The sequence below is a fragment of the Sphingomonas sp. NY01 genome, assembly GCF_038809135.1.
GTDB lineage: Bacteria > Pseudomonadota > Alphaproteobacteria > Sphingomonadales > Sphingomonadaceae > Sphingomonas > Sphingomonas carotinifaciens.
In genome coordinates this window covers 57,672-169,702 of record NZ_CP101722.1, presented here as the reverse complement: position 1 = coordinate 169,702, position 112,031 = coordinate 57,672, and the positions used below count along the sequence as shown (strand labels likewise).

The following is a 112,031-nucleotide window of genomic DNA, read 5'->3' as shown; positions in this document are numbered from 1 at the left end:
GCAACGTTTCGGCGGGCACCTTGCCGTCATGGATGTGGTGCACCGGATTGCCCAACCGCTGCTTGGCGTCCTGCCCGGTATAATTGCCGCGGAACTGCCAATATTCGTCCACCGCGCGCGGGATCACGCCCATGTGGAGCTGCTTGGCCTTTTTCGGCTCGCGGTAGGCGAAGAACGCCAGGCTCTCCTCCGGCCCATAGGTCAGCCACTGGTCGAGGCTCAGGCCATTGCCCTTGGACTTGGAGATCTTTTCGCCATGTTCGTCCAGGAACATCTCGTAGTTGAAGCCCTCGGGCGGGCGTCCGCCCAGCACGCGCGCGATCCTGGACGACTGGGTGACCGAATCGATCAGATCCTTGCCCGCCATCTCGTAATCGACGCCCAGCGCGACCCAGCGCATCGCCCAGTCGACCTTCCATTGCAGCTTGGACAGGCCACCCAGCGCCGACTGCTCGATCCGCTCGCCATCCGCATCGGTAAAGGCGATGATCCCCGCGTCCGCATCGATCACCTCGACCGGCACCTGCAGCACGACGCCCGTCTTGGGACTGATCGGCAGCACCGGCGAATAGGTCGCCCGCCGCTCGGCGCGCAGCGTCGGCAGCATCACGTCCTGAATGCCCTGGAAATGGCGCAACACCAGACGCAGCGCATCGTCGAACCTGCCCGAACCATAATAATCGGTGGACGAGGCGAATTCATAATCGAAGCCGAAGCGATCGAGGAATTCGCGCAACCGCGCATTGTTATGCGCGGCAAAGCTGTCGAACTTCTCGAACGGGTCGGGCACCTGGGTCAGCGGCTTGCCGAGATGCTCGGCCAGCATCGCTTGGTTGGGCACATTGTCGGGCACCTTGCGCAGCCCGTCCATGTCGTCCGAAAACGCGATCAGCCGCGTCGGCTGGTCGGACAGCGTGTGAAAGGCGTTGCGCACCATGGTGGTGCGCAGCACCTCGTTGAAGGTGCCGATATGCGGCAGGCCCGACGGGCCATAGCCGGTTTCGAACAGCACGGGCGCCGGCGTGCCATCCTTGCTCGGCTTGCCGTTCGGATAGCGCTTGAGCAGCTTGCGCGCTTCCTCATACGGCCAGGCCTTGGACTCTAGGGCGACGGAGCGGAGATCGGTATCGGTCATGACGCCCCCGCATCTGGCGCTTTGGCGCGCGGTGCGCAAATGCTATGATGCATTTGATGGACCCGATCGTTCCACTGGATGCCCCCAGACCGGTCAAACTGACCGTGGAGGAGTTTCGTGCGCTGGACCTTGCCGGCGCGCTGGCCCGGCGTCGTCATGCTGAACTGATTGGGGGGACGATCGTCGAGATGAGCCCGCAACAAAGCCGCCATGCACTGGTCAATACCCGGCTGGCCTTCGCGTTCGATCAGGCCATCCGCCACCGTCATCTCGATCTGGCAACGATGATCGGACCAACGGTGGCCCTGCCGCCGCACGATGCCCCCGAGCCCGATATCGTGATTGCCCATCTGCCAGTCCGCGACGGGTATCTCGCCCATGTCGATGTCGCGTTGCTGGCGGAGGTGTCTGACACGACACTGCGCCACGACCTGTCTACCAAACGCGACCTTTACGCCGCTGCAAGCATCCCGGAATTGTGGGTGATCGACGTGCGATCCGCCATCGTGCACCAGTTCTGGGCGCCGCAGGATGGCGTATTCACGCAAGCCCGTTCCTGCCCTCTTTCCGGCCCCCTCGACAGCGCGACGCTGACCCTCACCATCGACGGCACCGGGATCGTCTGACCAGTTCTTCCCGTGTTGCCAATCCGTTCCGTCGCGCCGATATCGGACGCGATGTCCTTTCCCCATCCCGCTCTCCACGCCAGCCATAGCGGCATCTGGATCGCCACGGCGGAGGGGACGCGTGCGGTGTCGCGCGGCGAGGCGATCGGCATCGCGTCGGAAACGCCGGTGATCCTGCTCAACGCCGCGTTGACGGGTCAGCGGCTGGGCTATGCCGACCTATCGGGGCTCGACCTGCTCGAACTCTATGCCTTTCTCTTTCCGGCGCGGTTCGCGGTGCCGACGCCCAAGGGGCTGGCACGCGCCATCGATCTCCCCGTGCCGATGCAGGAGGATGCGGTCGCCGCGTTTCTGCGTGACGCGGCCGCGACGCTGCTCGCCGTGCCGGATGGCGACTGGCCCGAGCGGGAGGGCGCCTGGACCGCGGCGCAAAGCCTGACCCGCCTGCGCTGGCCCTGGGCACCGCTGATCGCGCCGCGCCTGGCCAAGCCGCGGGTCAACGAACGCTGGCTGTTCAGCAAGCTGCCGGAATGGGAGGAACAGCCCCCCCGCCCCGCCCCCCGCCCCGTGCCCATGGAACCGCCGGAGGCGGAGGCGCGACTGGCGACGCTGACCGGTCATGGTGCGGAGGAACGCCCCGGCCAGCGCGCCTATGCCGCCGCCGCCAGCGCCGCCTTCGCCCCGCGCATCGTGCGCGAGGCACCGAATATGGTATTGGCGGAGGCGGGCACCGGGATCGGCAAGACGCTCGGGTATCTCGCACCCGCCAGCCTGTGGGCGGAACGTGCCGGCGGTCCGGTCTGGATCTCCACCTTTACCAAGGCGCTGCAACGCCAGTTGAGCGTGGAGACGCAGCGCCTGTTCCCCGACGCCGCGATCCGCCGCGAACGCGTGGTGACGCGTAAAGGTCGCGAGAACTATCTGTGCCTGCTCAACCTGGAGGATGCGCTGCAAGGCGGCTTTGCCGGCCGCGCCGCCATTCTGGCGCAACTGGTGGCGCGCTGGGCGGCATATAGCGCGGACGGCGACATGGTCGGCGGCGACCTGCCCGGCTGGTTGCCGACGCTGTTCCGCCGCAACGGCCCCGCCGCGCTGACCGACCGGCGCGGCGAGTGCGTCTATGCCGGCTGCCCGCATTATCGCAAATGCTTCATCGAGCATGCCGCGCGTGCCTCCGCCCAGGCCGATATCGTCATCGCCAACCATGCGCTGGTCATGGTCAACGCCGCGCGCGGCCGCGAACTTGCCACCCGCCCGACCCGCTACGTCTTCGACGAGGGGCATCACCTGTTCGATGCCGCTGATTCGATGTTCGCCACCGCGCTCACCGGTGCCGAGACGATCGAGCTGCGCCGCTGGGTACTGGGGCCGGAGGCGGGCAGCCGCGGTCGTCGCCGCGGCCTGGCCGCGCGCCTGTCCGATGTCGCCAGCTATGACGAGGGCGGCAACCGCGCCATCGCCGACGCTGTCACCGCCGCGCAGGGACTCGCCTCGGAGGGCTGGCTCGGCCGCGTGGCGGAGGGGCAACCCTTCGGACCCGTCGAAACGCTGCTCGCCGCAGTGCGCGGGCTGACCTTCGCGCGCGCCGAGCAGCCGGGCGATGCCGGCTACGGCCTGGAAACCGAGCTTGCCGAGCCCAGCCCCGAGTTGATCGAGGCTGCGGCCCCCGCCGCCCACGCGCTCGACGCGCTGCTCCGCCCGCTGGTCGCGCTCGGCCGCCGGTTGGAGGCGGTGTTGACCGAGGCGCCCGACTGGCTCGACGGACCGGCGCGTGCGCGGGTCGAGGGGGCGATCGCCTCGCTCGCCTGGCGCGCCGAGACGGTGGCGGCGTGGCTGTCGCTGCTCGCGCGCGTCGGTGGCCCCGCCGATCCCGATTTCGTCGACTGGCTGGCGGTCGACCGGGTGGAGGGGCGCGAATATGACATCGGCCTGCACCGCCACTGGCTCGACCCTACCCGCCCCTTTGCCGAAATCGTGCTGAAGCCGGCGCATGGTGCGCTTGTCACCTCCGCGACACTCACCGGCGGCGGCGACTGGAGCGTGGCGGAGGCCCGTACCGGCGCCCCGCATCTGGCCCGTGGCCCCGCCCATTTCACCGCCGCCAGCCCGTTCGACTATCCCGATCGGTCCGAGGTGCTGATCGTCACCGATGTGAAGCGCGGCGACATCCCCGCCCTTGCCAACGCCTATGCCCGGCTCATCATGGCGGCCCGCGGCGGCACGCTCGGGCTGTTCACCGCGATCCGCCGGTTGCGCGGCGTGCATGGCCGGATCGCCGACCGGCTGGCACGCGAGGGTCTTGCCCTCCATGCACAGCATGTCGATCCGATCGACACCGGCACGCTGGTCGACATCTTTCGCGACGATCCGGCCGCCTCGCTGCTCGGCACCGATGCGCTGCGCGACGGCGTCGACGTTCCCGGCGAATCGCTGCGGCTGGTGGTGATGGAGGGGGTACCCTGGCCCAAGCCCACCGTGCTGCATGCCGCGCGCAAGCTGGCCGGCGGCGGCAGCGCCTATGACGATCGTATCGTCCGCGCGCGTCTGGCGCAGGCGTTCGGGCGGCTGATCCGCCGGGCGGACGATCGCGGTGCCTTTGTGCTGCTCTCCGCCGCCATGCCCTCGCGCCTGCTCGATGCCTTTCCGCCCGGCGTTGCCATCCGCCGCGTCACGCTCGATGAAGCGGTGGCCTGCGTCACGGCGCGGCTTTCCTCCGACGCGCCGATCGGGCATGGAGCGCACGAACCCGCCTGAACCACGGAGACAACGCGCCCGATGAAGACGCTGACGCTGCTCCGCCATGCCAAATCCGGCTGGGACGATGCCGTGGCCCGCGATTTCGATCGGCCACTGAATACCAAGGGGCGCCGTGCCGCGGGGATGATCGGCCGGCACCTGCGCCACTCGGCACTCGAATTCGACCGTGTCTATGCCTCGCCCGCGGTGCGCGTCATGGAAACGCTGGACGAGGTGTGGGACGGCTATGGCCGCCGGCGCGAGCCGGTGTGGGACCAGCGCATGTATCTCGCCTCCGCCGCGACGCTGCTCGACGGCATCGTCCGGCTACCCGATGCCGCGGCGCGCGTGCTGCTCGTCGGACATAATCCGGGGCTGGAGGATCTGGTTCTCAAGCTCGCCCGCGCCAGCGCCTTTCGCGACGCGGTGGCGGAGAAATATCCCACCGCCAGCGTCGCCGAACTGACCTTCGACGTGGACCATTGGTCGCAGGTTATCCCCGGCGGCGCGGTGCTGACCCGCTTCGTCCGCCCCCGCGATCTCGATCCCACCCTCGGCCCGGACACGCCGTAGCCATCAGCGCCCGGCCAGCTTGTCCTTCAACCCGGCAAACGCGTTCATCGGCTGGACCTCGTCCTCGCTGATCACCCCCGCCGCGCGCAGGACCTGTGCCGCGTTCGGGCTGCGCGGGAACGGGTCCAGCGCCAGCGCCATCGTCTCGGCCGCCGCTTCGCCAAGGTCGATTGCGCCGCCCTCGATCACCACCACGTCCATCGCATCGGCGGACAGCTCCACCTCTTCCTCGCCGTCCAGCGCCTCGACGAAGCGCAACGCCACCTCTTCGTCCACCACCGCGGGCACCGGCTCGTCGGTCACGCCGCACGCCTGCACCACATCGCCGCGCACGCGCCCCGTCACCAGCACGCCCGCCGCATCGCGCCGCACCACCAGATCGGCCGCCAGCCTTTCCACCGCCTTCAATCCGAACCGCCGCGCCAGCGCTGTACGCTCGCCCTCATCCGCTTCGATATGCACGGGTTTGTCGCGCTCGCCGATCGCATCCAGGCGTTCGGGGCGGCTCCATTCGGGGGTCACGGCAGGTCTCCATCGATCAGGCGCGCGACCGATACGCCGGCCAGTGTCTCGCGCAAGCCCATCAAATGGGTGCTGACATGCGCCACCGCCAGCGGGTCCGGTGCCTCGCCGCGATACAGGTTGCGCACCAGGGCAGGCCCCAGGTCGCCGCCCGCAATGCCATCGCGATAGGCACCCAGCCGTCCGCCCAGCATCGCCATCATCCGCCCGATATGCTTGCCCACCACGATGTCGCCGATGCCGATCTCGCGCAACTGGCCATCCATGTCGTCGACGAACCGCTCGGTCACCTGTGCCGCCGGCGCCGCGCCGGCGGGTTCGGTCTCCAGTCGCAGCAACACCATCGCCAGCACCGCTGCGATCATGTCGAAACGGCCGTCCACCGTGTCGGGCACCGCGCCCTCCACATACCAGTGCGGCTCCCGCCCCCGCGCCACCACCGCATTATACAGCGCCAGCGCCGGTTGCGGCTTCGGCCCGAACAGCCCTCCGGGCCCCTGCCCGAACAGCCCTCCGGGCCCCTGCCCGAACAGCTTGTGCATCAGACCCATCCTCGCCCCCTTGCCGCTACCATGGACGATGCTTGTGCCCGCCCCCATCCTCGCCTATCGGATCGATCGACGGCCGATGCAATCGGCCGGGCTGTTTCCAAGGGCTCAACGGCCGCGTTTTCCGGCCCGGAGATGATGATGAGCGTTTCTTCCCCCCGGCTGGTCGCCCTGGGCATCGGGCTCGCGCTGGCGAGTGCGGCCTGCACGCCGCTGCGCTCGCATCAGGGTTATGTGGTGGATACCGATCTGGTCAATTCGGTCCAGCCGGGCGTCGACAATCGCCAGTCGGTGCTCCAGACGCTGGGCCAGCCGACGATCACCAGCCAGTTCGAAGGGGGCGACTGGTATTATGTCGCCCGCGACAGCCGCAACCTCGGCTTCACCAAGCCCAAGGCGCAGGCGCAGATCACCTTGCAGATCAGCTTCGACCAGGCCGGCAACGTCACCACGATCCGCCGCGGCGGGATCGAACAGGTCGCGTCCATCACGCCGGATGGCAAGACGACGCCGACCCTGGGTCGCAAGCGCGGCTTCTTCCAGGACCTGTTCGGCAATATTGGCTCGGTCGGCGCACCTGGCGCCGGCGCCGGCGCACCGGGGACCGGCGGCGGCCGCGGGCGCCCCTAAACCTTACCCATTTATCGCCGACACGGTTTGGCCGCGCCACCAACTACGCAGGGGCGCGGCCGTGCCGCGCTTGGAAACGGCACTGATCCCGAAAGGGGATGGGATCGTGCGGCTAACGCGCCAAAACGCGAATGGGTTCGCGGAGGGCGGACCTCCACGAACCCATTCGACCCACCATTTGGGTGTAGCGTTCGACGCTTACTGATTCATCGAGTCGAAGAAATCCTCGTTGGTCTTGGAATTCTTCATCTTGTCGAGCAGGAACTCCATCGCATCGATGGTGCCCATCTGCATCAGGATGCGGCGCAGGACCCACATCTTGGACAGCTTGTCCTTCTGGACCAGCAGCTCCTCCTTGCGGGTGCCCGACTTGCCCACGTCCAGCGCCGGGAAGATGCGCTTGTCCGCCACCTTGCGGTCCAGCACGATTTCCGAGTTGCCGGTGCCCTTGAACTCTTCGAAGATCACCTCGTCCATGCGGCTGCCCGTGTCGATGAGCGCGGTGGCGATGATGGAAAGCGAGCCGCCCTCCTCGATGTTGCGGGCCGCGCCGAAGAAGCGCTTGGGCCGCTGGAGCGCATTGGCATCGACACCGCCGGTCAGCACCTTGCCCGACGACGGCACCACGGTGTTGTAGGCGCGGCCCAGACGCGTGATCGAGTCGAGCAGGATCACCACATCCTTCTTGTGCTCGACGAGGCGCTTGGCCTTTTCGATCACCATCTCGGCGACCTGCACGTGGCGCTGCGCCGGCTCGTCGAAGGTGGAGGATACGACCTCACCCTTCACCGAACGCTGCATGTCGGTCACTTCCTCGGGCCGCTCGTCGATCAGCAGCACGATCAGGAAGACCTCCGGGTGATTGTCCGAGATCGCGCGCGCGATGTTCTGGAGCATCACCGTCTTGCCGACGCGCGGCGGCGCCACGATCAGCGTGCGCTGTCCCTTGCCCTGTGGGCTGACGATATCGATGACCCGCGCCGACTTGTCCTTCTGGGTCGGATCGGCCGGGTCGAGGATCAGCTTCTGCTCGGGATAGAGCGGCGTCAGATTGTCGAAGTTGACGCGGTGGCGCACCGCTTCCGGGTCGTCGAAGTTGACGGAGGTCAGCTTCACCAGCGCGAAATAGCGCTCGCCATCCTTGGGCGCGCGAATCTCGCCTTCCACCGTGTCGCCGGTGCGCAGGCCGTGCTTGCGGACCTGGTTGGGGGAGACATAGATGTCGTCGGGCCCGGCCAGATAATTGGCCTCGGGGCTGCGCAGGAAGCCGAAACCATCGGGCAGCACCTCGATCGTGCCCAGCCCCATGATCTGGTCGCCCTTCTCCGCCTGTTCCTTCAGGATGGCGAACAGAAGGTCCTGCTTGCGCAGCGTCGACGCGCTCTCGACACCAAGCTCCTCGGCCAGTTGCACGAGGTCGGCAGGAGTCTTCTTCTTCAGGTCTTTGAGATGCATGGGGTCGTCCGGATGGTCGGAGGGCGTCGGTCGGCGAGGATCGCAGCGAAACGAGGCGGGATAAGGCAGAGCCATCGCGACAGGACGCCGCAAGGCTTGGGGAAGGAGTTAGGTTTGGCGCGTCCCCAAGTCAAGCACGCATCAGAAGGGCTTCACGATCACCAGCACGACGATCAGCGTCACGGCGAGGGCCGGCACCTCGTTCAGCATCCGCAACTGCCGCCCCTGCAGCGTCGGCCGCTCCGCGGCCAGCTTTCTGGCATAGGCGACCGTCCAGCCGTGATAGCCGGTGAGCAGCAGGACGAAGACCAGCTTCAGGTGCAGCCAGCCCAGCCCGGGCACACCGGAAAACAGCCCCAGATGTGCCGCCAGCAGCAGGCCCAGCACCCAGACGACCAGCATCGCCGGGGTCAGGATGATCGACCGGATCTTGCCCTCGCGCTCGGTCCACAGCGCGGCTTCCTCGGTGCGCCCCGCCGCCAGCGCCTCCTGATGATAGACCAGGTATCGCGGCAGCATGAACAGCCCCGCCATCCAGAAGATCACGAAGATCAGGTGCGCCGCTTTCACCCAGTCATAGGCGGCACCGAGCAGGCCGGTCATCGGGAACTCCGGATATGGTGGATAAGGTGTTCGACATGCGCGATCGGCGTATGCGGCAGGATGCCGTGGCCCAGGTTGAAGATGTGCGGCCGCCCCGACAGTGCGGCAATGATACGGTCGACCGCCGCGTCCAGTTCCCGGCCGCCGGCGATCAGCGCCAGCGGATCGAGATTGCCCTGGACCGGCATCCCCTCCGGCAGCGCGCCGTTCGCCCAGGCGGGATCGACCGTCTCGTCCAGCCCGACCGCGTCGACGCCGGTCTCGCGCGCATAGGCGGGCAGCTTGGCGCCCGCGCCCTTGGGAAAGCCGATGATCGGCACGCCGGGGCAGCGCGCGCGCAAGGCCGAGACGATCGCCGCGTTGGGCGCGATCACCCAGCGTTCGAACTGCGCCGGGCTCAGCGATCCCGCCCAGCTGTCGAACAGTTGCACCGCCTCTACGCCGTTCGCGATCTGCTGCGCCAGATACTCCACCGTCATCGCCACGATCGCATCGACGATCGCCTGGAAAGCCTGCGGGTCGGCATAGGCAAAGGCGCGCGTCTCGCCTTGGTCCTTCGATCCGCGGCCCGCGACCATATAGGTGGCAACCGTCCAGGGAGAGCCGGCAAAGCCCAGAAAGCTGGTCTGTGGCGGCAATTGCGCCGCGACGCGGGCAACGGTCGCATAGACGGGGTCGAGGCGCTCCGGCACGCCCGCCAGCGCCTCCAGCCGGGCATCGACCAGCGCCGGGCTCAGCCGCGGCCCTTCTCCGGGTCCGAAGGTCAGGTCCTGGCCCAGTGCCCAGGGCACCATCAATATGTCGGAAAACAGGATCGCGCCGTCGAAGCCGAAACGCCGGATCGGCTGCATCGTCACTTCGGCCGCCGCCTCCGGGTCGGTCGCCAGGGCGAGAAAGCCGCCCTTGTCGGCTCGCAGTGCGCGATATTCGGGCAGGTACCGGCCCGCCTGCCGCATCAGCCACAGGGGCGGCACGGCTGCGACTTTACCTTTCAATACGGAAAGCAAGGGCTTGACAGCATTTCCGTGAACTTCGGTGCCGATCGGGGCGAGGGTCAGGACGACCTCCTTCTTTCTATAAAGAAGATTCTGAAAAGGGATGTTGAGGTAGTTGGCGCGTGAGAATCCGGGATTATGCGTCCCTCCCCAAAATGCCAACAGCTTGACTCGCTGCGCCCGCATGAATCCGCGGGATTCGGAGTCAGGATTCCCATGACTCACAGGCTGTGGATAGAATCCTTCACTGTGGAAACCGGTGTGGATGAATCGACTCTTATCCCCAGCCACGCGCCGGCTTGGCGGTTAATCCCCAGTGCGCTAGCGCTTGCGCCCATGTTATCCACAGAGTCTCCCACGGCGGCATGAGCACGCGACTCCATCTGCACCTGCTGTCCGATTCCACCGGCGAGACGCTGGAGAACATCGCGAAGGCGGCGCTTGCCCAATATGACGATGTCGAAACCGTTCGCCATTTCTGGCCGATGGTGCGCACCGAGACGCATCTGGAGCGTATCCTGCAGGAGATCGCGCAGAATCCCGGGCTGGTGATCTACACGCTGGTCAACCCGTCGACCCGCCGCATCCTCGAAAGCCGCTGCCATGCGCTGGGGCTGCCTGCGGTGGCGCCGCTCGATCCGGTCAATGCGGCGCTGTCCGGCCTGCTCGGCGTACAGGCCAAGATGCGCCCCGGTCGCCAGCACGTCCTCGACGCCGCCTATTTCGCCCGCGTCGACGCGATCCAGTTCACCATCGCGCATGACGACGGCATCGCGTGGGAGGAATGGGAGGAGGCCGACATCGTCCTCGCCGGGGTCAGCCGCTCGTCCAAGACGCCGACCTCCATCTATCTGGCGAATCGCGGCTACAAGACCGCGAACATTCCCGTGGTGGTCGAAAGCCCGCCGCCGGCGGCGCTCTTCTCGCTGCGCCACCCGCTCGTCGTCGGCCTGACCACCAGTGCCGACCGGCTGATCGCGATCCGGCGCAACCGCCTGTTGTCGCTCAATCAGGCGCCCGACACCGATTATGTCGAGCAGGAGGCGGTCAACCGCGAGATCGCGTTCGCCAGGCGCATGTTCGCCGACAATGGTTGGCCGGTGATCGACGTCACCCGCCGCTCGATTGAGGAAACCGCCGCGGCGATCATCTCGCTGGTCAACCAGCGCCGCCCCGCCCCGGAGATACCGGCATGATCGTCCTCGCCTCGCAAAGCGCCTCGCGCCGCGCCATGCTGGAGGCCGCCGGCATCGCGTTCGAGGCACTGCCCGCCCGCGTCGACGAGGATGCGGCCAAGGCGGCGCTTGCCGGCCTCTCCCCACGCGACCTGGCCGACGCACTCGCCGAGTTGAAGGCTATCAAGGTGTCGCAACGTGCCGGCCCCGTCCTGACCCTCGGCTCGGACTCGGTGGTCGCGCTTCACGACGGCACCCTGCTCGACAAGCCGACCAGTCGCGAGGAAGCGGCCGAGCATCTCGCGCGCATGTCCGGTCAGGTCCATGAATTGTGGAGCGCCGCCGTCATTGCCGAACACGGCGCCCCCGTCTGGCGCCATGTCGAGCGCGCACGCATGCATGTCCGCCCGCTCTCGCCCGCCTTCATCGAGGCGTATCTGGATCGGGAATGGCCCGCGATCGGCGGCTGCGTCGGCTGCTACCGGATCGAGGGGCCGGGCGTGCAGCTCTTCTCCCGGATCGAAGGCAGCCACTTCACCATCCTCGGCCTGCCGCTCCTCGCCGTGGTCGGCTATCTACGCACGCGCGGCGTGCTGCCCGCCTGAGATTCCCGCGCGCAGCGGCGCAAAGAGAGATACCGCCGCGAAGCGGCAGCTATCCCTTTCGTTTGCGAGAAACGACCGCGATATCCCCGCACAGACTCTCCGCGCCTCCGCGCCTCCGCGTGAACCAACTTTCGTTCGGAGAGGCCGAAACCCGGCTTTGATTCACGCGAAGACGCGAAGCCGCGAAGAAGGGTTTTCACGCAGAGACGCGGAGATGGGATGGCGCGCGTGCTCCCTGCACTTTTTGATGCCGCTGCGAGGCAGGGCGTCGTCCTCTGCGCGAACCGAACGCTTCTTCCCGGCAGCGAAGGATCGTAAGACAGGCCCATGACCAAGCCCTATGCCGAAGTGATCGGCGACCCGATCGCCCATTCCAAATCGCCGCTGATCCACGGCTTCTGGCTGGATGCGCTCGGCATCGATGCCGAGTACCACGCGACGCATGTCACGCCTGACGCGCTGCCCGGCTATATCGAGAGCCGGCGGAACGACCCGGCATGGCGCGGTTGCAACGTCACCGTGCCGCACAAGGTGGCCGCACTCGATCTGGTCGAGGACCCGGGCGACGTCCGGGGCTCGATCGGCGCGGTCAACACGATCGTCCGGGCGGAGAATGGTACGCTCACCGGCACCAACACCGACGCCGCCGGCTTCTATGCACCGATCGCCGACCTCGATCTGGCGGGCAAGCCCGTCACGGTGATCGGGGCAGGGGGCGCCGCCCGCGCGATCCTGTTCGCGCTGGCCCGGATGGATGTCGGCCCGGTCACGCTGATGAACCGCAACGTGTTGAAGGGAGCGGCTTTGCTCTCCTCCTTCGGTCTGAAGGGACAGGCGCTGCCGCTGCAACCCGCAGCACCGCCCTCGGCCCTGGTGGTCAACGCAACCAGCCTCGGCATGACCGGCCAGCCGCCGCTGGCGCTCGACCTCACGGCACTGCCCGACGACGCAGTGGTGTACGACATCGTCTATGCGCCGCTCGAAACCGATCTGCTCGCCGCGGCGCGCGCGCGAAATCTCGACACGGTCGACGGGCTGGAGATGCTGGTCGGTCAGGCGGCGGTCGCGTTCGAGCTGTTCTTCGGCGCCGCACCGCCGCGCGACCGGGACGACGAGCTGCGCGACCGGCTGACGGCATGATCCTGCTCGGCCTGACCGGCTCGATCGGCATGGGCAAGTCGACGGTGGCCGCGATGTTTGGAGAGGAAGGCGTGCCGGTATTCGACGCCGATGCCGCGGTTCATCATCTGCAAGGCCCAGGCGGCCGCGTCGTTGCCGCGATCGAGGCGGCGTTTCCCGGCACCACCGGGGCAGGGGGGGTGGACCGCCCGGGCTTGTCCGCCGCGGTGCTGGGTGACGGCCACGCGATCCGCCGGCTGGAGGCGATCGTCCACCCCGCCGTCGCCGAGGAACGCGCCGCCTTCATCGCCGCCCATGCCGATGCGCCGGTCGTCCTGCTCGACGTGCCGCTGTTGTTCGAAACCGGTGGCGACCGTGCCGTCGATGCCGTCGTCGTCGTCTCCGCAGCCCCGGACGTTCAACGCGCCCGCGTGCTGGCGCGTCCCGGCATGACCCCGGCCAAGCTGGACGCGATTCTGGCCCGCCAGATGCCCGATGCCGAGAAGCGGGCGCGGGCCGATCATGTTATCGCAACCGATGTGCCGCTCGCCGAAACCCGCGCCGCGGTGCAGCGGGTGATCGCTTGCGTACGCAGCAGCGAAGGCCGATAGTCTGTTCATGCGCGAGATCGTGTTCGATACCGAGACTACCGGCTTCAAATTTTCCGAAGGGGACCGGCTGGTCGAGATCGGCTGTGTCGAGATGGTCAACCGGGTTGAAACCGGTCGTACCTTTCACGCCTATTTCAATCCCGAACGCCCCATGCCGCCCGAGGCACAGGCGATCCATGGCCTATCCGACGCGTTCCTGAGGGACAAGCCGGTGTTCGCCGCCGGCGTGGCCGATCTGCTCGACTTCATCGGCGATGCGCCGCTGATCGCGCACAACGCGACCTTCGACTTCGGCTTCATCAACGGCGAGTTGCAGGCATGCGGCTTTCCGCCGGTGTGCATGCGCACCCGCATGGTCGATACGCTTGCCATCGCGCGCCAGCGGCATCCCGGTGCCAAGCATACCCTGGACGCACTCTGCTCGCGCTTCGGCATCGATCGCTCGCACCGCGTGCTGCACGGCGCGCTGCTCGACGCCCAACTGCTCGCCCAGGTCTATGTCGAGTTGATGGGCGGTCGCCAGATCGGTCTGGGCCTTGGGGTCGAGACGGTGGAGGCGGCCGCAGCGCCCGTGGCGGTGCGCACCGCGGCAAAGGTGCGCCCGCCGCGCGTTTTTACCGTGCCGGAGGGAGAACTTGCCGCCCACACGGCGTTTCTTGCGAAGATCACTGATCCGATCTGGGGGGCCGGGGCGTCCGGATGACGCCGAACTGAAGGGACAGGCCAAAAGGACCGTCCGACTTATTTATTGGAGAAGACGATGGATATCCGGATTTCTGGTCATCAGGTCGAAACGGGCGATGCCCTTGGGACCCATGTCACCGACCGTCTTCAGGGTATCGCCGAGAAGCATTTCGCCCGCACCATCTCGTCCGAGGTGACCTTCGGCAAGGGGCCGCACAACGGCTTCAAATGCGACATCGTGATGCACGTCACCCGCGGGCTGGTGCTGAAAGGGCGCCATGACGCGCAGGATGCCCATCTCGCGTTCGACGGCGCGGCGACCCGCATCGAAAAGCAGCTTCGCCGCTATGCCCGCCGCCTGAAGGATCGCAACGCCAGCGAGGCGATCGAGATCGCCGAATCGATCGGCTATGACGCCGGCTATACGCTGTTCGCCGAGACGATCGATGACGATCAGGAAGCGGGCGATGCACCCCTGATCGTCGCCGAAACCCGCGTCGATATTCCCGACGCGTCGGTCTCGGATGCGGTCATGATGCTCGATCTGCGCGATACCGCGGCGCTTTTGTTCAAGAATTCGGGCACTGGCGCCTACAACATGGTTTATCGCCGTGGGGACGGCACGATCGGGTGGGTGGAGCCAAGCCGCGCGGCTTGATCTATCGCAAGCCCCCGCCGGTCGCTATGGCGCGTCTCGCGCGGGGGCGCGCACCCGAGAAGTGACCATGACCGATTTCAGCGATATGCTGCGCCATGATGCCGTTCTGACCGGCGTCACGGCCGCCAACAAGAAAAGTCTTTTCCAGCAACTGGCGTCCGTCGCCGCCCTTCAGACAGGGCTCGATCCGCGCGTCGTCGCCGAAAAGCTGGCGGAGCGCGAGAAGCTGGGATCGACCGGGTTCGGCGGCGGCGTCGCCATTCCGCATGGCAAGCTGGAAGGATTGCCGCAGATCGTCGCGGTGTTCGCACGTCTGGCGCAACCGATCGAGTTCCAGGCGGTGGATGATGTCCCCGTCGACCTCATCTTTGCCCTGTTCTCGCCGGTGGGGGCGGGATCGGACCATTTGAAGGCTTTGGCCCGCGTGTCGCGGCGCATGCGCGACCGGGCGTTCCTCGCCAAGTTGCGCGGTGCCGGCTCGCCCGATGCGCTCTGGGCGCTCCTGACGCAGGACGAGGCGCGTGACGCCGCCTGAGGGCGAAGCGGCGCATTTCCGCGCGCTGGAATCGCTTTACGCCCATGCCCCGATCAACCGGCTGTTCGAATCGACGCTGGAGGTGCCCGGCCCTGGCCTCGCCCGCATCCGCTTCCTGGTGGACGAACGGCATTATCACGCCGCGGGTGCGGCGCATGGCACCAGCTACTTCAAGATGCTGGACGATGCCGCCTTCTATGCCGCCAACAGCCTGGTCACCGATCGTTTCCTGCTGACCACGCAGTTCAACCTGCTGCTCACCCGCCCGCTCAAGGCCGGGCCGGTCACGGCGGAGGGGCGCTGGATCAGCGGCCAGCGCCGCGTGTTCGTGGCCGACGCCCGGCTGGTCGATGCGAGCGGTGAGGAGGTGGCCCGCGGCACCGGCACCTTCATGCGCTCGCAGATCGCCTTGGCGGCGCTGCCGGGCTATCGCACGGCATGACCGCGCGGCTTCCTACCCGCCTGCTGGTCGATGCGCTGCTCCGCCGAGCGAATGACAGTGGGCGCATGGGCATGGTGATGGCGCGCGGCGATCGCGACGCCGGCGGATTGCTGGTGATCGCGGTCGATCGCGGTGGGGATGAGCGTTTTCTGGAGCGTCGGCTCGATTTCGACGGTCGCGCGACATTGGTCGACGTAACGCCTGCAAACGATAGCAGAAATTACGCGCAGCGCCGCCGTGCGCAGGATCCGGACCTTTGGATCGTCGAACTGAACGTCCCGGAGCCGGAACGATTCATCGCTGAAACGCTCGGGCAAGGTTGACGGAACGGACCGTTCCGGCCACGAGGCGTCATTGCAAACACGCGTTGTGCTGCATTCGGGTGCGATCCGGATCGGTTACGCAGTCGGGGGGAAGCCCGGACGAGCGCCTTGGCCGCTCGGGTCCGTGATCCAACCGCATGTCCGTTTTGGTGAATGACTGTTTTCAAGCGGGTCGCGGCGTTCGCGACCATGACTCTCGCTGTCGCCGGTCTGCTCGGCACCAGCACACCCGGTCAGGCCCGACCCACCCATGCCAATGGGATCGCGGCGACCGGTATCGGGATGCTCACTCCCGCTTCCTTTTCCATCAACGTCTCGGATTTGATTCCGGTTCCGCAGACCGCCACGACGGTGCAGGCCGCGACCCCCGATCTCTCGGATGCCGAGGCGGACGATTACGACACGCTGGCCGAAGCCGTCGCCGCCCAGACCGCGAGCGACGATGATGAGGCGCTTCGCTGCCTCGCCGGCGCCATCTACTTCGAATCCAAGGGCGAACCCCTGTCCGGCCAGCTTGCCGTGGCGCAGGTCGTCCTTAATCGCGCCCGCTCGGGCCAGTTCCCCTCCGAACTGTGCGACGTCATCAAGCAGCGGGGCCAGTTCGGCTTCGTGCGCGGCGGGGAAATTCCCGACATCAACGAAAGCCGCACCGCCTATCGCACCGCCGTCGCCGTCGCCAAGGTCGCGCTGGCAGAGGCCTGGGACAGCGAAGTCGGCAAGGCGCTGTATTTCAACACCCCCGATCGCCGCCCGGCCGCGCGCCTGACGCGCATCGCCTCGATCGGCAACCACATCTTCTATCGCTGATCGGCTGGTGACGATCCCGGCGGCATGCACGCTGGGGATTTGCCATGTTCCGTGAATGTTCTATGGCGGGTGGCATGTTGGACGTGCCGCCCGCCAGTTGCATCGAGGATCCCGCTTCGCCGTTCTGTGCCGCCGATGTCGCGCGCGGCGTGACCCGGATGCTGCTCCGCCACGATCTCACCACCATCGGCGAAGTGCCGCTGGAGGGCGGGCGTCGTGCCGACCTGATGGCGATCGATGCCAAGGGGCGGATCGTCATCGTCGAGATCAAGGTGTCGCGCGCCGATCTGCTCGGCGACGGCAAGTGGCCGGATTATCTCGATCATTGCGACCGCTTCTTCTGGGCGATGCCGGCTGGGTTCGACCTGTCGCCGCTCGACGGTCCCGCCTTCCTGCCGGAGCGCACCGGCATCATCGTTGCCGACCGCTACGACGCCGCGATCGTCCGCGAGGCGCATACCCATCCGCTCGCCGCCCATGTCCGCAAGCGCTGCACGCTCGCCTATGCCCGCCGCGCCGCCCGCCGCCTGACCGCGGTGATCGATCCCGACGCGGCAGGCTGAGGCGGCAGGGGGCGCCTAGCGCGTCTCCCCGCAGACCACCGCGCCCCCGCCAGGCGCGTCCACCCGGCATTTCGGCCGCCCGGCGACCGTCACCGTGCCCAGCCCCATATTGGCGATCGTCGCCGTGTAGCGCGCCCGCGCCCGCGTCTCGCCCTATCGTCAGATCGCCGGCATCCAGCGCCCCGGCATCGATCGTACCCGTCCCGCTGGTGGTCAGCCTGGCCCGTTCGGCCCGCCCGCCGATGGTGATCGCACCGGGCCCGATCAGCGTCGCGGTCAGTTGCGGGGTCTCGGCCCGTTCCACCGCGATCGATCCAGCACCCGCCACCGACAGGTCCACCCGGTCGCCCCGGGTCGCGGTCACCGTCACCACGCTGCCCGCCATGGCGCTCACCGCGCTCACCGCCAGCGCCGACACCGCGACCGTCACCGGCGTCGCCCGCCGCGGACCCCAGCCGGCACCCAGCGTATCGCGCGCCTTGCGCACCAGCAGCGTGCGCCCGTCGACCCGCACTTCCACGCCCTCCAGCGCATCCGCCGCCCCCGACACCACCGCGCGCGGCGAACGCCCGGTCACGACCTGCACCTTGTACGCCCCCTCGACCCGGATACGATCGAAACTGCCGAGCGGCCGCGCTCGCCCAGCCGGGCAGGGCGAGGAGCAATGGGAGCAGCAGGGTACGGGCTATCGTCATACCCGCGATCCTCCCCCGACAAGCGCCGGGGGGCAAGCGATCATCCTCCGCAGTGTGCGCGTCCGGACCCCATGCGCGATGTCGTGCACCGGGCGTCCGGGCCCAGATCGGCATCGCCCGATCCCATGATCGACACGGTGGCGGGTCCTTCGACCCGTGTGGTGACGCTGCCCGATCCGGCGATCGACACCTCCGCCGATCTTGCCCGCAGCGCCGGTGCGGCAACGCTGCCCGACCCTGCGATGCTGGCGCGCAGTGCCCCCGCCGTTCCCGCAGCCTGCACGCTGCCCGACCCGGCGATGTTCAGGTCGGCCCGCTCCACCCGCAGCGCCGCGACGGTCAGCGACCCCGATCCGGCGAGGCTGGCGTCGAAGTTCGGCCCCTCGACCCGGTCGATCGTCATCGAACCCGATCCCGATACGCCGGCGTCGCTGATCCGTGGCATCGTCACGAACACCTTCACGCGTCCGCGCGAGGACCAGTTGCCGCCACGCTTCTCGCGTCCGACGCGCAGCGTATCGCCGCTGCGTTCGATGCGCAGCATGTCCAGTTCGCTGGCGGGACCCTCCGCATGGATTGAAAAGCCGCGGCCGACCTGTACCGCCACCGAATCGGCACCGCGGACATCGATGCCGGTAAAGCCGGTCACCGGATAGCTGCGGCTGGTGCCGCCCTCCGCCGCCCGCTCGGACGAGCAGGCCATGGCCGGGATGGCGAGCAGGATGAGGGTAGCGGGAACGAAGCGGCGCATGGCGATCCTCCTGTGTATTGCCCATACAATACACGTCGCCCGTCTGCTCGCCAAACGAAAAAGGGCGGCCCCGCATTGGAGCCGCCCCATCGAAGCCTTGGCCTGGACGAATGACGTCAGGCGGCGGGCTTTTCCTTGTTGTAGATCGCAGCGGCGGCACGCAGGATTTCCAGGATCTTCTCCTGGGCCCGCGGCTCGTCCACCTCTTCCATCGCGGCCAGTTCGCGCGCCAGCCGGCTGGTCGCCGCTTCGAAGATCTGGCGCTCGGAATAGCTCTGCTCGGGCTGGTCGTCGGCACGGAACAGGTCGCGGACCACTTCGGCGATCGACACCAGGTCGCCCGAATTGATCTTCGCCTCATATTCCTGCGCGCGGCGCGACCACATGGTGCGCTTCACCTTGGGCTTGCCCTTCAGCGTTTCCATCGCCTCGCGCATCGTCTTGTCGGACGACAGCTTGCGCATACCCACCGATTCGGCCTTGTTGGTGGGCACGCGGAGCGTCATGCGCTCCTTTTCGAAACGCAGCACGTACAGTTCGAGCTGGAGCCCCGCAATTTCCTGCTTTTGCAACTCGATGACGCGCCCCACGCCATGCTTTGGGTACACGACATAATCACCGACATCGAAGGAGAGCGCCTTGGCAGCCATTGATGGGCCTTTCCGGATCAAGGCCTTCGCACGACCGCCGTTTCACGGATAACACCGTTCACAAAGCCGTCGGGAAGGAGGGGTCGAACACTAGAAGGCGGGCGAGGTCATGGAAGTTCGCCCGACATGGCCCCTTTTAACATGCCGGCAACAAAATTACTAGCCAAACTGTCAGTTTGACTGACCCGAACGCGGTAGTGGCGCAGGGGTTCCCCTACACCATCCTCGCTACCTCTGCAACTGCTTCGCAATAGAAGCAGTCAAACCCGGATCTTGCCTTGGATCAGTCGCCCTTGCCGGGTTCGGCGGAGAAGAACTGCTCGTACTTGTTCTCCACGCCCTTCATCGCATCCGCGTCGGGCGGCGTCTGGTCCAGCTTGCGGGTGACGTTGGGCCACTGCGCGGAGAAGGTGGTGTTCAGCTCCAGCCATTGCTCCAGATTGCTCTCGGTGTCGGGCAGGATCGCCTCGGCCGGGCATTCCGGTTCGCATACACCGCAATCGATGCATTCGGATGGATTGATGACGAGCATGTTTTCGCCCTCGTAGAAACAATCCACGGGGCACACCTCGACGCAGTCCATATACTTGCAGCGGATGCAGGCATCGGTGACGACGTAGGTCATGGAAACTCCTGAGGGGGTAACGCGGTGCTGCTATGTCGCGTTCCGGCTCGCGTCAATCGACACGCGCCTGCTGCGAAACGTTAGCAGTCTCCAGATCGGTGTAACAGCCTTGCGCCTCGGGCGCCGGGCCACGCCGGACGGGTAGCGCCTCTACACGGATCACCCGCACGCGTCCATGCGCTATGTAGGTCAACACGTTGCCGACGCGCACACAGGCATGGGCGCGGTCGATCGCGCGCCCGTCCAGCCGCAAATGGCCATCGCTGGCGATCGCCTGCGCGGCGCTGCGCGTCTTGGCCAGGCGCGCCCACCACAGGAACCGGTCCAGCCGCATCGTGTCGGCCCGACCCGTCTCACCCCGACCCATCTCAGCCCGATTCATCTCAACCATGCGGCCGCCAGTCCGCCAGCGCGGCAAAGGCGTTGTCGGGGGCGGGGCGGGCAGGGGGCTGCTTGGCGGCAGGCGGTCGCCCGTGCCAGCGCCAGCGATCGGTGCCATCCGCCTCCGCGGCCAGCCGGCGAAAACCCAGTTCGGCCATCAGCCGTGCGATCGTCGCACCGTCCAGTCCCATCGAGGTCGCCAGCGCCGCATCGGGCGTGAACGGCGTCCGCCCGGCGCGCGCATCGTGCGCGGCGCGCGCGATCCGCTCGACCAGATCGATCCGCACCGCCTGCGCGCCGAGCGGCCGGAACCCCGAGGCCAGCACCGCACCCGCCGCGCCGCGTTCGAGAACGGTGGCGCCGGGCGCGGCCAGCGTCGGCGCACGTCCGTGCAGGCCCAGCAACACCCGGCGCCAGCGGGCTGCTTCGGGCTTCAACAACCGTGCATCGAACAGGTCCAGCGCGCCGATAGTGATGCCCGCCTGGCGCAGCCGCTTGCGATCGGGCTGGGTCAGCGTGTCGACGGTCGCCCGTTGCGGCATCCGGGGGGCAATCCCGCCCAGATCCTCCAGCGCCGCCGCCGTCGCGCGCAGTGCCGGCGTCGCCTGCGGATCGCGCGCCAGGGCGGCAAGTGCGGCAAGCCCCGGCACATGCCGCCTGATCCCCTCGGTCAGCCAGCGTTCCATCCGACCCGCGATCCGCTCCCGCAAGGCGCGGTCCAGACATTCCAGGTCACGGTGCAGCACCACCTGCGGCCGCCCCGGCGTCGGCCCCGCATTCAACCGCGCCACGCCATGCCCTTCCCACAGCACGCCGCCCTCGTCGTCCAGGGTGAAGGCGCGCGGCTCGGCCGCCATCAGTCCCTCCGCCCGGCGCGCGCGCTCGTGGCCCAGCCGTTTTTCCGCCGCCGCCAGCAACAGCCGCTTGTCGGCTGCGCGTGCACCCGGCTCGACGGTGAAGCGGAACCCCTCCAGCCGCCCGATCGGGTGATCCTCCACCAGCACTTCGCCCTCGGGCCCGACGGTCACCGGCAGCGATGCCGCATCCGCACCGATCTGCCGGATCAGCGCGGTGGTGCGCTTGTCGACGAAACGCTGCGTCAGGCTGGCGTGCAACCCGTCGGACAGCCGTTCCTCGATCGCCTTGGTCCGGTCGGCCCAATGCGCGGGGTCGGCCAGCCAGTCCGCCCGCTGCGCGATATAGGCCCAGCTCCGGATCGCCGAGAGGCGCCCGGCCAGTGTTTCCACATCACCGGCCATCGTATCCAGCCGCGCGATCTCGTCCGCGAACCATTGGTGGGGCACATGCCCCGAACCCTCGCTCAGATAGCCGAACACGCGCGACACGAAGCGCGCATGGGGGTCGAGCCCCACCTTGCGGAAATCGGGAATGCCGCACGCCGCCCATAGCCGCGCCACCATCGCCTTGCCCCGCACCCGGTCGCGCACCCAGCGTTCGTCGGCCAGCCGCTTGAACACCTGCAGGTCCATCGCCAGCGGCGCGGCGCGCAGCACACCGGGCGGCGGGCGGCGCTCCAGGCTGGCGATCAGCGCATCGATGCTCGACAGGTCGGGCACCCCCTCGCGCCAGAACAGATGCTCCAGCCGGGGAAAGCGATGTTCCTCGATCGCGGTGATCTCTTCGGGCAGGAACGCGTCCGGCCCCTCGTCGGCCAGCGCGCCAAAGGTGCCGTCGCGCTGGTGCCGGCCGGCGCGCCCCGCGATCTGCGCCATTTCCGCCACGGTCAGCCGCCGCTGCCGCCGCCCGTCGAACTTGGACAGCCCGGCAAAGGCGACATGCGCCACGTCCATGTTCAGGCCCATGCCGATCGCGTCGGTGGCGACCAGATAATCGACCTCGCCCGCCTGAAACATCGCCACCTGCGCGTTGCGCGTGCGCGGTGACAGCGCCCCCATCACCACCGCCGCGCCCCCACGCAGGCGGCGCAGCATCTCGGCCACCGCATAGACTTCTTCCGCGGAGAAGGCGACGATCGCGGAGCGCTTGGGCAGGCGACTGATCTTCTTGGCGCCGGCATAGGTCAGCGTGGAAAAGCGTGGCCGGTTGACGATCTCGGCATCGGGCACCAGCGCCTTGATCATCGGGCGCAGCGCCTCCGATCCCAGGATCATCGTCTCCTCGCGCCCGCGCGCGCGCAGCAACCGGTCGGTGAACACATGGCCCCGCTCGGGGTCCACGCCCAGTTGCGCCTCGTCCAGCGCGACAAAGGCGGCGTCGCGGTCCGGCATGCTCTCGGCGGTGCACAGGAACCAGCGCGCGTCGCGCGGCACGATCTTTTCCTCGCCGGTGACGAGCGCCACCTGGTCCGGCCCCTTCAGCGCCACCACCCGGTCATACACCTCCCGCGCCAGCAGGCGCAGCGGGAAGCCGATGATACCACTGGAATGCGCGCACATCCGCTCGATCGCGAGATGCGTCTTGCCGGTGTTGGTCGGCCCAAGAACGGCCGTCACGGCGCCCGATACGCGGCTGGTCATGGCCCCTAACATCGGCACTCGGGTGCCCGCATGCAATGACGGGAATGCACGGGCGACGCCCGGCCGCGCGCGCCCCACGGCCGACCGCACCGAAGCCCCGGATTTCCGTGCCTTCATTTGACTTTAGGAAAGCGGCGGCCACAACGGCGAAACACGGCGCCGGGGGGATTTCGGCGCCGCTTGAGCGTGGACATGGGGCCGACGGTGTTTTTACGGACGGTTGAAGGACTGGAACTGGCCGGGGGTACGGCCGCACGGCCATTCGGACGGCTGACCGGGCCGGCCGCGGTCGCCACCCCGATCGACCGGCTGCGCGATGCCGCCGCCGGTATCGACTGGGCACCTGACCTCGGCACCCAGATCGGCAGCCGTACCTGGTGGCGCGGGCTCGCCACCTGCACCGCGCTGTGCGCCACCACCTTGTGGCTCGCCCCCGGCATCCGCCCGATCACCGGCGCCACCCCCGCGCCGCTCGCCGGCACCGCCTGGGAGGAGCAGCGCGCACAGACGATCACGCCGCTCGCCTGGGGCGCGGACACCGGCCGCCGCATGGGTGCGGGCGACCTGGTCGCCCCGCTCGCCCAGGCGCCCGAACGGCCGGTGGTGGAGCTGGCCGCGACGATGGGGCAGGGCGATCGCCTTGCCAGCGTCCTCCAGCGCGCCGGCGTCGGGCGCAGCGATGCGCGTGCCGCCGCCGATCTGGTGGCCGGCGCGGTGGATGCGAACGCCATACCCTCCGGCACCCGCCTCGCCCTCACCCTCGGCCGCCGCCCCAACCGCTCCGTCGCCCGCCCCCTCGACAAACTGACCCTCCGCGCCCGCTTCGACCTCGCGCTCACCCTGGAGCGTACCGCGAACGGCCTCTCCATGACCCGCCAGCCGATCGCGGTGGACGCCACCCCGCTGCGCATCCGGGGGCTCGTCGGCGCCAGCCTCTACCGCTCCGCCCGCGCCGCCGGCGCTCCCGCCAGGGCGGTCGAAAGCTACATCAAGGCGCTCGCCACCCGCCTGTCGATCGGCCGCGACGTCAGTGCCGCCGACACCTTCGACCTTATCGTCGAACGCGAACGTGCCGCCACCGGCGAGGTTCGGCTGGGTCAGCTGCTGTTCGCGGGGCTCGACCGCGGCGGCAAGTCGATCCAGCTGGTCCGGTTCGAGGGCGAGCGCGGCCGTGCCGACTGGTTCGACGCCAAGGGTCAGACCGAGCGGCGCGGCTTCATGGGCATGCCCGTCGCTGGTCGCATCACCTCCTCCTACGGACGGCGCATGCACCCGCTCCTCGGGTTCATGCGCATGCACAAGGGCCTCGACATCGGCGCCCCCTATGGCGCGCCCATCTATGCCGTGCTCGACGGCGTGGTCCAGTTCGCCGGCCGCTCGGGTGGATATGGCAACCTCGTCAAGCTGCGCCACGCCGGCGGCGTGGCCAGCGCCTATGGTCATATGAGCCGTTTCGCCGTTCGCTCGGGCACGCGCGTCCGCCAAGGGCAGGTCATCGGCTATGTCGGCTCGACCGGCATCTCGACTGGCCCGCACGTCCATTGGGAAGTGTGGAAGAACGGTCAGGTGGTGAATCCGAAATCGATCACCTTTGCCAATGTCGCACAATTGTCGGGTGAGCGCCTGCGTGCCTTCAAGCAACAGGTGGCGACGCTACGGGCGGTAAAGCCGGGCGCGTGACGGTCTGGCCGTGACGTAACGGCTTGCACGGTCGGGAAAAGCAGCCGATGTTTGAACAAGGCGGGGCATGTCGGGACAGGAAAACCTACGATGCTGAACCTCTGTTTCGTGGCTGCAATGGCGGCGTCGATGATTTCGAACGCACCGGCTGACCGAAAGCCGACCGTTATCGACGAGAGCGCAGCCCTGATGCCGGCCGTCGGGATGCCGCCACCGCCCGGAACGCGGATGCTGGGCATGTCGATCACGCCGGACAATCCCGATGCGCCGGTTGTTTACCGCGTCGGCAGCGCGCTGAGCGCCGATGATTTCCTGAAGGCCTATGCCATCGCGGCGGCAGACGCCGGGCTGCGTGTTTCGCAAGCACAAGGAAATCGCATCACCGGAATGCTGAAAACCGGTGAAAGCTTCAGCCTTGATGTGGCCGCCTCGGAAGCTGGATCAGGATCGACGGGCGTTCTGGTCATCACGCCGGGCCACAGGCGGTAAACGTCAATCTGCTGCGCCGAGGGATAGCACGCACGCCGCGATAAATTCGGTCATGCGTGGCCTATCCGGCCTCACTTCCCCTGCGAGCGCCAGCGCTTGATCGTTCGGGCCAGGATTTGATCCTCGCCGCCGACATCCCGCCAAAGTTCCGAAAACAGCGGATCGCCCGAGGCCGGGCGCCTGGCTTCCTCCAGATCGGCAAAGCGTACCCGGATCGGCACCGCCACGCCCTCGCCGCAGACGATCGCCTCGCGGTTGCGCAGGGCTGGGATCGCATCGAGAAACCCACGCGCACCCTCCGGCATCGCCGCGCGTACGAAAGCCTGATCGCGGTCGTTGTTCAGCCGCATCGCGATGATCGTACCGCATTGCGACAGCACGCCCTCGGCCAGGTCGGACGGGCGCTGTGTCACCAGTCCCAGCGCGACGCCATATTTGCGACCTTCCTTGGCGATCCGCGACAGGATGCGGCCGACCGAGGATTGCTGCTCCGCTTCCGCCGGGATGTAGCGATGCGCTTCCTCGCAGACCAGCAGGATCGGGCGCTGCGGCTCGGCGCGGGCCCAGATCGCATAGTCGAAGGTCATCCGGCTCAGCACGGCCACCACCACCGCGGTGATTTCCGACGGCACGCCCGACACGTCGATGATCGAGATCGGCTTGCCGTCGCCGGGCATGCGGAACACGCGTTGCAGGAACGCCGCCATCGTGTCCGCGACCAGCATGCCGGAGAACATGAAGCCATAGCGGGGATCGGCCTTGATCTCGTCGATCTTGCCCTTCAGCCGCAGATAGGGCGCGGTGTCGCCGGCCCGGTCCATCTTTCCCATTTCCTGGTTGATGATGCCGGTCAGGTCGGACAGCAGATAGGGGATGGGGGCATCCACCGTCAGCTTCGCTATCTCCTGCCCCAGCCGGCTCTTGGCGCGTGCCGCCAGCAGGCATTTCGCCAGAATATCCGCATCGATCTGTCGCTGCGCCCCGCTTGAGGTCAGGAAAACCTCGCAATGCTCCTCGAAGTTCATCAGCCAGTACGGCATCTGCAGGTTGCCGACATCGTAGATCGCGCCGGTATCTCGGAACGCCGCGGCATATTCGCCATGGGGATCGATCATCACGATATGGCCCTGCGGCGCCAGCGCGCAGATGCGGTGCAGGATCAGCGCGGCGGCGGTGGACTTGCCGGTACCCGTCGACCCGACCAGTGCGAAATGCTTGCCCAGCATCGCATCGACATACAGCGCGGCGGGCACGTCGTCGGTCGGATAGACCGATCCTATGCCGATATGGGCACGATCCTGCGCGGTGTAGATCCGGTGCAGGTCGGCAGTGGTGACCGGAAAAACATCGCATCCGGGCATCGGATAGCGCGTCACGCCGCGGCGGAAGCGGGTCAGCGTGCCATCGGCATCCTCGTCGCCTTCACCCAGGAAGTCGATGTCGGCGGCGATCAATGCGCCGCCCTGCGCGCTGTCCAGCGTCAGCGCGCGGACATTGGCGATCAGCCAGCTTGTCCCCACCCGCATCTTTACCTGGCTGCCAACCTGACCCGCTGCCGCAGTCATCGGATCGGCGTCCGTCGACAGTCCTTCCAGCAAGGCGCGGTCGAACAGGATGCGGCTGCTCGATCCCGCTATGGCCAGCACATAGCCGACCGGGGCCGGACCGGTATTGGTGGTGAAGGTCTGGAAGTGCGGCATTTCGACCATGACGGGTCACCCGATGAATATATTCGGTGCCGCCTCTAGCGTCAGTCGGGTAAAGATAAGGTGAGGGCGCACGCCGGATTAGGTGCGTCGCGCGATCCATCCCGCCGTCCAGCCGAGCAGCACGGATAACGCCACTGCGGTCAGGCCGTAGAGTATCGAGGACCGGTCGGCCGCCCGCGCCACGAACCGCTCGAACCCGGATTTCCGGATGTCGATATCGCGCACCGCCGCCGCCAGCACCCGGCCGTCACGGATCAGGAAGGTCTCGGCGGTGAAGCGCCCCACCGGCACGCGCGCCGGAATGGTCACCCGCGCCCGGTACAGCACGTCGTCGGTGATCTCCACCGCACGCGGCGCCTCGACATACAGGCCGGCGCGGCGCTTCAGATCGACCAGCCCCTCCTGGAACCGGCCCTGTTCCTCCGAGGGAGCGTTGGAAGCGGGGGAGAGTTGCAGGCTGTCCAGCCCCAACTCGTAGATCGCCCGCGTCCGCTCGTCGACCAGCCGTTCCACCGGCCGGGACGATGCGATCGCGTAAAAGGAGGGTGCAGAGCGATAGCGCAGGCGTCCGGCATTCACCCACAGGCCCGCCACCTTTTCCTTTTCGCGGATCAGCACGGATTGGGTGGGGCCTTTTACCACCACCACCACATCGGTCGGACGATCGTCGCTCGGCAGGCGGCCGCCGGGATACAGGATCGCGCCGAACAGCAGCAGTTCGGCCCCGGTGAAGCTGTAGACGATCTCGATGTCGCGCTGGGACACGTCGGGAACCAGCACCGGCTTGGCCTGCGCCAGCAACAGGGGGGACAGCAGGGTGAGTGTTCCCACCGCGCGCCTGCTCATCGCCTTCACGACAGTTCGACCGTGAAGATCTCCTCCGGCCGCCACACCAGCCCGAGCAGGATGCGCGTACCCACCAGCAGCACGATGATCGCCAGTGCCAGCCGCAGATATTCCGGTCTGGCCCGCGACGCGAACTTGGCGCCCAGTTGCGCTCCCGTCACCGATCCGATCAGCAACAGTCCGGCCAGAACGATATCGACCGCCTTGGTCGTGGTCGCGTGCACCATCGTCGCTGCCGCAGTGACGAAGAGCGTCTGGAACAGCGACGTGCCCAGCACCACGCTGGTCGCCATGCCCAGCAGGTAGATCATCGCCGGCACCAGGATGAACCCGCCGCCGACGCCCAGCAGGATCGTCAATATGCCGGTAAAGAAGCCGAGCAGCAGCGGTGCGAGGGGCGAGATGTAGAGGCCCGAGGCATAGAAGCGCGTGCGGAAGGGGAGGGCGGCGACCAGCGGATGGTGTCGCCGCCGCGCGGCTGCCCCCGCGTGCCCACGACGGCGCGCCAGGATCGCCTGCACCGCTTCGCGCGCCATCATCGATCCGATCGATCCCAGCATCAGCACATAGACGATGGCGATCACCGTATCGATCTGCCCGCTCGCCTGGAGCAGCCGGAAGATGCCGGCACCCGCGAACGATCCGACGACGCCGCCCGCGACCAGCACGCCGCCCATCTTCACATCGACGCCGCCGCGGCGCCAGTGCGCGAACACGCCCGACACGCTTGCGCCCGTCACCTGGCTGGCCGCCGACGCGGCGGCGACGGTCGGCGGAATGCCGTAGACGATCAGCAGCGGCGTTGTCAGGAACCCGCCGCCGACCCCGAACATGCCGGACAGCAGGCCTACGCCCCCACCCAGCGCGATGATCACCAGCGCATTGACCGACAGGTTGGCGATGGGAAGATACAGGTCCACGACGCGCTTTATACAGCCCCGGACAGCCGATGCCTTAGAAATCGGTGCCGATCGAAAGTGCCGGGCCTGAGCCCGGTGCGGCATCCCCGGCGATCCGTTGGCGCCAGTCGAGCGACAACCGCATACGCTGCCCGGCCACAGGCACCGAGACACCCAGGGTCGGCCCGGTATCCAGCCGCCGCGCCCCGGGCTGTGCGCCGCCCCACATACCCATGCCCAGATCGACCCGAACGCTTCCCTTCGTCAGCGCATGCGTGACGCGCATTGCACCATCGGCAAATCCATCGACCCTTGCGCGAACGATCACGCCAGCCTGTGCGTAAGCCTCAAGGTTGAAGCCGGCGGCGATCGGCGTCGGGTCGATGCCGCCGACGATCATGGCGGTTGGTCCACCCGGATTGCCATCCAGACCGAAACGTTGCTCCGCGATCAACCGCACCGGAAGTCGCGTCGGCCGCCACTCCACGCCCACCGCCGCTTCCCGGCCGCGTCCCTCCAATGGTCCCGCCAACCTCCCTGCCAAAGCGACCTGCTTTTGCACGGCATAGGTCAGCCTTACGCCGGCCTGTGACCCGCCCAGCTGCCCCCCGAGCAAGGACGTGTTCCCGCCACCTCTTGCGATCGCCCAGGCGCTGGCAGCCCATCGGGAAGGCGGGGTAGGGCGTGGGGTGGGGAATAGCGGGGGCGGGATCATGCGCGGCGTTGTTTGCGCGGCATCCGCCGGAATCGTGCGAGATGGCGGGGCTGTCATGGCCTTTGCTGGTGGATCGGAATGAACAATGGTCGTGACCGCGGGCAGGGGTTCGGATCGGTGATGTCTGAACAGGGGCGGGAATGGAACGGCTATCGGCTTGCGCGCGACGGGCACTGCCGACGCCTCGGCCGGAGGGAAGAGCAGCGTGCCTACGGCCTCCGGTGAGGCCGATGGCCACAGCACGAACAGCGTGCGTGCAACTGTCCAACCGCCTGTGACCAAGAGGAGGAAGCGGAGCGGCCTCCCGGCGGCCATGTTCAGGCTGCGTCCGGGAATTCATGCTGGGTCTTGTCCCATACCGGCGCATGGCCGCGCAGAATGCCGGCATAACGCAGCAACGCGCGCGGGGCCGCGGCGAGTGCGACGAAGTTGCCGACGATAAAGCGGGGCACCGACCACAACGCTTCTTGCCAGCCATAGACGCGGCCGGTGAACGTCATCCGCATCGCCAGACGCCAACATAGCAGCAGAGCGTTCCAGAAGATGAAGTCGTTGAGCAGGGGGCTGGGCTCGGGCGGCGTCGTGCCGCGGATTAGGTGGATCAGGGCAGCGACACCCCACAGCAGAAGCCCGACATAGGCAGTTGCCAGAACGAGCATGGCTACCGGCGCGCGCCTATCGCGCATTCGCATCCAATGATCACTCAACGCGAACGGGCCGGCCCAGCCGGTGCGATCCCAGCCGGCAAAGGCGATGCCGGTCATCCACCGTGCCTTTTGTCGAATGGCGGAGACCAGGTCGCCAGGGAAATAGGCGCGCACTGCGACGACCTGCCCATCGTCCTGATGGACCCGCGCGAACAGGCCTTCGCCGCCCAGTTCGGCGATGCGCAAGCCCAGTTCATAGTCCTCGGTCAGGCTCGTGGCATCGAACGGATCGCCACCACGCAACGCCGCCACCTTGGCGAGCATGGCCGGGGCGATGGCACAACCCGTCCCCGCCAGCGGCAACCCTGCGCCAAGCGCCGTGCGCACGATCAACTGCTTGGTATGGGCTTCTGCAAACTCGTCCGCGTAATGGCCGGACACCAGGCGAGAACCATGTTTGACGAGCGGAAGGACAGGCACCTGCACCACCGCCCGACCTTCGATCAGGGTGTCGAAGATGCGGAGTTCGGCCGGATGAACGACGTCTTCGGAATCATGCAGCACGACAGCCTTGGCGAACACCCCCTCGACCCGTTCATCAGACAGCAACTCGCGCCACAGCGTATTAAGACAATCCGCCTTCGTGGTCGGACCAGGTTTGTCGCCTATGACGATCCGGACGCGGTAATCGCCATGGGCCACTGCGACGGCAGCATCGATCGTCGGCTGATCGTTGGGGTAGACGCCGACATAGATGCGGTAGTCGGCATGGTCGAACCGCGCCAATGCATTGGTCAGCATGTGGCCGATAACAGCGACCTCGTCCCAGGCGGGAACGAAGATGACGATGCGTCCGGGCTGCTTTGGACAAGGAAGTGTCGTCAGCCACGTTCGCGGCCGGCGGCGTGTCCACAAGCGGCGTAGCAGATAGATCAAGTCGATCGCGAAATCGTCCAGACCTCCAATCAGCAGTCCGACGCCGGCAAACAACATCGCCTCGCGAGCGATGGCATCGATTAGACCAAAATCCCCCATGCGGCTCCCCCAAACCGATGGAGGATGATGATCATTTCAGATGTGAAATGGCAAGCACTCTATGGAATGACGAATGTCTTCATCCGGCACGATGTCGTCATCAACCAAGATGCTCTGCGAAAAACGCAGAAGTACGTTCGTCGGCTAACCGCGCGGCCGTGTCGGAGCGGCGGGCACCAAACTCGGCGGCAAAGCCGTGATCTTCGCCAGGATAATCATACAAGCTGACCTTGGGATGATCGTCCAGTCCGGCATGCATGCGTGCTTGCGCGTCTTTATCGACGAAGTGATCCTCTTCCGGCACATGTAGCAGAACGGGATGCGCGATCGCATTTTTTTCGCTGAGCAGAGTATCGATGCCGACGCCGTAATAGCCGACGCTGGCGTCGGTATCGGTACGCGCGGCGCTCATGAACGCCAGTCGGCCGCCTAGACAATATCCCACTACACCGACCTTACCGCCGCCGACCATCTGGCGCGCGGTCTGGATCGCCGCCTGGATATCGCGAATGCCGGCATCCTGATCGAAGCGACCCATCAGACCCAGCGCCTCCTGCATCTGTTCGGGTACGTCCGGATCCAACTGGATACCTGGCTGGAGTCGCCAGAAGAGGTCTGGCGCAATGGCCAGATAGCCGGCGTCCGCAAGGGTATCGCACTTGCGGCGAATGCCTGCGTTCACACCGAATATCTCTTGGATCACCACGATCGCTGCGCGGGGCGTCCGGGCTGGTTTGGCGCAATAGGCCTCGAACTGGGCATCACCCTCCAGCGTTTCGACCGTCATCATTGCCGTCATGGCCAAGCATCTCCTTCGGTTTGGTCGTTGCGGTCGCGTGGCACCCGCGGCCATATGTCCCTATGCGCTGTCGGTGCGGTGATGCTCAAGCCGGCTCGATCAGGAGACATGTGCGATGAAGGTGAATGTGGAAATCGAGTGCACCCCCGAGGAGGCACGGCGCGCCATGGGGTTGCCGGACCTGACGCCGATCCATGAGCGATATACGCAATTGATGCTCGAGACGATGGAGTCCGGGATCAAGCCTGAGATGATGGAATCGATGATGCGCAACTGGGCACCGATGGGGGAGGCGGGCGTAACGTTCTGGCGTCGGTTGTTTGAGACGGCACAACGCTGATACCCGTCATGACCTCATCGACGATCTTCGCCGTATCCAGCGGCCGGCCCCCCGCGGCCATTTCCATCATCCGGGTCAGTGGACCGGCGGCGATCTCGGCTGCGACGCAATTGGCAGGCGCGCTGCCGCGGCCGCGTGAAGCCCGCATACGCACATTGCGCGACCGGTGTGGCGAGATATTGGACCGGGCCCTCGTTCTGGTCTTTCCGGGGCCGGCGACGGCAACCGGGGAGGATCTGGTAGAGCTGCATTGCCACGGTGGGCGTGCCGTTGTCGCAGCGGTGGAAGCGGCATTGGCCGATCTACCGGACATGCGCCCTGCCGAGCCAGGGGAGTTTACCCGGCGCGCGCTGGTGCATGGGCGTATCGATCTTACCGAGGCCGAAGGCTTGGCCGACCTGTTGGAGGCCCAGACGGAGCGGCAGCGGGTCGCGGCGATGGGCGCGGTAGAGGGCAGGGTCAGTGCGCGAATTCGCGACTGGCTGGACCGCGCGACAGGCATGGCCGCACGTGCGGAGGCGATGCTCGATTTTGCCGAAGAGGATGATGTGCCGGTCGATGTTGCATCCTTGGATCGGTTGAAGACAGATATGGACGCGCTGGCGGTCGAGATGCTGGAGGAGGTCGAGCGCCCCCCGGTCGATCGTCTGCATGACGGTTTGCGGATCGTGCTGGGTGGACCGCCCAATAGTGGCAAGTCGACGCTGCTCAACCTGCTGTGCGAGCGCGAGGCAGCAATCGTATCGCCCATTGCCGGGACAACACGTGATCGGATCGAAGCGGGAGTTGTGCGCAACGGCATTGCTTACCTACTCGTGGATACGGCAGGACTTGCCGAGGCAACCGATGACGTTGTGGAGGCGATCGGTATCGGCCGCGCGGAAGAGGCCATCTTGGCAGCCGATATTCTATTGTGGCTCGCCGACACGCCGCCGCCTCGGGATGATGCGATCTGGTTGCATACCCGCGCCGACCTCGTTGGTCGCGAAGCGCTTCCAGGTGGCAAGCAGCTGGCCGTGCGGCAAGACGATGCCCTGAGTGTCGCGGCCGTCTGGGATGCCATTGCGGCGCGGGCAGAATCGCTTCTCCCCCGAAGCGATGGTCCTGCGCTGAAGCGTCATCAGCAGGAGCAGTGCCGTGCAGCGGCGGTCGCACTTTCGCTAGCGCCATCATCCGACCTATTGCTGATCGCAGAACATCTCCGCGTGGCGAGAGGCCGGCTCAGTGACTTACTCGGGGTTAGCGCCACGGAAGCGATGCTCGACGCCTTGTTCGGACGATTCTGTCTCGGCAAATAGCGTAAGCGTTCCACGTGGAACATTGGAGGCGGCTTTCGCCGTCGCCGATTTTCCATTATTGCGGCGGCATGTTCGATGTTGTGGTAATCGGCGGTGGACACGCCGGGACCGAGGCGGCTGCCGCTTCGACACGGCGCGGGGCTAAAACCGCGCTTCTTTCCTTCGACCGTCGTACGATCGGCGCCATGTCCTGTAACCCTGCCATCGGCGGCTTAGGCAAGGGGCATATCGTGCGGGAGGTCGACGCGTTCGATGGGTTGATCGGTCGTGCAGCGGACGCAGCCGCGATCCATTATCGTATGCTCAATCGCAGCAAAGGGACCGCCGTCCAAGGTCCACGCGTCCAAGCGGACCGGCGGCGCTATGCTGCGGCGATCCACCATATGCTTTCTGCACAGGCGAACCTGAGCATCGTCGAGGGAGAAGCGGCGGCGCTTCATATTGAACGTGACCGGATTGCGGGCGTTCGTCTGGCAGATGACACCATCATCGCGTGCCGGGCGGTGGTGCTGGCAACCGGTACGTTTCTGGGCGGCCGGCTGTTCCGGGGGGATGAGCGTGATGCCGGGGGCCGAGTAGGGGAGAGGTCTGCAAGTCGGATGGCCGAGCAGCTCCGTGCCCTTGATCTGCCTATGGCGCGGATGAAGACCGGGACGCCGCCACGACTGGATGGGCGGACGATCGACTGGGCGGCATTGCCGGAACAACCGTCGGACAGTGAACCATGGACGATGTCGCCTATGACTGGCACGCGTCCGCTTCCCCAGATTGCCTGCGCGATCACGCGGACGACGCCGCACACCCACGCTATCATAGCGGAGGCATTCGATCGGTCCCCGCTATTCACCGGCGCGATCGAAGCCAACGGGCCGCGATATTGTCCATCGATCGAGGACAAGATCAAACGCTTTGCCGACCGCGACAGTCACCAGATCTTTTTGGAGCCCGAGGGTCTGGATGACCCGCTCGTATATCCAAACGGATTGTCCACCTCGCTGCCGACCGATGTCCAGGAGTCGATGATCGCCAGCATGCCGGGGCTGGAACGCGCCCGGATCACCGTGCCTGGTTATGCCGTGGAATATGACCACATCGATCCGCGTGCGCTGGACGGGCGTTTGGCGTTGCGTGCGATTGACGGCGTATTCTGTGCCGGACAGATTAATGGCACGACGGGGTATGAAGAGGCCGCCGGTCAGGGCTTGGTCGCCGGATTGAACGCGGCGGCACATGCCTGTGCCATGGCTCCGGTGATCTTGGATCGCGCGTCCAGCTATACCGGAGTGATGATCGACGATCTTATATTGCAGGGCGTAACCGAGCCCTATCGCATGCTCACCGCTCGCGCCGAGTACCGATTGTCGCTTCGCGCGGATAACGCCGAGACGCGCCTCGGGCCGATCGCCAAGGCGTCAGGGTGTCTGAGCGCTGAGCGAGCGGCACATCAGGCGGATCGGATGCGGCAACGCGAGCAGCTGCTGGAGGAGCTGTCGGCGATGCGGACTGCGGCCGATCTGGCTCGCCACGGCGCCAGCGTTGCACAGGATGGATCACGGCGTACCGCATATGAATGGCTGCGTTTCGAGACCGTGACCTTGGATCACGTCATGAATGGCATGGTCGACGTCGAACCTGCGGTGATCGCCGAGACGCTCGAGGATGCACGCTATGCCCCGTATGTGGAACGGCAGGCTGACGAGGTTGCCCGGCTTCGCGCAGACGAAGCGATCATGTTGCCGAGCGACTTGGCCTACGCCACCGTACCGGGGCTTTCACAGGAGATGATCGATCGCCTCTCGCTTGCGCGGCCTGCCTCGCTGGCTGCGGCATCGCGTATTCGCGGCATCACTCCAGCTGCGCTGTCCGCGGTATTGCTGCACGCCCGGAAGCGGGCAGCATGACGGAGCAGGATGCACAGGCCTGGATCGCCGCGCGTCATGGCGTGGCTGCTGTCGATCGGATCGGGACATTCCTAGCCATGGTTGCCCATGAAAACGGGCAACAGAATCTGGTCTCGCCCTCCACCATCGATACGATGTGGTCGCGTCATGCCTTGGATTCGGCACAGTTGCTGTCTTTCTTGCCCAAGGGCGCCGACCGGTGGATCGATATTGGGACGGGCGGCGGCTTTCCGGGGATGGTGGTGGCGCTCGCCTGGGACGGGCATGTTACCTTGGTAGAGCCACGCAAACGCCGCGCTGCTTTTCTCGCGGAATGTGTCGAGAAGTTCGGCATCGGCGACCGCGTGGTGGTGCATGCCAGCAAGATCGAAGCCGTCAACGAACAAGCCGATATAATTTCGGCCCGTGCGGTCGCGACAATCGAAAACCTTTTGCGCGCGGCAGCACACTGCGGCAAACGGGATACGCGGTGGCTGCTCCCGCGTGGCCGCTTTGACGAACGCGATCTGGACGGTCTGCGCCAGAATTGGCAGTTTGTGTTTCACGTGGAACATAGCGTCACCTCGACGGAATCGTCGATCGTGATCCTCGATCGAGTACGTGCCAAATGATCTGTGTCGCTGTGGCCAATCAAAAAGGTGGGGTGGGAAAAACCACGTCAGCCATCAATCTGGGAACGGCTTTGGCTGCAACCGGGCTGCATGTTTTGCTGATCGATTTCGATCCCCAGGGAAATGCATCGACCGGGCTGGGCGTCAGCCATGGTGAGCGGGCTTGGTCCAGCTATCATGTGCTTATGGGTGAAGTAGGTGTCGACCAGGCTGTCATGCAGAGCCGGGTGCCACGGCTCGACCTTCTCCCTGCGACCGTGGATCTGTCGGGGGCAGAGATCGAGCTGGTCGATTTCGAGGAGCGAACGCACCGGCTGGATCGCGCGATGCGAGCGTCTTCCGGCCAATGGGATATCGTCTTGATCGATTGCCCGCCCTCATTGGGCCTGTTGACCATCAACGCGATGGTCGCCTCGCATGCGTTGTTCGTACCCTTGCAATGTGAATTTTTCGCGCTGGAAGGTTTGTCGCAGTTGCTGACGACGGTGGAACGTATCCGTGCCCGCTTCAACCCGGGCCTGTCTATCATGGGTGTCGCATTGACCATGTACGACCGCCGGAACCGCTTGACGGATCATGTCGCGGCAGACGTGCGCGCAGTATTGGGGGGAGTGGTGTTCGAAACCGTGATTCCGCGTAACGTGCGATTGTCGGAGGCACCCAGTCATGGCTTGCCGGCGCTGATCTACGATCATCGTTGCGTTGGAAGCCAGGCCTATATCGCCTTGGCCCGTGAACTGATCTCTCGCTTGCCCGCTGCTGCAAAGGCGGCGGCATGAGCACGGAAACGGCCAAGCGCCCGCGTCCCGGCCTCGGCCGTGGCCTGAATGCACTGCTGGGTGAAATCGCGCGTGAGGCGCCGGTCAAGCCGGGGATGGATCAGTCACAGTCCGGCGTGCGTATGCTGCCCGTCGGTGCCTTGTCGCCACATCCCGATCAGCCGCGTCGCCGGTTCGATGAAGCGGCGCTGGACGAACTTGCGGGATCGATCGCAGCACGTGGACTGATCCAGCCGATCGTCGTGCGGCCGCATGGCAAAGAATATCAGATCGTCGCTGGAGAGCGACGCTGGCGGGCGGCACAGCGTGCCAGACTGCACGAGGTGCCCGTCGTCGTTCACGAGTTCAACGACGCCGAGACGCTGGAAATTGCACTTGTTGAGAATATTCAGCGGCAGGATCTGAACGCGATCGAGGAAGCACAAGCCTATCAGCGATTGGCCGGCGAGTTCGGTCACACGCAGGAGGCTCTGGCAAAGATCGTCCACAAATCACGCAGTCATGTCGCCAATCTATTGCGCCTGTTGGAACTGCCAGCGGGCGTGCAGGCACAGGTGGTGGATGGATCGCTATCGATGGGACATGCACGCGCCTTGCTCGGCGCGCAGGACGTGGAAGGCCTGGCCGATCAGGTGGTAAGCCGTGGCTTGTCCGTTCGGGAAACCGAAAAGCTGACCCGCGAGGCGAAGGGCAGGGCAACGGCTGGCGAGGGGCAGCGGGACGCAGGCGGCGGCGCAGCACGCAACCCCGGCACCGGCGGGACGAGCATGGATTCTCCTGATGCCGATATTGCAGCGCTGGAGAATCAACTTGCTGACCTGCTCGGCCTATCGGTGCGGATCGCGCATTCCGGGGAAGGTGGGACGCTGACCTTGAGCTACTCGACGCTCGATCAACTGGACATGGTGTGCCAGCGACTGACCGGAGAAGGCATTTAGGCGATCAGCCGCGTCGAGCGATGCCTTGGGCGATTACCGTCGCTTCCGCTTCGGCAAGAACCGATCCGGCATTTCCGGGCGCGACAACGGCACGCTCGGCAGCACGAATGCGGGCCAGCGCACGGGAGAGCATCATGGGTGTCCACCGGCGTAGCGCACGGGCCGTCTGTGCCTCATCGCGGAAGAAGATGCGGTGACGCTTCATGACGGCATCCACTGGTTCGCCGGTTTCGATCTCGGCCCGCATTTCGGCCAAGGCGACCAGACGGCGGGAAAGCGCGCGTAACCAAGGGATGGGGGAGGCGCCCCCCTCATCCAGCAGGGTCAATTCGCCGCCCAGATCGGCGACACGACCCTCGACGACGGCCTCGACCGCCTGGCCCATCTCCGCTTCGCCGAGATCGGCACCCACGGCGTCAAGAGCGTCGTGATCAAGCTCACGAACGCGATCCGGTGCTGCATCGAGATACAGTGCCAGCTTTTCCAGTTCCCGCATCAGGACGGAACGGTCGGCAGCGGTTGCATCCACCAACCGCCGGGCAATGCCGGCGGCGGGGCGCATCCCCAATTCACCGGCCAGCGTCATGACCATCCGCTCTGCATCGGCGGCGCTGGGCGCGTAACATCCGAATGCCATCGCACGGGGCGAATCGGTCGCCAACTTGACGATGCGGGCGCTGGTCTTGACGCTTGGCGCAATCGCAACGACCGGGTTGCCGGCACGATCCGCATCGAGCAGCGTCGAAAAGGCCGCCAGGCCCTCTTCACCCACCGCCGTGATGCGCACGTAACGCGCCCCACCGAACAGGGACAGCGAGGCGGCTTCATCCGCGAGACGCGCAGGATCGTTCTTCAAGGTCGCGGGATCAAGGTCGATCCGTTCGGCCTCTGGTCCCATCGCTTTGGCTAGGCGATGGGCGAGATCGGCGGCGGTCGCTTCGTCGGGACCGTGCAGGAGGTAGAGGCGGATATCGGGGCTGGGCTTATCCAGTGCCTGACGGATCTGGTTGGGGCTGGCTTTCACGGGGCGGTTGGTTGAGTGCGCGCGTAGGTGGCGAGGCGGGCGACGATCTGGTCGGCGACGATCTCGGAAAGTCGTTCCAGTGCCGTGTTTTCCGCTGCAATCGTGGCATATTCGGATTGCACCACGTCGATCCCCGCATCGGAACCCGCGCTGGCATCGAGCAGCACCGCGTTGTTGCCGGTGTCGATCAACTGATATCGCGCGCGCAGCGTACGTCGCTCCCGCGTCACGCTGTCATCGGCACGCACGCCGAGCCCGCGGATCTGGTCATCGAGACGCACATCGAGCCGATAGCGCGCACCGCCGCTGCCATCACCACCGCCGCCTACCAGCCGGTCGCGCAGGGCGTTGCCGACCAGCCAGCCGGCCTTGCCTTCGATCGGTGCGACCTCGACCTGGGTCAGCGCATTGGCGACCGCGCCGCTGCCGCCGCCGGCATACAGCGGCTTCAGCCCGCAGCCGGCAAGCGTCAGGCTGAGCGCCATCAGGGCGAGGGGAGCTTTCATGCGACGACGTTGACCAAACGGTCAGGCACGACGATGACCTTGCGCGGCGCCTTGCCCTCCAGCAACTGGACGATGCGCTCGGAAGCCAAGGCAGCTTCCTCCAGCCTGTCCTTTGCCATGCCCTTGGGCACGATCAGGGTATCGCGCAGCTTTCCATTGACCTGGATCGCGATCGTCACCTCGTCCTCCACCAGCAGCGCGGCATCGACGCTGGGCCACGGCGCATCGGCGATCAGGCCGCCGGTACCGATCGTTGCCCAGGCCTCCTCGGCAAGATGCGGCACCATCGGCGCGACGAGCAGCAACAGGGTGCGGATCGCATCGGTCCGGGTCACGCCCGCCGGCGCCTTTTCGACCGCGTTGACCAGCTCGTACAGCTTGGCCACCGCCTTGTTGAAGGCCAGCGCCTCGATATCCTCGGCCACGCCGGCGATGGTCTGGTGCAGCTTGCGGGCGAGTGCCTTGTCGGGCGCGTCGCTGCCCGTCTCGCCGACATTCTCGAACAGGCGCCACAAACGCTGCACGAAGCGCCACGAGCCCTCGATACCCGCCTCCGACCAAGGGAGATCGCGTTCGGGCGGGCTGTCGGACAGCATGAACCAGCGCACCGCGTCGGCGCCATACTGGTCGACGATGGGCTCCGGATCGACCGTGTTCTTCTTGGACTTGGACATCTTTTCGATGCGTCCGACGGTGATCGGCTTGCCGCTGGCGATCTCGATGCCATTCTCGACCTCGGCGGGCGAGAGCCAGCGATTGTCCCACGACCTGTACGTCTCGTGCGTCACCATGCCCTGCGTGAACAGGCCGGCAAAGGGTTCGGCCACGTCGATCAGACCGATATGTTTCAGCGCACGCGTCCAGAAGCGGGCATAGAGCAGATGCAGGATCGCATGCTCGACCCCGCCGATATACTGCCCCACGGGCAGCCAGCGCTCGGCGACCGCACGGTCAAAGGGCCTGTCGTCGGGCTGGCTGGCGAAGCGGATGAAGTACCAGGACGAATCGACAAAGGTGTCGAGCGTGTCGGTTTCGCGTACCGCATCCTTGCCGCAGGCGGGACAGGCGACGTGCTTCCACGTCGCGTGCCGGTCGAGCGGATTGCCGGGCACGGCAAAGGACACATCCTCGGGCAGGGTGACGGGCAACTGGTCCTTGGGGACCGGAACCGCGCCGCAATCCTGGCAATGGATGATCGGGATCGGCGTGCCCCAGTAGCGCTGGCGGCTGACACCCCAGTCGCGCAGGCGGAACACGGTGGAGCCCTGACCCCAGCCTTCGTTCTCGGCACGGGCGATCACGGCCCGCTTGGCATCCTCGACGCTCATGCCGTCGAGCAGGGCGGAGTTCACGATGGTGCCGGCACCGGTATAGGCGGTATCGCCCTGGAATACCGGATCGACCGCGTCACCGTCGGCGACGACGCGGCGCACGTCGAGCCCGTATTTGCGCGCGAAATCCAGATCGCGCTGGTCATGCGCCGGCACGCCCATCACCGCGCCGGTGCCGTAATCCATCAGCACGAAGTTGGCGATGTAGACCGGCAGCGCCCATGCGGGATCAAAGGGATGCGCCACGGTGTAGCCGGTGTCGAAGCCCAGCTTCTCCTGCGTTTCCAGCTCGGCAGCCGTGGTGCCGCCTTCCTTGCACCGCTGGATGAAAGCGGCGGCGTCGGCATTGCCGGCGGCCAGCGCCTGCGCGACCGGGTGATCCGCGGCGATCGCCACGAAGCTGGCACCGAAAATCGTGTCGGGGCGTGTCGAATAGACCTCGATCGGGTCGGCCAGCGGCGCGTTGGGCGCGAAGCGGAAGGTAAGGCCCCGACTGCGGCCGATCCAGTTTTCCTGCATCAGCTTGACCTTGTCGGGCCAGTGATCGAGCGTGGTGAGCCCTTCCAGCAGCTCGTCGCCGAATTGCGTGATCTTCAGGAACCACTGGTTCAGCTTGCGCTTCTCGACAAGCGCGCCCGAGCGCCAGCCGCGACCGTCGATCACCTGCTCGTTGGCGAGCACGGTCATGTCGACCGGGTCCCAGTTGACCGCCGATTCCTTGCGATAGACGAGGCCCGCCGCCAGCAGGTCGAGGAACAGCGCCTGTTCGTGACCGTAATAGTTCGGCTCGCAGGTGGCGAGCTCACGCGTCCAGTCGAGCGCGAAGCCGAGCCGCTTCAACTGTGCACGCATCGTAGCGATGTTGTCGCGGGTCCAGCCGCCGGGATGCACGCCCTTTTCCATGGCGGCGTTTTCGGCGGGCATGCCGAACGCGTCCCAGCCCATCGGGTGAAGGACCTCATGCCCCGTCATCCGCCGATAGCGCGCCAGCACGTCGCCCATCGTGTAGTTGCGGACATGGCCCATATGGATGCGCCCCGACGGGTAGGGGAACATCTCCAGCACATAGGTGCGCGGCTTTGGACTATGATCGTCGGCGGCAAAGGTACGTCGGTCTTCCCAGACGCGCTGCCACGCCGCATCCGCCTTGAGCGCGTTGAAACGCGAAGCCATGGTCGCCGCTTAGCCCGAGATGGCGCCGCGGCGCAGGTCGCGCGCCTTGGTCAGGATGATGTCTTCCAGCTTCTGCGTGGTTGCCGCCGCGACGGGCGCGGCCACCCACTGGCCCCCGCGGTTCACCTCGCGCAGCGCTGCGACGCGCAGCGCATCGGCACGCAGATCCTGGTCGAGGATGGTGACGGTGACCTTCATCCGCTCGGTCGGGACCTGCGGATTGACGTACCAGTCGGTGACGATGACGCCGCCATTGGAATCGGTCTGCACCAGCGGCATGAAGCTGAGCGCGTCGAGGCTGGCGCGCCACAGATAGCTGTTCACGCCGATCGTGGTGACCTTGGACGCCGCCAGATCGCCCGTGGGCCGATCGCCGCCGCCGGCACAGGCGCCCAGCGACAAGGCGGCAAGAACCGCGAACGCGGTGGCTGAACGGCGAAGCATCGGCAACATCCTGAAATAGGAATAAGGGTTGATACGGCCTCTACAGGGGCGCCGTCACCCCGGCAAGCGGTGGCGGCACCACGCCCTTGCCCAGAGCTGAAGGCCCGCATTGTGTGAGTAATGCAACACTCCGACAGATTCGGCCGGAAATCGTATAACTGTCCTCTTGAATGGGATCGCTACCGGGGCATTTCGTGTTAGGCGCATCTTCCACAGGGGAGCTGAGGGGTTCGGTCGTGAAGATCGGTCGGGTGATGATCGGGATTGCTGCGGGAGCGCTGGTCGCTGCCGGTGCGCTCGTCGCGCCCGCGTTCGGCGCCACCGAAGTGCGCAACAAGCTGCCACCCAAGCGCGCCGGCTTCTCGTTCCGCGGAGGCGCGGGCTTCACGCCGTCGTCGGCCGACCCGCGACTCGCCGCCGTGTTCGCACGCGGCGGGATCGATGCGGGCGACTTCCGCTTCACGCCGGCCGAGACCCAGCGCGGGAATCGCTCCGTCAGCGTCGCGGTAAAGGCGCAGACCAGCCGATCCGCCGAAACCAAGGTTGCGGCGGTCACCTCGCCGGTCGTGGGGCTGACGCCGATCTCCTATAATCTGGGCGTCGCTGTCGGCTGGAAGCAGTTTGCGGTGTCCGGCGACGTCAATCGCGTCGATCTGGCGGGCCTGCCCGGCAGCCGCGAGGCCGCCGATGTCGCGGTCAGCTATTCGGGCACGCGCTTCACCGGCCGGGTGAAGGCGATGGCCGACCGGCCGATGCAGAATGGCCCGGCTCTGGTCGACGACATGTCCAGCTATGCGCTGGATGTCGGCGGCTCCTATTCGCTGACCCGCAATCTGGATGTGACGGCGGGCGTGCGGTATCGCTCCGACCGGGAGCGCCTGACGCGCGTCGACGAACGCCGCGACAGCCAAGCCGTTTATCTGGGCACTGCCTTCCGCTTCTGATCGGGGCGGGGCCGCCAGGCGTCGATCGCTGCCCATCCGTGAAATCCGCGCATGCGCCTGAATCGCCGGGCGTCCATACCGCCTAGGGCGATCCGCGGCAGATCGAGGCGTGAGCCGATTCGCGCGGCCCGGCCCGCGCCCAGCACGCCTTCGCCCGGATGCGAGCGGGTGGGGTGGACCGGCGAGACGAACAGCATGTCCGCGCCCGCGCGCGATGCGATGATCGCCTCGCGGTCGTCATGCGCCGGCCAGGTCGTGAGCCCGGCGGGGCAGGAGGCGGCATGACGTCCTTCACCGAGCGCCGGGCCACGGGCGACCACCAGCACGAGCCGTCTTGCCCGGGTCAGCCGCCATAGGCGACGCAGCAGCGCGTGGCGGGCGCGGCGCGGAGTGGCATAATGGCGGAACACGACGCCCGATCCGGGCGGCAGCGCGCGGAGCGCCTGCCATAGCGCGTCGCTCAGCCGCTCGTCGGTCATCAGCCAGGTCACGGGGTATCGGTGGGCCATCGCCCGGCTTATAGCGCGCGACATGACCGAGGACAGCGCCGGCGCACTTGCCGCCATCACCGACCGTATCGCCCGATCCGCCCGCATCGCCGACCGCCGGCCGGATGCGGTGACGCTGATCGCGATCTCCAAGACGCAAGGCCCCGAAGCGATCCTGCCGCTGCTGGAGGCAGGGCACCGCGTGTTCGGTGAAAATCGCGTGCAGGAGGCGCAGGGCAAATGGCCGGCGCTGTGCGAGGCCTATCCCGACGTCACGCTGCATCTGGTCGGTCAGCTCCAGTCGAACAAGGCGGCGGACGCGGTGGCGTTGTTCGATGCGATCCACAGCGTCGATCGCCCGTCACTGGTGCAGGCGCTGGCCGAGGCGATGGCGCGGCAGGGTCGCCGGCCCGATTGCTTTATCCAGGTGAATATCGGCGAAGAGGCGCAAAAGGGCGGATGTGCCATCGCCGATCTGCCGGCGTTGCTGACCGGGGCGCAGAGTGCGGGGTTGCCAGTGAAAGGATTGATGGCGGTGCCGCCCGCAGGACTGAATGCGGCGCCCTATTTCGCTTTGCTGGCGAAACTGGCGCGGGATTACGGGCTGGAGGGCCTGAGCATGGGGATGAGCGAGGATTTCGAAACCGCAGTGACGATCGGGGCGACGCATGTCCGCATCGGCAGCGCGCTGTTCGGAGCGCGGGCATGAACCATGACGCGCTGCTGTTCGATTTCGACGGCGTCCTGATCGAGAGCGAATATGAGGGCAATCGCCATCTCGCCGAATGGCTGAGCGCCAATGGCCATCCGCATACGCCCGAGGAGGCGATGGCGCATTATATGGGGCTGGCCGGCCCCGATTTCGTGTCGGCGATCGAGGCGCGGATCGGTCGTGCCTTGCCCGACAGCTTTCGCGAGGCGCGCGAGGTGGAGAACCGGCGCGTGATGGAGGCGGGTGTGGACGCGGTGGCGGGCGCGGTCGCCTTTGTCGGGTCGCTGCCGGCGGACCTGCCCAAGGCGATCGTCTCGTCCAGCCATAGCGACTGGATCGACCGGCATCTGCGCCATATCGGGCTGCGCGACCTGTTCGGGGAGCATGTCTATAGCGGGCGCGAGCATGTCGCCCGCGGCAAGCCGGCGCCCGACCTCTATCTCTATGCCGCCGACCGGCTGGGCGTGCCGATCGGGGCGTGCGCGATCCTGGAGGATTCGCCGGTCGGGGCGACCGGCGCGGTGGCGAGCGGGGCGTTCGTCATCGGCCTGTGCGCCGGGCAACATTGCGGCACCGGCCATGACGCGCGCCTGCGGGCGCTGGGCGTGCAGGCGATCGCGCATGATTTTGCTGGGGTGCGGGCGGCGCTGGGGCTGCGCGACTGATCGATCGGGGGGAGTGGGGGATGGACGAGGATGAGTTCGAGGGCGACGCGATCGCCGACCTGCTTGCCCGCCCCGGTGCCGCGGCGATCCTGGCGGCCCTGCCGGGGTGCAGCGCCTATCGCGACGATCCCGATGCCGCCATGGTCATCCGCTCCTGCGATCCTCATGCGTTGCAGATCCATGTCGAGGACCGCGCCGGGCATGTCCGTGCCTATCCGCTGCGCGGTCGCTATGTGGTCAGCACCGATGGCCGGCTGCGCGCCGCTATCGCGGCGAACGTCACCGATGGCGACCGCGCGCGGGACGCGGCGGTGCGGCGGATCGCGACGTTCGGCATGGCGGGGCGGATCGAGGCGGGAGACGTCGCCGATCTGGCGGGCGCGATCGACAGCATCGAACGCGGCGTGCTGCCAAAGCTGGCCGATCGCCGGCGGACGACCGCACTGGCGCGCAAATACGGGTCGCCGCGCATCGTCCTGCGCTTTACCGATCACTGGCGCCGGCTGGCGGGGGGCAGCGTTCCGGCCGATATCCTGATCGAGCATGTCGCGTGCCTGCGCGAACTTGGCGAGATCGAGAATGCCCTGGCCGGCACCGAAATCCTGCAGCGCCGCGACCATGACCTGTCCCCCTCGGCGCAAGGGGTGCTGTTCACGCAGCGTGCCGCCTTGTGGCTGGACCTGTACGAACTGCGCCGCGATCCGGCGCATCTCGACCTGGCGCAACAGGCGGCGGACCGAAGCTGGGCGATCGGCCCGTCGCGCGAATGCCGCGGCGTCCATGGCCGGCTGCGCAAGCTGCGCGAGGATAATCTATAGCTGGTGGCCGGTGCGGTCGCGCTTGGTGGCGAGATACTGCGCATTGTGCGGATTGGGGGGCAGCTTGTGCGGCACGCGCTCGGCGACGGCGATGCCGGCGGCCTCCAGCCCGGCGACCTTGGCGGGGTTGTTGGTCAACAGCCGCACCCTATCCTGCCCCATGAGCGCCAGCATGCGCGCGGCGACGCCGAAGTCCCGCGCATCGATCGCGAAGCCGAGCCGGGTGTTGGCATCGACCGTGTCGAATCCCTGATCCTGCAGACGATAGGCGCGCAGCTTGTTGACCAGGCCGATCCCGCGCCCCTCCTGCCGCAGATAGAGCAGGATGCCCCAGCCCGAGTCGGCGATGGCGTGGATCGCGGCATGAAGCTGGGGCCCGCAATCGCACTTCAGGCTGCCCAGCACGTCGCCGGTCAGGCATTCGCTGTGCAGGCGCACCAGCGGCGGCGCGCCATTCGGCTGGCCGATCAGCAGCGCGACATGCTCGTCCGCGCTTTCGGGCGATCGAAAGGCGACGATCTCGGCATCCTCCGCCCCTGCGACGGGCAGGCGGGCGCGCGTGGCGATGGCGAGGCGGTCGGCATCCTCATGCGCGTCGATATCGGCTGCGGTGAGCGCAACCTCCGGCGCGGCGGTGCCGCCTAGGAAGAAGGCAGGGAGCAGCCCGGCAATGCGGGCGAGGCGCAGGGCGGCGCTCGCCGGTCGTGCATCGGGCAGGTGCAGCGTGCGATAGGGCCCCTTCAGCGGCGTCGCCAGATCGAGCTGCGGATCGGCCAATGCGGTGGCGGCCGGGAAATCGATCCACGGCGCGCGTTCGACCAGGACCGGCGAATCGGGATCGGCGGCCTCCACCTGGTTGGCCAGCTTCAGCGTCGCGGCGCGCCCCGATGAGATCAGGATGCCCGCGGCCCCCTCGGTATCGAACGCCGCCAGCCGTCCCGGATCGGCGGTTTCCACCGCGAGCAGCGTGATCCCGTCGATCGCGATCGGCCAGCCACGGCGCAGGGCATCGATCGCGCGGGCGGCGGCACGGGCGTCGCTCACCAGTCGAACTCGGTCATGATCGGGATGTGATCGGACGGCTTCAGCCAACTGCGGCACGCCTCGAACACGGTATGTCCGGATGCCTGTGCGGCCACGTCGCGCGTCGCCCACATGTGATCGAGCCGGCGACCACGGTCGGAGGCCGCCCAATCCTTCGCGCGGTAGCTCCACCAGGTATAAAGCCGCGTCGGCGCGGGCACGAAGTGGCGGCCGAGATCGACCCAGTCGTTCGATGCCTGAAGCCGCGCCAGCGTCTCCACCTCGATCGGCGTGTGGCTGACGACGTCGAGCAGTTGCTTGTGGCTCCACACGTCCGATTCGAGCGGCGCGATGTTGAAGTCGCCGGTTAGGATCGTCGGGCAGTCCAGCGCCTGCGACCAATCGATCATGCGGCCGAGAAAATCGAGCTTCTGTCCGAACTTCGGATTCACCTCGCGGTCGGGGACGTCACCGCCGGCCGGAATATAGACATTCTCCAGCCGCACCCCATTGGGCAGTCGCACGCCGACATGGCGGGCTTCCCTGTTCGCCTGCCAGTCCAGCCGGTCGTCCTCGACGATGGGCACCCGCGACAGGATCGCGACGCCGTGGTGCATGCGCTGGCCGTGGATGACGATGTGGCGGTAGCCGAGCGCGCGAAACGCATCGAACGGGAAGTCGGCGTCGATCACCTTCGTTTCCTGAAGGCAAAGGATGTCGGGTTCGACCTCGCGCAGGAACTGCTCGACGATGGCGATCCGGAAGCGGACGGAATTGATGTTCCAGGAGACGATCTTCACGTCGATCCATCTAGGCGGGGGCGGGAGAGCGGGCAAGGTTATGGGGTTCTCGTTCAATCGGCGCGCGCCGCGGGCGAAGCCCGCGTCGTCGGAGGGGCTGCGCCCCCCGGCCGTGCTCGGGGAGCGAGATGCGCAGCATGCTCGATCCCCTACGCAGAAAGGCCCCCGCTCCGGGGGCATGGAGCGAGGGCCGACCTAGCGTTCGTCACGCAGGCGGGATGTGGTCAACAATCCGGGCAACAGGGGGGAAATCCCGGACGCTCCACAACCGCAAGACCGGTATTAGGCCGACCTACCTGTCGCCCGGATGAATGAAACTGTTGGTTTCCATTCAGTTTTGTCGTCCACCTCTCCGTGGGTCGTTCCAGCGGAACGTACTGTCGCTGACCGGCATGCCGAAGCGCTGGTTCGACAGGCGAATCGTGGTGCGATTATTCTGGCCGTCCAGCGCCACCCAGCCTTGCAGCATCAATCCGGCGGGGGCCGCCGAATCGCGCGCGAAGACCAGCGTGATCCGGCCATATTCGGGATGCTTCGGATCGTTCGCTTCGACCGAGACCAGACGCTGATCCGTCGAAGGCACGATCCTGGCGAACCGCGTGATGTCGCGATCGGGATCGAGCAGCACGCCCAGCGGCGAATTGCGGATCGGCCAGCGCTGCACCTGCCGCACCGAATAGTCGATAAAGGTCAATGCGCCGCCCTCCGCCACGATCAGCAGGGGCACGCCCTTTTCATATTGGAAGCGGATCTTGCCCGGCTTCTTCAGTGTCACCGTGCCGGTCAGCACCTTGCCGGCGCGATCGGTCTGGCTGAAATCGGCGGTCATCGTCGTCACCGACTGAAGGTGCCGCTGAACCGCGGCCAGATCGCCGGTCGCCTGCGCCAGAACGGGGGCGGGCATCAGCGCGACGGCCGCCGCGACGGGGGCGAGGATGGAACGCGAAACGAACATGCATGTCTCCTTGGAGCGGGGGCTTGTCCCATCCGCGTTGAACCGGCTGTGAACTCCCGCGCGTTTTCGGTTGCGGCTACAGTGTGATGGCCGCCTTCATGCCCAGCACCGCCACGTCGTCGGCCGCCGCGACGCCGCCGGGGTGATGGATATATTGCAGGTTCGGCCGCATCTCGAGCCAGTCGGCGGGGTGGATGCTGTAATAGATCTCGGCGGCATATTCGGCGCCTTGTACCGCCGGGCGGGCGGGATCGAGCCGCTGCCCGGCCGCCACGCGTCCGTTGACGTTGGTACGCGCAACGCCGATGCCCAGAACGTCGCCGGGCACATGCGGCACCAGCCCCTTGTAGAACAGGCCAAGGGCCACCTGGTTGTCGGTGACGCTCGTCCGGCGATCCGCCTGCGTGACATTGGCGAACATCGACAGGCCGTTCATCGCCTTGCCGTCCTTCGACTCGCCGGTAAGCTGCTGCTGCATCGTGAAGTAGACGCCGTAGCGGCTGTCGCGGCGCAGCGGGTCCATGCCGGTGATCGCGATCGGACGGCGGCTCACGTCCAGGAACACGTCGTCGCCATGCTCCGTCGCGATCCAGCCGCCGATCTTGTACGATCCGACATGGCCATCGTCGCCACCGCGCGACCATCCGCCCTCCACCGGCACCAGCACGCCCGTCGCACCCTTGAAATGCGCAATGAAGAAGTGGTTCTCCAGATTGCGCGGATTGATCTCGTACGCCGCGGTCTGCACGTAGAAGTCGCGGGGCAGGTCCACCCGCACGCGCGCGCCCCATTGGCCGATGGGCCAGTTCTGCCAGTAGCTGCCGTTCAGATTGCCGGGCTGGGCACCGCAAAAGCTGAGGTTCATGAAGTGGCAGGAGAAGACCGCGAAGTCCTCGCCCGGATTCGTCCGGCCCAGCTTGATCTCTACCGCAGGGCCGATCTTCTGTTCGTACCAAAGCTGCGTCACGCGCACCGTCTGGCCGCGGCCATAGACTTCCTGCACCTGTTGCAGCGTGCCCAGCCCGGCATCCATTGTCAGGTCGTAACCGCGGCGCCACGTGACCGTCGCCTGGAATGCGCCGCCGCCCAGCCCGATCAGCTTTTCAAGATCGAGCAGCGTGCCGACGTCGAACTGGCCCGTCTCCCGAAACAGCTTTCGCGTGCCACCGGCAAAATTATAGCCGCTCTCCGACGCGTAGCGCGCAGTCAGGCCGATGCCGCGCCGGCCGAGCCGCGTCCGGATCTCCTGCCAGTCGCCGATCAGCCCGGGCGGCGGCGCGTTCTGCGTATCGGCGGTCAGCGCGGAAGGCGAAGTATCGCGCTGGCGGTTGCGGGGCGATCGGCCGGCGCCCGTGTTCGGCTGGCGCTGCGTGTCCGCGCTGCTCGTCTCGGGCGGTTGCTGCGCGGTTTCGGGGGGCGGTGGGGATGCGCCGACATCGACCTGCTGCGCATGTGCGCTCCCCGTCCATAGCATGCCCGCCAGCACCGCCGCGGCCACACGATCCTTGCGCATTCAGTCCAACCCCGTTTCGAACCCTTGTCCGACCGACAACCGATTGAAGCGTGGAAAGGTCCGGCAGCGTTACGATCGTTCCCCGATCAGATCGGATGTCCCTCGGTATCGCGCAGCACCTCGCGCCGGCCGACATGGTCGGGGCGGCTGACGACGCCGTCGGTCTCCATCCGCTCGATCAGGCGCGCCGCCGAGTTGTAGCCGACGCGAAGCTGGCGCTGGAGCCAGGAGGTGGACGCTTTCTGGCTTTCGCAGACGAGCTGGATCGCGGCGCGGTACTGCTGGTCCTCCGCCGAATCCTCGCCGGTGGGCGCACCGTCCAGTGCAAAGCTTTCCGCCGGCTCCTCGGTGACCGACGAGATGTAATCGGGCGATCCTTGCGAGCGCCAGTGATCGGCGACCGCATGCACCTCGTCGTCCGAGACGAAGGGGCCGTGAACGCGGACAATGCCCTTGCCGCCGGGCATGTAGAGCATGTCGCCGCGACCCAGCAGCTGCTCGGCACCCTGTTCGCCCAGAATGGTGCGCGAATCGATCTTGGAGGTGACGTGGAAGGAGATGCGCGTCGGCAGGTTCGCCTTGATGACGCCGGTGATGACGTCGACCGAGGGGCGCTGCGTCGCCATGATCAGGTGGATGCCCGCGGCACGCGCCTTTTGCGCGAGGCGCTGGATCAGGAATTCGACCTCCTTGCCCGCGGTCATCATCAGGTCGGCCAGCTCGTCGACGATGACGACGATCTGCGGCAGCACCTGATAATCGAGCTGCTCCTCCTCGTAGAGCGGCTGGCCGTTCTCGCCATAGCCGGTCTGCACCTTGCGGCCGAGCGGCTGGCCCTTGGCACGCGCCGCGCGCACCTTGTCGTTGAAGCTGGCCAGGCTGCGCACGCCGACCGACGACATCTGGCGATAACGATCCTCCATCGTCTCCACCGCCCATTTCAGCGCGCGCACCGCCTTTGCCGGATCGGTGACGACCGGCGACAGCAGATGGGGGATGTCGTCATACATGCTGAGTTCCAGCATTTTCGGATCGATCATGATCATCCGGCACTGGTCCGGGGTCAGCCGGTAGAGCAGCGACAGGATCATGCAGTTCAGGCCGACGGACTTGCCCGATCCGGTGGTACCCGCGACCAGCAGGTGCGGCATCGGCGCCAGATCGGCGACGACGGGATCGCCCGCGATGTTCTTGCCCAGGATGATCGGCAGTTGCGCCGCCTGATCCTCGAAGCTTTGCGAGCCGACCAGCTCCTGCAGGCTGACCGATTCGCGCTTGGCATTGGGCAGTTCGATGCCGATGACGTTGCGGCCCGGGATCACCGCGACCCGCGCCGAGATGGCGGACATGTTGCGGGCGATGTCGTCGGCCAGCGCGATGACGCGGCTGGCCTTGATGCCGGGCGCGGGTTCCAGCTCGTACATCGTCACGACGGGGCCGGGGCGCACCTCGGTGATCGCGCCCTGCACCTTGAAGTCGTCCAGCACGTTTTCGAGCAGGCGGGCGTTGCGCTCCAGCGCGGCCTTGTCGACCGGCCCCGCGGAGGAGGGCGGCGCCTCCACCAGCAGGTCGAGATCGGGCAGCACATAGCTGTCGCGCGGTTCCGCGGGGCTTTGCGCCTTGGCCTTGGCCGGGGCCGGCGCGATCTGGCGATCGGCGATGACGGGGGCGGGACGCGGATCGGCCTCCGCCGGCGCACGCTGCGGCAGGGCGCGGCGCGCGAGCGTCAGCGGCTCCTCGTCATCGTCCTCGTCGCCCATCCAGGCGTCCTCGCCGGCCAGTGCATTGGCCCGCGCACGGCGGCGGCGGAAGCGGAAGCGGCGGTCGCCCAGGTCGATCTCCAGGCTGCGACCCCAGACAAGGATACCGGCCACGGCGAGCGCCAGCCCGATGCCGCGCGCGATCCACAGCGCCGCGACCGGCTCGCCGATAAAGGCCAGCGCCCAGTCGACCGATCCGGCGACGGCCAGGCCGACGATGCCGCCCCAGCCGGCGGGCAGCGCCATCACCGATGCATCGGACACGAAGGCCAAGGCGCTCGCCATCAGCGCAACGCCCAAAGTTGTGCTGCGCAACATGCGGACCCAGCGCCCCAGCGGCAGGTCGCGCCACAGCCGCAGCCCCAGGATCGGGCCGATCGGCAGCAGCAGCGCCACCGCCGGACCGAACAGGCTCAGCGCGACATCGGCGATCCAGGCGCCGGGATGACCGACCAGATTGGCGGGCGACGCCCCCGACGCGGTGTTCAGCGCCGGGTCGTTGCCGTGATAGCTGGCCAGCGCCAGGGCAAGGATCGCGGTGGTGACGAAGATCGCGATGGCGGTGACCAGTGCGCCGCTGCGCACCGCGCCCGCCTTCATCGTCTCGCGCCACAATACGGGCTGCGCGCGGCTCGCCATGGTCGAAAACCCCGGATATTCTGAAGAAACGGTGAAAACCATTGCGCGCGGGGGGAGCGGCGTCAAGGGAGCGGCGTTGTAGCGGAGCGCTGCGGGAGGTAGAGCGAGGCATGAACAGCGACGTCATCATCCTGGGCGGCGGTTTGGTGGGTGCGACCCTGGGGGTCGGGCTTGCCGCGCATGGGCTCAACGCGATCATCATCGACCCCGCCGATCCGGCGGTCACGCTGGCGCCCGGCTTCGACGGCCGCGCCTCTGCGGTGGCCAGCGCCAGCGGGCGGATGCTGGATGCGATCGGCATCGGGGCACGGCTTGCGGGCAAGGGCTGCGCGATCCGGCACATCCGGGTCAGCGACGGGCTGGAGCCGGGGGCGCTGGATTTCATTCCCGACGCCGATGACGGTGCGCTCGGCACGATGTTCGAGAACAAGCTGCTGCGCACCGCGATCCATGAGGCCGCGGTGGCGGCGGACGGCGTCGACCTGCGCATGAAGACGCGGGCCACCCATGTCGAGCGCGGCCCCGCCGGCGTGACCGTGACGCTGGATACCGGCGACGTGATCCGCGCGCCGTTGCTGGTCGCGGCGGAGGGGCGCAACTCGCCGACGCGCGAGGCCGCCGGGATCACCGTGGCGCGCTGGAAGTACGATCATGCCGCGATCATCGGTGCCTTCCATCATGAACGCGCCCACGAAAACATCGCGTTCGAGATCTTCTATCCGACCGGTCCCTTCGCGCTGCTGCCGCTGCCCGATGACGAGATCGGCCACCGCTCCGCGATCGTCTGGTCGGTCAAGGGTGCCGATGGCCCGGCGATGCTCAAACTGTCCGACCGCGCCTTTCTGGCGGAGGCGGAAAAGCAGATGGGCGGGTTTCTGGGCAAGCTCAGCCAAGCCTCGCCGCGTGCGAGCTACCCGCTCGGTTTCCACCATGCCGCGCGGGTGACGGCGGAGCGGCTGGTGCTGGTCGGCGACGCCGCGCATGGCATCCACCCGATCGCGGGGCAGGGGCTCAATCTGGGCTTCCGCGACGTGGCCGCTTTGGTCGAGGTGCTGGTGGAGGGCAAGCGCACCGGGCTGGACCTGGGCGATGCCGCGCTGCTGGCGCGCTACCAGCAGTGGCGGGGCCTCGACACGATGATGGTCGCGGTGGCGACCGACGTGCTCAACCGCCTGTTCGGCGTTCCGGGCAGGACGGCGAGCGCGGTACGGCGCTTCGGTATCTCCGCGGTAAACCGCATCCCGCCGCTGAAAGGCCGCTTCATGGCGGAAGCGCGCGGCGAAAGCGGAGAACTGCCCAAGCTGTTGCAGGGCGTGCTGGTTTAGATTTCCCGAGCCTCTTCCACCAGCATCACGGGAATGCCGTCGCGAATCGGATAGGCGAGGCCGGCGGCTTCGCTCACCAGTTCCTGCGCGGCTTCGTCGTGGCGCAGGGGCTGACGCGTCACCGGACAGACGAGGCGTTCGAGCAGCCAGGGGTCGAGGGTCATTGCCCGTTCCTCACTGCAGCGTCACCCGGTCTTCGCCGTCGTGGCGGCCGAAGAATTGCATCAGCTGGATGATGAGTTCGGCGCGCGTCTCGATATCGCTTGCCTCCAGCAACGCCTGCTTGGCGGCAGAGTCGAAGGGGGCGATCTGGGCGATGCCGTTGACCAGGCTCATATCGTCCAGCCGGCTGACCGCTTCCCAGTCGACCGCATAACCCTGAAGGTCGGCGAAGCGGCGCGACTCCATTTCCAGCGACGAACGGCGGGCGATCGACAATTGTTCGTCATCCTCGACCGCCAGCAACTCGGCCTCGACCTGGCGGAAGGGGGTGGATACCTTCAACTCGCGCACGACGCGAAACAGCGCCACGCCCTCCAGGATGATGTTGTAGCGTCCCTCGTCCAGCGCCTCGACCTCGGCGATCTTGCCGACGCAGCCGAGATTGTAGAGCGCCGGCACCTCGCCCTCGCCCGAAGGCTGGATCATCCCGATGCGCCGGTCGCGCGCCATCGCGTCCGAGACCATGGCACTGTAGCGCGGCTCGAAGATATGCAGCGGCAGGTGCATGCCGGGAAACAGCAGCGCCCCCGGCAGCGGGAAGATCGAAAGCCTGGTCATCCGAACAGGATCGCCGACAGCCGCCGGCGCTGTTGCGAAACCCAGGGGTCGGTCATCCCCACCACCTCGAACAGCTTCAGGAGCTGCTGGCGCGCGGCGTCCTCGTTCCATGTCCGGTCGGCAGCGACGATGTGGAGCAGATTGTCCGCCGCGCCGTCGCGGTCGCCCGCGGCCATCTGGGCATTGGCGAGTGCGAAGCGCTTTTCATGATCGTCCGGGTTGGCCTGCACCTCGGCGGCCAGCCCGGCATGGTCCGCCACCGGGGGCGCGGAGCGGGCAAGGACCAGCGTCGCCTGCGCCCGCTGGATGCCGGCATCCTTGGCCAGTTCCTCGGGCAACGCGGCGATAGCGGCTTCCGCCTCGTCGTTGCGGCCGGCCGCGACCAGCGCGCGGATGCGGCCGGACAGCACGGCGGGATGCTCGGGTGCCATCTCGACCAGCTGGTCGAAGATCGCCAGCGCACGCTCGGCATCGCCTTCGCCCAGCACCTCCTCGGCCATGGCGATCAGCGGTTCCAGTTCGGCCTCCGCCTCGCCCGCCTCGGACTGGATCGGCAACTGGCGCAGCAACTGGTCCAGCATGGTGCGCAGCGCGCTTTCGGTGCGCGCGCTGGTCAGGTCGGCGACCAACTGACCCTGGAACATCGCGTACACGGTCGGGATCGAGCGGATCTGGAATTGCGTGGCGATGAACTGGTTCTTGTCGGTATCGACCTTGGCCAGCACCACGCCCTTGTCGGCATAGGCGGCGGCGACCTTTTCCAGAATCGGGGTCAGCGCCTTGCACGGCCCGCACCATTCCGCCCAGAAATCCAGGATCACCAGCTTCGTCATCGACGGTTCGACGACGTCGTGGCGGAACGCGGTGACCGCGTCCTTCTCGGCGGCGGACATTCCCAAGGTGGCCAAGTGCAACTCCTGTTCTTCTTGTGCGCCTATGTGGGCGCTTCGTGCGATCAATGGAAGTCCCGCGACTTCGGCAACAGACGGGCATCGCGGGGATGGGCGGCGCGGGGGTCGGGGCTGCGCGTATAGACCGGGCGCAGCACGCCGTCGGCGCGCGCGATCGGCGGCGTCATCGGCTGGCCGTCGGACAGGCGGGCAAGCTCGTCGCTGCGATCGTCGACCCGCACCGTCATCAGGTGGATCACCCCTTCCTCGCTACGCTGGATCACCCCGTGCAGCACCATCAGCCGCGCCGCCATCACCGCACGCCGGTTCGCCTCGAAATCGCGCGCCCACATCAGCGCGTTGACGATCCCCGTCTCATCCTCGATCGTGACGAATATCGCATTGCCCTTGCCGGGGCGCTGGCGGACCAGAACCACGCCGGCCACCCGGGCGCGGGTGCCGTCGCGCATCGCCTCCGCATCGCGGCAGGACAGCACGCCCTCGGCCGCGAAAAGCGGGCGGAGAAACGCCATCGGATGTCCTTTGAGCGAGAGGCGGGTGGCGCGGTAGTCGTTCGCAACCTGCTCGGCGAGGGGCATGGGCGGCAGCTTCGCATCGGGTTCGGGGGCGAGTTCGGGCGCCTCCATCGCGGCGAAGAGGGGCAGCTGCCTGGGTGGCGTGCGTCGCGCCTCCCACAGGCCGGTACGGCGATCGCGCCCCAGCGAGCGATAGGCATCGGCATCCGCGAGCAGGGTCAGGGCGCGTTGCGGCAGGCCGGCGCGCGCGGCGAGATCCTCGATCGCGGCATAGGGGGCATGCGCGACGATCTGCGCCGCCCAGGCTTCGCGGAATCCGTCGATCTGGCGGAAGCCCAGGCGAAGCGCGAAGTCTTCGAGTGTATTGTCCCACGCGCTGGCGTTCACATCGACCGGGTAAACCTTTACCCCATGCTGGATCGCATCGCGGACCAGTTGGGCCGGCGCGTAGAAACCCATCGGCTGCGAGTTGAGGATCGCACAGGCGAACACCGCCGGATGGAAGCATTTGATCCAGGACGAGACATAGACCAGCCGGGCGAAGGACAGGGCATGGCTTTCGGGAAAGCCGTAGGAGCCGAACCCTTCGATCTGCTTGTAGCAGCGTTCGGCAAAGTCGCGGGGATAGCCGCGGTTCACCATGCCTTCGACCAGCTTGCGGTGGAAATCATGCATACCGCCGACATGACGGAACGTCGCCATCGCCTTGCGAAGCTGGTTCGCCTCATCAGGCGTGAATTTCGCCGCGACGATAGCCAGCTTCATCGCCTGTTCCTGAAACAACGGCACGCCATAGGTTTCGCCGAGCAGGGCATGCAGTTCGTTGGCTGGCCCGTGCCGGGGATCAGGGGAGGGGAAGATCACCGCTTCTTTTTTGGCGCGCCGCCGCAGATAGGGGTGCACCATGTCGCCCTCGATCGGGCCGGGGCGGACGATCGCCACCTGTACCACCAGATCGTAGAGCTTTTCCGGTTTCAACCGGGGCAGCATGTTGATCTGCGCACGGCTTTCCACCTGGAACACGCCGATGCTGTCGCCCTTTTGCAGCATCTGGTACACGCGCGGATCTTCATCCATCGCGACATCGTCCAGGTTGTGGCGCCCCAGGCCGTGGCGTTCCATCAGGTCGAATGCCTTGCGGATGCAGGTCAGCATGCCGAGGGCCAGGACATCGACCTTCATCAGGCCGAGTACGTCGATATCGTCCTTGTCCCATTCGATAAAGGTGCGACCCTCCATCGCACCGTTGTGGATCGGCACGGTCTCGTCCAGGCGTCCTTGGGTGAGCACAAAACCGCCGACATGCTGCGACAGGTGGCGCGGGAACGTCAGCAGGCGATCGACCACCATGCGCAACCGAGCAATCTCGGGATTGTCGAGGCTGAAGCCGGTTTCGCGAAAACGCTTCTCTTCGAAATGGTCGGCGAAACTGCCCCAAACGGTGCTGGTCAGCCGCTGCGTCACATCCTCGGTCAGACCCAGCGCCTTGCCGGCCTCGCGCACTGCGCTTTTGGGACGGTAGTGGATAACCGTTGCTGCGATCGCAGCGCGGTGGCGACCGTAGCGCGTATAGATGTGCTGGATCACATCCTCCCGCCGTTCATGTTCGAAATCGATGTCGATATCGGGCGGCTCGTCACGCTCGGCCGAGACGAAGCGCGAGAACAGCAGGTCATGCCGCATCGGATCGACCGAAGTGACGCCCAACAGGAAGCAGACCGCGGAATTGGCCGCCGATCCGCGTCCCTGGCACAGGATCGGCGGATCGAGCGCGCGGGCAAAGCGGACCAGGTCGTAGACCGTCAGGAAGTAATGCGCATATTCGCGTGCACGGATCAGGGCGAACTCGTCGCGTAACAGCGTGACGATGCGATCGGGAACATAGCCGTCATAGCGGTCGATGGCATGTTGCCAGGCGACATGTTCCAGCCAGTCCTGCGCTTTCCAGCCCGGCGGCACCGGCTCGTGCGGATACTCGTAGCGTAGCTGGTCGAGCGAAAATTCCATCCGGTCCAGCAACAACAGGCTTTCCGCCAACGCCTCCTGCTGATCCGCGAAGAGCCGGGCCATTTCGGATGCCGGCTTCAGATAGCGCTCGCCATTGGCGGCAAGCAGGCGGCCTGATGTCTGTATCGATCGTCCTTCGCGGATGCAGGTGACGATGTCGTGCAGGGCACGATCCTCGGCCTGCGCATAGCGGACATCGCCGGTGGCGAGCAGCGGCACGCCAAGAGAGGCCGCCAAACGGGCATGACGCCTCAAGCGGCGTCGATCGGCACCGGCCCTGGGCATGGAGACACCCAACCAGACATGGCCGGGTGCCAGCGATGCCAGCATGCTGAGCGTCGCGGCAAGGCTGGGGTCGCCACGATCCGGGGGCAGCATCGCGCCCGGCATCGGCTCCACCGGCCGGGCACTGCTGCTTGGCAGTACGATCAGCAACAGATCGCCTAAATGGCGGCGCAGATCGTCGAAGCCCAGGATGCATCCGCCTTTGCGTGCACGGCGATTGCCTTGCGACAGCAGCCGCGTCAGGCGGCCCCATCCGGCACGATTGGCCGGATAGGTGACGATGTCCTGTGTACCATCGGTGAAGACGAGCCGTGCACCCACGGCCAGTTTGAAGGAAAGCGGCGGCAGGCCGTCATCCTTTACCCGGCGCTGCGCCCGGCATAGCGCATCATAGGCGCGCACTACTCCTGCCACGGTGTTGCGATCGGCGATCCCGATCCCGGCATGCTCCAGTGCGACCGCTTGCATCACCATGTCGCTGGGATGGGAAGCCCCGTCCAGGAACGAGAAGTTCGTCGCCGCGACCAGTTCGGCAAAGCGGGGCGGGTCGGGTGTCATGCGAATAGGCCATGCACGTACCAGCGGGGGCGTTCGGTTTCGCTGTAAAGACCGTGGCGGAAGATCCAGAAGCGACGGCCGCGCACATCCTCCACACGGTAATAGTCGCGCGTCGGAATCGCCTGCTGCCGGCGCCACCACTCGCCCGCTATCCGCTCCGGTCCCTCGGCCCGCGCCACATCATGCAACCGCCGCCGCCACCGAAAGCGGGCGGGGGGGCCGTCGGGTGTTTCGGCGGCGAGGGTTTGGATGGGTTGGGGGGGGTCGAAGAGGTAGATGGGGCGTAGTGGGGGCTCGCCGGGGTCGGGGGTGAGCCAGCCGGTGTCGGGCGGGGTGGGGGTGGCGGCGGCGAGCAGGAGTTCGGCCTGTTCGGGGATGTGGCTGTTGCGGGGGGCGATGCGGCGTACGCGGCTGCGGCCGAGGCGGGTGCTGAGCCGGTCGACCAGCGCCGCCACCTCGCCGGCCTGCACCGCCCCCCCCTCCAGCCGTAACTGACTGGCATCCAGGCGTTCTGCGAGAGCGACGTCGAGCTGGATCAGGTCATAGCCGAAGCCGGGATCGAGCGGATCGGCGAGCGCATCGATCCGCTCGCGAAACAGGCGGAGCAGCAGTGCCGGGTCGCGTGTCGGCTGCCCCGTTTCGATGCGCAGCCGTTGCACCTGCCCATCGGCGCGGAACAGCCGCACCTCCCACCGGCGACCGCCCTGGTGGCGTTCCTCCAGATAACGGCCCGCCTCCGCCACAAGGTCGCCGATCACGCTCAGCACATCCTCGGTCCGGGCGATCGGTTCGGCAAAGCGGTGTTCGATCTTGATGGGGGCGACGGCCTGGCGGACGGTGAGCGGGCTCTCCGCCTCGCCCGCCAGCCGGCGGATCGCGGTCGCCGCATCCGCCCCGAAGCGCGCGGCGATGGCGGACAGCGGGCGCGCCATGACGTCACCGACCAGCTTCAGCCCGGCCGCGACCAGCGCCGCGGTCGCATCGTCATCCAGTTCGAGCGCGGCGACGGGCAGGCGGCGGATCGCGCGCGCCTCGTCCGGCGCCGGGCCACCGGCATGGCGGGCGAGTGCGCGTGCCGCCTCCGGCGTATCGCCGAATGCGTGGCGCACCAGGATGCCGCGACGGGCCATCCGCTCCTCCACATCCAGTGCAAGCCGCCGCTCGCCCTCAAAGGCGTGGGTGCAGCCGGCGATGTCGAGGATCAGCCCATGCGGCGGGTCGAGCGCGATCGACGGCGTGTAGCGCGCGCAACCGTCCGCCAGCCGCTCCAGCCATTCCAGATCGGCATGCGGGTCGTGGGGAAACACCTCCAGCTCGGGCACGCGGGCGCGGGCATCGGCCAGCGTCAGTCCGGGACGCAGACCCAGCGACGTGGCGGTGCGATCCAGCGCGGCGAGGCGCACGGCATTGCCCAGCGTTTCCACAAAGGCGACGGATGCCTCATCGCGGCCGACGAACAGGTGCGGGCGGCATCCGCGCAGCCGCTCGATCGACACCCAGGGGAAGTGAAGCGCCAGATAGCGGCGCGGGATCGAAGCTTTGCGTGTCACGGTTCCACTCCACGCGCCAGCGGGTGCCGGCAGGCCCCCGACGTCGGCGCAGCAATTCCACATCGAAAGCGGGGGCGCCGGGGGCGTCCGCCTCCAGCCGGGCGGACAGGGCCGGCGTCACCCCCCAGCGCGTCGCCGCGGCGGTGGGGCTGGGTTCGGCATCGACGCGCAGGACCAGGATGGTGACGCCCGACACTTCGGCCGCCAGCATCAACCGGCGCGTCGCGGTCAGGTCGTATCCGGGCATCCGGCCCCGGCCTTCCACGATCAGCGTCGCAAGGCCGGGGCAGCGCGCGGCATCGGCGGCGGCGCGGAGCAAGGCCGCATCGTCCTCCACCACCGCCAGCACCAGCGCGGCAGGGTTCAGCCCCATCTCGATCAGCCCGGGTCCGTGCAGCCGCCCGGCGGCACGCTCCGTATCCTGATTGCGCAACCACAGCAGCGGCGTGCCGCGCGCCGCCAGGGTCAGCGCAACCGCAAAGCCCGCCGCGCAGGCCCCGTCGGCGTCGTCGACGGCAAAAATTTCATGCAGCTGGCCCTTTGCCAGCCCGTCCGCCAGCCAGGCATCCGGCGCCTCGGCCTCCGCCGCCTCATGAGAAGAGGCGTTGGCCAGTTGCCGCAGATGGGCGATAAGGGCGGCGGAGTCGGTCACGTATGTTCTTGTAATGTTCTATTGATCCATTCGCCAAGCCACAAAAGTTCAACAATGGGGTTGCCACACTCAAAACCCACGGCTAATAGCCCGCCCACCCCACCGGAACATCGCCGGTCGGAACGCCAGAGCGGGCGTAGCTCAGGGGTAGAGCACAACCTTGCCAAGGTTGGGGTCGAGGGTTCGAATCCCTTCGCCCGCTCCAGTTCGCTGCCATGAAGCAGCGAAGCAGCCTTACCGAACAGCAGCAAACAGAGAAGGCGTCACAGCGTGGCGGCCGACAGTATTACTTTGCCATGTCACAGAGTTCCCTCGGAAATCTCATGAAGACGGGCGCGGTCGCCGCAGTCTTTCCGAGCCGTTTTCTGCGTTTTCGTCGTGATGCCCCGGCTGCGTGCCAGCCCAAGGGTTCAACGCGCGTGGATAAGTCGGTACACAGGGATCATCATATGCGGGGAGGCTTTGATGAACACTGCGGTTGCACCAACGGCGACACGGATGAAATCCTATCCTGACGCCCTGGCATGCGTCGAACAGACCGAAAAGATCAGCAAGCTGGTACCGCTGGCCATCCTGGGGGTGCTGGTCGGTCTGCCGATGCTGTCGTCGCTGTTGAGCTTCAGGCTGGGTGAGGCGCTCTTCAGCGGGATCATCATGTTCCTGATCGCAGGCGTGGTCATCAAGATCGTCGATGCGGTGATTCTCTCGTCGCTGCGCGCGGTGCGCTATCGCGGCGTCGCCAACCGGCTTGCCGCCGCAGTGCAGGCGGTGCCGACCGCCGTGTCGCAGTGGCGATCCTGGTGGCAGGGGGCGCCGGGTGCGTTGGCGGTGACGCAGCGCGGCGACCTGGTGGTGATCGACCGGTCGACCAACTACGAGGAATTGTGGCTGCACCCGTCGCAGATCTCGAACGTGAGCGTCGAGCGTGAGGCGACGCAGATCACCAATACGCGCCATGGCGGGCGTTTCACATTGGGGGGTGCATCGAGCAGCGGGCTGTTCGGCGGCTATACCTTTGGCGGGCGATCGCGTTCGACGACGCACACCGTGGAGACTGCGTTTCTGGAAATCCGCTACCAGTTGGAGCGCAACGGCATGACCTACACGACGGTCATCCCGTTCGGCGACGACCGGCGCGGGGCGGATGCACTATGTGCCACGATCAGCCGCCTGGAGCATGACGCGGGCTGATCCACCGGCTCGTTGGCGTCTGCGATAGATCGTTGTTCCCCGCGTCCCCGTTCCCGCCCTTGCGGGGAACAGGGACGCGGCCGGTTTCAGCGGCCCAGCAGGACGCGGGCTTGGCCGGCGATCTGGGCGAGCATCGCCGCATTGGGCTGGGCAGCGTTGCGGGCGCGGTCGATCACCGCCTTGAACTGGCCGACGCGGCTGGCACGGGCGGCCAGCCACTGTTCCACCGCCGCCTCCGGATCGATGCCGGCATGGCGGCCGAGGAATTCCAGCCGGAGTTGCTGGAAATCACGGGCCAGACCGGCGATCAGCAGGCGCTCCCACGGATCGCTGGGGGTGATGCGCGCGGCATTGGCCTGCGCCCAGTCCAGACCCAATGCCTGGCCGAGACGGGTGAAGGCGCGGGCCAGCACCACCTCGTCCAGCGACAGGCGACGACCGAGATCGGCGAGGCCGACCGCACCGTCCAGCTCGAACAGGCGAACGACCTTGCGGACAAGCGCCGTCGGTGCGCCCTTGGCCTCCAGCTCGTTTGCAATGCGGCTGCTCTGCGCCCGCGCCTCCTCCAGCAACAGGCTGGGTGTCTGCGTGTCGAGATGCGCAAGACCCTGCGCCAGCCGGTCGAGTGCCGCGCCAGGGGTGGTGCCCGCCGGCGTGACGCGCAGCAGGTCGGCGATCTGCGAGCGGGTGACGAAGGCGATCTCCTCGAACAGCGCGATCCGCGCCGCCTCCGGCATCGCGGTCGCCTCTACCTCCGCCCAGAGTGTCGGCAGGTCGAACAGACGCTCGGCCACCACGAACATCGCCGCGATGTCCGCCATGCCGGCCCCTTCTTCCTCCGCGATTTCGAAGGGGAAGAGGATGCCGAGGCGGTTGACGATGCGGTTGGCGAGCTTGGTGGCGACGATCTCGCCGCGCAGGCGGTGCGCGTCGATGGCGTCGGCGAAGCGCGCGCGCATGGCGGGGGGGAAGGCGGCGTAGAGGTCGGGGGCGAGGTCGGGCTCGGTGCCGAGCTTTGCGGTCTCGATCGCGTCCTGCAGCGTCAGCTTGGCGGTGGCGAGCAGCACGGCAAGCTCGGGGCGCGACAGGCCATGCCCGTCCTGCCCGCGGCGCAGCAGGATGTCGGGCGCGTCCAGCCCCTCCACCACGCGGTCGAGACGGCCCGATTGTTCGAACATCTCGATCAGGCGGACATAGCTGGGCATCGCGGCGGCGCCGTCCGCCTCCGCGATCGACAGTGCCAGCGTCTGGAGGCGATTATCCTCCAGCACCAGATGCGCGACATCGTCGGTCATCTCGGCGAGCAGGACGTTGCGATCCGCCTCGGCAAGCCGCCCCTCGATCAACTCGCGGTTGAGCGCGATCTTGATGTTCACCTCGTTATCCGAACAATCGACACCGGCCGAATTGTCGATGAAGTCGGTGTTGATGCGCCCGCCGATGCCGGCAAAGGCGATGCGGGCCGCCTGGGTGACGCCCAGATTGGCGCCCTCGCCGATCGCGGTGACGCGCAGTTGTTCGGCATCGACGCGCAGCCGGTCGTTGGCGGGATCGCCGACCGCGGCGTTGTTTTCCGACGCGGCCTTCACATAGGTGCCGATGCCGCCGAACCAGAGCAGGTCGGCGGGTGCCTTCAGAATCGCGGAGATCAGCGCGGTGGGCTCCATCGCCTCTGCGGTGATCCCGAGCACGGCGCGCGCCTGGGGCGAGAGGGGAATGCGCTTGTCGGTGCGGGCGAAGACGCCGCCGCCTTCCGAGATCAGCGAGGCATCGTAATCGGCCCAGCTGGAGCGGGGCAGGGCGAACATGCGCGCGCGCTCCTCCCAACTGGTCGCAGGGTCGGGCGTCGGATCGATGAAGATGTGGCGATGGTCGAAGGCGGCGACCAGCTTGATCGCCCTGGACAGCAGCATGCCGTTGCCGAACACGTCGCCCGACATGTCGCCGCAGCCGACCACGGTGACGGGATCGACCTGAACGTCCACCCCGCGCTCGGCGAAATGGCGCTGGACCGAGACCCAGCCGCCCTTGGCGGTGATGCCCATCGCCTTGTGATCATATCCCTGGCTGCCGCCGGATGCGAAGGCATCGCCCAGCCAGAAGCCGCGTTCGATCGCGATGGCGTTGGCCACGTCGGAGAAGGTGGCGGTACCCTTGTCGGCCGCGACGACGAAATACGGGTCCTCGCCGTCCAGGATGCGGACCGATTCGGGATGGACCACCGCGCCGTCGACGATGTTGTCGGTGATCGACAGCAGCGAGCGGATGAAGATGCGGTAGCTTTCCCGCCCTTCCGCGAACCAGGCGTCGCGGTCGGTCGCGGGGGAGGGAAGCTGCTTGGGATAGAAGCCGCCCTTGGCGCCGGTCGGCACGATCACCGCGTTCTTCACCCGCTGCGCCTTCATCAGGCCCAGGATCTCGGTGCGGAAGTCGTCCCGCCGGTCGGACCAGCGCAGGCCACCGCGCGCGACGGGGCCGGCGCGCAGGTGGATGCCCTCGACACGGGGGGAATAGACCCAGATCTCGCGCCACGGCAGCGGTGCGGGCAGGCCGGGGATGGCGTGGCTGTCCAGCTTGAAGGCCAGTGCCTCCGCCGCGGCAGGGGCAAAGGCGTTGGTGCGCAGCGTGGCGGCGATCAGGTCGCGGATGCTGCGCAGGATACGGTCGTCGTCGATCGCGGACACGGCATCCAGCCCGCGCTCGATCGCGGCATCGGCCTCGGCCAGATCGCCGCCGCCGGCGGGGTCATGCGCGGCGGTGAAGCGATCGACCAGCGCGGCGGCGAGTGCGGGCGCACGGCGCAGCGCATCGACCACGGTGGCCAGGCCATAGGTGAGCCCGGCCTGGCGCAGATAGCGGAACCAGGCGCGGAACAGCACCACCGCACGCGGCGACAGGCCGACATCGACGATCAGGCGGTTGAACGCGTCATTCTCCGCCTTGCCCTCCAGCACCGCGGCGATCGCGCCTTCCAGCATGGCGGCGTCGTTCGGGTCGGCACCGGCATCCGATTCGACCACGAAGTCGTGCACAAAGGCGTCGGTCTCGTCCTCCAGCCGGGTGGGCAGCTCGCCGATGACGCGGAAGCCGAAATTCTCCAGCACCGGCACCGCATCGGACAGGGCAAGGGCGCCGCCCAGCTTGTAGATCTTGAACTGCCGCTCGGCGCCGGGTGCGGCGGGGAACAGGCGGACCGAGCGGTCGGCCGGGCTTTCCAGCGCGCTGAGGCGCAGAATGTCGGCGGCGGCCTCCGCCGGGCTGCTGACGTTGCGGTAGTTGGCGGAGAAGGTGTCCGCCCAGCGCAAGGCGAGACGTGCGGCGCGGGGCGCGGGCAACTGCTCGGCCAGCGCCGCCTCGACATCGGGCACCCAGCCGCGGACCATGCGGCGCAGCCGGTCGGCGAGCGGCTCGATATCGGGCAGACGGCCCTCGCCCCGCAGGTCGATGGTGTAGCGGAGCAGCGCGACGACGCCGTCCTCCAGCGCGATCGACCAGTTGAGGACGCGGCCCTGCGCCGCCTCGGCCAGCATCTCGCCGATCGCGACGCGGCGGCCGGTGGTCAGGTCGTCACGCGGCAGCCAGACGAAGCCGAACAGATGCCGGCCGAGCGCGGAGCGGACGAGCACCAGCGCGGGGCGCGGCCGATCGGCCAGCGACATCGCGGTCAGCGCCAGTTCCTCCAGCGCATCCGGCTGGAACGCGGCGATCAGGTCGTGCGGCAATACGGTGAGGGCATGCGCCAGCGCCTTGCCGGTATGGCCGCGCGGGTCGAACCCGAACTTGGCCTCCAGCGCCGCCATGCGGGTGCGCAGCATCGGCACGTCCTTGGGCGGGGTGGCAAGCGCGGCGGAGGTCCACAATCCGGCATGGATCGACAGGCCGGTGATCGCGCCATTCTCGCGAATCGGCACCACCACCAGGTCCAGCGGCACGGCGCGGTGAACGGCGGCGATCGCGTTGGACTTCAGCAGCAGGGGCGCTTCGCCGCCACCCGCGAACCATTGCAGCGCGAGTTGGCGGGAGCTGTCCGCCAGGATCGGCACGCTGCGCTCCAGCGTGGCGATGCCCAGCGCTTCGCCGGGGCGGCCATCGGCGAACCAGCGTTCGTGGCCGAGCAGCGTCAGCTTGCCATCGATGAACCAGCGGAGCAGGGCGGGCCCCTCGCCACCGGTACCCTCCGCTTCCAACCGGTCGGCATCGGCGGTGACGGCGGCCTGCATCGCACGCCAGTCGGTCACCGCCGCGCGGACATCGGCCAGCACCGCATACAGATCGTCGACCAGTCCGCGGCGGTCGCGGGCATCGGCCCGCTCCATTTCCAGATAGATCATCGATTCGGGCGTGGCGCCGGCCTTGTCGGCGCCGATGTCGGTCAACTGGCCTTGCGCGTCGCGGGTGACGGGGACGATCGGATGGATGACACGGTCGATCGCCAGGTCCTGCGCGCCGATCGCGGCGGCGACCGAGTCGACCAGAAAGGGCATGTCGTCGTTGATGACGGCCAGGCGCATGTGGCGATGCGTGTCGTCGCCGGCGATCACCTCCAGCGCGATGGCCGGGCAGCCGGGTTTGCGCGTCGCCGCCGCGGCGGCAATGAAGGCAGCGGCATTCGCCACCTCATCGGGCCCAAAGCCCTGAAGTTCTCCGGGAAGCGCGCCACGCGTCAGGTGGGGAGCGAGGCGGGCAGCGATCGCTGCGGCGAGCGGTTGCGACGGGTTCGATGCCATGGTGGCAAGCCCTACGCGTCCGCTACCCGGCACTCAAGGCTTGCGGCAGTGCGAAAATATGTTGCGCCGCAGCGTAATAATCAGTCCGCCGCTCGCAATACACGGTCCGCCAGTGCCTCGTCATCCTGTACCGATCCGACGATTTCCAGCATGCCGTCCGCCCCGACCCGCGCAACAAGGATGACGGTGTCGCCGGGCATCGCCACCGCGCCGCCATCAAGCGCGGCGCGGCCGATGACGGGGCGTTCGGTAACGGGGCGCGGGGCGGGGCCGGATGCCTTTGCACCCCGCATCTCGCGTTCCGCCGCGACGATCGCCTTCACCCCGCCGGCCAGTTCGGTCAGGAAGGCGGGAAGGGCGCCCGCGGGCACCGCATGGCGGCGGGCATGTTGCAGAACCGCGGCAAACTCGGCGAGGCGCGTCTTGTCGTAATCGGCGCCGAAGACCAGCTTCACGATCGGCGTCATCGGCGCGCGCGCCTGTACGGTCAGCCCGGCATCGGCGAGCAGCCCGGCATAACCCTCGGGGTCGATTTCCGTCGACAGGCCGAAATCATGCGCGCGGCCAAGCGCACGGTAGAGGGCGGCGCGGCTGCGCGTGTCGGCGGCACGGACCGCCGCGGCACTTTCGCGCGCCAGGGTCAACTGGTTGCCCAGCGGCCCGGTCAGCGGCTCGACCGGCTCGGCCGCCGGGTCGCCGGGGACGATGGGTTCGATCGCGCCGCTGGGCCCATCCGCCCACACCGTTGCCGCGACGCTGGGCGTGGCGGGGGCGGCGTGCATCGCGGCGGCCAGTGCCGAATCCAGCGTCGCCTGGACGAACGGATCGGCCACTTCCTTCCAGTTGATCACGCCGTAGATGAAGTCGATCGTCGTTCCGTCCGACGAGAAGGGCATCAGGATGCCCCGGTACATGGTGGTGTGGCCGCGCGTGTTGGTAAACTCGGCCTCGAACCCGATCGGCGCCTGATTGGCGATGATCTGCAGATAATGGTCGGTCAGGCGCGACAACAGCGAACGGGCCGGCACCTCCGCCACGCGCCGCGGCGTGACCTCCAGGCCACATTCCTCGCGCAGGGCGCGGCCGATAAAGGCGATGTGGGGATCCTCCACCGCCTGGGTGAAATCCAGCAGCACCGAATGGGCGCTGAAATCGGCGATGGCCGCGGGATTCAGATCCTCGATCGAGGGATAGGCGCGGCCGCGGAGCAGCGACACCCATTGATTATAGGCGCGAACGTGCATCCGGCGCTCATCGCCGCCCAGATCGAACATGACGTCGTCGACGGCGCCTTCGCACGCCTCTGCCACGGCAGGATCGTTCAGTTCGGGCCCGGCGGTCATGATGGTACGAATCCCCTTCAGCGTGCAGCGCCCTTGTGCACCCGGCGTGGTAAACGATGCGTGAAGACCAAAGCGGCTTGTCAGCCGCGATCCGGCCTGTTAAGCGCCGCCTCCTCGACCGGATACCAGCCGGTCGCGATTGCATGGGCCGCTTTAGCTCAGCTGGTAGAGCATCGCATTCGTAATGCGGGGGTCACAGGTTCGAGTCCTGTAAGCGGCACCATCCAAAATCATGATATCGCAAAATCAGGTGATCGCTGCCGCGAGGACAGCGTCGCGGTCCGGCGTGTGGCTTATCCGCTGGCGGGGCGTGGTATCGTGGCGGCACGGACCGTGATCCGTGCCGCCAACGGGGTCAGAAGCGGATACGCATCGCGCCGCGGTAGGATTGATTGCGGACATCGTCGCGGCCGATCGTCGTGTCGGCGCCCAAGCTGAACTCGACGGGACCGCTGGCATAGGCAACGCCCGCACCGATCTCGGCCCAGTCATGGTCCTGCCCGGCCACCAGGAAGGACGCGGTTGCGCCCGTGCCACCCGCCAGCGTCGCCGTCACCACGCCCGGCCGATCCTCGAAATCATGGACGTAATAGGCGGTGGCGAACGGGCGGAAGCCGCGCGAGTCGCCGTCGATCTGGAGGCCGGCGCGGCCCTGCAGGCTGGCGAACCGGTCCTGGCGGAACAGCAGGGCCGGCCCGCTACCGCGCTCACCGGTGGGGGTGAAGTCGATGCGGCTGGCGCGCAGGGCGACGCGGGGGCTGAGGTGGAGGCTGTCGCTGCCGAAGGCGTAGCTGCCGCCGACCTCGGTGGAGAGCGCGAGCGCGTTGTCGCGCGTGGCGAGGTCGAAGGTGGTGCCGATCAGCGTGCCGGTGCGCCGCGTGCGTGCCTGGAACACGCCCGCGCTGAACTGCGCATCCAGCATCGGTCCGCCGACCGCGCCCAGCTTGCCGTACAGCGTGCCCTGGATCAGCTCGCCACTGGCCGAACGTGCCATCAGCCGGCGGCTGTCGAGATCGGTGTAGGACAGGCTGAAGCCGAGCGTGCCCTGCTCACCCGCCTCGCCCTCCAGACCGGCGGCGATGTACATGCCGTCGAAGCGTTCACGGGCATCGCCGAAGCTGGTCGCGGGCATGGCGGCGTTCGAGCCATTGATGTAGCCGCCCGCCAGATAGGCCGACATGGTGTCGGGCAGCGCGCCCTCGCGCACCGTCGTCAACCCGGCATCGCTGACCATCTGCTGCTGGCCGGGCATGGTGATCGCGTTCGCCGCGACCTCGACGGGGCGACCGATCGTCGACACGGTGCCGCCGCCGCCCGAACCGGGCCGCAAAGCGGCCAGACGGTCGCGATAGAAGCGCGCCATATGGTCGATCGCGGCGGTGCCCAGCGCCCGCTTCGTGGTTTCGGTGCGCGGGGCCAGACCCTCCAGGCTGGTGCGAATCGTCGTGGCGTTCTGCACGTCGAGCAGGTCGTAGGTGCCGCGCAGATTGGCATAGGCGCCGCGATTGCCGTCGAGGAGGCGCGCATAGGCGGTCTGCACCGGGGTGGCGGAGACGATGTCGGCGTAGCGGCCGGCGGCGATGCGCATGGTGACGGCGTTCGGGCCGTAGGACAGGCTGGGGAAGAGGATCGCGCTGAGTGCCTGCGGGGTGGCGAAGCTGCCCGCGACGCCCCCGGTTGCGGTGGCGACGGTGTAGCGTTCGTCATACAGGAGCGGCCGGCCGCCGGCGGCACGCAGCGCCAGCGTGCCGCCGTTCAGTTGCAGGCGCCCACCCGTCACGGCCAGCTGGTCCGACTGGCCGGGGGTGCCGACATCGATCAGCAACTGGCTGCCCGCACCCAGCGTGGCGTTCCCCGCGACGGTCAGCGTGCCGATCCCGCCGGCCGCCGCGCCGGGCGAAACGGTGCCGCCGGTGGCATTGAGCGTCGCGATCCGCCCGGTGCCGCCCAGCGTGCCGCCCGCGACAAGGGTGAGCGCCGAGTTGCGCAACTGGCCGTTGACGGTCAGCAGACCCTGTTCGATGCGGGTCAGCCCGGTATAGCCGCTGTTGCCGGTCAGGATCAGCTCGCCGCCGCCCTTCTTGACGAGGCCGCCGATATCGTTGGGAAAGGCCTGCAGCACTTCTGCCGAATAGCGGGTGCGCGCGTCGGCGATGTCGTTGCTCCACACGTCCACCGTGCCCGCCGCGACCGTGACGTCGCGCACGGCGCGCAGGGCGGTGGGACCGCGCAGGGCCACATCCATCTGCGGTGCGCCCCAGCCCGATTTCAGGTCCACGCCCGGCGTGTCCAGATCCCTGGAGCTGGACACGAGGATATCGGAAATCAGCGGCGTGTTATATTCAGGAAAGGCCTCCATCAGCACCGCGGCAAAGCCCGAAACATTGGGCGCGGCCATCGACGTGCCGGTATAGGCGGCATAGCCGGGACCGGTGTAGCGGATGAAGCGGCCGAGCATGGTGGTCATCATCGCATCCGCCTCGACCAGCACCGCGCTGGAAAATTCGGGCGTCAGGATGTCGAGATTGCCCGCCAAGATGCCGGCCAAGTTGGCCGTCACGCCATCGGGGGTGTTCAGGCGGCTGCCCGCGATCAGGGTGATGGCGACTGCCTCCTGCGCAACGCGGCGGCGGGCGGCGGTTTCGTCAAAGGCGACACCGGCACGTTGCGCTGCGTCCTTGGCGCCGAGATACTCGTTCAGCACCGCGATGAAGCGGTTGACCGCAGCGCTCTGCAACGCCGCCACGGTGGTCGCTGCATAGAGCGTGGGATAGGCGGCGCGGGTATACTGGCTCTGGATGCCCTGACGGTCGAACTCGTAGGCTGGAACCGAGGAGACGATGTTGCTGCCCGGTCCCGACACGCACCAAGTTGCGGTTTGCCCACAGAAGCTGGTCGAGGGCGTGGCGGTCAGGTTCGCCTGATAATTGGCGACCGACAGCCAGTTGCCGCGCAGACGCGGGTCAGAAAACGGGGCAACCGCATCCACGCTGGCATGGACGCCCGATCCGTTACCGGCCGAAAAGACGACCAGCACGTCGTTCTTCAGAACAGGATCGTAGAAGGTGCCGAGATCCTGACGGAATTGTTGAAGCACGGTGGTCAGCGGCGCATCATAGGGCAGTGAATTGCCGCTGCCCCAGCTGTTGTTGATGATACGAACCTGACCGGTACTGGCGAGATTGACGATATTCTCCCGCGGGGTGCTGACCAACGTGCCGTCGATCACCTGATCCTTATACCACAGGAAGTCGCCGGCCGCGAAATTGGCGGTCGCAGAGTAGATGTTGGCGTTGAAGGCGTTGCCGAACATGGGGAGGCCGTCGACCCGGCTGCCCGCCGCAGTGCCGGCGACGTGGGTGCCATGGCCTTCCCACCGGCGGCGCGGATTGATCAGGCCGTCATTACCATAGGCGGCGGGCACCACGGTGCGCAGCCCGGTGATCTTGCCGGCGCCCTGGAACTGGGGGTGGGTGGTCAGCACGCCTGCGTCGTTGATGCCGATCGTTTGACCACGCCCGCTGAGCCCCAGCACATAGGCATGCTCCATGCCCAGATAGGCCTTGGAATAATCGACGGAAAACTGCGCATCCTTGCGCCAGGACGCGATCGCGGCGGCATAGTCCGCGGTTCTGGTGCCATTCGCCATATAATAGCCACCGGCCGGCGGCGGCGGTGGCGACGATGGTGCAGTCTGGGCCAGAACCGGCGAGGACACGAGGCACGTGGTACACAGCACCGCGAAAAGGATTGCGCTCTTGCACGACTTGATCATGGAAACCCCCGGATAGCGGGCGCTCGCAGCCCGCTTTCTCCGGAAGGCTGACACCCGAAAGGGTTAGTTTCAAACGAAAATGGATCGATAACGAGGCGCTAACGCAGATCTTTCCACCACCGTGTCTTTTATAACCACAATGATTTTTCCGGGCAGCGGGTGACGTCCGCATGTTTCGCGATGGCGTGATCGCCTATGCTGCGCCCATGACCAGTGGCACGATTCGCGTCGGCATCGGGGGATGGACCTATGAGCCATGGCGGGACAGCTTCTATCCACCGAAATGGCCGCAGAAGCGCGAACTGGAATATGCCGCGTCGAAGCTGACCGCGATCGAGATCAACGGCACCTATTATTCAAGCTTCAAGCCGGCGAGCTTCGCTGGCTGGGCAAAGGCGGTGCCGGATGGCTTCGTCTTCGCGCTGAAGGCGTCGCGCTATGCCACCAACCGCAAGGTACTGGCCGAGGCGGGCGAGTCGGTGATGCGCTTCATCGGGCAGGGCATCGTCGAGCTCGGCGACCGGCTGGGGCCGGTCCTGTGGCAGTTCATGGCGACCAAGCGTTTCGATCCGGACGATATCGGCGCGTTCCTGGCGCTGTTGCCGAAGCAGCATGACGGGGTGGCGCTGCGTCACGCGGTGCAGGTCCGGCATGAGAGCTTCCAGACGCCTGACTTCGTCGCGATGGCCCGCGCGGCGAACGTCGCGGTGGTCTTCGACGACAGCGAGGGTGCGCCGACCTTTCCCGATGCCACAAGCGACTTTGTCTATGCCCGGCTGGAGAATGCGGTGGAGGACGAACCGGCCGGCTATGCCCCGGCGGCGCTCGACGGGTGGGGGGCTGCCGCGGTGGGGTGGGCCAAAGGTGGCGTGCCGGCGGGGATGACCTGCATCGGCAGTGAAGCGGCACCGATCGTTCCGCGCGACGTGTTCCTGTTCTTCATCAACGGCGCCAAGGTGCGCGCCCCCCACGGCGCGATGGCGCTGATCGACCGGCTTGGTGGGCGTTAGAGTCAAACGCGATCAAGATTGTACTGGCCGGGCCCCTCCCTGGGGGGGGGCGCAAAGCTGATATCGAGAGACACGTCGCCGCGTCTGGCACTGTCTCGATACGCTCCTGCGAAGCTACTCGATCTCTACTCGACACGAACGGATCAGGGTGATGTCATCCGGCTGCAGTGTGCGGGGCCGTCCATCGACGTGATTTCCCGAAACGGCTCTGCAAGCCTGTTCGACCTCCACCCGTCACGAACGGGGAAGAGGAAATCATCATCGTCTCAGGCGCGCGTGCCGGACGCCTCGGTCGTGGTGGTGACGGGGGGGCGGCCTGCGGTGCGGGGGCGGCAGGCGGGGCGGCGGGGGGCGTCATCAGGGCGGCGTTTTCGAGCGTGTCGAGGGCGCGACGGGCAGCGGCGTAGCGGTAGGCGGCGCGGTCCCAGGTGGTGGCGCGGGCGGCGCCCGGCATGCGCGCGATTTCGTCCCGCGCGGCATCGACCTGGCCGGCATCGAGCAGGTGGCGGGCGCGGGTCAGGCGATCGACGGGGGCTGTGGACGGGCTGTTGGCCTGGCGCAGCACGACAAGGCCGGCGAGTTCCTGGCGCAGCCCTTCCCACCAGCCCTGGCTGTCGTCGACGGACAGTTGCGAGGCCAGCGTGTCGAGACCCTGACGCAGGGCCTCCAGCGTTACCGGGCGGCTGGCGACCGCGATGACGGTGCCGACCGCGCGCGGCTCGACCGCGCCGAAACGGGTGCGAAGCTGTTCCTCGAGATACCCGAGCGGCTGGCCGCGATCGAGCGCGCGGCGGGCGGCGAACGCGACCAGCAGCGCCTCGGCCCGGGTCGCCTGTCGACCGGCGGCGTTCGTATCGGCGTCCAGCGCGGCGGTGCGCGCCTCCAGAGCGGCGAGCTGGCCGGCAAGTGCGGCCTCGCGGGTGGCCAGCGTCGCGGGGTCGGCAAGGGGCGCCGGCTGGGCCGGGGTGGCAGGGGCGGCGGCGGTCTGGACGGGTGCCTGTGTCGCGGTGCGCGCGTCGCTGCGATCGAAGTTCCTCATCGCATAGCCCATCAGGATCAGGCCGGCGACAAAGGCGAGAAGGACGAGCGCGACGAGCACGCCGGTACGGGGGCCGCGCGCGCGCGGTCGATCGATCGGCATGGGGTCGCTCATGCGCGCTTTATCTCCCCGGCCGTCACTCCGGTCAATCGTCGAGCCGCTGCAAGGCGAGCGCGACCAGTGCGGCGTCATCGGGCCGGGGGGCAGCAAGGGCATATCGCCAGCCCGGCCCCGCGGCGTCGCGAATCGCCGGGCTGAGCGCGAGAAGGCCGATCCGGCCCCGGTCGGCGCCATCGCGGTCCACCAGCGCAGCGAGCCGCCGCGCGGCACGCGCCGAATGGAGCAGAACGTCCATTTCCGCGAAGCCGCGAACGGTGCCGGGGGAAAGGGGAATCGGTTCTGCGGCATAGACGGTGATCGCGACCACGGCCTCCCCCCCGTCGATCCGGTCGCGGCCGGCAAGATGAAGCAGGCGCGCAAGGCCCCGGGCGCGGGCGGCGGCGATCGCGGCGGCGGCATCGGCGGCGCCGGTCACCGCGACACAAAGGCCGGCATCGCGTGCGGCGGCGGCGGTTGCCGGGCCGACCGCGACGACGGGCAGCGCGGCGAGCGTCGCTAGCGCCGGGCCGGCGTGGCGCAGCGCCTGTGCGCTGGTCAGCAACAGCGCGTCGAAATCACCGGGCGGGGGCGGTGCCCAGGCCACCGGCGCGACGGCGAAAAAGGGGCCGGCCCGCGCCTCCAGACCGGCGGCGGCGAGCGCGGTCATGGTGCGCGTGGCGCCCGGTTCCGGCCGGACGACCACGAGCGGGCGCGTCATGCCCCGAACAGGCGCCGCACCGATGGGGGTGCCCGGTCCAGCAGGTCGGCGGCGAGGGTGGCGCCGAGCGGGTCGTCGATCGCCCCCTCGACCGTGCCGACGACGCTGTCCGCGCCGTCCTCGGTCAACAGTTCGGCGGTGAGGCGCAGGGTTTCGCCCGCAAGCGAGGCCATCGCGCCGACCGGCGAATGGCAATCCGCCGCCAGCCCGGCGAGCAGCGCACGTTCGGCCAGCACGCAGGCGCTGGTATCGTCGTGGTCGATCGCGGCGACGATGCGGCGGGCATCATGGTCGTCGGCGCGCGTCTCGATCCCGACCGCGCCCTGCGCGGGGGCGGGGAGCATGGTGTCGGTGGGGATCGCGGTGCCGACATCGTCACGGCCGAGCCGGTCGAGCCCGGCGGCGGCGAGCAGCGTGGCGTCGGCCTCGCCCGCGGTCAGCTTGGCGAGGCGCGTCTCGACATTGCCGCGGAACAGCACGATGCGGAGGTCCGGCCGGTGGCGAAGCAGCTGCGCGCGGCGGCGCGGGCTGCTGGTGCCGACGACGGCGCCGGAACGCAGGCTCGCGATGTCGGGCGCGCCGATCAGCCGGTCGCGCACATCGGCGCGCGGCAGCATCGCGGCGATGGCGATCGCGGCGGGGCGGATCGTCTCCACATCCTTCATCGAATGAACGGCGGCGTCGATCTCGTTCGCCAGCAGCGCGCGGTCCAGCTCCTTGGTCCACAGTGCCTTGCCGCCGATCTCGGCCAGCGCGCGGTCCTGCACCCGGTCGCCGGTGGTGCGGATGGGGACGATCGCCACCGCATCCTCCCCCCAGCCATGCGCCGCCAGAAGCGCATCGCGCACCATCCGCGCCTGGGTGAGCGCCAGCGGCGAACCGCGCGTGCCGAGCCTGAACACTGCCATGGCGCACCCCTTGCCGCAGCGAGGGGGGATTCGACAAGCGGGCGCGGGTGGAATCGGGCGCGCGCAAGGGTTAAGGGGACGGGCATGCTGATCCTGGGACTGGAATCCTCCTGCGACGAAACCGCCGCCGCGCTGGTTACCGATGAGGGCCGTGTGCTGGCACATCGGCTGGCGGGGCAGGAGGCGGCGCATGCGCCCTATGGCGGGGTGGTGCCCGAGATCGCGGCGCGGGCGCATGTCGAGGCGCTGGAGCCGCTGATCCAGGCGGCGTTCGCCGATGCCGGCGTGACGCTGGCCGAGGTGGACGCGGTGGCGGCGACGGCGGGGCCGGGGCTGATCGGCGGGGTGATGGTCGGGCTGGTGACGGGCAAGGCGCTGGCGCATGCGGCGAACAAGCCGCTGATCGCGGTCAACCATCTGGAGGGCCATGCGCTGAGCCCGCGGCTGGCCGACCGCGACCTGGCCTTTCCCTATCTGCTGCTGCTGGTGTCGGGCGGGCATTGCCAGTTGCTGCTGGTCGAGGGCGTCGGGCGCTACCGCCGGCTGGCGGCGACGATCGACGATGCGGTGGGCGAGGCGTTCGACAAGACCGCCAAGCTGCTGGGGCTGGGCTATCCAGGCGGGCCGGCGGTGGAGCGACTGGCGCAGGAAGGCGACCCCGCCGCGGTGCCGCTGCCCCGGCCGCTCAAGGGTGCGGCCGAGCCGCATTTCTCGTTCGCGGGGCTCAAGAGCGCGGTGGCGCGGGCGGTGGGCGGACATGCCCCCGCCGATATCGCCGCATCGTTCCAGTTGGCGGTGGTCGAGTGCCTGATCGACCGGACGCGACGGGCGCTGGCGGTGGCGCCGCAGGCGATTGCGCTGGTGGTGGCGGGCGGGGTCGCGGCGAACGGCGCGGTGCGGGGCGCGCTGGAGGCGCTGGCGGCGGAGCATGACTTGCGCTTCGTCGCGCCGCCGGGATGGCTGTGCACCGACAATGCCGCGATGATCGCCTGGGCCGGGGTGGAGCGCTTCGCCGCCGGGCTGACCGATCCGCTGGACGTCGCCGCGCGCCCGCGCTGGCCGCTGGACCCGGATGCCGAGGCGGTGCGCGGGGCGGGGGTGAAGGCGTGAGCGAGACGATCGGCGTGATCGGCGCGGGCGCCTGGGGCACTGCGCTGGCGCAGGTCGCGGCGAGCGCGGGGCATGAGGTGCGGCTGTGGGCGCGCGACCCGGCGCTGGTGGCGGCGATCAACGCAATGGCGGAGAATGCGCCCTATCTGCCGGGCATTCCGCTGTCGCCGCGCATCCGGGCGACGGGCGACCTGGCCCATGTCGCGCAGGCGCCGGTCAATCTGGTGGTGACGCCGGCGCAGGCGATGCGATCGGTGCTGGCGACGCTGCCCGCGCATGGCCAGGCGCTGGTGCTGTGTTCCAAGGGGATCGAGGCGGGCAGCCACCGGTTGATGAGCGAGGTGGCGGCCGAGGAGCATCCGCGCTCGCCGATCGCGGTGCTGTCGGGGCCTACCTTTGCGCATGAGGTGACGCGCGGCCTGCCCACCGCGGTGACGCTGGCCTGTGCCGCGCCCGCCTTGCGCGCGCAACTGGCCGAGTGGCTGGCGACGCCGCAGTTCCGCCCCTATGCCAGCGCCGATGTGGTGGGGGCCGAGATCGGTGGCGCGGTGAAGAACGTGCTGGCGATCGGGTGCGGCGTCGTGGAGGGGGCGGGGCTGGGCCAGAATGCGCGCGCCGCGCTGATCGCGCGGGGCTTTGCCGAAATGACGCGCTTCGGCCTTGCGCGCGGGGCCGATGCGGTGACGCTGGCCGGGCTGTCGGGACTGGGCGACCTGGTGCTGACCTGTTCGTCCGTCGCGTCGCGCAATTTCTCGCTGGGGCTGGGACTTGGCCGGGGGCAGTCGGCGGCGGCGCTGCTGGCGGACCGGCGCACGGTGGCGGAGGGCGCCTTTACCGCGCCCGTGCTGCGCGAGGCGGCGGCGGGCGTGGGCGTCGACATGCCGGTGACCGATGCGGTGTGCCGCCTGCTGGGCGGCGAGGCGGTGGATACGGTGATCGGCGACCTGCTGGCGCGACCATTGCGGGACGAGGGGGCCTGAGCGGCGTGTCTCTCGATACACCGTCTCGATACGCGGCTGCGCCGCTACTCGACGGCTACTCGAGACGAACGGATGGACTTCAGATCGTCCGTCTTCAGCCCGGCTGGCCGTCGATGCCGAAATTCAGGCGGCGGGAAACATTGGGGTCGATGACCGCGAGGAGCAGATAGGCGGTGAACTGGCGGGCGCGTTGCAGCCAGCCGGTGCGTGTCTTGTAGAGATCCGGCGTGATCTCCTCCGACCGGGCGATCTCGCCATCGACATAGCCGCGGACATGCGCGGCAAAGGCCGCGTCCTCGATGCGGATCATCAGTTCCAGGTTGATGAACAGGCTGCGCATGTCGAAATTGGCGGAGCCGATATGGACGGCATCGTCGATGACGTAGAGCTTGGTATGCAGCTTGGTCGGTTGATATTCGTAGATGTGCACGCCCTTGCGCAGCAAACCGGCATAGGTGAAGCGCGCCGCGGCGATGGTGGCGCCGTTGTCCGACTTGGCGGCGGTGACGACGCGGACCTGTGCGGCGCGCCGTCCCGCCTTGTCGAGGCGGCGCAGCATGGTCGGGCTGGGGGTGAAATAGGCGGCGATCAGGTCGATCCGGTGTCCGCGGCGCATGTCGTGCCGCACGGTGCGCGCCCAGGGGGACAGATGGCGGGTGGGGCCGCCGATCAGCCAGCGCAGGGCGCCCTGCCGCTCGCTCCAATGCGCCAGCGCGCGGTTCAGGTGGCGCATCTTGCCGTTCGGCTGGCGGACCCAATCCTGCAGCGCATCGAAATAGCCGGCCAGTCGCGCGGCGGCATCCCCCTCCACCAGCAGCCCGAGGTCGCGCCAGGCCTGTTCGGCAGGCGTGCCGAAATAATCATCCTCGATATTGAAGCCGCCGACGATGATTCGCGCGTTCCCGGCATCCTCCGCATCGGCCAGCGCCAGCTTCTGATGGTTGCGCAGCAGATAGCGGCGCCCCAGCCGCGGTTCGAAGCGGCAGACCCGGATGCCGGCCTGTTCCAGCGGCTGGAAGAAATCCGCGTCCGCGTCGTCGCTGCCGAAGCCGTCGACGATCAGCGATACCGCCACGCCGCGCCGGGCAGCGGCGATCAGCGCGGCGTTGACCCGGCGACCGGCATCGTCATCGGCATAGATATAATAGAGAATGCGCAGCGAGCGGCGGGCGCGGTCGATCAGGTCCAGCACCGCATCCAGCCGGCGGGGGCCGGTATCGAGCAGGGTCAGCCGGTTTCCCTCCACGGTAAAGACCGGCTGGGGGGCAGAGTCGGAGGAGGAACCGGCGTCGTCGGACATAACCAAGGCGTAACGATTCGGTGGCCCCCCGCGTTGCATGGCGCGCAATCTTTGACTTTTGCCGGCAACGGGGCTAAGCGCTGCGCTTTCATCCCATCGTTGTTCAAGAAGGACACGGCATGGCGCGCGTCACCGTCGAGGATTGCGTCGACAAGATTCCCAACCGGTTCGATCTGGTCCTGTTCGCCGCGCAGCGTGCGCGGCAGATTTCGGGCGGAGCGGACCTCACCCTCGATCGCGACCGCGACAAGAACCCGGTGGTTGCGCTGCGCGAGATCGCCGAGGAAACGGTGCGGCCCGCGCATCTGGAAGAATCGGTCATCAACGGCCTGCAGCGCGTGCAGATGGACGATGACGACGAGGTCGATGCGGTCGGCAACCTCCAGGCCTCGGCCGAGGCGCTGCGCCTGACCGCGGCCGCGCCGCCGCGCAACCAGAATCTGGGCGCCGATTACGAGGGCTGATCGAGCCTTTGCATGCGGTTACCGAAAAGGGTCGGGGCAGCGATGCTCCGGCCCTTTTCGTTTGTGGGTGTGATGAAGGGGCGAGGCGAGCTTTACGTGCTTAAAGCATGGTGCGTGAAATCCGACGCATCATCCGTTCGGCCTGAGCGAAGTCGAAGGCCAGGTGGCTCGCATGCCCTTCGACTTCGCTCAGGGTGAACGGCGGTATCATAGCAGGGTAACATCGTCTTGATTCGTTCGTCTCGAGTAACCGTCGAGTAGCGGCGCAGCCGTGTATCGAGACGGTGTATCGAGAGACAGGGGGCATGTCTCGATACGCGCTCTCGATACGCTCCTGCGGAGCTACTCGATCTCTACTCGACACGAACTGGTGGAAATAAAATCGTCCTCGGCCAGGTACTTCCCACGATAACGCCTAACGCCAAAAAGCCGCGCATCCCGGGCGGGATCGCGGCTTGTCGGTGCCGTCAGGCAGCCATGCGGGCGGACGGGCCGCCCGGCGGGGCTTACTTGATCTTGGCTTCCTTGAACTCGACATGCTTGCGCACGACGGGATCATACTTGTTGAAGCTCAGCTTCTCGGTCTTGGTGCGCGGGTTCTTCTTGGTGACGTAGAAGAAGCCGGTGTCGGCCGAGCTGACGAGCTTGATCTTGACGGTGGTCGGCTTTGCCATGACCTGAATCCTGTAAGCTTGAAAATGCGAAAGCGGCAGCACGCGCCGCCGCTCCTATCAGCCGCGGCGCATGGCGCATGCCGGGCAATGAGTCAAGCTTCGAGGGTCCTTTAAACGCGCCGAGGGGCGTTTCGCGGTGCCGGCCCGCTCCGATTAAACGCCCCTTTACGTGCTGCGTGGCATAAACCACAGCATAACAGGACGAGAGAGGATGTGGGATGCCGGGCGAATCGCGGGACATGATCCGTATCGAGCTGGCGGCGCGAATCGCGGCGCTGGATGTGCGCGCGCCCTATGCCGCGGTGTCCGACATGGCGGCCGAAGTGGACGCCATCCGCCGCATTGCCCACCGCCACGGCATGGCGCCGGCGGTCACCGTCGCGCATTTCCTGGACCATGCGCTGGCACGCGGCGAGCGTGGGCCATTGCTGCACGGCTGGCTGGCGATGCTGGACGAGGCGGTGGCGAGCGGGCGCGACGATCTGGATGCCGCGCATGCCTTTGCCGCGGCCTGTTCGGTGCGGTTGGCCGCCTGATGCGTCGCTGATGGACGCACTGATGGCGGCGCTGGTCGCCGCGCTGGTGGTGCAGGCGGGGGACCGACCCGCCTGGCTGGCGGCGATCCTGGCCGACCGATACCGCGCCCCCGCTACGGTGATGCTGGCCGCGCTGGTCGCATTGGCGGCGGCTAGCGGGATCGCGGTGGCGGCGGGACTGGCGATCGCGGGAATGCTGACGCCCGCGGCGCGCGACCTCCTGCTGGCCATGGCACTGGTGTTGCAGGGCGGCGGCGCGCTGTTTGCGCAAAAGCCGCCGGAGCGGCTGGCGCGGTGGCGGCTGGGCGCCTTTGCGACCAGCCTGCTCGGGCTGTTCATCCTGTGCTTTGGCGACGGGTTGCAATTCGTGGTGGGCGCCATCGCGATCCGATCGACGATGCCATGGCTGGCGGTGGTCGGCGCGACGCTGGGCGGGATCGCGGTGCTGGGCGCCGCGGCGGTGATGGGCGAGCGCGACTGGTGCCGCCTGCCGCGCGATCGCATCCGGCAGGGCGGGGCGGTCCTGTGCCTGATGCTGGGCGTGATATTCGGGTTGTCCGGATTGCGATTGATCTAGCGGGTCGATCAAACAGCGCGGGTTTTGCGCGTGAACGGGTCGGAGCCATTCGGCCATCGGATCGTTCACGCAACAAATTCCAACCATCATCCGGGAGCTTTCCGATGGCCGATACCAACCCGGCGCTCGAAACGCCGAGCAGCCTGAACCGCAACGACACCGCCAGCGTCGCCGATGCGCTGAACGGCGCACTGGCGGATTGCTATGCGCTGTATCTGAAGACGAAGAATTTCCATTGGCACGTATCGGGCCCGCATTTTCGGGATTACCACCTGTTGCTGGACGATCAGGCTGCGCAGATCCTGGGCGTGACCGACGCGATCGCGGAGCGGGTGCGCAAGACCGGCAATGTCACGCTGCGTTCGATCGGCGACATCGCGCGCCGCCAGACCATCGCCGACAACGACCGCGAGTTCGTGGGGGCCGGCGACATGCTGGCCGAGCTACGCGACGACAATCTGAAGCTGGTCGACCGGTTCCGCGCGGTCAAGGACGCCGCCGAGGACGCCAAGGACAATGCGACCAGTGGCATCGTCGACGAATGGACCGATCAGGCCGAGGAACGTGCCTGGTTCCTGTTCGAGGCCAGCCGCAAGGGCTGATACTCTTTTTGAAAACTCGCAAGAGGGCGAGGTTTCAGGCCACCGCAAAACGCGCGTCGGCGCGTTCTCCATAGCCCGATCTCTGATCGGGAACGCAACGACCTCCTGACCGGTTGTGGGAGCATAACCGTCAGGAGGAACCACCATGCTGAAACTTGCCGTCACTTTTCTGATCCTCGGATTGATCCTGGGTGCGCTCGGCTTCGGCGGGATCGGTGGTGCGTTCGTCGGCATCGCCAAGGTGCTGTTCTTTATCGCGCTGGCCCTGTTCCTGATCTTCCTCGTGCTGGGGCTGGTCGCGGGTAAATCGGTAAAGAACGCGATCGACTGACGAACGGCCCGGTGATGCAGGCCTTTGCCGCGCTTCTCGATTCGCTGATCTATACGCGGTCGCGCAATGCCAAGCTGAGGCTGATCGCCGATTACCTGCGCGCCACGCCCGACCCCGATCGGGGTTGGGCGATGGCGGCACTGACCGGCGACCTGGACCTGCCGGCGGTGAAGCCCGCACTGATCCGGGCGCTGATCGAGGCGCGGATCGACCCCGTGCTGTTCCGCATGAGCCGCGACTATGTCGGCGATACCGCGGAGACGGTGTCGCTGCTGTGGCCAGAGCCCGACCGGCCGGTGGAGAATGCCCCGCTGTCGGTGGCGGATGTGGTCGACCGGTTGATGCATCTGTCACGATCGGATGCACCGGCGGCGCTGGCCGGAATGCTCGACCGGCTGAATGCCGAGGAACGCTTCGCCCTGCTCAAGATGGCGACGGGGTCGCTCAGGATCGGCGTGTCGGCGCGGCTGGCCAAGACGGCGCTGGCCGATGCGTTCGGACTGGATGTCGATGCGGTGGAGGAGGTGTGGCACGGACTGGTGCCGCCTTATCCGGCGTTGTTCGCCTGGGCCGAGGGTACCGGCGCGCAACCGACGCCCGCGGACGTGCCGGTGTTCCGGCCGTTCATGCTGGCGCATCCGCTGGAGGATCTGCGCGTCGACCTGAAGGACTATGCCGCGGAGTGGAAGTGGGACGGCATCCGCGTGCAGATCGTCCATGTCGCGGGTGCCACCCGGCTCTACAGCCGGACCGGCGACGATGTGACGGGCAGCTTTCCCGATGTCGCCGCTGCCTTTACCGGGATCGGCGCGGTCGACGGCGAATTGCTGGTCAAGGGCGAGCATCAGGGCGGGACGCTGGAGGATGGCGGGGGCGCGGCCAGCTTCAACGCGCTGCAACAGCGGCTGGGCCGCAAGACGGTGTCGGGCAAGATGCTGGAGGAATATCCGGCCTTTGTCCGCCTGTACGACATCCTGTTCGATGGGAACGAGGATCTGCGCCCCCTGCCATGGACCGAGCGGCGCCGGAGGCTGGAAGCGGTCGCGGCACCGCTCGACCCCGACCGGTTCGATCTGAGCCAGGTGATCGAGGCGGCGGACTTCACCGCGCTGGAGGCGATCCGCGCCACCGCGCGCGATGCCGCGATCGAGGGCATGATGCTGAAACGGCGCGATTCGCCCTATGTGACGGGGCGGCGCACCGGGCTGTGGTATAAATGGAAGCGCGATCCGCTGACCGCGGACTGCGTGATGATGTACGCGCAGCGCGGCAGCGGGCGGCGGTCGAGCTATTATAGCGACTATACCTTCGGCTGCTGGACCGAGGAGGGCGAGCTGCTGCCGGTCGGCAAGGCCTATTCGGGGATCACCGACGAGGAGTTGCGCGAACTGGACCGTTTCGTGCGCGGCCATACCGTGCACCGCTTCGGCCCGGTGCGCGAGGTGGAGAAGACGCTGGTGCTGGAGATCGCGTTCGATTCGATCCACGAATCAAAGCGGCACAAATCGGGGATCGCGATGCGCTTTCCCCGGATCGCGCGCATCCGCCTGGACAAGCCCGCCGCGGAAGCGGACCGGATCGAGGCGCTGCGGCGGATGGTGACCTGATCGGTCAGCCGAACAGCCACAGGCCCATGATGCGCGCGGGGGCAAAGGCGAAGGCACCCGCGCCGATCAGCCCGCCGAGATAAAGGGCGATCATGGTGGTGCGGTGCGTGCCGATCCGGCCCGATCGCGCGGAGGCGACGGCACGCCACAGGCCGATGACGGTCAGGGGCACGAACAGGTGGATCGCGCTGAACTGGCCGTGGTTGAGGTGGCGGATGCCGAGTGCGGACAGGGCCGCGACGAGCATCAGCAAGACCCAGACCTTGCCGAGCAGGCGGTGGCGGGGGCCGCCTTTGCGGGCGAGTAGCAGGTAGAGGCCGAGGGGCAGGGCGGGCAGCACCGTGGCGAGGTGGAGCGCCACCGCCACTTCGCGCACCGCCGGGGCGGCGGGCGCGAGGCCGAGGGCGGCACGGCCGAGCGCCACGGCCGCCATCGCGCTGAGCCCGCCACCGGCGACCAGCACCATGGCGCGCATCGCGGGCGACAGGTCGCGCCGCGTGCGACGGGGCGGGAAGGCGATCGGGAGGGGCAGGCTGGTCATCGGCGCGATCCTTGATGGCGGTGTCGGGGCCATCCTGTCTGCCGACGGTTCGCTCGCCAGCGCGGGTGCGTGGACCGGCCGCCTGCTGCGTGAGCCGTGCAGCTTTGCCATTTCGCGAAGCGTGAACGGGCGGTAGGACTTGCCTCCGTCATGCCGCAGGCCCGCCGTTTCCTCATCGATCTGTCGATCATGCTCGCGATCGGGTTGCTGCTCGCGCTGATGGGGCCGTTCGGGACGTTTGCCGGGAGCGTGGCGTTTCGGCTGGTCTACTGGGTGACGCTGATGGTGGCGGGCTATGCACTCTATCATCCGGCGATGATGGCGGCGAGCCGGGTGGCGGCGCGGCTGGCGCTGCCGGAGGCGGCGATGTGGGCGGCGGCGGGTGTGGTGGCGAGCGTGCCGATGACCGCGCTGGTGTGGGTGGTGGGCCAGATCGGCTATACCACGCGCTGGCCGACGCCGGAGCAGGCCTTGGCGCTGTACGTCAATGTGGGGCTGGTGGGTGCGATCGGGACGGTGATGTTGTGGGTCGCGCGGCGGCGGCGGGGGGCGGCGTCGGTCCTGGCAGAGCCGGAACCGGAGCCGGTGGTGGCGGAGCCGGTCGGGCCGGCATTGTTCGAACGGTTGCCGCCGGGGTTCGGGCCGGCGCTGCACGCGCTGGAGATGGAGGACCATTATGTCCGCGCGCACGGCGCCTATGGCTCGGCGCTGATCCTGATGCGGATGCGCGACGCGGTGGCGGAAACCGCGCCGCTGGCGGGCGCACAGGTGCATCGCAGCTGGTGGGTCGCGCGGGATGCGGTGGAGCGGGTACGGCGCGAGGGGCGCAACTACCGGCTGGTGCTGCCCGGCGGGGTCGAGGCACCGGTGGCGCGGGGGGCGGTTCCGACGCTGGTGGCGGAGGGGTGGATCTAGAGTCAAACGCGATCAAGATTGTACAGGCCGAGCCTCTCCCCTGAAGCGGAGGGGGAGCACAAAACTTATCGCTTTCGCCTCTAGCCTTACCCGGGTTGCGTTGCGCGTCGTCAGCTACCTTGCGTAGCTTGGCGGCCCCTCACCCTTCCCACTGCCTTGCGGCAGCGGGCCCCTTCCAGCATCAGGTCGCCCATGCCCCCGGCATGGGCTGAACAGCGCGGGGCGCTGTTCACCTGATGCTCCCCGGAGGGGAGAGGGAGGTTGGATATCACGCCAGCGTGCGGACCTTGGGTTCGCGGTCCCAGTAGCGCTTCTTGGCGGCGTCGACGAAGCCGTCGAGATCCACCACGCCCTCGTCCGGTTCGACGCCGGCCTTGTCGAGCAGAGGTTGCGCGGCGGCGTTGTGGCCGATCGCCTTCAGATGGCCGAAGGCGTCCATGACGAATTGTACCGCGGCGCCTTCCTTGACCAGTTTCGCACAGGCCTCTTCGCTCAGGATCACCGCGATCGCATCGACGGTGACCGAAGGCTGGCCGAAGAGTTGCGCGTCGGCCTTGACCTTTGCGCCATCGGACAGCGGCACGGCGCCGACCTTGGGCGCGATCAGCATCGGGGTGCCGCCGGCATCCTCGACACCCGCCTTTACCGTCTTCAACGCGGCCGCGTCGGTGCCGTCGGCGATGAGGATGCCGACGGTGCGGCCCTTGAGCGTATGCTTTTCCAGCGGGCCACGGATGATGCGCAGCGCCGGCGATACGTCCATGTCGATCACCGGAGCCGCCGTCGGCGACGCCTCGGGCAGGTCCATGGCGAGGCCGTCGGCGACGCGGGTCGCCAGCGTTTCATCCACGTTGCGCAGGTTCGCCATCATCTGAATGCGGACATGTTCGAGCGAGACCTTGGACAGTTCGAACACGATCGCAGACGCCAGATGCGCCTGTTCGGCGGGGTCGAGCGAGCGGAAGAACAGCCGCGCCTGGCTGTAATGATCCGCAAAGCTTTCGGGACGGATGCGCAGCTTGGCGCCCTCTTCTTCCGACGGATAGGTCTTGAAGCCCGCCGGGTCCTCGCGCGGGCCGCCGGGTTCGCCCGCCAGATGCAGGCTGTTGGGCTCGTAATTGGCGCGGCCCTTGAACACCTGCATCTGCATATGGCCGTCGCGCTGCAGATTGGCGAAGGGGTGATCGCCGGGGACGTTCTTGGGCTGGTTGACCGGGATCTGGGTGAAGTTGACCCCGCCGAGACGCGACAATTGCGTGTCCAGATAGGAGAAGAGCCGACCCTGGAGGAGGGGATCGTTGGTGAAGTCGATGCCCGGCACGACGTTGCTGGGGCAGAAGGCAACCTGCTCGGTTTCGGCAAAGAAATTGTCAGGATAGCGGTCGAGCACCATGCGGCCGACGATCTTCACCGGCAGCACTTCCTCCGGGATGATCTTGGTCGAATCGAGCACGTCATAGGGCTGCGCGTTGGCGAATTCCTCGTCGAACAACTGCACGCCCAGTTCCCATTCGGGGAAGTCGCCGCGGCCGATCCGCTCGAACAGGTCGCGACGCTGGAAATCGGGATCGGCGCCGGCGATCTTCACCGTCTCGTCCCAGATGGTCGATTGCAGCCCGGCCTTGGGCTTCCAGTGGAACTTCACAAAGGTCGACTGGCCCGCCTTGTTGACGAAGCGGAAGGTGTGGATGCCGAACCCCTCCATCGTCGCGAAGCTTTTCGGCAGGGTACGGTCCGACATCGCCCACATGATCATGTGGGTCGATTCGGGCATCAGCGAGATGAAGTCCCAGAAGGTGTCGTGCGCGGTCGCCGCCTGCGGATAGCCGCGATCGGCCTCCATCTTGGCGGCGTGGATCAGGTCGGGGAATTTGATCGCGTCCTGGATGAAGAAGACGGGGATGTTGTTGCCGACCAGATCCCAATTACCCTGCTTGGTGTAGAATTTCACCGCAAAGCCACGCACGTCGCGCGGGGTGTCCACCGATCCGGCGCCGCCCGCCACCGTAGAGAAGCGGGTAAAGACGGGCACGCGCTCGCCGGGGCGCTGGAAGATGTCGGCGGTGGTGATGTTGGACAGCGATTCTGTCAGTTCGAAATAGCCGTGCGCGCCGGTGCCGCGGGCGTGGACGATACGCTCCGGAATACGCTCGTGATCGAAATGGTTGATCTTCTCGCGATAGACATGGTCTTCGAGCAGCACGGGGCCGCGCGGGCCGGCCTTGAGCTGGTTCTGGTTGTCGGCGATCGCGACGCCCTGGTTGGTGGTGAGGACCGGATGATCGGCGTCGCTGCGCTGATGCGTCTCGCCGCCGTTGCCGGCGTTCAGGGCGTCATGATCCATGATATTGCTCCAGGTAAGGCTTTGCCTCGCTCAACGAGCGGGATGCCGAATGGAGCCTGTTGCGAATCGATTGCGGTTTGGGGGCGGGGTGACGATTGACGTTGCGCTGTTTGGCGGCCCCTCACCCTCCCATCGCTGGCGCGATGGGCCCCTCCCTCTCCCCGTATGGGGAGAGGGCTGGTCCGTGATCAGCCGTCGCTGACGCGTTCGATGTCGGCGCCGACGGCGGAGAGCTTCTCCTCCAGCCGCTCATAGCCGCGGTCGAGGTGATAGACGCGCGCGACCGAGGTTTCGCCCTCGGCGGCCAGGCCGGCGATGATGAGGCTCATCGAGGCGCGCAGGTCGGTCGCCATGACGGGGGCGCCGACCAGCGGCTCGCCGCCCTTCACCATGGCGGTGCGGCCATGCACCTGCACGCTGGCCCCCATGCGCGCCAGTTCGGGGACGTGCATGTAGCGGTTCTCGAAGATCGTCTCGGTCAGGACGCTGGTGCCCTCCGCCTTCAGGAGCATCGCCATGAACTGCGCCTGCATGTCGGTGGCAAAGCCCGGAAAGGGTGCGGTGGAGAGCGTCAGCGGCCTGAGCGGGCCATCCGCCGCGATGCGGATCGCGCCGGGCTTCTCCTCCACGGTCACGCCGGCTTCGCGCAGGGCGGCGAGCGTCGCCTCCATGTCGGGGGCGTGGGCGCCGACCAGTTCGATGTCGCCGCCGGTGATCGCCGCGGCACAGGCATAGGAGCCCGCCTCGATCCGGTCGGGCATCACCGCATAGGTGGCGCCGTGCAGGCGATCGACGCCCTCGATCGTCAGCGTTTCGGTGCCGATGCCGTCGATCCGGGCGCCCATCGCGACGAGCAGGTTGCACAGGTCGACGATCTCGGGCTCGCGCGCGGCGTTGCCGATCACGCTGGTGCCCTTGGCGGTGGCGGCGGCCATCAGCACATTCTCGGTCGCGCCGACCGAGACGACGGGGAAGGTGTAGCGCCCACCCGACAGCCGGCCGCCGGGCGCGGACGCCTCGACATAGCCGGCGGTCAGCTCGATCTGGGCGCCGATCGCCTCCAGCGCCTTCAGGTGGAGATCGATCGGGCGGTTGCCGATCGCGCAGCCACCGGGCAGCGACACGCGCGCGACACCGGCCCGCGCCAGGATGGGGCCGAGGACGAGGATGGAGGCGCGCATCTTGCGCACGATGTCATAGGGCGCCTCGGTCGAGGTCAGGCGGCCGGCGCGGATCGTCATCACCCGGCCGAATTCGTCGGGGCGCGTTCCCTCGATCGCGGTCGAGGCACCCAACTGGTTCAGAAGGTGGCCGAAGCCATCGACATCGGCGAGGCGCGGCAGGTTGCGCAGGGTGAGCGGTTCGTCCGTCAGCAGCGCACAGGGGAGGAGGGTGAGTGCGGCGTTCTTGGCACCGGAAATCGGGAGGCGCCCGGCGAGTCGCTGTCCGCCGCGAATGAGAATGCGATCCATCCCCCGTCCCTAGCGCAAGCAATGACGAAGCGCCAAGGCTCCTGTCCTGCCTTGATCGATGTCAATGCAGGCAAATCCCTTCCTTGGCTAAGGCTCGGAGCCGATTGGGGGAATAGGAATAGTGCCACGCAGCGGCCTCGCCGATCGCTTCCACCGAATGGTCGAATTGACCCCGGGCGAACGCAACACCTTGATTCAGATCGAAGAGCGGACGCGCACCGTGTCGCGGGGCGCGGTGTTGCTGCGCGAGCATGACCGGATGGACGAACTGTTCGTCGTGCGGGAGGGCATGATGATGGCTTATGTCCTCCTGGACGACGGCAGCCGGCAGATCGTGCGCTTCCTGTTTCCGGGCGACATCTTTGCGCTGTCGGCGCTGGTGTATCGCGGGTCGCCGGATACGGTGGTGGCCCTGTCGACGGCGGTGTTGTCGGTGATCGACCGGTCGACGATCGCGCGGCTGTCGGAGGAGCATCCGCGCCTGTTATGCCTGCTCCTGGTGTTGAACCAGATCGAGCGGGTGGCGGCGACGGACCGGATGGCCGGGCTGGGGCGGACCTCGGCGCGCGCGCGGGTCGCGACGCTGCTGCTCGACCTGCGTAACCGGATGCGGCGTGCCGACATGGATATCGATGCGATCTTCCCCTTGCGCCTGACGCAGGAGGAGATCGGCGATGCCACCGGGCTGACCGCGGTGCACGTCAACCGGATGCTGCGGCAGTTGGAGGAAGACGGCATGATCGCGCGCGAATCGGGGCGCGTGGTGATCCGCGACGAGGCGGCGTTGGCGCGCGAGACCAATTATGTCGATCGCTACAACAAGCTCGACCTGGGATGGCTGCCGCCGGGGCGGTGAGCGGCCGATCCTGACCCCGCCGGGAGGGCGGGGGTATCAAGTCAGGCCTTTTCCAGCGTGCATTGCAGCGGGTGCTGGTTGGCGCGGGCGAAGTCGATCACCTGGCCGACCTTGGTTTCGGCCACCTCGTAGGAAAAGACGCCGCACACGCCCACGCCGCGCTGATGGACGTGGAGCATGACGCGGGTCGCTTCCTCCATGTTCATGCGGAAGAAGCGCTGGAGACACAGCACGACGAATTCCATCGGCGTATAGTCGTCGTTGAGCATCAGGACGCGGTAGGGCGTCGGCTGTTTGGTGCGGGTGCGCGTGCGCGTGGCGACACCGAGCCCCGAGCCGCCCCCGGAGCCACCATTGCCGTCGTCGTCGGTGCCGTCGCCATCTCGGCGATCAGCCATGGTTGTTGTAAGCCGCTGCATGACAGGATTGAAAATATGGCATGCGCGGGGGCAGGCACAAGGGGCTGAACCGGCGCGGAAGACGATTCCCGGCCCGTCGGCCGCAAAGAAAAGGGCGACCGTCCGATTGGACGACCGCCCCTTTGCCCGGGAGCCGGCCCCGGGCGATCCGCGTCAGGCGCTGATCTTCATCTTCTCGGCGGCGACCGCGAAGCGGTTGCTGAGCGGCTGGGCGATCTCGCCGGCCAGCTTCAGCATCGTCTCGGTCGACTTCGATGTCTCGGCGACCAGCGTGTCGAAGCTGGTGCGGGCATAGTCCGAATGGAGCTTCATGAACTCGGTCGGCGACTTGGCGCTGGCGAGCGTCTTCCACGCCAAGGTCGTGCTCTCGAAGCTGCGCTTGGCATAGTCGGCCGCGCCCTGACCGAGATGTTCGAACCCGCGCGCGGCGATGCGCGACGATTCGACCAGCGCTTCCAGATTGTCCTTGTTGAAGGCGGCGGCATCCTCGAGCATCCGGGCGCTCTTGTCCATGGCCGCCTGGGTGCGGGTGGAGGCCTCGCCGAACATGGCCTGGGTCTTGTTCGTGGCGTTTTCGATCGTCGCTTCCATCACAACTTCCTTGGCTTCGATGTCCGCCGGAACCGCGGCGGTCGGGGGAGTCGGTTGGTCCGGCTCGCTGGTAATCGGATCGGACGGGGTGTCGGTTTCCGTGGTTGCGGAAACGACAGGGATCGGGGGCGTCGGGGCGGGAGCCGCCGCGGCAGGCGCGGGCGTCTCGACCGGTTCAACGGGGAGTGGCATGGCGACCGCCGCCGGGGCGACCGTGTCCGCGACCAGGGCCTTTACCGCCGCTGCGGGGGAGGGCGCCGCCGCGTCCTGAATCGCGGGCAGGCCGGGCAACGGCGTCGCGGCCCTGGATTTCACGTCACGCCGCGGCTTGCGGCTCGTGCCGGACTGCTTGGCAGCCGCGGGCGTATTCGTCTTGTCGATAGACATAACACTCCCCTAATTTCGCTGCGATGCACAATAAGCAGGGATTTGACCTGAATCAAGGCTTATTGTGCACTGCAACATAGATTAGCGGGTGCGCACGTAGCTGCCGGGGGCAGCCTCCAGCGCGGGCAGTTTGCCGTTGCCGGGGATCCTGGCACCTTTCGCCGGCGTCGTCGCGTCATCCTGATGGCGTAGCCATGTCGCCCAATCCGGCCACCAGCTCCCCTTGGTCTCGGTCGCGGATGCGACAAAGGCGTCGAGCGACTCGGCGGGCGTGTCGTTGGTCCAATACTGGTATTTGCCCGCCGCCGGCGGATTGACCACGCCGGCGATGTGCCCGGAGCCGGCAAGGACGAAGCGAAGCGGCCCCTGGAAAAGCTCGGTCAGCTTCCACACGCTCTCCGGCGGGGCGATATGATCCTCGCGACCCGCCTGCACATAGGCGGGGGTGGCGACGCGGCGCAGATCGAGGGGGACGCCGGCGATCGACAGCGCGCCGGGCTGCACCAGCAGATTGTCGCGGTACAGATCGGTCAGGTAGCTGAGGTGCCATTTGGCGGGCAGGTTGGTGACGTCGCCGTTCCAGTGGAGCAGGTCGAACGGCACATAATCCTGGCCCAGCAGATAGTTGTTGGTGACGTAGTTCCAGATCAGGTCGCGCCCGCGCAACAGGTTGAAGGTCGCAGCCAGATAGCGCCCGTCGAGGAACCCCTCTGGCGACAGCGTGCCGATCAGCGCCAGTTGCTCGTCATCGACGAAGTGCAGGAGGTCGCCCGCCTTCGAGAAATCGACCTGGGCGGTGAAGAAGGTGGCGCTGGCGACCTTGTCCGCCTCGCCCCGCGCGGCGAGCCATGCCAGCGTCGCGGCCAGCGTAGTGCCCGCGACGCAATAGCCGACGCTGTGTACCGCGGGCACGTCCAGCAGATCGCGAATCGTGTCGATCGCCTCCACCTGCGCGGCGACGTAATCGTCCCATGCGATATCCGCCATGGTGGCATCGGCGGACTTCCACGACACCATGAACACGGTGAAGCCCTGGTCGAGCGCCCAGCGGATCAGGCTTTTCTCCGGCGACAGGTCGAGAATGTAGAAGCGGTTGATCCAGGGCGGGAAGATCACGATCGGCGTGGTCGCGACCGTTTCGGTCGTCGGCTGATACTGGATGAGTTCGTAGAGCGGGGTGCGCAACACCACCTGACCCGGCGTGGCGGCGATGTCGCGGCCGATCTGGAACGCGTCGGCCTGGGTGTGGGTCAATTGCCCGCGGCCGATATCGGCGAGCATGTTCTGCAAGCCTTTCAGCAGATTCTCGCCCTTGGTCTCGATCGTCTTCTCGATCACCTCCGGATTGGTGGCGGGAAAATTGGTCGGGCTCATTGCGTCGACAAAGGCGCGGGTGGCGAAGCGGAGCTGTTCCTTCTGGCGCGGCTCGACCCCCTCCAGCGCGTCGACACCGCGCAACATGTGATCGCCGACCAGCGCATAGCTTTGCCGGATCAGGTCAAACATCGGCGACTGCCATCCCGGCGCCTTGAACCGCTTGTCGGGCTTGGCCGCAGGGGCGGGCGCCGCGGCGGAAGGATCAAGGAATCGGCGCCACAAGTCCATGCTTTCCGACCAGAAATCGCGCGCCCGCTCGATGGTGGCGGGATCGTTGAAGCCGGGGACGACCGGCATCGCCGGCACACCCTCCGCCGGCTGTTTCATCGCCGCGATCCCCTGCTCCATCATCATCTGCTGCGCACGCCCCATCACCCAGGTCCAGTGCTGCAACTCCTCCAGCGTCGGGATGGCGGGCGTGGCGCCTCCACCGGCGGGCCGGGGGTCGTGCGCGTCGTTGGTCTGGGCCATGGCATCCTCTGGTTGCTGGCGTGCGTGATACCGCAATGATGTTGCGCCGTCATGTCCGGTCGCGTCGGGAGAGGAAAGCGGCTATGGGGGGTGAGTTCCCAACAAAGAGGATACCATGTCCGAAGAGTTCTACCGCATCCGCCGGCTGCCGCCCTATGTCATCGCCGAAGTCAACGCGATGCGGGCCGCGGCGCGCGCGCGCGGCGAGGACATCATCGACCTGGGCATGGGCAATCCCGACCTGCCGCCGCCGCAGCATGTGCTGGACAAGCTGATCGAGGTGACGAGCAAGCCCGACGCGCATGGCTATTCGCAGTCCAAGGGCATTCCCGGACTGCGCCGGGCACAGGCCAATTATTATGGCCGGCGATTCGGCGTCGACCTCGATCCCGAGACGGAAGTCGTGGTGACGATGGGGTCGAAGGAGGGGCTTGCGAGTCTCGCCACGGCGATCACCGCGCCGGGCGACGTGATCCTGGCGCCCAATCCGTCCTATCCGATCCATACCTTCGGCTTCATCATCGCGGGTGCGACGATCCGTGCGGTGCCGACGACGCCGGACGAGGCCTATTTCGAGAGCCTGAAGCGGGCGATGGAGTTCACCATCCCGCGGCCGTCGGTGCTGGTGGTCAACTATCCGTCCAACCCAACCGCGGAGACGGTGGACCTGGCATTCTACGAGCGGCTGGTGGCGTTCGCGAAGGACCAGGGGCTGTGGATCCTGAGCGACCTGGCCTATTCCGAGCTATATTATGACGGCAATCCGACGCCGTCGATCCTGCAGGTGAAGGGCGGCAAGGACGTGGCGGTGGAATTCACCTCGCTGTCCAAGACGTACAGCATGGCCGGGTGGCGCATCGGCTTCGCGGTGGGCAACCGCAAGCTGATCGCGGCGATGACGCGGGTGAAATCCTATCTGGATTACGGCGCGTTCACGCCGATCCAGGCCGCCGCCTGCGCCGCGCTGAACGGGCCGCAGGACATCGTCGAGAAGAACCGGCAGCTGTACCACAAGCGCCGCGACGTGCTGGTGGAAAGCTTTGCCCGGTCGGGATGGGATATCCCGTCGCCGCGCGCCTCGATGTTCGCCTGGGCGCCGTTGCCGCCGGCGCTTGCCCATCTCGGCAGCCTGGAATTTTCCAAGCAGTTGCTGACCGAGGCCAAGGTCGCGGTGGCGCCGGGCGTCGGATATGGCGAGAATGGCGAAGGCTATGTGCGGATCGCCATGGTCGAGAACGAGCAGCGCCTGCGGCAGGCGGCGCGCAACGTGAAGCGCTATCTGCAATCCATGGGGGTCAATACGCCGGGCGCCAAGGCGGGCTGATGCACCGGTGGCGGGCGTTGGCGGCGGCGGCGATCTGCGCCCTGTCCGCCAGCGCCGCCGCTGCGCAGAACCGGCCCGATCAGCGGGCGTTCCTGGAGCTTTACAAGGAACTGGTCGAAACCGACACGACCCTGTCGGCGGGTAGCTGCACGCGCGCGGCCGGGCAAATCGCGGCGCGCTTGCGGGCGGCCGGGTTTCCGGACGATGCGATCATGACCTTCGCGCCGCCCGATCACCCGCGCGAGGGCGGGGTGGTGGCGGTGTTGCCGGGCAGCGATCCGGCGTTGCCGGCGGTGTTGCTGCTCGGGCATCTCGACGTGGTGGAGGCCAGGCGGGCGGACTGGACGCGCGATCCGTTCACGCTGGTCGAGGAAGACGGCTATTTCTATGGCCGCGGCACGTTCGACGACAAGGCGCAGGGTGCGGTCTGGGCAGATACGATGATCCGGCTGCGGCCGCTGACACCGCGCCGCACGGTGAAGCTGGCGCTGACCTGCGGCGAGGAAACGACGTTCGCCTTCAACGGGGCGGAGTGGCTGACCAGAACGCGGCCCGACCTCATCGCGGCGGGGTTCGTACTGAACGAGGGCGGGGGCGGGCGCTACGGTGCGAACGGCCGGCCCGATATACTGGCGGTGCAGATCGGCGAGAAGGCCGCGCAAAATTACACGCTGACCGCAACTCATTCCGGCGGGCATAGCGCGCAGCCGACGGGGGACAATGCGATCTACGCGTTGGTGGGGGCGGTGCAGGCGATTCGCGAGCATCGCTTCCCGGTGTCGTTCACGGTGACGACGCGGGCGTTCTTCGCGGCGATGGCGCAGCGGGCGGGGGCAGAGATGGGGGAGGCGATCAGGCGGCTGCTCGCTGATGCGGGCGACACCGAGGCCGATGCCATCGTCAGCCGCGACAAGACGTTGCAGGCGGCCTTGCGCACCACCTGCGTGCCGACCTTGCTGAGCGCGGGACATGCCGAAAACGCGCTGCCGCAGCGGGCGACCGCGAACATCAACTGCCGGCTGCTTCCGGGCGAAACGGTGGAGGGGGTGCTGGACACGCTGCGCGGCCTTGCGGGGCCCGAAGTGGTGGTGACCGCGAACCAGCCGATCCGCCCCACCGCGGTGCCGCTGGCGCCGGACCCTGCCATCCTGGCGCCGATGACGCAGGTGGCGAAGCGGCATTTTCCGGGTGTGCCGGTCGTGCCGATGATGTCGGCCGGAGCGACGGACGGCATCTTCTTCCAGGCGATCGGCATCCCCGTATACGGCGTGCCGGGCATGCTGATCGACGGCGACATGTCGGGCATCCACGGCCGCGACGAGCGGATCCGAGTAAAGGCCCTTTATGCGGGGCGCGATTACCTGTTCGACCTGGTGAAGGCCTATGCGGGTGTGCGCTAGACGGTGACCTGTTCGCCCAGTTCCAGCACCTTGCCGGGCGGAATGCGCAAGAATTCGGTGGGGTCGGCGGCGTTGCGCTGCAGAAACATGAACAGCCGGTCCTGCCAGGGGGGCATGCCTTTCTCCGCCTCCGGCTTCAGCGTGTTGCGGCCGATGAAGAAGCTGGTCTTCATGGGGTCTAGGCCGAGCGCGCGCGTTTCGATGCCCAAATCCTGCGGCACGTCAGGCGATTCCATGAAGCCGTAGGTGAGAGTGACGGTCGAGAAATTGTCGTCCAGTCGTTCCTCGCGGACGCGTTCGGAGGGGGGGACGACGGGGCGGTCGGCGGTGCGGACGGTGGCGATCAGGTTGCGGGCGTGCAGGACCTTGTTGTGCTTGAGGTTGTGGAGGAGCGCGCCGGGGGCGGCGGCGACGTTGGCGGTGAGGAAGACGGCGGTGCCGGGGACGCGTTCGGGGGGCGTTTGGCGAGCGCGGCGGCAAGGTCGGCGAGGGGGATGGACTGACGCCGTTCAAAGGCGGCGACGATGCCGCGTCCGCGCACCCAGGTGTAGATGACGAGGCCGACGCCGGCCCCGACCAGCAGCGGCACCCAGCCCCCTTCGATCACGCGCAGGATGTTGGCGCCGAAAAAGATCAGGTCGAGCGCGAGAAAGGGCAGGATCGCCGCCAGCGCGAGCCCGCGCGACCAGTTCCAGCGGTGGCGGACGACCAGATAGGCAAGGCAGGTGGTGACCACCATCGTGCCGGTCACCGCGATGCCGTAAGCCGCGGCCATCGCGGAGGATGTCTTGAACTGCACCACCAGGATCAGCACGCCGGCGAGCAGCAGCCAGTTGATCGCGGGCAGGTAGATCTGGCCCTGGAACGCAGCCGAGGTCTGGCGGATGCGCAGGCGCGGCAGGAAGCCGAGCTGGATCGCCTGCTGGGTGAGGGAAAAGGCGCCGGTGATGACCGCCTGCGCCGCGATCACGGTTGCCATGCCGGCCAGGATGACGAGCGGCGCGCGCAAGGATTCGGGCGCCATCAGGAAGAACCAGTCCTGATTGGTGAAGGCGGTGCCGTCGATCCGGGCCCGCTCCAGCGCGGCGAGCGCGAAGGCGCCCTGGCCAAGATAGTTGAGGGTCAGCGCAGGGAAGGCGAGCAGGAACCAGCCGAGCCGGATCGGCAGCTTGCCGAAATGCCCCATATCGGCGGTCAGCGCCTCCGCCCCCGTGACCGTCAGGAAGACCGCGCCCAGCACGAACAGCCCGGTGACGCCGTGGGTGGCGAGAAAGGCGATGCCATAGCCGGGCCAGATGACGCGGAAGATCGAAGGTTCGTCGGCGATATGCGACAGCCCCAGCCCGCCGATCGCGAGGAACCACAGGATGCAGACCGGGCCGAAGAGGCGCGATACCTGTGCGGTGCCGCGCGACTGGATCAGGAACAGCGCGATCAGGATCGCGATGGTGCACAGGCGGATGGTGCCCTCGTCGAACATCGCGGCGGCGCCCGGAATGGTGCGCAGCCCCTCCATCGCGGACAGGACCGACAAAGCAGGGGTCAGGATCGCATCGCCGTAGAAGAGCGAGGCGCCGGTCGCCCCCAGCACCAGCGCGATGCGCGAGCGGATGCCGAGCGCACGGCGGGCGAGCGCGGCAAGCGCCAGGACGCCGCCCTCTCCCTGATTGTCGGCGCGCATCAGGAAGGTGACATATTTGACCGAGACGACCAGGATGAGCGTCCAGAGCGCGAGGCTGAGCACGCCCAGGATCTCGCTGGGGTCGATGCCGTCGGCGGCCGACTGGGCCAGCGCCTCGCGAAAGGCATAGAGCGGGCTGGTGCCGATATCGCCGAAGACGACGCCGAGCGCACCGATGGTGAGCGCGGCCAGCGCCGGGCGGTGGTGGCCGTCGCCGCTGCGTTCGATGACGGGCGACACGTGCCGCCCTGATGTCGCGCCGGTCGCGTCTGCCGTGATGGCCACTTGCACCCCCCTGTCGAAAGGACGGGGCGCTTTACGCCCGTTGCAAACCAACGCAAGTTGTTTCGCAACTGCGGCATCATGCTTGATTTGTCCGCGCATGGCGGGCAGGGCGGTGGCATGGTTCCCCTTTCGTTCGGCGGACATGCATTTCAGGCGACGGCCGAGGGTGCGCTTTACTGGCCGGCGCGCGGCGCGCTGCTGGTCGCCGACCTGCATCTGGAAAAGGGCAGCTGGTACGCGGCACGCGGCCAGATGCTGCCGCCCTATGATTCGCTGGCGACGCTATCCGCGCTGACCGCGCTGGTCGAGCGGACGGCGGCGCGCGAGATGTGGTGCCTGGGCGACAGTTTCCACGATGTCGGCGGTTGCGACCGCCTGCCGGACGATGCGCAAAGCATGTTGCGCAGCCTGACCGGCGACCTCGCCTGGACATGGATCACCGGCAATCACGATCCCGCGATCCTGGACCGGTGTGGCGGCGAGGTGGCGGACGAGATGGTGGTGGACGGCGTGGTGCTGCGCCACGAGGCAGCGGCGGCCGAGTCGCGGCCGGAAATGTCGGGCCATTTCCATCCCAAGCTGCGATTGCGGGTGCGGGGGCGCAGCGTGGCGCGACGCTGTTACGTCGCAACGGGGACGAAGCTGATCCTGCCGGCGTTCGGCGCGCTGACCGGGGGGCTGGATGTGACGCATCCGGCGATCCGGCAGGCGGTGGGCGGGGCTGCGCAGGCGCTGGTGCCTGTGGAGGACCGGTTGCTGCGCTTCCCGGTTGCCGCCTGAGGGGCGGTCCGTGCCGGCGCTGACCCCTATCCGTTTGGGCCGGGGGAAGATCACGTAGCCCGGTGCGGACGTATCCCCGGCTTGTATCGGGGCATGGCTCCGCGCTTCAACCTGTCTCTCGATACACCGTCTCGGTACGCGGCTGTGCCGCTACTCGACGGTTACTCGAGACGAACGGGATGGGGTGGGATGGCTGCTATCGCACAAGCATAGGCAAACCGGTGCGCAGGGCGGCGACCTTGGGTTTGTCCCAGGCGACGATATAGGGGTGCGTCGGGTTTCGGTCGAAGAAGCGCTGGTGATAGGCCTCGGCGGGGAAGAAGCGGCCCTGTTCGATGCGCGTGGTCAGCGGCTTGCGGAAGGCGGGCGCGATTTGCGCCATGTAGGCGCGGGCGACGCGCATCTGGTCCGGGCTTTGCGGGAAGATGGCGGAGCGGTAGCTGGGACCGCGATCGGGACCCTGGCCGCCGACCTGGGTCGGGTCGTGCGCGATGGCGAAGAAGACACGCAGCAAGGTGCCGTAGCGGATTTGCGCGGGATCATAGGTGATCCGGACCGCCTCGGCATGGCCGGTGCGCTCGGTGGAGACCTTCGCATAGCTGGCATCGGCCGCGGTGCCGCCGGCATAGCCCGCGGTCACGGTGCGCACGCCCTTCAGCTGGCGGAACACCGCCTCCACGCCCCAGAAGCAGCCGCCGGCGAACACCGCGGTCTGGGAGGCGGGGGTTGGCGGCACGTCCAGCGCCGGTTGCGGCAGCGGCACGACATGCTCGCTGCGGGCGATTCCTGCCGGGAGGGCGAGGAGCGCCAGCGGGGTGGCGACGATCAGGAGCATGCGGATCATGCCGGAAAGATGGGGAATGGCACCGGATGCGCCAAGCGTTCGTCCCGTAGCGTGCTTTTCCACCAGGGACGCCCCCCGCGCGATCATGTCGGCGGGGTTTTGCCTGCCGCGCCGGGCAGGCGGGGTGGATGTTAGCGGATCGCCTCGACCGGTGCACGCGTCGGTGCGTTGACCGCCTCGGCCGTGTGGAATGCCGCCAGACTGATCGCCCCCAGCACGAAACCGCCGGCGAACTGCCAAAGGAAGCTGGACTTGATGAGGCTGCGCATGGATCACCCTTGATTCTTGGGCTGATCCCCTTGGAAACAGCCGGTCTTTCGGCCGCCAGATGGGATGATCCGACGACGCTCGCAATATCGTTTATAGAAACACAGCATTAACGGCACGTGGCTGTGCCGTTAATGTCACGGTTAGGATGTCGGGTGGGCGTTACGCCGTCAGCGCAGCGCCGCGCAGGCATCCTGGATGCGGGTGCACGCTTCGCGGAGCAGGGCGTCCGACGTCGCGTAGCTGATCCGCATCGCGGGCGACAGGCCGAAGGCGGCACCCTGCACCGCCGCGACCTTGGCATCGTCGAGCAGATAGCCGACGAACGCCTCGTCATTGTCGATGCGCTTGCCCGAGGGCGTGGTCCGGCCGATCAGCGGCGCAAAGGACGGATAAACGTAGAAGGCGCCTTCCGGCGTCGGGCAGGTCATGCCCTCGATCTCGTTCAGCATGCCGACCACGAGGTCGCGGCGCACCTGGAAGGCGGCGTTGCGCTCCTGAAGGAAGGACTGGTCGCCGGTCAGCGCCGCGGTGGCCGCAGCCTGCGCGATCGAGCAGGGATTGCTGGTCGATTGCGACTGGAGCTTGGCAATCGCCTTGATGAGCCAAGGCGCGCCTGCCGCGAAACCGATGCGCCAGCCGGTCATCGCATAGGCCTTGGAACAGCCGTTGACGGTCAGCGTGCGCTCGTACAGCTCGGGGCAGACCTGCGCGATGGTGGCGAAGCGGAAGCCGTCATACACGATATGCTCGTACATATCGTCGGCGAAGACCCAGACATGCGGGTGGCGCGCGATGACGGCGCCCAGCGCCTTCAACTCGTCGGCGGTGTAGCCGGCGCCGGTCGGGTTGGACGGCGAGTTGAGGATGACCCACTTGGTCCGCGGAGTGATCGCGGCGTCGAGCGCCTCGGGCGTCAGCTTGTACTGCTGTTCCGGGCCGGCGGCGACGATCACCGGCTTGCCGCCGGCGAACTGGACGACATCCGGGTAGCTGACCCAATAGGGGGCGGGGATGACGACCTCGTCACCCGGATTGACCGTGGCGACGATGGCGTTGAACAGCGTGTGCTTGCCGCCGACGTTCACCGTGATCTGGTCGGGGGTGTAGGTCAGCGCGTTGTCGCGCGCGAACTTGGCGGCGATCGCCGCCTTCAGCTCGGGCGTGCCGTCGACATTGGTGTATTTGGTCTTGCCGTCGCGAATCGCCTGGATCGCGGCTTCCTTGACGAATTCGGGGGTATCGAAATCCGGCTCGCCCGCGCCCAGCCCGATCACGTCCACGCCTGCGCGCTTCAGCTCGAACACGCGCGAGGTGATCGCGAGCGTGGGAGAAGGGCTGATACGGCCGAGCGCGTCGGAAGGCTGCATGGACACGGGTGTTCCCCTATCGAATGGAGGCGGGCCAGAAAGGCGGGGGCGCCATAGCGCCAACGCGGATCAATCCGCAACCGTTGCCCGCATCAAACCGCGCAGGGCGTTGCCGAGCCACGCCCCCTGCGCAATATCGTTGCGCGTCAGCCGCCCCTCGACCGCGCGGCCGCTGTCGACCAGTTCGGCGCGCAGGATGCCGGGGAGCAGCCCGGCGGCGAGCGGCGGGGTGACGAGACGGCCGCCCTGCTCCACGAACAGCGAGGTGAAGCTGCCTTCGGTGAGCGACCCGTCGGGGGCCTCGAAGATCACCTCGTCGGTGCCTGCGGCGATGCGGGCGGCATCGTAAAAGGCGCGGTCCGTGGTCTTGTGGCGGAGGCGCAGATCGCCGGGGGCGACGGGCAGCGGCACGACCGCTGCGCGCAGCGGCTGGGCCAGCGGGGGCGGGAGTGCGCTGCATTCGATTGCGATGGCGCCGGAGGCGGCGAGCAGCAGGCGGACACGCGAGGGCGCGCGCAGGCGGAAGGTGGCGGCCTGAAGCTCATTGCGGGCATCGTGGCGGTCGAAGGCGAAGCCGAGTGCGGTGGCGCTGGCCTTCATCCGCGACAGATGGCGTTCGAGATGGAGCAGCCCTTCCATGGGATCGAAGGCCATGGTCTCGATCAGGTCGAAGGGCGGATGGGCGGGGCGGAGGAAGGCGGCCTTGGCCAGGCATTCGTCCCATTCCGCCACGACATCCGAATCGGCAACGACACCCGAGCCGAGGCCGATCGTCGCCCGGTCGCCGTTCAGCACCAGCGTGCGGATCGCCACGCTGAACGCGGCGTCGCCATCCGGTGCGACATGGCCGATCGCGCCGGTATAGGCGCCGCGCGGGCTCGCCTCCATCTCGCCGATCGCCTGCATCGCGCGGATCTTGGGCGCGCCGGTGATCGACCCGCACGGGAACAGCGCGGCCAGCACGTCCAGCGTATCGCGACCGGGGGCCAGCTCGGCGGTGACGGTGGAGACCATCTGGTGGACGGTCGGATACCGCTCGACGGTGAACAGGTCGGGGACGGAAACGCTGCCCGGCACCGCGACGCGCGACAGGTCGTTGCGCATCAGGTCGACGATCATCAGGTTCTCGGCCCGCTGCTTGGGATCGGCGGCAAGGGCGTCGGCGGCGGCACGGTCGGCGGCGGGATCGTCGACGACGCGCGCGGTGCCCTTCATCGGGCGGCAGGTGAGGCGCCGGCCGTCGCGCGCGAAGAACAGTTCGGGCGAAAGCGACAGGAGCACGGTGTCGCCGGTATGGACCACCGCCCCCCAGCCGGCACGCGCGCGGGCACGCAAGCCGGCATAAAGGGCGAGCGGATCGCCGGCGATCGGCGCGACCGCGCGAAAGCTGAGATTGGCCTGATACAGGTCGCCGGCACGGATCAGCGCCTGCACGTCGCCGAAGCGTTCGGCATAGGCGGCGGCGTCGATCTCGGGAACCGGCGCACCGATCCAGGCGCCGGCGGGGTCGGGCAGGAGGGCGGCGACATCCTCGACCGGGCGGGCGTCGGCGAACAGGCCGAACCAGGCGAGCGGCTGGGGCGCGGGGCGCGGGGCGATGCGGGCCTCGAACGCGGGGGCCGCTTCGTAGGACAGGAAGCCCGCGGCGTGCAGCCCTTGCGCGCCTGCCTCGCGGAGCGCCGCCAGCAGCGCGGGGATGTCGGCGGGGTCGTGCGCGGCCAGGATGCGGACGGGATCGGCATAAAGACGCGCGGGCGCACCACCGGGCCGGGCGTCGTCGAGAAGCACGAAGGGCGCATGGGCCAGGGTCATCGCACCCCAACCCATGCACAGCCGATGCACATGGAGGCAAGCACCGATTGCTGCACGGCGCCGGGCGGCCTATCTGCGGGGGCATGACGAACCCCCCTTTGCGCGCGGCGATCGTGCCGGTCACCCCGCTTCAGCAGAACTGCTCGATTGTCTGGTGTACGGCCACGATGAAGGCCGCGGTGGTCGATCCCGGCGGCGACCTGCCGCGCATCCGCGACGCGATCGCCCGCGCCGGCGTGAGCGTGGAAAAGATCCTGCTGACGCACGGCCATATCGATCATGCCGGCGGTGCCAAGGCGCTGGCGGACGAGCTGGGCGTGCCGGTGGAGGGGCCGCACGAGGCGGACCGCTTCTGGCTGGCGCGGCTGGACGAGGACGGACAGGCTTACGGCATCCCCGCGCAGGTGGTGGAGCCGTCGCGCTGGCTGGTCGAGGGCGATACGGTAACGATCGGCGAACTGGTGCTCGACGTGTACGAGACGCCGGGGCACACCCAGGGGCATGTGATCTTCCATCACCCGGCATCGGACTTCGCGCTGGTCGGCGACGTGCTGTTCCAGGGATCGGTCGGCCGGTCGGACATGCCCGGCGGCGATCACGAGCAACTGATCCGCTCGATCGTGACCAAGCTGTGGCCGCTGGGCGACGCGACGGCGTTCATTCCCGGGCACGGGGCGCCCAGCACCTTTGCGCACGAGCGCGCGTCCAATCCGTTCGTCGGGGACCGGGTGCTGGGCGCCGGGTAAGCGCCGGGGGTCAGGGTTGGCGCGACCGGTTGCGAATCGCCTTGAACTCGGAGCCGGCGCGCCATTCCGGCCAGGCGCGGCTGGTGCCCAGATCGCGACCGATGCGGTGGAACAGGGCGACGTCGGCCGCAGCGCCGGTCAGGTCCCATTTCGCGTCCCAGGCATCGCAGGTCTGGTGATAGCAGCGCATATAGCCGTCCAGCCATGCCTGACCTGCGGGGCGGCCGCCCTGCACCAGATCGGGCGCGCCGCTGATCGCCATCAGCAGCAGCGTCGGCACGCCGCGCCGGGCGAGCGAGAAATGGTCGGCGCGGTAGAACAGGCCGCGTTCGGGCAGCGCCTCGGGCGTGACGGTGCGGCCTTGCGCGGCGGCGGCGGTGCGCAGGCGGTCCTCCAGATCGTTCTGCCCGTCGCCGACCAGCATCACGTCCCGCGCAGGCCCGGCGGTCTGGAGAATGTCCAGCGTCAGGTTGGCGACCGTCTTGGCGACCGGATAGACCGGGTGGACGGCATAGGTTTCGGAGCCGAGCAGTCCGCGCTCCTCACCCGTCCACAGCGCAAACACGAGGCTGCGGTCGAGCTTCGGCCCCTTGGCAAAGGCACGGGCGAGTTCCAGCACGCCGGCGGTGCCGAGCGCATCGTCGTTGGCGCCGGGGCGGATGGTGCGCCCCTCGGCATCCGGGGCGCCGCGACCATAGGCGTCCCAGTGGGCGCCGAACATCACCACCTCGTCGCCATGCCCCTTGCCCGGCCACCGGGCGAGGACGTTGCGGCTTTCCGCCCGCTCGACGCGGACGGGAATGTCGGCGGTGAAGCGCTGGCCCTTCAGTTCGACCGGGCGGAAATCGGCACGACGCGCCGCCACGCGTTGCTGCGCCAGATCGAGGCCGGCGGCCTGGAACAGACGGGTCGCGGCGGCGCCCTCGAGCCAGCCCTGGAGCAGCACGCGACTCGCGGGATCGCTGCGCACGATATCGTAATTCTCCCCGGCCGGGGCGGTGACCGTCGCCCAGCCATAGCCGGCACCGGGCGTGTCGTGGACGATCAGCGCGGCAATGGCGCCCTGGCGCGCGGCTTCCTCGAACTTGTAGGTCCAGCGGCCATAATAGGTCATCCGGCGATCGCCAAACTTGCCCGCCGCATCCTCGCCCGGCTTCGCCTCGAAATCGGGATCGTTGACCAGGAAGACCGCGACCTTGCCCTTCAGGTCGACGCCCTTGAAGTCGTTCCAGCCGCGATCCGCGGCATCGACGCCGTAGCCGACGAACACCATCGGCGCGTCGGCGATCGCGACGCGGTCGACCGGGCGGACGGTGGAAACGTAGATCTCCTGCCCCTGACGCAGCGGCGTGGCGGCGACCCGCATCTGCCCGGCACCCAATTGGGTGCGGATCAGCGGCACGGGTTGCGTCCACTGCCCCCCGGGGCCGCCGGGTTCGAGGCCCATCGCCTTGAACTGCGCGACCAGCCAGTCGAGCGTCTTCGCTTCCCCCGCGGTGCCCGGCGCGCGACCCTCGAACGCGTCGGAGGCCAGGGTGCGGACATCGGCGGACAACCGCTGCGGCGAGATCGGGTCGGCCGGCGTCGTGGCGGCCAACAGGAAGGCGGGCAGCAGGCTCGTCGCTGCGAGCAGAAGGGGCTTGGGCATGCGGGCAAAAATCTCCGTGGGGCAGGCGGATCGACGAAAAGACGCCGGGTCAGCGTCCTGCCAGTGGGCGCATATGCTTGCAACATGCGCAAATCTCGCTATAGGCGCGGGGCTTCGCGATGCGTCCGGCTGGGGTGCTCACGCGGTCGGGCATCTTGTCCGGGCGCGCAATGGGTGCTGACGGCGGGGCCTTCACCCATGTTTGATCGAATAAGGTGCCGCAATGGCCGTTCCCAAGAGAAAGACCTCCCCCTCCAAGCGCGGCATGCGCCGCAGCCACGACTCGCTGTCGATCGAGTCGTTCCAGGAGTGCCCGAACTGCGGCGAACTGAAGCGTCCGCACAATCTTTGCACCGCCTGCGGTCACTACAACGGCCGCGAGGTCATCTCGGTCGAGGGGTAAGTCCTCTCCGACTCGAGGTTCAAGGATGAATCATGGCCGATAATGCCTGGATCGCCGTCGACGCAATGGGCGGCGACGACGGGCTGGCCGTGATGCTGGCTGGCGTCGCCCGTGCGCGACGCCAGTTCGAAGGCATGCGTTTCCTGCTGGTTGGCGACGAGGCCCAGATCGCGGAAGGGTTGAAGACCCATCCGAACCTGACCGCGGCGTCCGAGATCGTCCACGCCCCCGAGGTGGTGGGATCGAGCGAGAAGCCGAGCCAGGCGATCCGACGCGCCAAGCGCACCTCCATGGGCATCGCCATCGATCTGGTGAAGCAGGGGCGCGCCGCCGCGGCGGTTTCGTCCGGCAACACCGGCGCGATGATGGCGATGGCCAAGCTGTCGCTGCGCATGTTGCCCGGCATCGACCGGCCGGCGCTCGCCGCGCCGATGCCGACGCTGGGCGACAATGACGTGGTGATGCTGGACCTCGGCGCCAACACCGAATGCGATGCCCGCAATCTGGTGCAGTTCGCGGTGATGGGCGCGGCCTATGCCCGCACCATCCTGGACCTGTCCTCGCCGCGCGTCGCGCTGCTGAACATCGGCAGCGAGGACCAGAAGGGCACCGACGAGATTCGCGAGGCGGCGGCGCAGCTGCGCGGCGACACGCATCTGCCGCTGACCTTTGCCGGCTTTGTCGAGGGCAACCACATCTCGCGCGGCGAGGTGGACGTCATCGTGTGCGACGGCTTTGCCGGCAATATCGCGCTGAAGACCGCCGAGGGCACGGCGCGATTCGTCGCGGACCTGTTGAAGCGCGCCTTCCGTTCGTCGGTGCGATCCAAGATCGGTTTCCTGATCTCGCGCCCCGCGACGCAGTTGCTGCGCGACCATCTGGACCCCAACAACCATAATGGTGCGGTTTTCCTCGGGCTGAACGGCCTGGTGGTGAAAAGCCATGGCGGCGCCACCGAACTGGGCGTGGCGACGGCGATCGGCAATGCGGCCAAGATGGTGCGCGCCGACCTGACCCGGCGCATCGCCGAGGACCTGCGCAACTTCGAGGCCGCGGCATGATCCGTTCGCTCGTCACCGGCACCGGATCGGCCCTGCCGACGCGGCGCGTGTCCAACGCCGAGCTGGCGCAGCAAGTCGACACCTCCGACGAATGGATCGTGGAGCGTACCGGCATCCGCTTCCGCCACATTGCCGGGCCGGAGGAAACCACCGCGACGCTGGCGGCCGATGCGGCCAAGGCGGCGATCGCGGCGGCCGGACTGTCGGCGCAGGATATCGACCTGATCGTGCTGGCGACCGCGACGCCGGACCAGACCTTTCCGGCGACCGCCACCAAGGTGCAGGCGATGCTGGGCATCCGCGATTGCGTCGCGTTCGACGTGGCGGCGGTGTGCTCGGGCTTCTTGTACGCGGTACAGGTGGTCGATTCGATGCTGCGCACCGGCGTCCATGCCCGCGCCCTGGTGATCGGGGCGGAAACGTTCAGCCGCATCCTCGACTGGGAAGACCGCACCACCTGCGTCTTGTTCGGCGACGGCGCGGGTGCGGTGGTGCTGGAGGGGCGCGAAAGCGACGCCGAGGGCGGCCGCGGAATCCTGGCGACCCGGCTGCATGCCGATGGCCGGCATAACGACCTGCTCTATGTCGATGGCGGCCCCTCGACCACGGGCACGGTCGGCAAGCTGCGCATGAAGGGACGCGAGGTGTTTCGCCATGCCGTCGTCAATCTGGCGGCCGTGATGGAGGAATCGCTGGGGCTCGCCGGCCTGACCTCGGCGGATGTCGACTGGGTCGTGCCGCATCAGGCCAATGCGCGCATCCTGGACGCGACCGCACGCAAGCTGGGCCTGTCGCCGGACAAGGTGGTGGTGACGGTGGACCAGCATGCCAATACCTCGGCCGCGTCCGTGCCGCTCGCCCTCGACACGGCCGTGCGCGACGGACGGGTGCGGGAAAACGACATCGTGGTGCTGGAGGCGATGGGCGGCGGCTTCACCTGGGGCGCTGCGGTGGTTCGTTTCTGAACAAAATTTTATTCGTAGATTTCAATAAATCCCTTTCGGTCCTATTTACCTGTGTGATAGCAACGATTGCGTCATAGTTGGGGATAGGATGATGATCGGGGGCACTCTCACACGCGCGGACCTGGCCGAAGCATTGCACCATGAGGTGGGTTTGTCGCGCACCGATTCGTCGCAGCTGGTCGAACAGATCCTGGACGAGATGTGCGATGCGCTGGCACGCGGCGAGAACGTCAAGATTTCCGGCTTCGGCACCTTCGTGCTACGCGACAAGGGCGAGCGGATCGGGCGCAATCCCAAGACCGGGATCGAGGTGCCGATCGCACCGCGCCGGGTGCTGACGTTCCGCGCCAGCCAGATGATGCGCGATCGCATCATCGCCGGCTGACGGCGATGGCCGTCGCGTCCTCCGGCAAGGCGGATCGCGCGTTTCGGACGATCGGCGAACTCGCCAGGGAAACGGGGCTGCCGCAGCACATGCTGCGCTATTGGGAAACGCGGTTTCCGCAGCTCAAGCCGCTGCAGCGGGCCGGCAACCGGCGATATTACCGGGCCGAGGATGTGGCACTGGTCCGCCGCATCGATCGCCTGCTGCACCAGCAGGGCTATACGATCCGCGGCGTCCAGCAGCTTCTGGATATGGAGGCGGAGCCGGATATGGTGGCGACGCTGCGCATCATCCGCCACGGACTGGCAACCGCGCTGGCGTGCGACATACAGGCGCGATAGCATCGGCGGATGACCGCTTCCCCATCATCGCACCGGCACGCACCCAATCGTCCATGGGTCGTGCTGGCGATGTTGCTGCTCGTCTACAGCCTGAACTTCCTCGATCGGCAGATTCTGGGCATCCTGGCCCATCCGATCAAGGCGGAGTTGCGGCTTAGCGATACGCAGCTGGGGGCGCTGGGCGGGATCGCCTTTGCGCTGCTCTATTCCACCCTGGCGGTGCCCCTCGCGATCGTTGCGGATCGCACCAGCCGAAGCTGGGTGGTGACCGGATCGCTGGCGGTATGGAGCGGCTTTACCGCGCTGTGCGGGCTGGCGACGGGGTTCTGGCAGCTTTTCGCGTTCCGGGTCGGCGTGGGGGTCGGCGAGGCGGGGGGCGTGGCGCCCTCCTATGCGATGATCAGCGACAGCTTCCCGCCGGAGCGACGGGCGCGGGCGCTCGCGATCTATTCGCTGGGGGTGCCGCTGGGGCTGGCGGCAGGGGCGCTGCTCGGAGGAACGCTGGCCAAGGCGGTGGATTGGCGCACCGCGTTCATCGCGGCGGGCGCGGCCGGCCTCGTGCTGGCGCCGATCTTTCGCTGGGTGGTGCGCGAGCCCGTGCGACGAGCAAACCCGGTGCGGATGCCGGTCGGCGCGGTCTTCGCGATCCTGGCGCGCAAGCCGAGCTTCTGGCTGCTCGGCTTTGCCGCGGCATCGAGTTCGCTGTGCGGCTATGGGCTGGCCTTCTGGGTACCCTCCGTACTGGTGCGCAGCCTGGGGTTCGATCTGGGGCAGGTGGGCCAGTTCGTCGGATCGCTGCTGCTGATCGGGGGTAGCGCGGGGGTACTGGCGGGGGGCTGGCTGGGGGACCGGCTGGGCGCGCGTGACCGGGGCTGGTTCGCACGGTTGCCGGCGCTGGCGTGGATGGTGACGGTGCCGCTGTTCGCAGGCGGGCTGCTGGTCGATTCGCCGACGCTGGCCTGGGCGCTGTTCCTGGTGCCGCACGGCCTCAACATCCTGTGGCTGGGGCCGGTGACCACCGCGATCCAGCATCTGGTGCCCGCGGAGATGCGCGCCACCGCCTCCGCCTCGTTCCTGCTCATCAACAACCTTGTCGGGCTCGGCCTGGGGTCGCTGGTGATGGGGGCGCTGTCGGATGCGATGACGGTGCGGTTCGGGGCGGATGCGCTGCGCTATGCCGCGGTGGGGACGCTGGGCTTCTACCTCGTCGCCGCGCTGCTGGGCTTGTTGGCGGTGCGGCCGCTTCGGCGCGACTGGTGGGTGGAGGACGGCGTCACCGCTCGCGGGTCGCCATGAAGCGGACCTTGGAATAGCGGTCGGCGATATAGCCGACTTCCCAGGCGGACTTGGCGAGGAAGACCGGATTGTCGTCGCGGTCGCGCGCCATCGCCGAGCGGTTCAGGTCGGCGAAGTCCTTCAGATCGGCCGGATTCTCGGCAGACACCCAGCGGGCGGTGTCGAACGGCGCCGGCTCCAGCCCGGCGGCCACCTTGTATTCCGCATCGAGGCGCGAGAGCAGCACGTCGAGCTGAAGCTGGCCGACGACGCCGATGATCCAGTTCGAGCCGATCTCCGGATAGAAGACCTGCGTCACGCCCTCTTCGGCCATGTCGTCCAGCGCCTTGCGCAACTGCTTGGTCTTGGTCGGATCCTTCAGGACGACGCGGCGCAGGATTTCGGGCGCGAAATTGGGGAGGCCGGTGAAGCGGATATCGGCGCGTTCCGACAGCGTATCGCCGACGCGCAACGTGCCGTGATTGGGGATGCCGATGATGTCGCCCGGATACGCCTCGTCCGCGACTTCGCGATTCTGCGCAAAGAAGAGGATGGGGGAGTGGACCGCGATCGGCTTGCCATGGCCGGTCGGCGTCAGCTTCATGCCGCGCTTGAAGGTGCCCGAACACAGCCGCATGAAGGCGATGCGGTCGCGGTGCTGCGGGTCCATGTTCGCCTGCACCTTGAAGACGAAGCCGGTGACTTCTTTTTCATCCGGGCTGACGGGTGCGGGCTCGGCAGGCTGGGGACGCGGGGGCGGCGCGAAATCGGCGAGCGCGGCGATCAGCTCGGACGGGCCGAAATCCTTGAGCGCGGACCCGAAATAGACCGGCGTCAGGTCGCCATTGCGATACGCCTCGCCGTCGAAGGAGGCATAGCCGGCCTGGGCTAGTTCGATCTCCTCGGCGATCGCATCGGGAAGCGTCGGCGCCTCCTCCACCTTGCCCTGGAAGGTGCGGCTGTCCCCCTCCGGCCGGCTGACCCGGTTGGTGGTGAGGTCGAGGATGCCCTGGAACTCGCCACCCATGCCGACGGGCCAGCTCATCGGGCAGACGTCGAGCGCGAGGATATCGGCGATCTCGTCGAGCAGCTCGAAGGGCGGCCGCCCCTCGCGATCGACCTTGTTGACGAAGGTGATGATCGGGACCGAGCGCAGGCGGCAGACCTCGAACAGCTTCCTCGTCTGCGCCTCGATGCCGCGGGCGGCGTCGATCACCATCACCGCCGAGTCGACCGCGGTCAGCGTGCGATAGGTGTCCTCCGAAAAATCCTCGTGCCCCGGCGTGTCGAGCAGGTTGAAGGTCACGCCGTCCCGCTCGAACGTCATCACCGAGGAAGTGACGGAGATGCCGCGCTGCTGCTCGATCTTCATCCAGTCGGAACGGGCGCGGCGATTGGCGCCGCGCGCCTTCACCTCGCCGGCGAGATGGATCGCGCCGCCGAAATAGAGCAGCTTTTCGGTAAGCGTCGTCTTGCCCGCGTCGGGGTGGGAGATGATCGCAAAGGTGCGGCGGGGGGAGGTCATGCGCGGGCTCGGATCGGCAAAAGGTTAAAAGTGGACACTACGTCCCCCCGGCCGTGTCCACTTCCGCAGACCCTGCACCGGGCAGGGGCGAAAAAGGGGGAAGGCGTGCGTCCGTTCACTTGGTAGCCTGTTGCAGAAAACGGGCGTGTAGGACAGCGTTTGTTCTCGTGTGAGGGGGTGGGGTGGCGCCACGCAGCGCTACTGTTCAGGTGGCGCGAGGCCGCCGGGCCATGCCACGGCGGACAGCACAGCCCGATCAGCCAGTGGCTTTTGCGCCGACCAAAAGGTTGTTGGAGTAAAGCCGCTTATTGTCCTTGATCATCTTCCCGATCAGGATGCCGACCGCATTCAGCGGAAACACCAGGCCGACCTGGAAGAGCAGCCGTGGGATTCGCGACCAGTCTCCGGTTCGCTGCGCCACGACGTTCGACAAAAGCTGGAATGCCGTCTCTGAGGCGTTGCCGATCTTTTCTACACGCTCGACGTGGAATCCTTGCCGTTCGAACAGGCTTTTCATGCCGAACGAGGAATATCTTGCATAATCAT

The 112,031-nt window shown here is 67.5% G+C and carries 104 protein-coding genes, 2 tRNA genes and 2 pseudogenes (2 of these 108 cut by a window edge); 52 read left to right on the top strand and 56 right to left on the bottom strand.

Annotated elements, in window-relative coordinates; all coding sequences use genetic code 11:
• On the bottom strand, positions 1-1,135 hold the 5' portion of the coding sequence (locus NPJ82_RS00860; protein WP_342658040.1) for a lysine--tRNA ligase. Its footprint begins 476 nt before the window's first position; only the first 1,135 of its 1,611 coding nucleotides appear in the window; its start codon is at positions 1,133-1,135; its stop codon lies off the left edge, out of view.
• A gap of 56 nt (positions 1,136-1,191) precedes the next feature.
• Here NPJ82_RS00860 and NPJ82_RS00855 point away from each other — a divergent pair, with 56 nt between their 5' ends.
• Genes NPJ82_RS00855 through NPJ82_RS00845 form a run of 3 tightly spaced genes read left to right on the top strand, consistent with a single transcriptional unit; the run spans position 1,192 to position 5,070 of the window.
• A complete protein-coding gene (locus NPJ82_RS00855; protein ID WP_342658039.1) occupies positions 1,192-1,761 on the top strand; it encodes a Uma2 family endonuclease in 570 nt (189 codons plus the stop codon).
• 51 nt (positions 1,762-1,812) lie between these two features.
• The gene (locus tag NPJ82_RS00850; RefSeq protein WP_342658038.1) at positions 1,813-4,515 is read left to right on the top strand and encodes an ATP-dependent DNA helicase; all 2,703 of its coding nucleotides are present in this window, start codon (positions 1,813-1,815) and stop codon (positions 4,513-4,515) included.
• 21 nt (positions 4,516-4,536) lie between these two features.
• Positions 4,537-5,070, top strand: a complete 534-nt coding sequence (locus NPJ82_RS00845; RefSeq protein ID WP_342658037.1) for a histidine phosphatase family protein — start codon at positions 4,537-4,539, stop codon at positions 5,068-5,070.
• A gap of 3 nt (positions 5,071-5,073) precedes the next feature.
• Here the strand turns inward: NPJ82_RS00845 and NPJ82_RS00840 are convergent, their stop codons facing one another.
• Together NPJ82_RS00840 and NPJ82_RS00835 are read right to left on the bottom strand one after the other, a co-directional pair.
• The gene (locus tag NPJ82_RS00840) at positions 5,074-5,592 is read right to left on the bottom strand and encodes a DUF177 domain-containing protein (RefSeq protein ID WP_342658036.1); all 519 of its coding nucleotides are present in this window, start codon (positions 5,590-5,592) and stop codon (positions 5,074-5,076) included.
• Positions 5,589-6,134, bottom strand: a complete 546-nt coding sequence (locus tag NPJ82_RS00835; protein WP_342659049.1) for a ubiquinol-cytochrome C chaperone family protein — start codon at positions 6,132-6,134, stop codon at positions 5,589-5,591. The genes NPJ82_RS00840 and NPJ82_RS00835 overlap by 4 nt, the downstream gene beginning before the upstream one ends.
• A 141-nt stretch (positions 6,135-6,275) precedes the next feature.
• Here NPJ82_RS00835 and bamE point away from each other — a divergent pair, with 141 nt between their 5' ends.
• The gene (bamE, locus tag NPJ82_RS00830; protein WP_112383926.1) at positions 6,276-6,770 is read left to right on the top strand and encodes an outer membrane protein assembly factor BamE; all 495 of its coding nucleotides are present in this window, start codon (positions 6,276-6,278) and stop codon (positions 6,768-6,770) included.
• 198 nt (positions 6,771-6,968) lie between these two features.
• Here the strand turns inward: bamE and rho are convergent, their stop codons facing one another.
• The 3 genes from rho to hemE all read right to left on the bottom strand — a co-directional run bounded on the left by rho (position 6,969) and on the right by hemE (position 9,871).
• On the bottom strand, positions 6,969-8,225 hold the full coding sequence (rho, locus tag NPJ82_RS00825) for a transcription termination factor Rho (protein ID WP_112383925.1): 1,257 nt from the start codon (positions 8,223-8,225) through the stop codon (positions 6,969-6,971).
• 141 nt (positions 8,226-8,366) lie between these two features.
• Positions 8,367-8,828, bottom strand: a complete 462-nt coding sequence (locus NPJ82_RS00820) for a CopD family protein (RefSeq protein ID WP_342658035.1) — start codon at positions 8,826-8,828, stop codon at positions 8,367-8,369.
• Positions 8,825-9,871: a uroporphyrinogen decarboxylase gene (gene hemE, locus NPJ82_RS00815; RefSeq protein ID WP_342659048.1), complete on the bottom strand. Its 1,047-nt coding sequence runs from the start codon at positions 9,869-9,871 to the stop codon at positions 8,825-8,827. Before hemE ends, NPJ82_RS00820 begins: the two co-directional genes overlap by 4 nt.
• A gap of 317 nt (positions 9,872-10,188) precedes the next feature.
• Here hemE and NPJ82_RS00810 point away from each other — a divergent pair, with 317 nt between their 5' ends.
• From NPJ82_RS00810 to NPJ82_RS00760, 11 genes are all read left to right on the top strand, one after another.
• Complete coding sequence (locus tag NPJ82_RS00810) at positions 10,189-11,019, top strand: pyruvate, water dikinase regulatory protein (RefSeq protein ID WP_149681407.1); 831 nt, start codon at positions 10,189-10,191, stop codon at positions 11,017-11,019.
• Positions 11,016-11,603, top strand: a complete 588-nt coding sequence (locus NPJ82_RS00805; RefSeq protein ID WP_342658034.1) for a nucleoside triphosphate pyrophosphatase — start codon at positions 11,016-11,018, stop codon at positions 11,601-11,603. The genes NPJ82_RS00810 and NPJ82_RS00805 overlap by 4 nt, the downstream gene beginning before the upstream one ends.
• 327 nt (positions 11,604-11,930) lie before the next feature.
• A complete protein-coding gene (aroE, locus tag NPJ82_RS00800) occupies positions 11,931-12,743 on the top strand; it encodes a shikimate dehydrogenase (RefSeq protein ID WP_342658033.1) in 813 nt (270 codons plus the stop codon).
• Positions 12,740-13,333 (top strand): dephospho-CoA kinase, encoded by a 594-nt coding sequence (coaE, locus tag NPJ82_RS00795; RefSeq protein ID WP_342658032.1) that lies wholly within the window; start codon positions 12,740-12,742, stop codon positions 13,331-13,333. The genes aroE and coaE overlap by 4 nt, the downstream gene beginning before the upstream one ends.
• 7 nt (positions 13,334-13,340) lie before the next feature.
• The gene (gene dnaQ / locus NPJ82_RS00790; protein WP_112383918.1) at positions 13,341-14,036 is read left to right on the top strand and encodes a DNA polymerase III subunit epsilon; all 696 of its coding nucleotides are present in this window, start codon (positions 13,341-13,343) and stop codon (positions 14,034-14,036) included.
• 57 nt (positions 14,037-14,093) lie between these two features.
• On the top strand, positions 14,094-14,675 hold the full coding sequence (gene raiA, locus NPJ82_RS00785) for a ribosome-associated translation inhibitor RaiA (RefSeq protein WP_112383917.1): 582 nt from the start codon (positions 14,094-14,096) through the stop codon (positions 14,673-14,675).
• A 67-nt stretch (positions 14,676-14,742) separates the two neighbouring features.
• Complete coding sequence (locus tag NPJ82_RS00780; protein WP_149681403.1) at positions 14,743-15,210, top strand: PTS sugar transporter subunit IIA; 468 nt, start codon at positions 14,743-14,745, stop codon at positions 15,208-15,210.
• The gene (locus NPJ82_RS00775; protein WP_149681402.1) at positions 15,197-15,652 is read left to right on the top strand and encodes a PaaI family thioesterase; all 456 of its coding nucleotides are present in this window, start codon (positions 15,197-15,199) and stop codon (positions 15,650-15,652) included. Before NPJ82_RS00780 ends, NPJ82_RS00775 begins: the two co-directional genes overlap by 14 nt.
• The gene (locus tag NPJ82_RS00770; protein ID WP_342658031.1) at positions 15,649-15,975 is read left to right on the top strand and encodes a DUF1491 family protein; all 327 of its coding nucleotides are present in this window, start codon (positions 15,649-15,651) and stop codon (positions 15,973-15,975) included. The genes NPJ82_RS00775 and NPJ82_RS00770 overlap by 4 nt, the downstream gene beginning before the upstream one ends.
• Positions 15,976-16,164: 189 nt before the next feature.
• Positions 16,165-16,782 carry a cell wall hydrolase gene (locus NPJ82_RS00765; RefSeq protein WP_342658030.1) on the top strand — a complete coding sequence of 206 codons (618 nt, stop codon included), beginning with the start codon at positions 16,165-16,167 and terminating at the stop codon, positions 16,780-16,782.
• 74 nt (positions 16,783-16,856) lie between these two features.
• On the top strand, positions 16,857-17,345 hold the full coding sequence (locus tag NPJ82_RS00760; protein ID WP_342658029.1) for an MmcB family DNA repair protein: 489 nt from the start codon (positions 16,857-16,859) through the stop codon (positions 17,343-17,345).
• 199 nt (positions 17,346-17,544) lie between these two features.
• Here the strand turns inward: NPJ82_RS00760 and NPJ82_RS00755 are convergent.
• The 6 genes and pseudogenes from NPJ82_RS00755 to NPJ82_RS00730 form a co-directional block, all read right to left on the bottom strand.
• Positions 17,545-17,922: pseudogene (locus tag NPJ82_RS00755) on the bottom strand (DUF2807 domain-containing protein); the annotation flags it as partial.
• A 158-nt stretch (positions 17,923-18,080) separates the two neighbouring features.
• Entirely contained in the window at positions 18,081-18,791 is a 711-nt protein-coding gene (locus NPJ82_RS00750; RefSeq protein ID WP_342658028.1) for a head GIN domain-containing protein, read from the bottom strand.
• 116 nt (positions 18,792-18,907) lie between these two features.
• Positions 18,908-19,441 carry a CarD family transcriptional regulator gene (locus NPJ82_RS00745; protein WP_112383911.1) on the bottom strand — a complete coding sequence of 178 codons (534 nt, stop codon included), beginning with the start codon at positions 19,439-19,441 and terminating at the stop codon, positions 18,908-18,910.
• A 283-nt stretch (positions 19,442-19,724) separates the two neighbouring features.
• Entirely contained in the window at positions 19,725-20,066 is a 342-nt protein-coding gene (gene fdxA, locus NPJ82_RS00740; protein ID WP_112383910.1) for a ferredoxin FdxA, read from the bottom strand.
• Positions 20,067-20,118: 52 nt separating this feature from the next.
• On the bottom strand, positions 20,119-20,433 hold the full coding sequence (locus tag NPJ82_RS00735) for a S4 domain-containing protein (protein WP_342658027.1): 315 nt from the start codon (positions 20,431-20,433) through the stop codon (positions 20,119-20,121).
• A 16-nt stretch (positions 20,434-20,449) separates the two neighbouring features.
• Positions 20,450-22,945, bottom strand: a complete 2,496-nt coding sequence (locus NPJ82_RS00730) for a helicase-related protein (RefSeq protein ID WP_342658026.1) — start codon at positions 22,943-22,945, stop codon at positions 20,450-20,452.
• 204 nt (positions 22,946-23,149) lie between these two features.
• Here NPJ82_RS00730 and NPJ82_RS00725 point away from each other — a divergent pair, with 204 nt between their 5' ends.
• Positions 23,150-24,625: a M23 family metallopeptidase gene (locus NPJ82_RS00725; protein ID WP_342658025.1), complete on the top strand. Its 1,476-nt coding sequence runs from the start codon at positions 23,150-23,152 to the stop codon at positions 24,623-24,625.
• 90 nt (positions 24,626-24,715) lie between these two features.
• Positions 24,716-25,114 carry a hypothetical protein gene (locus NPJ82_RS00720; RefSeq protein WP_342658024.1) on the top strand — a complete coding sequence of 133 codons (399 nt, stop codon included), beginning with the start codon at positions 24,716-24,718 and terminating at the stop codon, positions 25,112-25,114.
• Between the two features lie 71 nt (positions 25,115-25,185).
• On the opposite strand, the gene NPJ82_RS00715 is transcribed toward NPJ82_RS00720, so the two are convergent.
• The 6 genes from NPJ82_RS00715 to NPJ82_RS00690 form a co-directional block, all read right to left on the bottom strand.
• On the bottom strand, positions 25,186-26,823 hold the full coding sequence (locus NPJ82_RS00715; RefSeq protein WP_149681394.1) for an ATP-binding protein: 1,638 nt from the start codon (positions 26,821-26,823) through the stop codon (positions 25,186-25,188).
• Between the two features lie 78 nt (positions 26,824-26,901).
• Positions 26,902-27,669 carry a TIGR02186 family protein gene (locus tag NPJ82_RS00710; RefSeq protein ID WP_342659047.1) on the bottom strand — a complete coding sequence of 256 codons (768 nt, stop codon included), beginning with the start codon at positions 27,667-27,669 and terminating at the stop codon, positions 26,902-26,904.
• Positions 27,670-27,674: 5 nt separating this feature from the next.
• On the bottom strand, positions 27,675-28,589 hold the full coding sequence (locus NPJ82_RS00705) for a sulfite exporter TauE/SafE family protein (protein WP_112383906.1): 915 nt from the start codon (positions 28,587-28,589) through the stop codon (positions 27,675-27,677).
• Between the two features lie 34 nt (positions 28,590-28,623).
• Positions 28,624-28,968: a hypothetical protein gene (locus NPJ82_RS00700; protein ID WP_342658023.1), complete on the bottom strand. Its 345-nt coding sequence runs from the start codon at positions 28,966-28,968 to the stop codon at positions 28,624-28,626.
• A 632-nt stretch (positions 28,969-29,600) separates the two neighbouring features.
• On the bottom strand, positions 29,601-30,965 hold the full coding sequence (locus tag NPJ82_RS00695) for a glycosyl transferase family protein (RefSeq protein WP_342658022.1): 1,365 nt from the start codon (positions 30,963-30,965) through the stop codon (positions 29,601-29,603).
• Between the two features lie 100 nt (positions 30,966-31,065).
• Complete coding sequence (locus NPJ82_RS00690) at positions 31,066-31,764, bottom strand: dienelactone hydrolase family protein (RefSeq protein ID WP_342658021.1); 699 nt, start codon at positions 31,762-31,764, stop codon at positions 31,066-31,068.
• A 115-nt stretch (positions 31,765-31,879) separates the two neighbouring features.
• On the opposite strand from NPJ82_RS00690, the gene NPJ82_RS00685 reads away from it, so the two are divergent.
• From NPJ82_RS00685 to NPJ82_RS00660, 6 genes are all read left to right on the top strand, one after another.
• Positions 31,880-32,104, top strand: a complete 225-nt coding sequence (locus NPJ82_RS00685) for a DUF6489 family protein (RefSeq protein ID WP_112383902.1) — start codon at positions 31,880-31,882, stop codon at positions 32,102-32,104.
• 8 nt (positions 32,105-32,112) lie between these two features.
• Entirely contained in the window at positions 32,113-33,402 is a 1,290-nt protein-coding gene (gene mnmE / locus NPJ82_RS00680) for a tRNA uridine-5-carboxymethylaminomethyl(34) synthesis GTPase MnmE (RefSeq protein WP_342658020.1), read from the top strand.
• Positions 33,403-33,470: 68 nt separating this feature from the next.
• A complete protein-coding gene (mnmG, locus tag NPJ82_RS00675; RefSeq protein ID WP_342658019.1) occupies positions 33,471-35,303 on the top strand; it encodes a tRNA uridine-5-carboxymethylaminomethyl(34) synthesis enzyme MnmG in 1,833 nt (610 codons plus the stop codon).
• Positions 35,300-35,914, top strand: a complete 615-nt coding sequence (gene rsmG, locus NPJ82_RS00670; RefSeq protein WP_342658018.1) for a 16S rRNA (guanine(527)-N(7))-methyltransferase RsmG — start codon at positions 35,300-35,302, stop codon at positions 35,912-35,914. Before mnmG ends, rsmG begins: the two co-directional genes overlap by 4 nt.
• Complete coding sequence (locus NPJ82_RS00665; RefSeq protein ID WP_112383898.1) at positions 35,911-36,693, top strand: ParA family protein; 783 nt, start codon at positions 35,911-35,913, stop codon at positions 36,691-36,693. Before rsmG ends, NPJ82_RS00665 begins: the two co-directional genes overlap by 4 nt.
• On the top strand, positions 36,690-37,631 hold the full coding sequence (locus tag NPJ82_RS00660; RefSeq protein WP_342658017.1) for a ParB/RepB/Spo0J family partition protein: 942 nt from the start codon (positions 36,690-36,692) through the stop codon (positions 37,629-37,631). Before NPJ82_RS00665 ends, NPJ82_RS00660 begins: the two co-directional genes overlap by 4 nt.
• A 4-nt stretch (positions 37,632-37,635) precedes the next feature.
• On the opposite strand, the gene holA is transcribed toward NPJ82_RS00660, so the two are convergent.
• Genes holA through NPJ82_RS00640 form a run of 4 tightly spaced genes read right to left on the bottom strand, consistent with a single transcriptional unit; the run spans position 37,636 to position 42,109 of the window.
• Complete coding sequence (gene holA, locus NPJ82_RS00655; protein WP_342658016.1) at positions 37,636-38,655, bottom strand: DNA polymerase III subunit delta; 1,020 nt, start codon at positions 38,653-38,655, stop codon at positions 37,636-37,638.
• Entirely contained in the window at positions 38,652-39,161 is a 510-nt protein-coding gene (lptE, locus tag NPJ82_RS00650; RefSeq protein ID WP_149681385.1) for an LPS assembly lipoprotein LptE, read from the bottom strand. Before lptE ends, holA begins: the two co-directional genes overlap by 4 nt.
• Positions 39,158-41,665, bottom strand: a complete 2,508-nt coding sequence (gene leuS, locus NPJ82_RS00645; protein ID WP_342658015.1) for a leucine--tRNA ligase — start codon at positions 41,663-41,665, stop codon at positions 39,158-39,160. The genes lptE and leuS overlap by 4 nt, the downstream gene beginning before the upstream one ends.
• Before the next feature lie 9 nt (positions 41,666-41,674).
• On the bottom strand, positions 41,675-42,109 hold the full coding sequence (locus tag NPJ82_RS00640; protein ID WP_112383938.1) for a DUF3576 domain-containing protein: 435 nt from the start codon (positions 42,107-42,109) through the stop codon (positions 41,675-41,677).
• Between the two features lie 236 nt (positions 42,110-42,345).
• On the opposite strand from NPJ82_RS00640, the gene NPJ82_RS00635 reads away from it, so the two are divergent.
• A complete protein-coding gene (locus NPJ82_RS00635; RefSeq protein ID WP_311732267.1) occupies positions 42,346-43,053 on the top strand; it encodes a porin in 708 nt (235 codons plus the stop codon).
• Here the strand turns inward: NPJ82_RS00635 and NPJ82_RS00630 are convergent.
• Positions 43,026-43,544 (bottom strand): thiamine phosphate synthase, encoded by a 519-nt coding sequence (locus NPJ82_RS00630; RefSeq protein WP_342658014.1) that lies wholly within the window; start codon positions 43,542-43,544, stop codon positions 43,026-43,028. The genes NPJ82_RS00635 and NPJ82_RS00630 overlap by 28 nt on opposite strands.
• Positions 43,545-43,584: 40 nt before the next feature.
• On the opposite strand from NPJ82_RS00630, the gene NPJ82_RS00625 reads away from it, so the two are divergent.
• The 3 genes from NPJ82_RS00625 to NPJ82_RS00615 are packed head-to-tail and all read left to right on the top strand — an operon-like array spanning position 43,585 to position 45,736.
• Positions 43,585-44,250 (top strand): YggS family pyridoxal phosphate-dependent enzyme, encoded by a 666-nt coding sequence (locus NPJ82_RS00625; RefSeq protein WP_342658013.1) that lies wholly within the window; start codon positions 43,585-43,587, stop codon positions 44,248-44,250.
• Entirely contained in the window at positions 44,247-44,918 is a 672-nt protein-coding gene (locus tag NPJ82_RS00620; protein ID WP_342658012.1) for an HAD family phosphatase, read from the top strand. The genes NPJ82_RS00625 and NPJ82_RS00620 overlap by 4 nt, the downstream gene beginning before the upstream one ends.
• A gap of 20 nt (positions 44,919-44,938) precedes the next feature.
• Positions 44,939-45,736 carry a hypothetical protein gene (locus NPJ82_RS00615; RefSeq protein WP_342658011.1) on the top strand — a complete coding sequence of 266 codons (798 nt, stop codon included), beginning with the start codon at positions 44,939-44,941 and terminating at the stop codon, positions 45,734-45,736.
• Here NPJ82_RS00615 and ribA read toward each other — a convergent pair.
• The 5 genes from ribA to NPJ82_RS00590 form a co-directional block, all read right to left on the bottom strand.
• Complete coding sequence (gene ribA, locus NPJ82_RS00610) at positions 45,731-46,783, bottom strand: GTP cyclohydrolase II (RefSeq protein WP_342659046.1); 1,053 nt, start codon at positions 46,781-46,783, stop codon at positions 45,731-45,733. The genes NPJ82_RS00615 and ribA overlap by 6 nt on opposite strands.
• On the bottom strand, positions 46,777-47,559 hold the full coding sequence (locus NPJ82_RS00605; protein WP_342658010.1) for an exodeoxyribonuclease III: 783 nt from the start codon (positions 47,557-47,559) through the stop codon (positions 46,777-46,779). Before NPJ82_RS00605 ends, ribA begins: the two co-directional genes overlap by 7 nt.
• A 331-nt stretch (positions 47,560-47,890) precedes the next feature.
• On the bottom strand, positions 47,891-48,514 hold the full coding sequence (locus NPJ82_RS00600; protein WP_342658009.1) for an outer membrane lipoprotein carrier protein LolA: 624 nt from the start codon (positions 48,512-48,514) through the stop codon (positions 47,891-47,893).
• Between the two features lie 76 nt (positions 48,515-48,590).
• Positions 48,591-50,027 carry a carbohydrate porin gene (locus tag NPJ82_RS00595; RefSeq protein WP_342658008.1) on the bottom strand — a complete coding sequence of 479 codons (1,437 nt, stop codon included), beginning with the start codon at positions 50,025-50,027 and terminating at the stop codon, positions 48,591-48,593.
• A gap of 86 nt (positions 50,028-50,113) precedes the next feature.
• A complete protein-coding gene (locus NPJ82_RS00590; protein ID WP_342658007.1) occupies positions 50,114-52,426 on the bottom strand; it encodes a DNA translocase FtsK 4TM domain-containing protein in 2,313 nt (770 codons plus the stop codon).
• Positions 52,427-52,536: 110 nt separating this feature from the next.
• Here NPJ82_RS00590 and NPJ82_RS00585 point away from each other — a divergent pair, with 110 nt between their 5' ends.
• Entirely contained in the window at positions 52,537-53,751 is a 1,215-nt protein-coding gene (locus NPJ82_RS00585) for a UbiH/UbiF/VisC/COQ6 family ubiquinone biosynthesis hydroxylase (protein ID WP_342658006.1), read from the top strand.
• Here the strand turns inward: NPJ82_RS00585 and NPJ82_RS00580 are convergent.
• The 6 genes from NPJ82_RS00580 to NPJ82_RS00555 form a co-directional block, all read right to left on the bottom strand.
• Positions 53,748-53,915, bottom strand: coding sequence for a Trm112 family protein (locus NPJ82_RS00580; protein WP_149681375.1), 168 nt, complete (start codon positions 53,913-53,915; stop codon positions 53,748-53,750). The two genes, NPJ82_RS00585 and NPJ82_RS00580, sit on opposite strands and share 4 nt — an antisense overlap.
• 10 nt (positions 53,916-53,925) lie before the next feature.
• Positions 53,926-54,531 carry an LON peptidase substrate-binding domain-containing protein gene (locus tag NPJ82_RS00575; RefSeq protein WP_112383883.1) on the bottom strand — a complete coding sequence of 202 codons (606 nt, stop codon included), beginning with the start codon at positions 54,529-54,531 and terminating at the stop codon, positions 53,926-53,928.
• On the bottom strand, positions 54,528-55,424 hold the full coding sequence (locus NPJ82_RS00570) for a tetratricopeptide repeat protein (protein WP_342659045.1): 897 nt from the start codon (positions 55,422-55,424) through the stop codon (positions 54,528-54,530). Before NPJ82_RS00570 ends, NPJ82_RS00575 begins: the two co-directional genes overlap by 4 nt.
• 62 nt (positions 55,425-55,486) lie before the next feature.
• Positions 55,487-58,807 (bottom strand): error-prone DNA polymerase, encoded by a 3,321-nt coding sequence (locus NPJ82_RS00565; protein WP_342658005.1) that lies wholly within the window; start codon positions 58,805-58,807, stop codon positions 55,487-55,489.
• Positions 58,804-60,339, bottom strand: coding sequence for a DNA polymerase Y family protein (locus NPJ82_RS00560; RefSeq protein WP_342659044.1), 1,536 nt, complete (start codon positions 60,337-60,339; stop codon positions 58,804-58,806). The genes NPJ82_RS00565 and NPJ82_RS00560 overlap by 4 nt, the downstream gene beginning before the upstream one ends.
• A complete protein-coding gene (locus NPJ82_RS00555) occupies positions 60,248-61,009 on the bottom strand; it encodes a hypothetical protein (RefSeq protein ID WP_342658004.1) in 762 nt (253 codons plus the stop codon). The genes NPJ82_RS00560 and NPJ82_RS00555 overlap by 92 nt, the downstream gene beginning before the upstream one ends.
• A 130-nt stretch (positions 61,010-61,139) precedes the next feature.
• Here NPJ82_RS00555 and NPJ82_RS00550 point away from each other — a divergent pair.
• Positions 61,140-61,214 (top strand) — tRNA-Gly (locus NPJ82_RS00550).
• Between the two features lie 293 nt (positions 61,215-61,507).
• Complete coding sequence (locus NPJ82_RS00545) at positions 61,508-62,200, top strand: hypothetical protein (RefSeq protein WP_342658003.1); 693 nt, start codon at positions 61,508-61,510, stop codon at positions 62,198-62,200.
• Between the two features lie 86 nt (positions 62,201-62,286).
• On the opposite strand, the gene NPJ82_RS00540 is transcribed toward NPJ82_RS00545, so the two are convergent.
• Complete coding sequence (locus NPJ82_RS00540) at positions 62,287-66,927, bottom strand: NAD-glutamate dehydrogenase domain-containing protein (RefSeq protein ID WP_342658002.1); 4,641 nt, start codon at positions 66,925-66,927, stop codon at positions 62,287-62,289.
• 80 nt (positions 66,928-67,007) lie between these two features.
• Positions 67,008-68,270 carry a hypothetical protein gene (locus NPJ82_RS00535; RefSeq protein WP_267351909.1) on the bottom strand — a complete coding sequence of 421 codons (1,263 nt, stop codon included), beginning with the start codon at positions 68,268-68,270 and terminating at the stop codon, positions 67,008-67,010.
• Positions 68,271-68,417: 147 nt separating this feature from the next.
• Here NPJ82_RS00535 and NPJ82_RS00530 point away from each other — a divergent pair.
• Positions 68,418-68,493 (top strand) — tRNA-Thr (locus NPJ82_RS00530).
• 132 nt (positions 68,494-68,625) lie between these two features.
• Here the strand turns inward: NPJ82_RS00530 and NPJ82_RS00525 are convergent.
• Positions 68,626-71,919 carry a S8 family serine peptidase gene (locus NPJ82_RS00525; protein ID WP_342658001.1) on the bottom strand — a complete coding sequence of 1,098 codons (3,294 nt, stop codon included), beginning with the start codon at positions 71,917-71,919 and terminating at the stop codon, positions 68,626-68,628.
• 332 nt (positions 71,920-72,251) lie between these two features.
• Between NPJ82_RS00525 and NPJ82_RS00520 the strand changes: the two genes are divergently transcribed.
• Positions 72,252-73,055: a DUF72 domain-containing protein gene (locus NPJ82_RS00520; protein WP_342659043.1), complete on the top strand. Its 804-nt coding sequence runs from the start codon at positions 72,252-72,254 to the stop codon at positions 73,053-73,055.
• Between the two features lie 154 nt (positions 73,056-73,209).
• Here NPJ82_RS00520 and NPJ82_RS00515 read toward each other — a convergent pair whose 3' ends face one another.
• The 3 genes from NPJ82_RS00515 to hemC are packed head-to-tail and all read right to left on the bottom strand — an operon-like array spanning position 73,210 to position 75,819.
• Positions 73,210-74,208, bottom strand: a complete 999-nt coding sequence (locus NPJ82_RS00515) for a hypothetical protein (RefSeq protein WP_342658000.1) — start codon at positions 74,206-74,208, stop codon at positions 73,210-73,212.
• 31 nt (positions 74,209-74,239) lie between these two features.
• The gene (locus NPJ82_RS00510) at positions 74,240-74,911 is read right to left on the bottom strand and encodes a uroporphyrinogen-III synthase (RefSeq protein ID WP_342657999.1); all 672 of its coding nucleotides are present in this window, start codon (positions 74,909-74,911) and stop codon (positions 74,240-74,242) included.
• Positions 74,908-75,819 carry a hydroxymethylbilane synthase gene (hemC, locus tag NPJ82_RS00505; protein ID WP_342657998.1) on the bottom strand — a complete coding sequence of 304 codons (912 nt, stop codon included), beginning with the start codon at positions 75,817-75,819 and terminating at the stop codon, positions 74,908-74,910. Before hemC ends, NPJ82_RS00510 begins: the two co-directional genes overlap by 4 nt.
• Positions 75,820-75,903: 84 nt before the next feature.
• Here hemC and tsaD point away from each other — a divergent pair, with 84 nt between their 5' ends.
• Both tsaD and NPJ82_RS00495 read left to right on the top strand, forming a co-directional pair.
• On the top strand, positions 75,904-76,929 hold the full coding sequence (gene tsaD, locus NPJ82_RS00500; protein WP_342657997.1) for a tRNA (adenosine(37)-N6)-threonylcarbamoyltransferase complex transferase subunit TsaD: 1,026 nt from the start codon (positions 75,904-75,906) through the stop codon (positions 76,927-76,929).
• A complete protein-coding gene (locus NPJ82_RS00495) occupies positions 76,926-77,909 on the top strand; it encodes an NAD(P)H-dependent glycerol-3-phosphate dehydrogenase (RefSeq protein WP_342657996.1) in 984 nt (327 codons plus the stop codon). The genes tsaD and NPJ82_RS00495 overlap by 4 nt, the downstream gene beginning before the upstream one ends.
• 94 nt (positions 77,910-78,003) lie before the next feature.
• On the opposite strand, the gene NPJ82_RS00490 is transcribed toward NPJ82_RS00495, so the two are convergent.
• Positions 78,004-79,209, bottom strand: a complete 1,206-nt coding sequence (locus NPJ82_RS00490; RefSeq protein ID WP_342657995.1) for a phosphatidylserine/phosphatidylglycerophosphate/cardiolipin synthase family protein — start codon at positions 79,207-79,209, stop codon at positions 78,004-78,006.
• Between the two features lie 119 nt (positions 79,210-79,328).
• Here NPJ82_RS00490 and rpoZ point away from each other — a divergent pair, with 119 nt between their 5' ends.
• Positions 79,329-79,673, top strand: a complete 345-nt coding sequence (gene rpoZ / locus NPJ82_RS00485) for a DNA-directed RNA polymerase subunit omega (RefSeq protein ID WP_112384212.1) — start codon at positions 79,329-79,331, stop codon at positions 79,671-79,673.
• 506 nt (positions 79,674-80,179) lie between these two features.
• Here rpoZ and rpmG read toward each other — a convergent pair.
• Positions 80,180-80,347 (bottom strand): 50S ribosomal protein L33, encoded by a 168-nt coding sequence (rpmG, locus tag NPJ82_RS00480; protein WP_007407030.1) that lies wholly within the window; start codon positions 80,345-80,347, stop codon positions 80,180-80,182.
• A 239-nt stretch (positions 80,348-80,586) separates the two neighbouring features.
• On the opposite strand from rpmG, the gene NPJ82_RS00475 reads away from it, so the two are divergent.
• From NPJ82_RS00475 to NPJ82_RS00455, 5 genes are all read left to right on the top strand, one after another.
• Complete coding sequence (locus NPJ82_RS00475; protein WP_235903867.1) at positions 80,587-80,883, top strand: hypothetical protein; 297 nt, start codon at positions 80,587-80,589, stop codon at positions 80,881-80,883.
• 10 nt (positions 80,884-80,893) lie between these two features.
• Positions 80,894-81,460, top strand: a complete 567-nt coding sequence (locus NPJ82_RS00470) for a TMEM165/GDT1 family protein (RefSeq protein WP_342657994.1) — start codon at positions 80,894-80,896, stop codon at positions 81,458-81,460.
• A gap of 104 nt (positions 81,461-81,564) precedes the next feature.
• Positions 81,565-82,062: a DNA starvation/stationary phase protection protein gene (locus tag NPJ82_RS00465; protein WP_112384215.1), complete on the top strand. Its 498-nt coding sequence runs from the start codon at positions 81,565-81,567 to the stop codon at positions 82,060-82,062.
• Between the two features lie 145 nt (positions 82,063-82,207).
• The gene (locus tag NPJ82_RS00460) at positions 82,208-82,393 is read left to right on the top strand and encodes a DUF1328 family protein (protein WP_112384135.1); all 186 of its coding nucleotides are present in this window, start codon (positions 82,208-82,210) and stop codon (positions 82,391-82,393) included.
• A 14-nt stretch (positions 82,394-82,407) separates the two neighbouring features.
• Positions 82,408-84,000, top strand: a complete 1,593-nt coding sequence (locus NPJ82_RS00455; protein WP_342659042.1) for a cisplatin damage response ATP-dependent DNA ligase — start codon at positions 82,408-82,410, stop codon at positions 83,998-84,000.
• Between the two features lie 4 nt (positions 84,001-84,004).
• Here NPJ82_RS00455 and NPJ82_RS00450 read toward each other — a convergent pair whose 3' ends face one another.
• Positions 84,005-84,541 carry a DUF2306 domain-containing protein gene (locus NPJ82_RS00450; RefSeq protein ID WP_342657993.1) on the bottom strand — a complete coding sequence of 179 codons (537 nt, stop codon included), beginning with the start codon at positions 84,539-84,541 and terminating at the stop codon, positions 84,005-84,007.
• A 150-nt stretch (positions 84,542-84,691) separates the two neighbouring features.
• Between NPJ82_RS00450 and NPJ82_RS00445 the strand changes: the two genes are divergently transcribed.
• Positions 84,692-85,456, top strand: a complete 765-nt coding sequence (locus NPJ82_RS00445) for a LytTR family transcriptional regulator DNA-binding domain-containing protein (RefSeq protein ID WP_342657992.1) — start codon at positions 84,692-84,694, stop codon at positions 85,454-85,456.
• A gap of 268 nt (positions 85,457-85,724) precedes the next feature.
• Here the strand turns inward: NPJ82_RS00445 and NPJ82_RS00440 are convergent, their stop codons facing one another.
• Together NPJ82_RS00440 and murA are read right to left on the bottom strand one after the other, a co-directional pair.
• A complete protein-coding gene (locus tag NPJ82_RS00440) occupies positions 85,725-87,800 on the bottom strand; it encodes a catalase (RefSeq protein WP_342657991.1) in 2,076 nt (691 codons plus the stop codon).
• A 188-nt stretch (positions 87,801-87,988) separates the two neighbouring features.
• Entirely contained in the window at positions 87,989-89,272 is a 1,284-nt protein-coding gene (gene murA / locus NPJ82_RS00435) for a UDP-N-acetylglucosamine 1-carboxyvinyltransferase (RefSeq protein WP_112384140.1), read from the bottom strand.
• Between the two features lie 190 nt (positions 89,273-89,462).
• Between murA and NPJ82_RS00430 the strand changes: the two genes are divergently transcribed.
• A complete protein-coding gene (locus NPJ82_RS00430; RefSeq protein WP_342657990.1) occupies positions 89,463-90,128 on the top strand; it encodes a Crp/Fnr family transcriptional regulator in 666 nt (221 codons plus the stop codon).
• Between the two features lie 41 nt (positions 90,129-90,169).
• Here the strand turns inward: NPJ82_RS00430 and clpS are convergent, their stop codons facing one another.
• From clpS to phaC, 3 genes are all read right to left on the bottom strand, one after another.
• The gene (gene clpS / locus NPJ82_RS00425; RefSeq protein ID WP_112384142.1) at positions 90,170-90,526 is read right to left on the bottom strand and encodes an ATP-dependent Clp protease adapter ClpS; all 357 of its coding nucleotides are present in this window, start codon (positions 90,524-90,526) and stop codon (positions 90,170-90,172) included.
• A 174-nt stretch (positions 90,527-90,700) separates the two neighbouring features.
• Positions 90,701-91,525, bottom strand: coding sequence for a phasin family protein (locus NPJ82_RS00420; protein WP_342657989.1), 825 nt, complete (start codon positions 91,523-91,525; stop codon positions 90,701-90,703).
• An 81-nt stretch (positions 91,526-91,606) separates the two neighbouring features.
• Positions 91,607-93,373, bottom strand: a complete 1,767-nt coding sequence (gene phaC / locus NPJ82_RS00415; protein WP_342657988.1) for a class I poly(R)-hydroxyalkanoic acid synthase — start codon at positions 93,371-93,373, stop codon at positions 91,607-91,609.
• Between the two features lie 115 nt (positions 93,374-93,488).
• Between phaC and NPJ82_RS00410 the strand changes: the two genes are divergently transcribed.
• Together NPJ82_RS00410 and NPJ82_RS00405 are read left to right on the top strand one after the other, a co-directional pair.
• Positions 93,489-94,697: an LL-diaminopimelate aminotransferase gene (locus tag NPJ82_RS00410; protein WP_112384145.1), complete on the top strand. Its 1,209-nt coding sequence runs from the start codon at positions 93,489-93,491 to the stop codon at positions 94,695-94,697.
• Positions 94,697-96,097: a M20/M25/M40 family metallo-hydrolase gene (locus tag NPJ82_RS00405; protein ID WP_342657987.1), complete on the top strand. Its 1,401-nt coding sequence runs from the start codon at positions 94,697-94,699 to the stop codon at positions 96,095-96,097. Before NPJ82_RS00410 ends, NPJ82_RS00405 begins: the two co-directional genes overlap by 1 nt.
• On the opposite strand, the pseudogene NPJ82_RS00400 reads toward NPJ82_RS00405, so the two are convergent.
• Positions 96,094-98,018: pseudogene (locus NPJ82_RS00400) on the bottom strand (potassium transporter Kup). The gene NPJ82_RS00405 and the pseudogene NPJ82_RS00400 sit on opposite strands and share 4 nt — an antisense overlap.
• A 162-nt stretch (positions 98,019-98,180) precedes the next feature.
• Here NPJ82_RS00400 and pdeM point away from each other — a divergent pair.
• Positions 98,181-98,843 carry a ligase-associated DNA damage response endonuclease PdeM gene (pdeM, locus tag NPJ82_RS00395; protein ID WP_342657986.1) on the top strand — a complete coding sequence of 221 codons (663 nt, stop codon included), beginning with the start codon at positions 98,181-98,183 and terminating at the stop codon, positions 98,841-98,843.
• 196 nt (positions 98,844-99,039) lie between these two features.
• Here the strand turns inward: pdeM and msrA are convergent, their stop codons facing one another.
• The 4 genes from msrA to pabB form a co-directional block, all read right to left on the bottom strand.
• On the bottom strand, positions 99,040-99,687 hold the full coding sequence (msrA, locus tag NPJ82_RS00390; protein WP_342657985.1) for a peptide-methionine (S)-S-oxide reductase MsrA: 648 nt from the start codon (positions 99,685-99,687) through the stop codon (positions 99,040-99,042).
• A 131-nt stretch (positions 99,688-99,818) separates the two neighbouring features.
• Positions 99,819-99,956 carry a hypothetical protein gene (locus NPJ82_RS00385; protein WP_160146735.1) on the bottom strand — a complete coding sequence of 46 codons (138 nt, stop codon included), beginning with the start codon at positions 99,954-99,956 and terminating at the stop codon, positions 99,819-99,821.
• Between the two features lie 168 nt (positions 99,957-100,124).
• Complete coding sequence (locus NPJ82_RS00380; protein ID WP_267347856.1) at positions 100,125-101,324, bottom strand: pyridoxal phosphate-dependent aminotransferase; 1,200 nt, start codon at positions 101,322-101,324, stop codon at positions 100,125-100,127.
• Positions 101,325-101,393: 69 nt separating this feature from the next.
• Positions 101,394-103,136 (bottom strand): aminodeoxychorismate synthase component I, encoded by a 1,743-nt coding sequence (pabB, locus tag NPJ82_RS00375; RefSeq protein WP_342657984.1) that lies wholly within the window; start codon positions 103,134-103,136, stop codon positions 101,394-101,396.
• 83 nt (positions 103,137-103,219) lie between these two features.
• On the opposite strand from pabB, the gene NPJ82_RS00370 reads away from it, so the two are divergent.
• Positions 103,220-103,882: an MBL fold metallo-hydrolase gene (locus tag NPJ82_RS00370; protein WP_342657983.1), complete on the top strand. Its 663-nt coding sequence runs from the start codon at positions 103,220-103,222 to the stop codon at positions 103,880-103,882.
• Between the two features lie 10 nt (positions 103,883-103,892).
• Here NPJ82_RS00370 and NPJ82_RS00365 read toward each other — a convergent pair whose 3' ends face one another.
• On the bottom strand, positions 103,893-105,530 hold the full coding sequence (locus tag NPJ82_RS00365; protein ID WP_342657982.1) for a M28 family metallopeptidase: 1,638 nt from the start codon (positions 105,528-105,530) through the stop codon (positions 103,893-103,895).
• A gap of 223 nt (positions 105,531-105,753) precedes the next feature.
• Between NPJ82_RS00365 and rpmF the strand changes: the two genes are divergently transcribed.
• From rpmF to NPJ82_RS00335, 6 genes are all read left to right on the top strand, one after another.
• Positions 105,754-105,933, top strand: a complete 180-nt coding sequence (rpmF, locus tag NPJ82_RS00360; RefSeq protein ID WP_112384151.1) for a 50S ribosomal protein L32 — start codon at positions 105,754-105,756, stop codon at positions 105,931-105,933.
• Positions 105,934-105,965: 32 nt separating this feature from the next.
• The gene (gene plsX, locus NPJ82_RS00355; RefSeq protein ID WP_342657981.1) at positions 105,966-106,994 is read left to right on the top strand and encodes a phosphate acyltransferase PlsX; all 1,029 of its coding nucleotides are present in this window, start codon (positions 105,966-105,968) and stop codon (positions 106,992-106,994) included.
• Entirely contained in the window at positions 106,991-107,959 is a 969-nt protein-coding gene (locus tag NPJ82_RS00350; RefSeq protein ID WP_112384153.1) for a beta-ketoacyl-ACP synthase III, read from the top strand. Before plsX ends, NPJ82_RS00350 begins: the two co-directional genes overlap by 4 nt.
• 88 nt (positions 107,960-108,047) lie before the next feature.
• A complete protein-coding gene (locus NPJ82_RS00345) occupies positions 108,048-108,344 on the top strand; it encodes an integration host factor subunit alpha (RefSeq protein ID WP_112384154.1) in 297 nt (98 codons plus the stop codon).
• A 5-nt stretch (positions 108,345-108,349) separates the two neighbouring features.
• On the top strand, positions 108,350-108,685 hold the full coding sequence (locus NPJ82_RS00340; RefSeq protein ID WP_342657980.1) for a MerR family transcriptional regulator: 336 nt from the start codon (positions 108,350-108,352) through the stop codon (positions 108,683-108,685).
• 69 nt (positions 108,686-108,754) lie between these two features.
• Positions 108,755-109,981 carry an MFS transporter gene (locus NPJ82_RS00335; RefSeq protein WP_342659041.1) on the top strand — a complete coding sequence of 409 codons (1,227 nt, stop codon included), beginning with the start codon at positions 108,755-108,757 and terminating at the stop codon, positions 109,979-109,981.
• Here NPJ82_RS00335 and NPJ82_RS00330 read toward each other — a convergent pair.
• Both NPJ82_RS00330 and NPJ82_RS00325 read right to left on the bottom strand, forming a co-directional pair.
• Positions 109,959-111,485 carry a peptide chain release factor 3 gene (locus NPJ82_RS00330; protein WP_342657979.1) on the bottom strand — a complete coding sequence of 509 codons (1,527 nt, stop codon included), beginning with the start codon at positions 111,483-111,485 and terminating at the stop codon, positions 109,959-109,961. The two genes, NPJ82_RS00335 and NPJ82_RS00330, sit on opposite strands and share 23 nt — an antisense overlap.
• 256 nt (positions 111,486-111,741) lie before the next feature.
• Positions 111,742-112,031: the end of a class I SAM-dependent methyltransferase gene (locus tag NPJ82_RS00325; protein WP_342657978.1), read on the bottom strand. The gene runs 442 nt beyond the window's last position; the window shows 290 of its 732 coding nt (coding positions 443-732); the start codon falls outside the window, past its right edge; it ends in the stop codon at positions 111,742-111,744.

Coding starts and splice junctions, on each gene's coding strand:
- NPJ82_RS00335 (WP_342659041.1), top strand. CDS start 108,755: ATGTTGCTGCTCGTCTACAGCCTGAACTTCCTCGATCGGCAGATTCTG.
- NPJ82_RS00690 (WP_342658021.1), bottom strand. CDS start 31,764: ATGACGGCAATGATGACGGTCGAAACGCTGGAGGGTGATGCCCAGTTC.
- NPJ82_RS00745 (WP_112383911.1), bottom strand. CDS start 19,441: ATGGCTGCCAAGGCGCTCTCCTTCGATGTCGGTGATTATGTCGTGTAC.
- NPJ82_RS00340 (WP_342657980.1), top strand. CDS start 108,350: ATGGCCGTCGCGTCCTCCGGCAAGGCGGATCGCGCGTTTCGGACGATC.
- NPJ82_RS00600 (WP_342658009.1), bottom strand. CDS start 48,514: ATGTTCGTTTCGCGTTCCATCCTCGCCCCCGTCGCGGCGGCCGTCGCG.
- fdxA (WP_112383910.1), bottom strand. CDS start 20,066: ATGACCTACGTCGTCACCGATGCCTGCATCCGCTGCAAGTATATGGAC.
- NPJ82_RS00710 (WP_342659047.1), bottom strand. CDS start 27,669: ATGAGCAGGCGCGCGGTGGGAACACTCACCCTGCTGTCCCCCCTGTTG.
- NPJ82_RS00445 (WP_342657992.1), top strand. CDS start 84,692: ATGCCGCAGGCCCGCCGTTTCCTCATCGATCTGTCGATCATGCTCGCG.
- bamE (WP_112383926.1), top strand. CDS start 6,276: ATGATGATGAGCGTTTCTTCCCCCCGGCTGGTCGCCCTGGGCATCGGG.
- NPJ82_RS00515 (WP_342658000.1), bottom strand. CDS start 74,208: ATGAGCGACCCCATGCCGATCGATCGACCGCGCGCGCGCGGCCCCCGT.
- NPJ82_RS00540 (WP_342658002.1), bottom strand. CDS start 66,927: ATGGCATCGAACCCGTCGCAACCGCTCGCCGCAGCGATCGCTGCCCGC.
- leuS (WP_342658015.1), bottom strand. CDS start 41,665: ATGGCTTCGCGTTTCAACGCGCTCAAGGCGGATGCGGCGTGGCAGCGC.
- NPJ82_RS00580 (WP_149681375.1), bottom strand. CDS start 53,915: ATGACCCTCGACCCCTGGCTGCTCGAACGCCTCGTCTGTCCGGTGACG.
- NPJ82_RS00420 (WP_342657989.1), bottom strand. CDS start 91,525: ATGTCTATCGACAAGACGAATACGCCCGCGGCTGCCAAGCAGTCCGGC.
- NPJ82_RS00685 (WP_112383902.1), top strand. CDS start 31,880: ATGAAGGTGAATGTGGAAATCGAGTGCACCCCCGAGGAGGCACGGCGC.
- NPJ82_RS00750 (WP_342658028.1), bottom strand. CDS start 18,791: ATGCGCCGCTTCGTTCCCGCTACCCTCATCCTGCTCGCCATCCCGGCC.
- NPJ82_RS00350 (WP_112384153.1), top strand. CDS start 106,991: ATGATCCGTTCGCTCGTCACCGGCACCGGATCGGCCCTGCCGACGCGG.
- NPJ82_RS00805 (WP_342658034.1), top strand. CDS start 11,016: ATGATCGTCCTCGCCTCGCAAAGCGCCTCGCGCCGCGCCATGCTGGAG.
- NPJ82_RS00570 (WP_342659045.1), bottom strand. CDS start 55,424: ATGTCCGCCGCCGAGAAGGACGCGGTCACCGCGTTCCGCCACGACGTC.
- plsX (WP_342657981.1), top strand. CDS start 105,966: ATGGCCGATAATGCCTGGATCGCCGTCGACGCAATGGGCGGCGACGAC.
- NPJ82_RS00410 (WP_112384145.1), top strand. CDS start 93,489: ATGTCCGAAGAGTTCTACCGCATCCGCCGGCTGCCGCCCTATGTCATC.
- NPJ82_RS00585 (WP_342658006.1), top strand. CDS start 52,537: ATGAACAGCGACGTCATCATCCTGGGCGGCGGTTTGGTGGGTGCGACC.
- NPJ82_RS00730 (WP_342658026.1), bottom strand. CDS start 22,945: ATGACCAGCCGCGTATCGGGCGCCGTGACGGCCGTTCTTGGGCCGACC.
- NPJ82_RS00720 (WP_342658024.1), top strand. CDS start 24,716: ATGCTGAACCTCTGTTTCGTGGCTGCAATGGCGGCGTCGATGATTTCG.
- clpS (WP_112384142.1), bottom strand. CDS start 90,526: ATGGCTGATCGCCGAGATGGCGACGGCACCGACGACGACGGCAATGGT.
- NPJ82_RS00780 (WP_149681403.1), top strand. CDS start 14,743: ATGACCGATTTCAGCGATATGCTGCGCCATGATGCCGTTCTGACCGGC.
- NPJ82_RS00640 (WP_112383938.1), bottom strand. CDS start 42,109: ATGCTTCGCCGTTCAGCCACCGCGTTCGCGGTTCTTGCCGCCTTGTCG.
- rpmF (WP_112384151.1), top strand. CDS start 105,754: ATGGCCGTTCCCAAGAGAAAGACCTCCCCCTCCAAGCGCGGCATGCGC.
- NPJ82_RS00520 (WP_342659043.1), top strand. CDS start 72,252: ATGACCAGTGGCACGATTCGCGTCGGCATCGGGGGATGGACCTATGAG.
- NPJ82_RS00525 (WP_342658001.1), bottom strand. CDS start 71,919: ATGGCGAATGGCACCAGAACCGCGGACTATGCCGCCGCGATCGCGTCC.
- NPJ82_RS00665 (WP_112383898.1), top strand. CDS start 35,911: ATGATCTGTGTCGCTGTGGCCAATCAAAAAGGTGGGGTGGGAAAAACC.
- tsaD (WP_342657997.1), top strand. CDS start 75,904: ATGCTGATCCTGGGACTGGAATCCTCCTGCGACGAAACCGCCGCCGCG.
- NPJ82_RS00490 (WP_342657995.1), bottom strand. CDS start 79,209: ATGTCCGACGACGCCGGTTCCTCCTCCGACTCTGCCCCCCAGCCGGTC.
- NPJ82_RS00765 (WP_342658030.1), top strand. CDS start 16,165: ATGACTCTCGCTGTCGCCGGTCTGCTCGGCACCAGCACACCCGGTCAG.
- NPJ82_RS00345 (WP_112384154.1), top strand. CDS start 108,048: ATGATGATCGGGGGCACTCTCACACGCGCGGACCTGGCCGAAGCATTG.
- rpoZ (WP_112384212.1), top strand. CDS start 79,329: ATGGCGCGCGTCACCGTCGAGGATTGCGTCGACAAGATTCCCAACCGG.
- phaC (WP_342657988.1), bottom strand. CDS start 93,373: ATGGCCCAGACCAACGACGCGCACGACCCCCGGCCCGCCGGTGGAGGC.
- NPJ82_RS00735 (WP_342658027.1), bottom strand. CDS start 20,433: ATGGGTCGGGGTGAGACGGGTCGGGCCGACACGATGCGGCTGGACCGG.
- NPJ82_RS00615 (WP_342658011.1), top strand. CDS start 44,939: ATGGACGAGGATGAGTTCGAGGGCGACGCGATCGCCGACCTGCTTGCC.
- NPJ82_RS00330 (WP_342657979.1), bottom strand. CDS start 111,485: ATGACCTCCCCCCGCCGCACCTTTGCGATCATCTCCCACCCCGACGCG.
- dnaQ (WP_112383918.1), top strand. CDS start 13,341: ATGCGCGAGATCGTGTTCGATACCGAGACTACCGGCTTCAAATTTTCC.
- NPJ82_RS00405 (WP_342657987.1), top strand. CDS start 94,697: ATGCACCGGTGGCGGGCGTTGGCGGCGGCGGCGATCTGCGCCCTGTCC.
- NPJ82_RS00810 (WP_149681407.1), top strand. CDS start 10,189: ATGAGCACGCGACTCCATCTGCACCTGCTGTCCGATTCCACCGGCGAG.
- NPJ82_RS00575 (WP_112383883.1), bottom strand. CDS start 54,531: ATGACCAGGCTTTCGATCTTCCCGCTGCCGGGGGCGCTGCTGTTTCCC.
- NPJ82_RS00465 (WP_112384215.1), top strand. CDS start 81,565: ATGGCCGATACCAACCCGGCGCTCGAAACGCCGAGCAGCCTGAACCGC.
- coaE (WP_342658032.1), top strand. CDS start 12,740: ATGATCCTGCTCGGCCTGACCGGCTCGATCGGCATGGGCAAGTCGACG.
- NPJ82_RS00700 (WP_342658023.1), bottom strand. CDS start 28,968: ATGATCGTCGGCGGCATCGACCCGACGCCGATCGCCGCCGGCTTCAAC.
- rsmG (WP_342658018.1), top strand. CDS start 35,300: ATGACGGAGCAGGATGCACAGGCCTGGATCGCCGCGCGTCATGGCGTG.
- NPJ82_RS00855 (WP_342658039.1), top strand. CDS start 1,192: ATGGACCCGATCGTTCCACTGGATGCCCCCAGACCGGTCAAACTGACC.
- NPJ82_RS00475 (WP_235903867.1), top strand. CDS start 80,587: ATGATCCGTATCGAGCTGGCGGCGCGAATCGCGGCGCTGGATGTGCGC.
- NPJ82_RS00590 (WP_342658007.1), bottom strand. CDS start 52,426: ATGGCGAGCCGCGCGCAGCCCGTATTGTGGCGCGAGACGATGAAGGCG.
- NPJ82_RS00535 (WP_267351909.1), bottom strand. CDS start 68,270: ATGACCGCCGGGCCCGAACTGAACGATCCTGCCGTGGCAGAGGCGTGC.
- aroE (WP_342658033.1), top strand. CDS start 11,931: ATGACCAAGCCCTATGCCGAAGTGATCGGCGACCCGATCGCCCATTCC.
- rho (WP_112383925.1), bottom strand. CDS start 8,225: ATGCATCTCAAAGACCTGAAGAAGAAGACTCCTGCCGACCTCGTGCAA.
- NPJ82_RS00715 (WP_149681394.1), bottom strand. CDS start 26,823: ATGGTCGAAATGCCGCACTTCCAGACCTTCACCACCAATACCGGTCCG.
- NPJ82_RS00370 (WP_342657983.1), top strand. CDS start 103,220: ATGACGAACCCCCCTTTGCGCGCGGCGATCGTGCCGGTCACCCCGCTT.
- lptE (WP_149681385.1), bottom strand. CDS start 39,161: ATGAAAGCTCCCCTCGCCCTGATGGCGCTCAGCCTGACGCTTGCCGGC.
- NPJ82_RS00470 (WP_342657994.1), top strand. CDS start 80,894: ATGGACGCACTGATGGCGGCGCTGGTCGCCGCGCTGGTGGTGCAGGCG.
- NPJ82_RS00660 (WP_342658017.1), top strand. CDS start 36,690: ATGAGCACGGAAACGGCCAAGCGCCCGCGTCCCGGCCTCGGCCGTGGC.
- NPJ82_RS00545 (WP_342658003.1), top strand. CDS start 61,508: ATGAAATCCTATCCTGACGCCCTGGCATGCGTCGAACAGACCGAAAAG.
- NPJ82_RS00820 (WP_342658035.1), bottom strand. CDS start 8,828: ATGACCGGCCTGCTCGGTGCCGCCTATGACTGGGTGAAAGCGGCGCAC.
- NPJ82_RS00770 (WP_342658031.1), top strand. CDS start 15,649: ATGACCGCGCGGCTTCCTACCCGCCTGCTGGTCGATGCGCTGCTCCGC.
- raiA (WP_112383917.1), top strand. CDS start 14,094: ATGGATATCCGGATTTCTGGTCATCAGGTCGAAACGGGCGATGCCCTT.
- pdeM (WP_342657986.1), top strand. CDS start 98,181: ATGGTTCCCCTTTCGTTCGGCGGACATGCATTTCAGGCGACGGCCGAG.
- NPJ82_RS00365 (WP_342657982.1), bottom strand. CDS start 105,530: ATGCCCAAGCCCCTTCTGCTCGCAGCGACGAGCCTGCTGCCCGCCTTC.
- pabB (WP_342657984.1), bottom strand. CDS start 103,136: ATGACCCTGGCCCATGCGCCCTTCGTGCTTCTCGACGACGCCCGGCCC.
- NPJ82_RS00760 (WP_342658029.1), top strand. CDS start 16,857: ATGTTGGACGTGCCGCCCGCCAGTTGCATCGAGGATCCCGCTTCGCCG.
- NPJ82_RS00455 (WP_342659042.1), top strand. CDS start 82,408: ATGCAGGCCTTTGCCGCGCTTCTCGATTCGCTGATCTATACGCGGTCG.
- NPJ82_RS00620 (WP_342658012.1), top strand. CDS start 44,247: ATGAACCATGACGCGCTGCTGTTCGATTTCGACGGCGTCCTGATCGAG.
- murA (WP_112384140.1), bottom strand. CDS start 89,272: ATGGATCGCATTCTCATTCGCGGCGGACAGCGACTCGCCGGGCGCCTC.
- NPJ82_RS00440 (WP_342657991.1), bottom strand. CDS start 87,800: ATGGATCATGACGCCCTGAACGCCGGCAACGGCGGCGAGACGCATCAG.
- NPJ82_RS00385 (WP_160146735.1), bottom strand. CDS start 99,956: ATGCGCAGCCTCATCAAGTCCAGCTTCCTTTGGCAGTTCGCCGGCGGT.
- msrA (WP_342657985.1), bottom strand. CDS start 99,687: ATGATCCGCATGCTCCTGATCGTCGCCACCCCGCTGGCGCTCCTCGCC.
- NPJ82_RS00625 (WP_342658013.1), top strand. CDS start 43,585: ATGACCGAGGACAGCGCCGGCGCACTTGCCGCCATCACCGACCGTATC.
- NPJ82_RS00380 (WP_267347856.1), bottom strand. CDS start 101,324: ATGCAGCCTTCCGACGCGCTCGGCCGTATCAGCCCTTCTCCCACGCTC.
- NPJ82_RS00835 (WP_342659049.1), bottom strand. CDS start 6,134: ATGCACAAGCTGTTCGGGCAGGGGCCCGGAGGGCTGTTCGGGCAGGGG.
- NPJ82_RS00565 (WP_342658005.1), bottom strand. CDS start 58,807: ATGACACCCGACCCGCCCCGCTTTGCCGAACTGGTCGCGGCGACGAAC.
- NPJ82_RS00695 (WP_342658022.1), bottom strand. CDS start 30,965: ATGGGGGATTTTGGTCTAATCGATGCCATCGCTCGCGAGGCGATGTTG.
- NPJ82_RS00845 (WP_342658037.1), top strand. CDS start 4,537: ATGAAGACGCTGACGCTGCTCCGCCATGCCAAATCCGGCTGGGACGAT.
- NPJ82_RS00450 (WP_342657993.1), bottom strand. CDS start 84,541: ATGACCAGCCTGCCCCTCCCGATCGCCTTCCCGCCCCGTCGCACGCGG.
- NPJ82_RS00850 (WP_342658038.1), top strand. CDS start 1,813: ATGTCCTTTCCCCATCCCGCTCTCCACGCCAGCCATAGCGGCATCTGG.
- hemC (WP_342657998.1), bottom strand. CDS start 75,819: ATGGCAGTGTTCAGGCTCGGCACGCGCGGTTCGCCGCTGGCGCTCACC.
- NPJ82_RS00460 (WP_112384135.1), top strand. CDS start 82,208: ATGCTGAAACTTGCCGTCACTTTTCTGATCCTCGGATTGATCCTGGGT.
- NPJ82_RS00595 (WP_342658008.1), bottom strand. CDS start 50,027: ATGCGCAAGGATCGTGTGGCCGCGGCGGTGCTGGCGGGCATGCTATGG.
- NPJ82_RS00510 (WP_342657999.1), bottom strand. CDS start 74,911: ATGACGCGCCCGCTCGTGGTCGTCCGGCCGGAACCGGGCGCCACGCGC.
- mnmG (WP_342658019.1), top strand. CDS start 33,471: ATGTTCGATGTTGTGGTAATCGGCGGTGGACACGCCGGGACCGAGGCG.
- rpmG (WP_007407030.1), bottom strand. CDS start 80,347: ATGGCAAAGCCGACCACCGTCAAGATCAAGCTCGTCAGCTCGGCCGAC.
- mnmE (WP_342658020.1), top strand. CDS start 32,113: ATGACCTCATCGACGATCTTCGCCGTATCCAGCGGCCGGCCCCCCGCG.